The sequence below is a fragment of the Acetobacter sp. P1H12_c genome (assembly GCF_018811975.1).
In the GTDB taxonomy this organism is placed as follows: domain Bacteria; phylum Pseudomonadota; class Alphaproteobacteria; order Acetobacterales; family Acetobacteraceae; genus Acetobacter; species Acetobacter persici.
This window is the reverse complement of sequence record NZ_JACRVR010000005.1, coordinates 1-115,343: the sequence shown is the minus strand read 5'-3', so window position 1 is coordinate 115,343 and position 115,343 is coordinate 1. Positions and strand designations below refer to the sequence as shown.

Below are 115,343 nucleotides of genomic sequence, written 5' to 3'. Positions count from 1 at the left end.
CCATCTCAACCAGAACAGAAGGAATCTGCGCTGATTTCAGCACCGCAAACGCGGCGTGCCGGTGCGGGTTGGGCAGCAGATTGATGCGGGACTGAAAAGACGAGACAACCGCGCTGGCCATATGCGCAGAGCCGCGCCGGGCTTCCTCCGTCACCAGACTGGCGAGAATCTGCTGCACTTCCGGGGACGCCCCCTGCACCAGCGGCCCGCCATACCGGTCAGCACTATTTTCTGTTTTCGCCAGATCCGCCGTCTGGCTGTCCGATGCGCCGTGCGAATGGGTATAGACACTCGCCCCGCGCACCCCGGCATTATGCAGGGCATCCGCATGCATGGAGATAAAGAGGGACGCCCCGTGCTGCTGAGCCAGCTCAACCCGGCCGTCGAGCGGCACAAAATGGTCACTGGTGCGCGTCATGGCCACGCGATATCGGCCTGTAGCGAGAAGCTGCTCACGCAGTTCAGCGGCGGCGGCTTCTGCAACATATTTCTCATAGGTACCACTGTAACCGATCGCACCGGGGTCTTTCCCCCCATGCCCCGGGTCCAGCATCACCATCGGGAGTACTGGCCGCGCCTTCCCGATAATACCAGGCGCGTGCAGGGTCTGCCCTGCCCCATGCGCCGGGGCCCCAGTAGCCCGCGCCTGCGGGCCCAGAAAACCACCAGCCATCAGACCCGCACCCGCCACCAGAAGACCGCGCCGGTCAGGGGAGGAGACGGGAGATGATCCTGCGGACTCTGGGGCAAAAAGTCCGGCTGTGCGGGCGGACCGCCCGGCCATCAGAAAAAAACCGGGTGTTTTTTCAGACTCAGGCGTCATGACGAGGCTCACACTTCTCTAACTGGGGCAATCCTGCACACAGATAATGTCTAAACCGTGTCAAAGCCACCCGGATGCAAAACAGTCGTGCTGAATGGCTTGCGGTTTGTTGCTGTTTAGGTCATGGTCGGCAAGCATGGCTCAAGGCAGGATTGCCCGTCATGCATCCTGTTTCCGCTCCTTTAAGCTTTAAAGGCGCGACTGGCGTTGAACCGCCGCCCCGCGCAGATGGGAGCAGGAAACACTGGTTGAAGGATACATGACTATCGTCAGGGCCACGTTCTTGGAGTGCATGACCAGACCGGAGACAGCATCCTGTTTCCGCGCCTCTGCTGTCACCTCAGCGTCCGGCCTGACATCCGCCTTTCATTTTCTCACATATACAGACCTATGCCTGTCGGAAGCGTCCCCATCCCGTGTCCAGCCGTCAAGACGGCTCCACCGGATAGGCCGGCCACCGGCACGCCGGAGTTTTTCCTTTTATGTCAAAGCGTATGCTGATCGATGCGACGCACGCGGAAGAAACGCGCGTTGTCGTTATGGATGGAAACAGACTTGAAGATTACGATGTTGAAGCGGCTTCCAAAAAGCAGCTCAAAGGGAACATCTATCTTGCCCGCGTTGTTCGCGTAGAACCCAGCCTTCAGGCTGCTTTTGTCGAATATGGCGGCAATCGCCACGGGTTTCTGGCCTTCAGCGAAATCCACCCTGACTACTACCAGATTCCGGTTGCCGACCGGGAGAAGCTGCTTGCCCTTCAGGCGGAAGAAGAAAGCCTGATCGACGCAGGCGAAGCTGATTCTGAAGACGATGAAAACAGCGCGCAGGCTTCCACCGCTGAAGATGAGGACGCCAGCTCCGACGCTGATGAGTCCGCCAGCGATGAAGAAGGCCGCCGCCCCGCCCGCCGGAATGACACCCCTGATTATGTGGGCGGTGAGACCGATACGGGTGAGGAAGCGCTGATCCAGAAGCGCATTGCGCGTTTCCTGCGGAACTACCGGATTCAGGAAGTCATCCGCCGCCGGCAGGTTCTGCTGGTGCAGGTCGTCAAGGAAGAACGGGGCAACAAGGGCGCGGCCCTGACCACCTACGTCTCCCTTGCTGGCCGCTATTGTGTGCTGATGCCCAACGCCCTGCGTGGCGGCGGTGTCTCCCGCAAAATCACCTCCGTGCCCGACCGCCGCCGTCTGCGCGACATTATTACCGCCCTCAACCTGCCGCGTGGCATGGCGATGATTGTCCGCACAGCGGGCGCACAGCGTCCTGGGCCTGAAATTACGCGTGACTGCGAATATCTGCTCCATCTGTGGGACGATATCCGTGACCTCACGATGCAGTCCGTCGCCCCCGCGCTGATTTATGAGGAAGCAAGCCTCGTTAAACGCGCCATCCGCGATGTGTATACGCGGGAAGTCAGTGAAATTCTGGTGGATGGCGAACACGGCTGGAAGGCCGCGCGGGACTTCATGCGGATGCTCATGCCGCAGCACGCTGAAAAAGTCCGGCTGTGGAACAAGGAAAACCAGCCGCTCTTCACACATTATCATGTGGAAGGGCATCTGGATGCCATGCTCTCCCCGGTCGTGTCCCTGCGTTCCGGCGGCTATCTGGTTATCAACCAGACGGAAGCTCTGGTCGCTATTGACGTCAACTCCGGCAAGGCCACCAGCCAGCGCAATATTGAAGAAACCGCCTTCCGCACCAATCAGGAAGCCGCGGATGAAGTGGCCCGCCAGCTCCGCCTGCGCGATCTGGCCGGATTGATTGTCATTGACTTTATTGACATGGAATCCCGCCGCCACAACGTCGCGATTGAACGCCGCCTGAAAGATGCGCTGCGCAATGACCGTGCACGCATCCAGATGGGAACAATCTCCCATTTCGGCCTGCTGGAAATGTCCCGCCAGCGGCTGCGCCCGTCTGTCGCGGAAGCCGCCTTTACGCCCTGCCCGCACTGTCAGGGCACCGGTATGGTCCGCGGTATTGAAAACTCTGCGCTGCATGTGCTGCGCGCCGTGGAAGAGGAAGGTGCACGCCGCCGGGCCTCCGCCATTACCGTGCATGTCGCGGCGGAAATCGCCTTCTATGTGCTGAACAACAAGCGCGACTGGCTGGCCGAAATCGAGCAACGGCATCAGATGGAAATTCTGTTTGCAGCCGATGCCACGTTGCCTGTGCCAGAAATTCGCATTGAGCGCCGTCAGCCGCCCAAGGCAAACCGCACCTATGAGGCGCTGCCGCCGGTAGAAAACGTCGCAGCAAACCCCGCACCCGAAGCAGCACCTGCTGCCGAACCGCATACAACAGCGGCCCACACGGATGCTCCGGCACCTGCTGCTGAAGCGGGCAACGGGGAAGAGGAGCCGCGTCGTCGTCGTCGCCGTCGCCGCCGTCGTGGCGGCAATGGAAACCGCGAAGACAATGCGGCAACGCACGAGCAGAATGCCGCCACGGCAGACGCTCCGGCAGAGGCAGAGGAAGACAAGTCTGCGCCCTCCGCGCCTGCCCCTGCGGAGACTGAAGGTAATCTGATCCCCGGCCGTCGTCGCACCCGCCATTCCCGCATGCGCCCGACCGATACGGACACACCGGACGTCCGGGTGACCATTGAGGAAGGCCCGGCCCCGCAGCCGCGCCGCCCGACATGGCAGGGCCCGACACCGGCCAATCCATTTGGCGGCAGTCTGGATATTTTCGATCTGATCGAAAATTCCACCATGGAAGCGGAAAAGGCTCTCGCAGCCAAAAAGGCTGCGGCGGCTGCTCCCGTTGTGGAAGAGGCTCCGGAAGAAGAAAAAGTTGAAAGCCCGGTGGAAACACAGGCTGAAGACACCCCGGCCCCGGACGCTAAACCCGCCCGCAGACGCCCGGCACGTCGCCGTAAAGCCGCAACTCCGGCCGAAAGCACGCCGGTTGCCGCTGACGCTGAGCAGGCAGAAGCAGTTGAACCTGTGACTGAAGCCGCCCCTGCTGCTGACTCTGCGGTTGCTGAAGAAGAGGCTCCCAAGCCGCGCCGCCGCCGTGCGCCGCGAAAAAAAGCTGACGCCGAAGCACCCGCGCAGGACGCTGAGACTTCTGCTACCCCGGCGGCCGAAGCCGCTCCGGAAGAAGAGCCTGCTCCCCGCACGCGCCGCCGCGCGGCACCACGCCGGAAACCTGCGGCGGCACCGGCTGAGGCGACCGTAACCGCAGAACAGGATCAGGTGGCAGCGCCCACTGCTGACGCTGCGGTTGCTGAGGAAAAGGCTCCCAAGCCGCGCCGCCGCCGCGCCGCCGCAAAAAGCACTGCGACTGCTGAGAAAGCTGTCGCGGCTGAAGCCAGCGAGAGCAGCACCGAGAAAACACCGGCTAAAGAGGACGCGCCTGATGCGTCCATCGTACAGCCGATTGTTATTGAGGACGACAAGCCTGCCTCCCGGCGCCGCACAGGCTGGTGGCGCCGCTAAAACTCGACTGAAAAAGGGGGCAGGGTGACACACCTGCCCCCTAACTGTTGCCTGCCTCTTTTGGGCATCAGCGACGTATGGTAGGTAAAGCCTTCGTAAAAACAGACCTGCCCGCCCACCGGAGTGTTCATGACCGTGCCCCAGCCAGATCTTCAGCCCGCGCGCTCTCCCGGAGCGCAGGACCGGGGCCCTCTGGTTCTGGCTCTGCCCAAAGGGCGAATTCTGAAAGCCGTCACACCGCTGCTTGATCAGGCAGGGATGGCCCCCTCCCCCGACTGTCTGGGTGATAACAGCCGCAAGCTGCGCTTCCCTACGCAGAACCCGATGCTGGATGTTGTGCGCGTCCGCTCCTTTGACGTGGCAACTTTTGTTGCATCTGGTGGCGCGCATATCGGCATCTGCGGCGCAGACGTGCTGATGGAATTTGATTACCCGGAAATTTATGCCCCGCTGGATCTGGGCATTGGCGGCTGCCGCGTATCCGTTGCGCAACCCGCCAGCCTCCCGCATGACCCGCAGGAATGGGCCCGGTGGTCTGAGGTTCGGGTTGCCACCAAATACCCCGCCATTACCCGTCGCTTTTTTGCAGCGCGCGGCATTAACGCTAACATTGTGCATCTGCATGGCGCCATGGAGCTGGCCCCCATGCTGGGTCTTTCCCGCCTGATTGTCGATCTGGTGGATACAGGCTCTACCCTGCGGGCCAACGGGCTACGGGAAGTAGAAACCATTACCCACATTACCAGCCGGCTGATTGTAAACCGGACAGCGCTGAAAACGCGCCCGGAAGAAATCGGCGCACTGATCAACGGCTTTCGTAACGCGCTGGAGGCCTCCCCTCCTGCCGCAGAAAAAACCAGGGCAGAACAGTCTTCATGAAACGGTTAGACACACGCGATTCCGGTTTTGAGGCCGATTTTGCCTCGCTTCTGACAGCCCGTGAGGAACAGGGGCAGGAAGTTCATAAACCCGTTGCGGAGATTCTGGCCTCTGTCCGGCGCGATGGCGATGCCACCCTGTGCGCGCTGACAGAAAAATTTGACCGCCTGCCGCTTGAGCCTGCCCAGCTTGCCTTCACGCCGGAGGAGATTGCTCAGGCCTGCACGCAGGTCAGTCCGGAGCTGATGGCGGCACTGGACGTGGCCGCCACACGCATTGAGGCTTTCCATAAAGCTCAGGTGCCGTCCGGCATCCGTTATACGGATGATGTCGGCATGACGCTGGGCATGCGCTGGATCCCACTGGACGCTGTCGGGCTTTATGTGCCGGGCGGGAAAGCAGCCTATCCATCTTCCGTGTTAATGAACGCCATTCCGGCCCGCGTTGCGGGTGTGCCGCGTCTGGCCATGTGCGTCCCCACCCCGGACGGCGTGATAAATCCACTGGTTCTGGCTGCGGCCCACCGGGCCGGAGTGACGGAAATCTATCGGATTGGCGGGGCGCAGGCTGTGGGGGCCATGGCGTTTGGCACCCAGACCATCCGCCCGGTGGACCGTATTGTTGGCCCCGGCAATGCCTTTGTGGCGGAAGCCAAGCGGCAGGTGTTCGGGCATGTGGGGATCGACAGCATCGCAGGCCCCTCGGACGTCGTGGTGATTGCCGATTCGGCAACCGATCCGCGCCTGATTGCGCTGGATCTGCTGGCACAGGCTGAGCATGATGAACTGGCTCAGGCCACGCTGATTACAGCGGACGCCGCTTTTGCGGACAAGGTGACAGAGGCCGTCGCCACCGAGTTGAAAACCCTCACCCGCACCGCCATTGCCAGCGCCAGCTGGGAGCGGAACGGAGCCGTTCTGGTGGTAAAAGATCTGGAGGAAGCGGTGGCTCTGGCCAACCGTCTGGCCCCGGAACATCTGGAATTAATGGTGGATGATCCGGAGGCGCTGTTTGCCCACGTCCGGCACGCAGGCGCGGTTTTCCTTGGTCGGTTCTGCCCGGAAGCAGTGGGAGACTATGTTGGCGGCCCGAACCATGTGCTGCCCACATCCCGCACCGCCCGCTTTGCCTCCGGCCTGTCTGTTTTTGACTTCATGAAGCGGACGACCTTCCTTGCCGGTGGCCCGGATGCGCTGCGCCGTATTGGTCCTGCCGGGGTGGCTCTGGCACAGGCCGAAGGGCTGGAAGCCCATGCGCTGAGCATCTCCGCGCGGCTTGAGGCGCTGGACCAAACCACGGCTGACGCTTGACCGAACCCGCTCCCTCACCCATATCTGCACATCCAACCACAACGAGGCTTAAAAATGAACGAAGGACGCCATGTCTAAAGAAGACATGATTGAATTCAGCGGTACGGTTACCGAACTGCTGCCCAACGCAATGTTCCGGGTCAAACTCGACAACGAACATATGATTCTGGCCCACACCAGCGGCAAAATGCGCAAGAACCGTATTCGTGTTCTGGCCGGTGACCGGGTGAATGTCGAAATGACACCGTATGACCTTTCCAAAGGTCGCATTACCTTCCGCTTCAAGTAAGAGCATGACGACTTCCGGGGCTGCGTCCGGGCCGGACGGGGCTGAGCCTGTGCGCCGGCCTTGCTTTGTGCTGGCCTCTGCATCCCCCCGCAGGCTTGCCCTCCTGCGCCAGATCGGGCTGGCACCAGACCGCGTTCTGCCAGCTGATCTTGACGAAACACCAGCCCGGGCAGAACAGCCACGCCCCTATGTCCGCCGCATGGCCGCAGAAAAAGCCGCTGCGGTGGCCGCCAGCCTGACTGAACCGGCACTGGTGCTGGGGGCAGACACGGTGGTTGCCCTTGGGCGGCGTATTCTGCCTAAAGCCGAAGACCGTGAGACAGCGCGGGCCTGTCTAGAACTACTTTCCGGACGCCGCCATACCGTGCTGACGGCTTTGTCCGTTATTCCGTCTTCCGGCTGGCCTGAAGGCCGTCGGGCTGAACGGATTGTAGAAACGGCTGTGACGTTCTCCCGCATGACCCCGCATCAGATTGAAGCACTGCTGGATCAGGGTGACTGGCAGGGCAAGGCGGGCGGCTACGCGCTGCAAGGCCATGCTGCGGCGTTTATCCGCTTTATCTCAGGCAGTGCCTCAGCCGTTATTGGCCTGCCTTTATTTGAAACCGCCCAGCTTTTGCGCGGCCAGCCGGGCCACTGGCTGGCGTGAGCGTCTTTCTGCGCCTCGCCACCTTTCCCGGCGAATTCCGCATTGCTGTCACACAACATGACACCCTGCTTGATTACGCCCTGTGGCGTCCCGCAGCGCCCGACGGTGTGGATGATCTCTATCTCAGCCGCATCAGCGCACACGCACCGGGAATGGGCGGAGCCTTTGTAGACCTCGGATCAGGCGAAAGTGGCTTCCTGCCGGACCAGAAAGGCTCCGAGACTCTCACAGAGGGGCAAACGCTGGTCGTGCGCGTGGTGCGGGCCGCTCAGGGCGGTAAGGGTGTCCGGCTCAGGGCCGAACAGACTCCCGCAAACGTGCCCGCCAGACCGGGGCTGATCCACCGGGGTCCAACCCCGCTGGACCGTCTGGCCGCCCGCTGGCCTGACGCCACGCTTGTTGTTGATTCCCCTGCTGCGGCGGCGTGTATCCCTGCGGCTCTGCGTTCTCGCCGCCAGCAGGAACTTGAGTCGTTCCCTGAAGAAATCGCCCACGCCTGCGCCGCGCTGGAAGACCCGCTGATCAGCCTGCCAGGTGGAATGCAGGCCACCATTACGCCGACGCCTGCTCTGGTCGCCATTGATATGGATGCCCCGCCGGCCAGAACAGGCTGGCCCAAGCAGACAGCACAGTTTGCGGCCAACCGGGATGCTCTTCCGACCCTTATGCGCCAGATTCGCCTGCGGAACCTCTCCGGGGCCATTCTGATTGACCCGGCAGGACTCGCCACCCGCAAACGACAAGCCCTTCTGGACCCTGTGAAAGCCGCCTTGCAGGACGACCCTCTTCGCCCCCGCTGTCTTGGCATTACGGCACTGGGGCTGGTTGAAATTGTTCGGGCACGTATCCACCCCTCTCTGCCAGAGCAGCTCTCCTCTCCGCATGGGCAGGCTCTGCGCGTGTTACGCCATCTTATAACGCAGGAATGCGAGGCCAGCACGGTGCGTTGCGGGCTGGGCCTGATGACTGCGCTGGAGCAGGACCCGCAGGCTCTGGCAGACTGTATCTCGCAACGCGGCAAGGCTCTGAGCCTCCGGCTCGACCCTGCCTTCCCTGATTTTTTCTGGACGACACACGCATGAGCCAAAATAGCACCTGCCCCGTCTGTGGCGCGCCAACTCAGGCCTCTACACGCCCCTTCTGCTCTCAGCGCTGCGCGGATATTGACCTCGGACGGTGGTTTTCCGGGCAGTATCGTATCCCCGGACCACCGGCTGACGAAGAGAATCTTGAAAAACCTGAGATAAATGACGAAAGGTGACTTGATCTCCCTCCCCGCCTGAGATAAATGCTCTCTCACGCCGCAAGGCTTGCGGTGCCCAAGTAGCTCAGTTGGTAGAGCATGCGACTGAAAATCGCAGTGTCACTGGTTCGATCCCGGTCTTGGGCACCATTCACCTGTTCATCGCCGATTGCAGGCGCTTGAAAATCCCCAGACAATCGCCATTTCTTAGGTATCCGGCAGTTGCTGGCGTCCACCTTTGTTCGCCACAAGCCGGGGTATCTGTGGGGTATGATCGGGGGTAGCCTTCTCCATACCTCGCTGCAAATGGAGTATCTCAGGGGGTATCCAATGGCGTTGAGCGATTTGGCAGCAAAGAATGCCGCGCCACGAGAGAAGCAATACAAGCTCGCTGATAGCGGCGGGCTCTACCTTCTCGTCACGCCCACCGGCGGAAAACTGTGGCGCTTCAAGTTCCGTATTCACGGCAAGGAAAAGCTGATGGCCTTCGGGAAATACCCCGAGGTCACGCTTGCAGAAGCCCGGCGAAGGCGTGACGCGGCACGCAAGGAGCTTTCTGGGGGTATCGACCCTGCCGCCCTCAAGGCTCGCGAACGGGTTGTGGCACAAGTGTCGATGGCCGAGACGTTCGGGATCGTGGCGACGGAATATATCGACAAAGCAGAGCGCGAAGGCCGGGCGGAGGCCACCATCAACAAACTGCGCTGGCTGGCAGATCAACTAAGGCCCGAGATCGGAACGCGCCCCGTCTCAGCTATCGAGCCCCCGGAGATACTCGCCGCGCTTCGCAGGCTGGAAAAGGCAGGGAATCTTGAAACCGCCCGCCGGGTGCGATCCTTCGCCAGCCGAGTCTTTCGCTACGCCGTCCAGACCGGCCGCGCGAAAACCGACCCGGCGGCCTTGCTGCAAGGCGCGGTTGCCACGCCCAAAGTGAAGCATCACGCCGCGATTCTTACATCTACCCGTGTCGGCGACCTGCTTCGAGCGATAGATGCCTACTCCGGGCAACCGGCCACCATGCTCGCCCTCAAGCTCGCGCCGCACGTGTTCGTCCGGCCTGGAGAGCTGCGTCAGGCGGAATGGAGCGAGATCGACTTTGGCGCCTCCGTATGGCGTATCCCCGCCATTCGCACCAAGACGCGCCGGGAACACGCCCTTCCTCTCTCCCATCAGGCGAAGGAGATACTGGAACAAGCGCGCATCCTGTCCGGCCACCGGCGTCATATCTTTCCTGCTACGGGCAAACCAGACCGGGCACTTTCTGAAAACACTATCGTCGCTGCACTTCGTCGGATGGATTTCGGCCCGGACGAAATGAGTGCCCACGGCTTCCGGGCCACAGCCAGCACGCTCCTCAACGAAAGCGGCAAATGGCATCCAGACGCCATCGAGCGGGCGTTGGCCCATAAGGATGCTGATAGCGTGCGAGCGGCCTATCACAGAGGCGCACATTGGGCGGAACGTGTTGAGATGGCGCAATGGTGGAGCGATTATCTTGACATACTTCGGGACGGTGCATCTGTTCGGTTGCGCAAGGAGAAATGAACGTGGCAGGTGAAAAAGAAGAACTACCAATTCGTCGTCTGGCTGCCAGATTTCTTTTTAAGAATGAACAGGACGGTCTTGATGCCATAGATAGGGTGACATCCTCTCTCTATGGAAAGATAAGACTTCTATATGTCGCATCATACATTGGATCATCCGTTCTTTTTGGATTTTTTGTTTTATTTTCCCTTTTTCTTGCGCTTGTAGACCCTTCCGGCAGACATTTTGGGCACACACCATTCTTTATCAATGTTGCCATAGGCATTGTGGCAATCGCTGCCTTCTTCTCCTGGCGTATCTTCCAGTATGGCTTTAGCTATCCGATCATTCCCCGCAAAATCATGCATGGCAACGGTGATGAAGCAGACGTCAGGAATCTTGAAAGGTTCTTCGAGGCCATGCAGAAGGAACAGAATCCGAGAGCGTATTATTGCTCAAAAAATGGAACCAGGACCTACATAAACAGGAGATATCTCTTCGGGAGCCTGCGCCTTCTTCTGCTGTCCGAGCATCATTGGGTTCGAGAGCCGGTATCTTCTCTCGGTGGTTTGAGCTTCGGACGCGAATTATTCATTGAGACCAACGCCGAGGAATGGATCAAGCAGGCCAACAGGAAGCCGAAGGCGGGAGGGCGTTCGGTTGCTTATGATTATCAGGCCATCTTGCTGGCGCTGATCGAGCATCCCGCTCTCGCAAGAATCATCCCCGGCGAGCGAGGCGCCATCACACAACTCATCAAGCTAATCCACACGGTTAGCGAGAGCCGCCCGGACTATCCGGATTGTCTCCCCGAACGGACCCAACTCCAGCAGTTCGCATCTTCCGTCCTTGAGGCGATCAAAAAAAATCGCGCCTCCTGATTTTTTCTTGCCTGTGCCCTTTACCGGCATTCGTTGGAATCCCGCGATTTCGTCACGGAGTGGGTTACCGGACTTTTGTGAATGTGGCGGATTTCCGACATTTTTTCCTGCCGGACGACTCACCGACGGTCATGTGCGACTTGGGCTGTCTCCCGCCGCGAATCGGCACCCAAGGAGACGCACATGGAACCGCTTGCCATTTCGGTTAACGCCGCCGCCAAGGCCCTGAGCATTGGCCGCTCGTCCCTCTACGGTCTGATCAAGGCCGGTCAGCTCGACGTGATCAAGATCGGAACCAGAACGCTGGTGACGACCGAATCCCTCACACGGCTGGCGCAGTCCCGACGAGAGACCTGACCCGCAGGCGCGGCGCGTCCCCAGCCATTTGGGGGCGGTCCACGCCGCGCCTTCTCCCGGACGTCCCCCGACAATCCTGTTTCGTCGTGTTTCGCGTGATTCACGAAAGGACACCCCATGCTCATCTTCCGCGCAGTGCTGGACTGGCTTCACCCCGGCAACCGCGTCACGCTCCGTTTCCGCGTGTGTCCCCAGATCGAACACGAGCTTTACGACCTGCCGCCTGTCGATCCCCATCTGGACCGCTGGACAGCCGATCGGGAGGCCCTTGCCCTGATCGCTCAGTGGGCCGCCCAGCATCGTCGGGAGGGCGCGGACCATGCGTGATCCCGAGCGGTTTTTCCATGCGACCAGCGGCCCCGATGCTGCGCATCGGGCCACAGAAAGAAGAACACACCTTACGCACTGGCCTGCGGCGGTTTCCTGCCGGTTTTCGCGGGTGCGATCCGGGTGCGCTCGCATTTATAGCATGGAAAACGCCGGATTTCCGCTGTTTCTCGCGAATACGGATCGAGTGCGGCGGGAGGGACGGCCATGAGGCATGTCCAGCACTCCGTCCGTCTGCCGATCGCGCTGGATCGGGCGCTCCGGCAGCTCGCCGCCCGGCGCGAGACGACCCCTTATGCCCTGTTGCAGACCTGCGTCCGGACCGGGCTGGCGGCCCTGACGCATGAGAACGCGACGGGGCCAACCCCCGCCGACCTGACCAAGGAACTGGGGCAGCTCGGCGCGCGGATCGTCCATGCCGAGCGCCTGACCGAACGCGCGCTGTACGTGTCCTGCGCCGCCTACGTCTACGCCCGCGCCGCCGCCCCCACCCGCATCGACGAGTCCCGTCTCACCGATGATATCGACGACGCCTTCCAGCGCCAGCTCGCCCTGGCGGGAGAGACCCCATGACCAACGATCTCGACCAGCAGGCGCATGTCAGCGCCCTGCGCGCCATCCGCCGCGCCCAGAGCGGTGCCCGCTTCCGAGCCACCTTCCTCGTGACCACCCTCAGCCTACTCGCCGGTGGCGCGCTGGCGGCGGTCGCCACGACCTCCCCCGAGGGACTGACCGTCGCCGGCCAGTTCCTCCTCGCCGAGGTCCAACGTCCCATTCTAGCGTTTAGCCACAGGGATGTGCCGATAACCGTCATCCTCGACGGCCGACGCTACGAGACCGGTGCCTATGAACTGGCGCGCAGCGAGTTCGTCCGGCATCGCGTCTTTGCCCTGATCGAACGCGCCACCCTGGGCGGTCTGGCCGGCATGGGGGTGGGCATCGGCGCCTTTGTCCTCACCGCTGACCGGCGGCGGCGCAAACGGGCGCGGGAACTGGCCGACCGCACCATCGCCGGCAGCCGGGTCGTGTCCGAGTCCGCCCTGGCGGCAACCACGGAGGATGCGGACGATCCCACGCCCCTGCGCCTCGGCACCGTCGCCCTGCCCCGCGCGATCGAGACCCGCCATCTGGCGATGATCGGCACCACGGGCGCCGGCAAGACCACCGCGCTGCGCCAGCTTCTCGACACGATCGAGGCCCGTGGCGAGGCCGCGCTCGTCTATGACACGTCGGGGGATTTCGTCGCCCAGTATTACAATCCCGTTCGGGGCGACATTCTACTCAATCCCTTCGATGCGCGAGGTGCCTACTGGAACCCGTTCGACGAAATCCGCCATCCCGCCGACGCCGCCCGAATCGCCCGCTATCTGATCAGCGAGACCGGCGATCGGGACCGCGATGTCTGGCTGGAAACGGCCCGCATCCTCGTGGCCAACATCCTGCGCCAGCTTTGGGAAGAAAAACGCGGCACGCCCGCCGGCTTGCTCGATGCGCTGCAATATATGTCGAGCGCGGATCTGGAGCGATGGCTGGCCCATACTTCCTCGGCGCGGACTTTCGCCCAGGACGCCGAGCGCGCCACGGCCAGCGTGCTGTTCATGCTCGCCAAGGCTGCCAACCTGCTCATGTTCCTGCGGGCCGAACCTGCGGAAGGCGGCGAAGGCTTTTCCTTCGCCCGCTTCTTCGCCGGGTTCGACAGCCACACGGGCCGTCGCCCGTGGATTTTCGTGCCGCGCAAGGAGGATCATTTCGAGGCCATCAGGCCCTTGATGGCGCTGTGGCTGGAATGCGCGGCCTCCTCGACGCTTGGCTTGCCGCCCTCCGATCGCCGCCGGATGTGGTTCCTGCTCGACGAATTCCCTGACCTGCCGCGCGTGGACAACATGACCCGGCTGCTGCCGCAGGGGCGCAAGTTCGGGGCGGCCGTCATTCTGACCTTCCAGACCATCGACCAGATGCGTAGCCGTTACGGAGAAAAGGACGCCGAGACGGTGCTTGGAAGTTGCAACACCAAGCTGTTTCTCCAACTCGCGGATGTCGAAAGCCGGGACTGGGCGTCGAAAACGATCGGTCAGGCCGAGATCGAAATCCAGACCCTTTCGGCCAATCTCGATCCCAAGACACACAAGCCCCAGATCACGGTCGGCACACGGCGCGAGGTGCGCCCTGCTGTGATGGAAAGTGCTTTGCGCCTGCCACCCGGCCGGGCCTATCTCCTGTTGCCCGATGGGTTGCCAGTTGCCCGGATTACGCTCGACAACGCGCATATTATCGCACGGAGCGCACCCGGAACGCCGGCGTTCGAGCCGATCGCCCTTGATCAGACATTGTGGAAACAGGCTCGGCCGGACGAGCCGAAGGCCGGAAAGGAGAAGAAGGAGGACAAACCCGCCGGCGACGAGACCCCGGCATCGAACCGTCCTGCCCGACGCAACCCGTCCTCCAAGCCCGGTCCGGTCTGATGGTCGCCACCGTGTCGGCCCTGACCAATGCCGCGCAGGCAGCGAGCTATTACGAGGCCGATGATTATTACGCCGAGGGTGGCCTCGCCCCCTCCGAATGGCAGGGCAAAGGGGCGGAGGCGCTGAAGTTGCAGGGCGCGGTCGAACACGACCAGTTCTCCCGGCTTCTGGAAGGCCGGGTCGCGGATCAGCAGCTCGGCACGGCGCGGGAGGGCGAAATCGCGCATCGGCCGGGCTGGGATTTGACCTTCAGTGCACCGAAATCCGTGTCGATCCTGGCCGAGGTGGCGGGGGACCGCCGCCTGGTCGAGGCGCATGGGCGCGCGGTCAGGACCGCACTGGGATTGGCCGAAACCCATTTCGCCGCAACGCGCATTCGGGAGGATGGAGAGGTCCGCCGCGAGACGACGGGAAATATGGTCATCGCCACCTTTCGTCATGGCACCAGCCGCGCGCTCGATCCCCAACTCCATAGTCATAATGTCATCCTCAACATGACCCAGGATGACAACGGGCAATGGCGGAGCCTGGAACCCCGAGCCTTCTATCAGTTGCAGAAACAGTTGGGCGCGATTTACCGCCAGGAACTGGCCGGGGAGGTCCAGCGGTTGGGCTACGCAATCGACAGGGGTAAGGAGTCCGGCTTCGAGATCGCCGGGCTCGACGCGGTGACCTTGGAGGCATTCAGCCAGCGATCCCAGGCGATCGAGGCGCATCTCAGCCAGCGCGGGACCAACCGGGAAGAGGCCAGCGCCGCCGAGAAGCAGATGGCAGCACTCGATACCAGGCAGGCCAAGGAGGCCGTGCCCCATGCTGAACTGGTCCGGGAGTGGCGCGCGGTGGCTGACAACGCCGGCTGGAATGCACAGGCCCGGCGCGAGATGGTCGCACGGGCCGAGGCGCGCGCCCGGACACAGGCGATGGCCGAAGATGTGGAACACGCCTTCGCCCGCGAATGCGCCGCCGATCGGGCTGTCGCGCGAGGGGCGTCGATGCTCGGTGAGCGGCAATCGGTGTTCGCCACCACCGCCCTGCACGAGGCGGCCGGCCGTTTCGCCTTCGGTGCGGTCGGCCATGCCGAGATCGGTGCCGCGATCGTTCGGGCGCAGAAAACCGGCGTGCTGGAAGCCCGCTCATTCGTCGATCGCCGGGGCGCGGCCTTCGAGGGAATGACCACGGCCGCCAATATCGCCGATGAGACCGCCTTGCTGCGCCTTGAAGAGAGCGGGCGTAACCAGGCCGAGCCGATCCTGGCCCCCGTCGCAGTCGCGCGTGTCGTGGCCCAGGCGGAACGGCGGGCGGAATCACAGGGGCACGCCTGGAATGACGAGCAGCGTGCGGCGACGACGCAAATTCTCACCAGCCGCAACCAGATCGTCGCCTTGCAGGGCGCGGCCGGCACCGCCAAAACCTCGACCGTGCTGGCGACCGTCGCGAAGGAAGCCCAGGCGCAGGGTCTTCGCGTCACGGCGCTGGCCCCGACCGCCTCGGCGGCCCAGGTGCTGGGCGATGCGCTTGGCAGTCGCGCCGACACGCTCGCACGGCATCTTCTGGCGCCCGGCAGGCCCACGGCCGCCGACCAGCTCTGGATTGTGGACGAGGCATCGTTGGCGTCGGCGCGTGACACCGCGAAGCTGCTAGCGCTGGCGGAAACCCATCGGGCGCGCGTGCTGCTGGTCGGCGACACGGCGCAACTCGGCTCGATCGAGGCTGGTGCCGCCTTCGGGCAGCTTCAGCAAGCGGGCATGGAGACCGCCCATCTCACCCAGAGTCTGCGCCAGACCGACGAGCAGGCCCGTGCGGCGGTGGAAGCCAGCCTTGCCGGCGATGCGAAGAAGGCCCTCGCAGCCCTTGATTCGGGTGGTGGGCATGTCGTCGAGCATGAGGGACGGGAAGCACGGTTCGAGCAGATGGCACGGGATTTCGCGACTCTGGACGGGAAAGTCCGCAAACGCACCCTGGTCATCGAGCCGTCGCGCGACGGGCGTGATATCCTGACCGGGAAAATCCGCGAGAAGCTGGCCGGGGCGGGTGTGCTGCATGGGGCTGCAGTCGAGATGTCGCGTCTCGTGGCCAAGGACATGACCCGCACCGAGGCGAAGGAGGCGAGTAGTTACGCGATCGGCGATGTCGTCCGTTTCACGAAGGATTATGCTGATAAGGGGGTATCGCGGCGGGATGCCTATACCGTGGCCGGCATCGACACGGAAAAGGCGGCCGTGATCTTGGCGGCGCGTGACGGACGACGCATCGACTGGCGCCTGCGCCAATGGGGTGCCACACAGTCCCAGGTGTTCACCGCCGAGCCGATCGAACTCCGTGTAGGTGACCGTGTGCAGTTCACCCGCAATGACCGTGCGGCGGGGCGGATCAACGGCCAGCAAGGGGAAGTGATCGGTGTCGATCCTCAGACCCGCAGCGTGACGCTCCGTATGGCCAATCGCCGGATCGAGCATCTGACGCCGGACAGTCCGCGCGATCGTCACATCGCCCATGGTTGGGTCGCCACGGCCTTCGCGGCACAGGGGCGCACCGCCGATCGCGTTCTGGCCCATGCCGACAGCGCGGCCAGCCAGCTCGTCGATCAGAAGAGCTTCTACGTCGCCCTGTCGCGCGCCAAGGAATCTGTCGCCGTCTATACCAACGACCGTTCCAAGCTCGTCACGGCCATTCAGGAACGATCGGGCATCAAGCAGACCGCTCTTGCTCCGGTGGCTGGGGCCGGCTTGGCGGCGGGCGCTCAGGCCGTGGACACCCGCAGCAAGGTCGCAGCCAAAGGCATGGCCCTGTAACTAATCCGCAGAGCAATGGCCGACGTACTTGGCCACCGATTTCCGGTAAGAGAACGTCCCGAACTTTGTGACCATGTTCCGCAAGACGCTCGGCATGCCGCCCGCTCCCTATATGGCCGAACGCCATATCAGGCAGGCTTGAGGCTTCGGGGGACGAAGAGAGCGTAAGCCGTTTGCCCGAAGATGGCTGGCTCTCCCCAACTCATTGATGCTTCGTGATGTTTCCCACCACGCATATAGTATGTTATAATATTACGAATGGGGGCGAGGAGCTACAACACTACGTGGGGATTGTCCGCTTGGAAGCTGGCAGGGAGGCCGGGCGTCCGAACGCTGGGTTGGCTGGTCTTAGGCCTGATGCTCATAGGGTTTTTGGGGCAACTCACGCTGACATCCCTGAGTGCGCCAGGTGAGGCGCCGCGCCGGGCGATCCAGCGCCTGATGGGAATCGATATTGCGTCCGCCGCCACGCCCCAGGACGGGATGGCGGCGGACAACCCGATGGCCGGCATGGCGCACCTTCATCACGGGTCCAACCCTGATGCGCCCCAGGACGACGGAACCTGCCTGCTCTGCCCTCTTCTGCATCTGCCGCTCGCGATCGTCTGCGCGAGGCTGCTGGCACCGCTCGTCGCGATTTTTCTGCGCCGCCTTCGCGTGCGCCCGAACCAGCCGCGCGCACCTCCCGCCCTGTGGTCCTGCGTCGCGTCTCCCCGTGGACCGCCAGCCGCGCGCGCCCTCCGCCAGCCGGCAGGTTTCGCGATGCTGTGATCCGCCGCCTCGCTCGCGCCACCGCGCAGCGTGAGCGGGGCATGCGCCTCCCTGCCGGCTGATTCTCCATCAGCTTTCAGGAGTGCGCTCGTGATGCGCCATCACCTCGCCCGCGCGGTTGCGCCGCACCGAATCGGATATATCACTCTCATCACCTCTTTCGTCTTCGCGTCGGGTGCAGCACTGGCGGCCTCACCACCGGACAAAACCCCGAGTGCCAAGAATGCCACTGTCAAGAGCACGACCGCCGAGAACATCGTCGTGAAAGGCAATAAGGGCGCGCCGATCGCCCGCCGCCTGTCGCTGCCTCAGACCAGCGCCGGGATCGACCGCAGGACGATGGAACGGACGATCAACATGGTCGATACGCAGGACGCGCTGAAATATCTCCCCAGCATCATGCTCCGCAAGCGCAACAACGGCGACACGCAGACCATGCTGGAAACCCGGACCTGGGGCGTCAATTCCAACGCGCGCAGCATGATCTTCGTCGATGGCGCGCTCATCAGCGCCCTCTTTTCGGAAGGGGAATACAGCGCGCCGCGCTGGGGCATGGTCGCGCCGGACCAGGTGGAACGGATCGACGTGCTTTACGGCCCCTTCGCGGCGGCCTATCCGGGGAATTCGATGGGCGGCGTCGTCGAGATCACGACGAGGATGCCGGACCATTTCATGGCGACCATCCATCAGACCGGCTCGGCCCAGACCTTTTCAAGCTACAAGACCAAAGGGAATTACGGCACCTCGAACACTGCCGTCACGCTGGGCGACCGAATCGGGCGCTTCTCGTTCCTGCTCAGCGGCAACCGGGAGGAAAGCCTCAGCGAGCCCGTCACGCTCGTCACGACCACCGCCTTGCCGCTCGGCGCCATACCGGCTCTCGCGGTGAACGGGAAGGTAGGCAACGTCGCCGGCGCGGGCGGGCTGCTGCATACGGTGATGAACAACGTCACCGGCCATTTCGCGTGGGACATCACGGACTGGCTGCGGGCGGGCTATACGATCGGCTACTGGACCAACGAAGGCAATTCGCGCGTGGATACCTACCTGCGCACCGCCTCCGGCGCGCGGACCTATGGCGGGCTGAGCGGCTTCGCCAACGGGCGCTACACGCTCGGCCAGGCCCATCTCTCCAACATCGTCACGCTGCGGACACATGCCGGCGAAAAGTGGGACGGCGACCTGACCTTCACCTCCTACGACTATCTCAACGACTGGCAGCGCAATCCGTCGGGCGTCCTGAGCGGGACGGGCTTTACGCAGAACGGTTATATCGCCCGGATGGCGGGCACGGGCTGGAAGACGGCGGACGGCAGAGGCATCTGGCGTCCGACCGTGCATCACGAGGTCAGCTTCGGCGGCCATTGGGACCGCTACGACCTGCGCGACCCCACCTGGCTTGCCGACGACTGGCAGCATTCCGCGCGCGAGGGCAACGGCAGGCTCCGCACGCTCGGGCGCGGAACGACGGAGACGGAGGCGGTCTGGGCGCAGGAGCTATGGCGCTTCCTGCCGGGCTGGACGCTGACCGTGGGCGGGCGGATGGAGTTCTGGCGCGCCTTTGGCGGCTACAATCTCGCGGGCGGCGTCGGCAAGGCCCAGCCGAACCGGAGCGATTCGCATTTCTCGCCCAAGGCCACGCTGGCTTGGGACATCGACCCGCACTGGCTGGCGAAGCTCTCCTTCGGCGAGGCGTGGCGCTTTCCGATCGTGGGCGAACTTTACCAGATCGTCTCGACCGGCACGACCTACGCCATACCCAACGCCAACCTCACCCCCGAGCGGGTGCTGTCCGGCGAGGCGGTCATCGAGCATCACACGGAAAACAGCCTGGTCCGCCTCTCGCTCTTTCAGGAAAATACGCGCAACGCCATGATCTCTCAGATGAATCTGCTGGATTCGGTGTTCGTCACGACCGTCCAGAACGTCCGGCAGGTGCGCAAGCGCGGCGTGGAGTTCGTCGCCCAGGAACGCAACCTGTTCGGAGGACGGCTCGATGTAAGCAACAGCGTGACGTTCCTGGATTCGCGCATCCTGTCCGATCCCGGCTATGCCAGCAGCACAGGCGCGACGGTGGTGGGCCACCACGTTCCCTACGATCCGAAATGGCGCGATACGCTCCAGGCGACATGGCACGCGACGCAGCGCCTCGATCTCACCGCCGCGTTGCGCTACCAGAGCATGTCCTACTCCACGATCGAGAACAGCGATCGCGTCAGCCACGTCTATGGCGCCTTCGATTCCTTCCTGGTCGCGGATCTGCACGCTCATTACCGCTTCAACCGATATCTGACAGGCGATCTCGGCGTCGATAACGTCAATAACGACCGATACTTCCTGTATCACCCGTTCATGATGCGGACCTGGTCCGGCAGCCTGAAAGCCGAATTCTGAGCCATGCGGGCGTCATACCCGCCTCGCGGCCGTGGCGACGACCCAGCCGGCCGCCACGGCCGCCGCCGCCACGGCGGACAGGCCCCCGAGCCCTATCGCCGGATAGCCATGCGACGCCACCCATGACCCGACCATCATCCCGCCGTACATGGCGGCGTTGTTCCACGCCTGGCTGCGCCCTCTCAGTTCCGGCGTGATCGAGGAGGCCAGCGCCTTGAGGTCCGGGATATAGGCTTGGCCGAAGGCGAAGATCACGAGGGCCGCGATCAAAATCCACGGCCAATGCTCGAATGACGCGCCGGCCAGCCCCAGGAGGGCGGCGATCTCGACGGCTTGCCCGATCCGCACCGCGCGAATCTTGCCCGATCGGTCACCGAGGCGGCCGAAGGTCAGGTTCCCGGCGACGTTCGCAAGCCCGTACGCGAACAGGATCGTGACGATGCGCCCGCTCGACCAATGCCAGACGCTCCCAAGATCGACCACGAGATAGGTATAGACCAGCCCGAGCGCGCCGAAGGCGAGGAAGCTGATCGCCAGGACGGGGCCAGTTCCGGCGAGGATCACCCGTGCATCGGCGACCGCGTTTCCGTGATCCGCCGATTCCGGCGCCCTCTCAAGGGTCGGTAGCCGAGACAGCGCAAGCGCGAGAATCCCGGCCGCCGCGACGGTCGCCGCCGTTAGCGCCCACAGCACGCCGCGCCAGTTCCAGAACTCCGAAAGCCAGAGCCCGAGGGGCACGCCGCCGACGGAGGATACCGAGAAGCCGACCGAGGCGACCGACATCACCCGCCCGCGCGCGCCATAGGGCACGGCATCGCCGATGATCGTGTAACATGTCGGCGTGATCGCCGCCGCCGCGATGCCGGCGATCCCGCGCGCCACGAGAAGGATGGCGAAGTCCGGCGCCCAGGCCGAGACCGCCTCGAACAGGACGAAGGCGATCAGCCCGCCGTAGAGCACGGCGCGGCGGCCGAGCCGGTCGGTCAGGCTCCCGATCAGAGGCGAAGCGATCGTATAGCCCGCCGTGAACACGGTCACGAGCAGCCCCGCCCCGGAGACCGAGACGCCGAGGCTCTCGCGGATTCCCGGCAGGAGGGGGGCCACGACGTAAAGATCGCAGCCGACGACGAACAGCAGCAGCGCAATGGCATAACCGAGGCGCATCCCGTCCGCTTCCGTCAGGCCGCTTCCCGATCCGGAGGAAGACTCTCTCTTCGCATCCATCACTGGGCTCCCGCTCGCCGATCCTCGATCATCCTATACCGGATCAGCACGCAAAGGATCATGCACCCCGTGGCGACCGCATAGGTCGTCACGAACCCTTTTGTGCCGCTCGTCGTCAGGGCGAGGACGGGAACGACAAGGAAATGCGCCACGAAATAGGATGCGCCGGAGAGGAACACGGCGGATGCCGCACGCTCCGATTCCCGTCCGTACAGAATGATCAGATGCGTCACGAAACCGCTGAAGAAGAAATAACCCGCTTGCAGGCACAGAAAACCGGCGATCGTGACCGCCGGCCTGCCCGTCACGCTGGCGGCCAGAAGGACGAGGATCGCGCCGACCGGAAGCCATGCGCCTGCCGTCTGCGGCCATCGTTCCGATCTGCCGCCCGGTTGGCGCGCGAACGCCTGAGTGGCGGCGAAGAGCAGGAGCAGGGCAATGCCGACCGCCACGGTGACGACACCGACCCACCCCAGCGACAAGCCCTGACGCAGCAGCAGCGTTTGCACCACGCGATAGGCGAGATCGAGCCCGAGCCAGCCTGAAACCAAAGCCAGCAGTAGCAAGGCGAATCTCGTTCGCTTATCGTCCCGTCGCGAAAGCCGCGTTTTGGGGCCGCTGGGGAGGCTTGCCGAAAGAGCGCGTGGGGAGGATATGCGCTTCGCCGTCGCCGTGCTGTGCCATACCGGCAGCGTGAGAAGGGCGACCAGCCCGGCCATGACGGCGCAGCAGGCCGGGAGGCCGAGCCAAGCGTTCAGCCCGATGGACATTCCGCTCGACAGCGTCGAGCCGGCGATCGCGCCGACGGCTTCGTAGTGCGAGAAACGCTCTCGTTCCGGCCGGCTCCCGGCACCTGAGAGCAGCACCGCGCCGGCATCGAGAACGCCCCGCTCGATCCCGCAGAGCAGGCAGACGACCATGCCAGCGCCCAGCAGCACCGTCCTGATCATGGCGATCGTGCTCATAAGCGGCAACGAGGCTGCGAGGGCCAGGAAGATGACAACGACAGCCGCGCGCAGCACGCAGAGAAGGAGAAGCGGCTGTATCGCCCATCGCTTCGCGTCGGCATATCTCAGCACGGGCGGTACGATGACGGCGCGCATCGACCAGAACAGTGGCAGGGTCGCGAAAAGCGGTAGCGTTCCCCTGGGCGCATTATGTGCTTTGAGGATAACCGGCGCGGCAGATGACAAGAACAGCACTGCGACGAGGTTTCCGAGATAGGCGAGGCGGATCGCCTGCGCAAAAGGTGCATGTTCCCTCATTGATATGTTATATCATATCAATTTAGAAAACGCAAGACTGCCGGCATCGGCATAAGGTCTGAATGCTCGGTGATCGCCTCTGTTTTTATAAAAAATAGTTTATCTTTATCTTGACCTTTTCTAGTCGGGGGTATTTCTAGGGGTATCATCATTCGTATGAATGGTATTTTTCACGATTTATCATAGAGTTATTTTCTAACTTCCGGTGTGGTCTTGGCACCATTTTTTCCCTAAAAACTAAAAATATCTGATCTTGGTTTAAAACCGCTCTGATTTCGTGCGCGTCACCAGTCAGGCGTTTATTGGCGTTCAGGCAGGTTGTGCAGGCCCTCGAGCCGGAGTCAGCAGAAGCCTGAAATCACTCGCCTTTTTCCATAACCCGCTGCTTTTTTTGAGCTTTTGCACTTATCCCCAGATTCTGCGGATGGCTGCGGGGGTAAGCTTGTGGATAATTAGTACAGGCTGTGTCGATAACCCTCACGCCTTTTCGCCTGCGCGCAAAATCCGCCCCAAAAACTATCGAAGGGCCCTCGTGAATTTTGAGCGAGCACTCCGGTTGGCAACAAGAGCAAACTTAATTCTTCTGCGGACGCAGGGGAGCTTTTTGAGAAGTGGGACGCTCTCCTTTGCCGGATAGCGAGGCCGAACGCTTAACATCAGTTCCACATAGAGGCACCACGCTTCGGTGCTTTGCACTGTTCAGACTGACAAAACAGCGGACAATGATCTTAGTCTGATATGGAATTCCATTTTCCACTCTGACCATCCGCATTCTTTCGCCTCCGAAAGGAGAACCTATAAGGTGCGGGAGTGCGGGAGTGCGGGAGTGCGGGAGTGCGGGAGTGCGGGAGTGCGGGAGTGCGGGAGTGCGGGAGTGCGGGAGTGCGGGAGTGCGGGAGTGCGGGAGTGCGGGAGTGCGCATCACAGATTTTACCGGGCCTGCAAATCCAGAAATCCCGTGGTCTGATTTTTTTCTGCTCCGGCATCAGACCATTCTGGTTCGTGCCCTACCCTCCGGCACGAACCTTTTTAAGAGCGCTCAGCGATAGATCAGGGTTCTGAACAGGCTGACCAGCACGGGTTGCAGCACATATTGAATACCGAGCAACACCACCATCGGACTGAAATCCACGCCCCCCAGCGAGGGCAGAACGCGACGCACCGGCTCCAGAACCGGCTCTGTCATGCGGTTGAGGAAAAGCCCAACTTTCCAGACAAGCGGCTTCCGGGTGTCCAGAATACCAAACAGGCAGAGATTGATGAAAATGCAGGATATAATCAGAATCCAGCAGTAGATTTCCAGCAAACGCATCAGCACTGTAAAAAGAGCAAACAGCAAGAACACTTCTCCACAACATAGAGGTATGTCTGGCTTTACCAGACCGCAGACCGATACAATACAGCTTGACAGCGTCTTGATAAGCCCCTTAGGTTTTCGCCGTGTAAAGGCGGGGCTATAGCTCAGATGGGAGAGCGCCTCGTTCGCAATGAGGAGGTCAGGGGTTCGATTCCCCTTAGCTCCACCACCCGCCTTACCAGACCCCTGATTTATCCTGAGAAAATCGGATGGACTTACACTCCATTCTGTAAATTTACGGTCGCAGACATTGTGCTCCGCAATGTGCTTTTGCCAGTGGCGTGACAAGCCTTCCCGAAATGCTGAAGACTGCCTAGTATTACGGACGATAAAGGTCTGAGGAGACTCTTCTGATGAGAATTAGCGCACGTAACCAGATTGCCGGTAAAATTATTGCCATTCAGCCGGGAGCAACAACCTCTCACATCAGTCTGGAATTACCGGGCGGAACAGTCATGATGGCATCCATCACGAATGAAGCCGTCGCTGATCTGGGCCTGAAAGTTGGTCAGACAGCAACGGCACTGGTCAAAGCCTCTGACGTCATGATTGGTGTTGACTAAACAGCAGCGCTTTTTACAAGGCTGCTTCCAAAATCAGCGGCGTGCCTTTTTATGGCACGCCGTTTTTTGTATTCGCCCGCCTTGCTGAAAGCCCATCCCTGAACAGGGAGTTTTATGTCCTTATGGCCATACAAAACGATTTTCCCGCCTTGGTATGACCATAAATCTCGCCTGTTATCAGTAGCAGGAGATCTTTCAGATCTCCCACCAAAGCAAGATGGAAAGACAAAGGCTGATATGATGAAGAAGGCTCTGCTGGCAACGGCTCTGACTCTCGGCATACTGACGACCGCAGGTGCGGCCGCTTATGCTGAAGAAACTGCTCCGCCGCCGCCTCCCCCGCCCGGAGCCTGCCATCCGCCCGGCCCGGTGCTTAATCTGGACGGCGTCAAGCTGACCCTCTGCCCAGAAGAAAAAGATTAAGGCCATTCTGGACGCCAATCGCCCGGACCCTAAAGCGGATATGGAGCAGGACCACGCCCTGCATGACCAGATCCGCACTCTGCTGACCACACCGGGGAAGGTTGACACCGATCAGCTTAACAGCCTGACACAGCAGATCGGCACGCTCCATGCTCAGCATGAAGCCCAGCGTTTGCAGACAGATGTGCAGATCCACGATGTTCTGACCAAAAAGCAGTTGAAGCAGATTGCAGAAAAGAAGGACGAGCCGCCGTGCCCGCCCGGCCCGCCAATGATGGGTGGCAACCCGCCTCCGCCCCCTTCACCGCCGGGTGCTGGTGGCCTGCCCGCACCAGCTCACTAACCGCAAAAAGGCTGTCAGCGTTCTGGCAGCCTTTTTTGGTTTTATGTTCTGGGCAATCCGTTTTCAAAATTTCCGGCAAGACCATCCCGAACAGCCCGGAAAACGCTTTTCCACCGGCGCGCTATTCTGAGCGGATGGCGCAAATGATACAAAATACTGCCCGGCGATTTGCAGAAAACTTTAATGATCAGAAACAGTGTCATATTCAGAAAATATACCGGCTGACACCGAATACTATTCTGCTCAATAACAACGCGATTGCGGACAGAAAAATAGGACCGGTTTATCCCCTGCGGTGCCTGCAACCATGGGTGCAGGCACGACGCAGCCTGCGTCCATGATGGCTCAAGGTCCTTCAGCACACTGTTCCGGCACATCCAGAGTGCGCCACCATGACGGGTGATGCGTAATGTGTAGTCATAATCATCGAAATAAAGAAAAAAGCGTGCATCGGGCCGGCCGATACGCTGCACCCAGTCTTTATGAAACCACAGGCCGCCATACGCCCCCATTTCCATACCAAGACAGTCCAGTCCCTTTTTCTGCCAGACAGGAACCGTCTTTTTCTGAAAAGGCGCCTGCACCGAGAACCCGAAAAAGGAATTTTCCTGAATAGCGTTGGGTTTATGCCTTTCAGCCAGCTTGATGTATGTCCGTTTATCCTGCCGGAAACTGGACAGACAGCACGAAGGGTCTGCTCCCATCAGCAGCCATGTCTGCGTAAGGGCTTTTAACGTGCTGGTATCCGCCACAGTATCATCATCCAGTAACCAGATATGACGGGTGTCCGGCCTTTGCGCAGCCGCGTCAATACCGGCGGCAAACCCTTCTGCCGACCCTCCATTCCGTTCAAGCCGGATATACGTGACCCGCCCGGTGCCCCAAAGGACCGTGCAGCTTTTGAGTGCCTGTGCCACAGCAGGCTCTGTGCCGTTATCCACCAGAACAACATGCCCGGCACCAGCAACAAAAGCTCCCCGTAAAACCTGTTCAACAAACAGAAGCCGGTTGCCATAGGTCACAATGACAGCACAGGTTCCATCCCGAACGGCCTGTTCGGTTAAGGCGCTCATATTGCTCACGATTTTTCCCGTGTAGTTGCCGTTAGGGGCAGAAGGCCGGGGAGAACCAGAAGACGCTGCTGACAGCGCACAAGGTCTGTATCTGCCTGATGGTGTACTGGCCTCCATCGCAAATCCTGTTCGGTCAACGCCGGACAGGCCAGCCGGATAACGCCTGACTGAATCAGGGCACGATGCCAGCAGGCAAACCTGCTGCCACTCCCCAGCAAACCGCGTCTGATCAGCCATGAGCGAAGAGGCCTCAACCCTATCCGATCCGCCCCCTGTTGCAGGCGGGACATGAAACTCTGCTTCTGAGGCAAGGGAAATAGCCAGACCGGCGCACGGGTCCGCCAGGCCTCCGCCAGCATGGAGGCACTATCTGCCGTGACGACAAACCGGTTACCTGTGTTCAGAAAATGCGTGAACAGGGTTTCTCCCGGCCTGAAAAGATGTAACGCAGCAGTCTCTCGTGTCATCCAGTGCTGCATCCATTGCACGGCTTCCGGCGGTGTGCGGGGGCTAGTGATAATATGCAGCGGTTCCCGGTTAGCCTGTGCCAGTGCGTGCGCAAACACCAGCAGCCGCTCTGTCTCAGCGCGCCCCATACGGAACTGGCGGGACGGGCCGCCATACAGCACAATTGTGCCAGCATGCCTCAACGCCTGTGCCTCCTCATGCTGCGGAGGCAGGGAGGCGCCATTAAAGGGCCATGCCACCCTCAGCACGTTCGGTCCCGGCGGGTAATCGTCCTGTGGGAGCGGGATAATCAGGTCCAGATCTTTTGCGGGAATATGGCTTGGGCGACCGATATGCACCAGCAAGGGCCGCACAGCACACGTCGCGCGTAACGCGCAGGCCGCCTGCACGGCATTCCCGAAAGACAGAATGAGCCGGAGGCCTGCTGTCTCCGGCCACTGATCCGGCGGAGAAAAGTTTGGTCCAAGAGGCACGGTTCTGAACGGCAGCCCCAGAGCCTGCGCCAGAATCTGGCACTGTGCCTGCTCGCCGGGGCGCCCTGTCTCCAGAATCCAGACGGGCGCGGACAAAACTGACGGGCTCAGGTCGTATCCTCCCATTTCTGCTGCCTGCCCGGCCCACTGGCCGTCGCTGCTTCAGGCTTCCGGTTTACTGTCGAAGGACCTCTTGCGGTTCATGACAAGGTAAGGGCCAAGGCGCGTCAGAAGAATAGCCAGTTCGCTGAGCAGGGTTGCAAGGCCTGCCCCCGTCATTCCCCACCCATTTGCCAGCACATAAAGCAGTGGGAGGGAGAAGCACATTGTGACCATACGGCCTATAAGAATCTGATGCGCCTTGTTGAGAGACACCAGAAGCGGCTCCAGCGGCACATCCCACAAATCCAGAATAGCCGTGACCGTCATGAGCAAAAGCAGGGTGCGGGTGCCTGTCCATGGGACAGTCAGCAACAGATGCAGGAGCCATGGCCCCACAAACGTCGCGACAACCAGCACCACACCGGAAAAAATAGCCAGCGCCTGCAAAATACGATTGGTGACCTGCCGGATGGACGCCCAGTCCCGTTTATCCCGCAGCGCCACGAGTTCCGGATACAGAGCAGGCGTGAGCATCTGGGCCGGACGGGCCATACCGTCTGAAATCTGCCAGGTGACATTGTAGATGGCGGCACTTTCCGGCCCCAGCACGGCCCCCACAATCAGCACGGTCAGGCGTGACCCCAGACGCCCCAGCGCCTGATCCAGACTGGTGGAGAAGGTAAAGCGCCAGATCCCTTTAATCCGGCTGAGCCATGCCACATTCACCAGCCGGAAGCCGTTCAGCTTGTCCGTGCGCGCCATAACCCAGATGGCCAGCCCGTAATCCAGCACAAAGGCAACCGCCGTGGCGCAGTACCAGAGCAGCAGAAATTCCGGCAGGGTCCAGTGCAGGAAAAACCCGGCCACACAGCCCGCAAACTTAACCACAGAGCTGGCCGTATCCGCCAGAACCGCCAGTTCATACCGGTTGGCCAGACGCAGCACGCCCATGGCGCACCCGGTGTTCATGAACAGGATCACCGTCATATACCATAGCGGGATATGCCCGTACGCTGCGGCCCAGCCAGAAAGATGCGCCAGCCAGAGGCTTGAGACCACAGCAACGCCCAACCCCATGACCGCACCCAGCGCATCCAGCAGGGCACAATGGCGGAAGAGAGTCTGAAACGGCTTTTTATCCGCCGCTTTGTAGAGAGACATGCCGTATTGCAGCAAAGGCTGCCAGGACTGAAAGCGCGTCGCCACAGCGCAGGACATGACGAAGGAACTCATCAGCAGCAGAATCCCGTAGTCTTCCAGCCCCAGCGTACGGACAGCCAGAGCCGTACTGGCCAGCGCGAGCACAGCCATCGCGCCTCTGCCGCTCAGCAGATAGCCCGTATTCTTGAAGACCCGCCCGAATAACGCCTTGATCTGACTATTCATCAGCCCTCACGCTTCTCTCCCCACGCTGGAATAAGCCCGTAAGCGGCACATCATGCCGGGCTGTGTTTAGAAGCCATGCGATAAAAATAGCAAATTATGGTGTTCACGCCGGGCACTCACCCACTCCGCCAGCGCCGCAAAAACCCGTTCACACTCCCGTGAGAAGCATGAAAAAGGCCTCACATTCAACCGATCAGGGTTGCACCGCCTCCGCTTTTGCTCACACTCGCAACACGCGGTTTATCTGCCTGCATCCTCCCCGGAGAGCAGGACACCGCATGTGACATGATCCTTTGATACGGAGAGCTTCTATGGCCTGGACGACACCGAAAATCACCGAAATCCCCCTCGGCGCTGAAATCAACAGCTACGTTTGCGGCCAGAAGAAATAAGCCGGACAATAAGCTGTTATTCCGCCAGAGTGACCTGAACGGGGTTACTCTGGCGGCATTTATTTTCTAAAAAGCCGCGTATGCTTGATCTTCTTGTTCTAGGCGCTGCCGCAGGCGGCGGCTTCCCTCAGTGGAACTCCAACGCACCCGGCTGCCAGCGCGCCCGCGCCGGAGACCCGAACGCCCCGGCCCGCACACAGGCGTCTCTTGCCGTTAGCGGAGATGGTGAGCACTGGTTCATCCTCAACGCCTCGCCTGATCTGCGGACGCAGATCAACCAGACTCCGACCCTGCACCCCAAAGATGGTCTGCGCTCCACCCCTATTGCCGGTGTGGTTCTGACCAGTGGCGAAATTGACGCCATTACCGGCCTCCTGACCATGCGGGAACGGCAGGCATACGGGCTGTACGCAACAGCATCGGTTCTGGCGCAACTGGATGCCAACCCGATTTTTGATGCGCTGGACCGCACGTTAGTCCCGCGCCAGACCATGGCGCTGGACCAGCCGCTTTCCCTCATGCCGGGCAATCTGCGCATCACACCGTTTTCCGTGCCCGGCAAGGTGCCGCTTTATGCGGAACGCAGGGAGAATCCGGCTGAAATTATGAATAATGGCGAGACCATTGGGCTGGACATCACGGACGGCCAGCATCGCGCCCTGTTCATTCCCGGCTGCGCCATGATGACGGACGCCCTGCGCGAGCGCCTGAACGGGGCCGACGTCGTGTTTTTTGACGGCACCCTCTGGACGGATGATGAAATGGTCCGGGCCGGTCTGGGGGCTAAAACCGGCCGCCGCATGGGGCATATGTCCATTGCGGACGAACCGGACGGAACAATCGCCGCGTTCCGCACCCTGAATGTGGGCCGCAAGGTGCTGATCCACATCAATAATTCCAACCCAATCCTGTTAGCCGAAACGCCTGAACGCAGACAGGCCGCAGAGGCCGGATGGGATGTCGCCTATGATGGCATGAGGATTACACTATGACAGACCGGCTGCTTTCCCCCGAAGATCTGGAAGCCGCCCTGCGGGCCATTGGCGCTGAACGCTACCATAACCTGCACCCTTTCCACCGTGCATTGCATGACGGGAAACTGACAAAGGGGCAGGTACAGGCCTGGGCGCTCAACCGGTATTATTATCAGGCCAGCATCCCTGCCAAGGACGCGACCCTTCTGGCCCGCCTGCCAACGGCGGAACTCCGCCGGGAATGGCGCCGCCGGCTGATTGACCATGATGGCACGGAACCCGGCACGGGCGGCGTGGCCCGCTGGCTTAAACTGACTGATGGTCTGGGGCTGGACCGGGCGTATGTCGAGTCTCTGGACGGGCTGCTGCCCGGCACCCGCTTTGCGGTGGAAGCCTATGTGCATTTTGTGCGTGAACGCTCCATTCTGGAAGCCATTGCGTCCTCTCTGACAGAGCTGTTCTCCCCCACCATTATTAGCGAGCGGGTGTCCGGCATGTTGCGGAACTATCCGTTTATTACGGAAGAAACGCTGGCTTATTTTGCGCCGCGCCTGACGCAGGCCCCGCAGGATTCCGCCTTTGCTCTGGCTTATGTGAAGGAGCATGCCCGCACAGTGGCCGAACAGCAGGCTGTGCTGGGTGCGCTGAAGTTTAAGTGTGGTGTGCTGTGGTCCATGCTGGATGCGCTGGATTATGCGTATGTCACACCGGCCCGTATTCCACCCGGGGCGTTTCGTCCGGCTGAGGGCGCTGCATGACAATCGCGACCATCAGAGAAGAAACCTGTGTGCCGCGTTTTGCCCGTGGCACCCGCCTCCAGTATGACCGCGTGCGTGAACAATGGTTTGTGCAGGCCCCCGAGCGCGCCTTTCTGGCGGATGCCGTCGCCGCAGAAATTCTGCAACTGGTGAATGGCAAGCGCTCTCTGGGCCAGATTATTGACCAGTTGACGGAAAAATTTTCCGCACCGCGTGATGTCATTACACAGGACGTCATGAGCATGACGCAGGATCTGGCCGATAAACAGGTTCTGCTGCTGGCATGACAGTCCCCGGCGCACCCAAAGCCCCGCCCCCCATGAGCCTGCTAGCGGAACTGACGCATCGCTGCCCGCTGCAATGCCCTTACTGCTCCAACCCGCTCCGGCTCGACCCGCGTGCGGGAGAACTGGATACGGCAACATGGATGCGTGTGCTGGATGAAGCTGCCGCTATGGGGATACTGCAGGTGCATTTTTCCGGCGGAGAACCTATGGCCCGGCCAGATCTGGCTGATCTGGTCCGCCATGCGGTCTCTCTGGGGCTTTACACCAACCTGATTACGTCTGGTGTGCTGCTGACCCGTGACAGTCTGAAAAGCCTTTCCGAGGCCGGGCTGGACCATATCCAGCTCTCTTTTCAGGATGCGGACGCGCAGGAAGGTGAGCGGATTGGCGGTATGGCCGGGGCACAGGCCAAAAAGCTGGAAGCGGCACGTCTGATTGTTGAAGATGGCCTGCCTCTTACCCTGAATTTTGTTATCCACCGGCAAAATGCAGAGCGCGTTCCGGCCATGCTGGATCTGGCTGAGCAGCTTGGCGCACGCCGGGTAGAAATTGCCCATACGCAGTATTACGGCTGGGGCCTGCTGAACCGCGATGCCCTGCTGCCAGACCGTGCACAACTGGACGCCACGGAACAGGCGGTGGCCGCTGCCCGCACACGGTTTGGCAACCGGATTGCGATTGATTTTGTAACGCCTGATTACTACGCCGAACGCCCCAAACCCTGCATGGGCGGCTGGGGGCAGCGTTTTCTGAATATCTCACCCTCCGGCAAGGTTCTGCCCTGCCATGCGGCAGAAACTATTCCGGGCCTGACCTTCCCCACGGTGACGGAGGACTCGCTGGAAGCAATCTGGCAGGACTCACCTTTGTTCAACCTGTTTCGCGGTACAGGCTGGATGCCGGAACCGTGCCAGAGTTGTGCCTTTAAGGAAGAGGACTGGGGTGGCTGCCGCTGTCAGGCCCTTGCACTGGCCGGACAAGCAAGTGCAACGGACCCTGTCTGCCATCGCGCTCCGGCCCACCAGCGGATAGAACAGGCCATTGCAGCACGGCCAGCGACCCCGCCGGAATTCCGCTACCGGCGCTACAACAACGCCCCCTGACTGAGTATGGCCTTCTTCTGCAACACCAAACCGCCTGCATGCACCCGTGTACCCAGAACGCCTTAGCCTGACAGGCAAAAGAATTTCCCATGCGTTGCGCAAAGTCTGCCTGTATGAGTTAAGGGGTTTTCTGACACCGCAAGGCGGATTTCTATGCGCAAACACGGTTTTTTCTGGCTTCTGGCAACCTGCTGTCTGACCGCTTTCCAGCAGGCACACGCGGAAACGCCTCAGCCTGAAGACATAGAAGTTCATGCGACACGGCCTGTTACTGTACAGACCTATCAGGCCGTCGCACGGGTCTTCCGGCGCTTTAATGCGCTGCCCGAGCAGGACCGCGCCAATTTGTCCCTGCATGTTCTGGGCAGACTTCAGCCGCAGGATGCCCCGCTGAAAGCCTCCGGCCTGCATCTGCAAACAAAAAACGGTGCCATCCCGCTCTTCAACGCGGATAATGATGAACTGACCGTGCCTCTGACAGAAGCTCTCTGGGCAGAAAATCCGCCCTTAATGGCCAATCTGCCCGCAGAATCCTTTATTGGGTTTACATTCCAGATTGCTGTCAGCCCCCCGCAACCGGACCAGTTTACGGATGCACAGGCGCGCCACTGGCTCCGGCAGCTTAATAACTGCATGGAAGATATTGTCGGGGTGATTGTTGCATTCATGCTGCCAGACGCACATCGGCTGATTGTCTCAGTCGCCCCGCATAGCAGGCTGGAAGCTGTTAATACTGACCAGACACAGCTTTTACTGGATAACCAGAGCGATGCGCCGCAAACCTTTATTTTCAGGCCGCAGGATTACGCCCGCAGCACGCTGTTCCGGAGCACCAGAGCCTTCAACAAAATTCTTGTAAAAATCCCGCTTGATCCACATGCGAAGATGAAGCGTAAATCCTGATTGCGTCATTCTCACACTCAGGAACTATACCTTATCTTCTGACCATATGCTTTTTATCATATACCCACAGTAATACACCATCAGAGACACCATGAGGATCATTGCCAGCTTTAGAATTTTTATCGGAATATCTTCATCTGTATGGAAAAATGAAAGCTCTTTCATTCTGGCCAGAGCAAAGAGTGGCGTAAGTAATGCCGACAAAGATCCACTATATAACGAGAGTGATATCCATCTATCGACACGAAAGTTTTCCAGAGTCTGTGACGCATGGCAGATTGAGGCCGACGTCCTGATCCATAAAAATAGAAAGTAATAAGAAAAAAATGTGAACAATGCGACAGAAACTGACACGACCAAGATCAGTTCACTCGGTGCTTTTTTAGTTAAAATCTCAGACAGGGAATAGAACGTCAGCCCCAAAAAGTTTATGAGCGCAATCAGAGCAAAAGCAGGAACACTCACCGTAAAAATCTTTCCCTGATTTTTACTCAGTAAGAAACTATATGGCTTCTGATTTCTCTTTAATTTGGGAGAAAGAGAAAAAATGCAGACCTCACCATTTCTGAACAGAGCCACGTCTCTCTCCTGCGCTAAAAAACATGACTCCCAAAAATGCTCACTATATTAATTCATATTGACACCGGAATGATATACGAAAAATAAAAATTAAACGTTTTCTTCTGGAAATTTAATTGAAACGCAAAATGTTCTCTTACCGCACTCAAAGAGTGCGCGGGCAGAAGCGATCCTCTTCCGCCCGCGAACGGTAAAACGGTACTCAGCACCGGTTAGCGCGAACCAGACCGGAGACAAACTGCCAGCCACGGCCAACGTCACGGATCACCCGTGCAATGGCCGGGGCCGTTGTGGGGCGCAGCAGGCGGGCATCATACCCCGCAAAGCGCCGCTCATCTTCTTCCAGACACAGATCCATAAAGTCTGGCAGATTCAACTGGATGTCCGCAATGTCTTTGGCGCCGGTGACGGTAAAGTTGTTGTCCTGCGTATGGACCTCACCCTTATCATCCACGGAGGAAGCAAGGCTCATGCGTTCATAGGCAAGGAACGCCCAGACAGCCCAGACCTTCATTTCAAAGAACGGGCGACGCCACCAGGGCATAACGGCCCGGTACCAGGCCAGCCAGTTGGCAAACAGCAGGATATGACGACATTCTTCCTGCATAACAGGTTCAAACGTGTCGATCAGTTCCGGCGGAAAGAAACCGGACCGCTGTGCCAACTCAAACAGACCAAACGCGAAGAAACTGTCCACACATTCGGAAAACCCCGTGACAAGGTAAGCCCATTCCACATCTTTTGGCTCAACATAAGGCGGCTCGGGGGCCATCTTGATGTCATAGGCCTCTACCAGCTTGGACAGAACTTCCTTATGCCGGTTTTCTTCCCACGCATTGCGGGAAATGGCGTCCTTGATATCCGGATCAGTCACCAGACGGGCATAAGCCGCCATCCGCAGGCGGGCCTTGCCTTCGGTCTGCACGGCAATATCCCAGATTGGCAGGGAGGTAATGCGGTGCAGGGTTTCCGGGTCCAGCTTTGGCCAGTCAATCACGGAGGGCCGGTACGGATTAAAGGTCTCGCGGAACATGGCCGCAATGGCCTTTTTATGCGCGTCCGACCCGGGCTTTAGCGGGCCTTTGAGGGGACTGACCCAATGGCGGGCTTTGTAATCAGCCTCAACAACAGCCGCGTTATCGGGCGGCGGAGGCAGATCATCCACACTATCAGGCAGGCGGGAATAGATATCGCTTAGAGAACCCATTGGCAGGAACCCGTTTACTGGGGGTGCTGCGCCACCCGCCCCTGCCGTGGCAGAAGCGGATAACGCAGGACCCGGGACAACAAACTGGCTCCCCTCCCCCCGCAGGGAAAGAGGAGCGCGGGTCTTCCGTTTAGTGGATGTCGGAAAGCTTCGAAATGATCTTAGTCACGAGACCATATTCAATTGCTTCTTTCGCAGCCATCCAGTGGTTGCGGTCCGTATCCTTAACGATCTTTTCGTACGGCTGGCCGGTCTCCCGGGCAAAAAGACGGTTCAGACGCTCACGCATCTTGATGATTTCACGCGCTTCAATATCGATATCGGTAGCCGGGCCACGCACACCGCCCATCGGCTGATGCAGCAGGAAGCGCGTGTTCGGCAGGCAGAAGCGGCGGTCTTTATGGCCTGCGGCAAAAATCAGCGCACCGGCAGAGGCCACCCAGCCCGTCCCGATCAGGTTGACCGGAGCCACCGAATCGACAAACCGGATCATGTCGTGGATGGTGTCACCACTCTCCACATGCCCGCCGGGTGAGTTGACGTACACATCAATTGGCTTGTCCGATTCACCGGCCAGCGCCAGCAGGCGTGCCGTGACATCACGCGCAACTTTATCATTAATCCCGCCAAAAATCAGGACTTTGCGCTGTTTGAACAGCTTGCTTTCCAGCTCCCCTTCCGGGGCGGCCGGGGTTTTGGCGTCTTCTTTTTCCGGTGCGTCCGGAGAGTCCGGAGTATCATCATCCAGCCGGATAGGGTCGCAGGGGGAAATGCCCGTCATGCCAGTCTCCGCATGTTCTGTGTCTCTGTTCATGTCTCTTATCCTGCTCTGCCTGCGCGCCCCTGCCAAGGGGCAATCATGCGAGGATGATCCCCTATCTCGCCACAACGGTCTGAAGAGGGTAGAGTGCCCCCTGTTTTTCACTCTGCCAGCGGAGCAACCCTCACGTCATGCAACAAGCGTGCCCCGAACAGGACCGGCCTTTAAGGCACCGTGTTTCCATGGCCTTTCAGTCCGGCAGTCCGTTCCGTTCCGGAGTGCTGGTTGCAGCAGGCGTGCTCTGCCTGACAGGATGCAGCCATAAAGACCCCGTCGATACGACGCTTGGATGGATGCAGCATATGCGCGGTGGCGTCATTGCCTCACAACGCCCGCCGCCGCCCGGTATTTATGACCCATACCCTCATGTGGGCCTGACACCCACCACAACGCCGGACATGCCTTCCCCTCAGGCGCGTGCGCTGATCACGCAGCAGATGATCCGTGACCGGAATCTGATGTACCGCACCATAGCCGCCAACGGCACCCTGATGCCTGAAATCCCGCCGCCGCCCGGCGCCGCAGCGGCCCCCAAACCGGCGGCAACACCGCAGGCCGGAAACGGGAACGGAACCACAGCCTCACAGCCCGCAACCCTTCCGGAAGGAACAGCAGGAGCCATTATGGATGCGGCCGACGCCCCGCCTCCGCAACCGGCCACCCCGACAGCGGCGGCAGATAAACTCAGCAAGCCCGCACTTCCGTCCACCAGCGCACCCTCAACCGGTGGTCTTTTTGGCGCAGATAAAAAGAAAGACGCAGGCAAGGGCGAGACGGAAGTCGCCATGCAGGAAATCGGGATGCCAGACGTAAAAACCACTGCGCAGACCCCGCCGACCCCGGCCAGCGCCATTCCGCAGATTCCCTCCGGGCCACCGGCCCCGCCATCCTTCCCCGGCTTCAATATCCCGTCCGACGCATATCTGCCGGATGCGGTGCGCCCGAATTATGATCTGTCTGACGCCAAAGGCACGGCTATTCACTGTGTTCCGCAGTCTGACCAGATTTCCTCCGGGCAGGATGATACGTTTGCAAAACTGGTGACCAAAACCCCCCACGGCCCATTTTATGTCCGGGGCTTTGGCTCGGCAGCCTCCCTTGATGCTCAGGCTCAGGCCGATGCGGTGCAACTCGGGCTGTTGCGCGCCCAGAATATCGCCAAAAAACTCATTGACCTGAAGGTTCCGGCCTCCGCCATCCATATCCGGGGGGATGCCTTTGGCATGGGGGTGCGCATCGCCACCACGCCCTGACTCTCCACCTTATGGTCAGGCCCGCGCAATAATCTGACTGGATAATCTTATGGCGCACAACAGATTATCCGGTTGGGGCGGTTGCCTGTTCCGTTTCTGCCATTACTATGCTTTTCCCTGCAATCGTGCGGGGTCTGACCCCTTTCCCACCAAGGGCATTTGAAGTCCATGACCGAAGAATTCCATCGTATCCGCCGCCTGCCGCCATATGTTTTTGCCTCAGTTAATCAGGCCAAAGCGGCAGCCCGAGCGCGGGGCGAGGATATTATTGATCTCGGCATGGGCAACCCGGACAGCCCGACCCCGCCGCATATTGTGGAAAAACTGATTGAAAGCGTGCAGAACCCGCGCGCGCATGGTTATTCCGTCAGTAAAGGGATTCCCGGCCTGCGGAAGGCTCTGGCCGGGTATTATGAGCGCCGCTTTAACGTAAAGCTCAACCCGGACACGGAAGTCATCGCGACACTGGGCTCCAAGGAAGGGCTGGCTAATCTGGCTTCCGCCATTACCAGCCCCGGTGACACCATTCTGGTGCCCAACCCCTCCTACCCCATCCATCAGTTCGGCTTTATTATTGCCGGAGCGTCCGTCCGATCCATTCCCGCCACCCCGGATGATACCATGCTGCGGGCGCTGGAGCGTGCCGTGCGCCATTCCGTGCCCAAACCGACGGCGCTGATTGTCAATTTCCCGTCCAACCCCACGGCCTATCTGGCTGATCTGGATTTTTACAAGGAACTGGTGGCATTTGCTCGGCGGGAAGAAATCTTCATCCTGTCTGACCTCGCTTATGCGGAAATCTATTTTGGGGACCTCGTGCCGCCCTCCATTCTGGCTGTGCCGGGTGCAAAGGATATTGCGGTCGAATTTACGTCCCTCTCCAAAACCTATTGCATGGCAGGCTGGCGCATGGGGTTTGCCGCTGGCAATGAGCGGCTGGTTGCCGCCCTGACCCGCATTAAATCCTATCTGGATTACGGGGCCTTTACGCCTATTCAGGTCGCGGCAGTCGCGGCGCTGAACGGGCCGCAGGACTGTGTGGCCGATATCCGCGCCCTGTATAAAGAGCGGCGGGACGTGCTGATCCGCGGGCTGCATGCCGGGGGCTGGAACGTGCCCTCGCCGGAAGGCTCGATGTTTGCATGGGCCCCCATCCCTGAGCCGTTCCGTGAAATGGGCAGCGTGGAATTCTCCAAGCTCCTGCTCAAGGAAGCCGGGGTGGCCGTGGCCCCCGGCCTCGGGTTTGGTGAACATGGGGAAGGCTTTGTGCGTATCGGGCTGGTGGAAAACACCCAGCGCCTGCGCCAGGCCACCCGTGCTATTCGTGGTTTTCTTTCTGCGCATGGGGTCAAGGCACCCCCTGCTTCCGCCAGCAAGCCGGAGTCTGTTGAATCGTGACGTCTTCTTTCTCCACTTCTCCCCAGTCTACCCCTCTTCGCCTCGGCATTGCTGGTCTCGGCACAGTTGGCGCAGGCGTTATCCGTCTGCTCACCACCAACGCCGATCTGGTCACCGCGCGGGCAGGCCGCCCGCTGAAAGTGACCGCCGTCAGCGCACGGGACCGCACGCGGGACCGCGGGGTCGATCTGTCCGGCATGCGCTGGTACGATAACGCGCCTGATCTGGTGGCTGACCCGGATGTGGATGTGGTGGTCGAACTGATTGGCGGTGCGGAAGGCACGGCACGCGCCGTGGTGGAGGCCGCCCTTGCTGCCGGGAAGCCCGTTGTTACCGCCAACAAGGCCTTGCTGGCCATTCATGGACCGGCCCTTGCCCGCCTGAGTGCTGAAAAATCCGCCCCTCTGCTGTTTGAAGCGGCGGTTGCTGGCGGGATTCCGGCCATTAAGATGGTGCGTGAAGGGCTGGCAGCAGACCGCCTGCTGCGCATTGGCGGGATTCTGAACGGCACCTGCAACTATATCCTGACGGTGATGCGGGAAACCGGGAAGGACTTCGGCACCGTTCTGGCCGATGCCCAGCAACTCGGCTACGCCGAAGCCGACCCGTCCACGGATATTGATGGACTGGATGCCGCGCACAAGCTGACCATTCTGGCGGGTCTGGCCTTTGGGCAGCCTGTTGCCTTTGAATCCCTGCATGTTGAGGGCATCCGCCGTATTGGCGCGCTGGACCTCACCTTTGCCCGCACGCTGGGCTATCGCATCAAGCTGCTGGGTGTGGCCCGCATGAGCGAGGCCGGGCTTGAAGCCCGCGTCACCCCCTGCCTTGTGCCGGAAAACGCGCCCATCGCGCAAGTGGACGGCGTGTTTAACGCCGTGGTGGCAGAAGGCGCTTTTGCAGGCCGGCTGATGATTGAAGGGCGCGGTGCCGGTGCTGGCCCAACAGCCAGCGCCGTTGCAGCAGACCTGATTGATGTTGCCCGTGGCCATACCATTCCTGTCTGGGGGGTGCAGGCCACAGATACGCCTCCTTTACAGGCTAACCCGGTTTCCGCAGGCACTGGCGCGTTCTATCTGCGCCTTCTGGTGGAAGACCGCCCCGGTGTGATTGCGGATATCACGGCTGTTCTGCGTGACTGTGGCGTTTCGCTCCGCAGCATGTTGCAGCATACACCGGAGCAGAATGATGCTGACCCGTATGTACCGCTGGTGCTGGTGACGCATCAGACGTCCGAAGCCGCCATGCAGGAGGCCGTCACACGCATTGATGGTCTGGATGTTGTGACGGATACACCGGTGATGATCCGGATTGAAACGGACTGAGCCTCTGCTGATACAGCCCAGCCCGGCCTAAAAACAATAAAGGATGACTTCCAGAATGTCTGACGCGAACGATCCGATCCCGAGTTTTGTGGTTTCCGACCGTAACCTTGCCCTTGAACTGGTCCGTGTAACGGAAGCCGCTGCGCTGGCCTCTGCCCACTGGACGGGACGAGGCAAGAAAAATGACGCCGATGGTGCTGCGGTTGAGGCCATGCGCACGGCGTTTGATACTGTGGCCATTGATGGCACCGTCGTGATCGGTGAAGGCGAGATGGACGAAGCACCGATGCTGTATATCGGTGAGAAAGTCGGCTCGGGTGGCCCGGCCATGGATATTGCCGTGGACCCGCTGGAAGGCACAAACCTGTGCGCCAAGGACATGCCGAACGCCATTACCGTGGTGGCTCTGGCCGAACGTGGCAACTTCCTGCATGCGCCGGACGTCTACATGGACAAGATTATTGTCGGCGCGGGCCTGCCGGACGGCGTTGTGGACCTTGATTCCTCCATTGAAAACAATCTGCGCAACCTGGCCAAAGCCAAGGGCAAGGCTGTGCGGGACCTCGTTCTCTGCACGCTGGACCGTGAACGGCATGAAGAACTGATTGCCAAAGCACGGGAAGCCGGTGCGCGCGTCCGTCTGCTGACGGACGGAGACGTTGCGGGCGCAATTGCCGCCTGTCTCGACACCAGTCAGGTCGATATTTACGCAGGGTCCGGCGGCGCGCCGGAAGGCGTTCTGGCGGCTGCGGCTATCCGCTGCGTCAACGGCCAGATGCAGAGCCGCCTGCTGTTTGAAGATGACAGCCAGCGTGAACGCGCCCAGAAAATGAACCCCGGCAAAAACCCGGACCGCAAGCTCGGCCTGCATGATCTGGCGGCTGGTTCCGTGCTGTTCTCTGCAACCGGGGTGACATCCGGCACACTGCTGAAGGGTATCCATCAGTATCCGAACCATGCCGTCACGCATTCTCTGGTCATGCGCTCCAAATCCGGCACGGTGCGGTTTATTGAAGGCTACCATAACTTCAAAACCAAAACATGGACCCCGCAATAAGGCGGTCCTCCCCCGGAATGACGGCTCTTTTGTCTGACACACTGGACACCCTGCCCCCCATGCCAGAGGCCCGCGCGGCCCTTGGTGTGGAAAGCAGCCTGACAGGCCGCCGCTGGGTGTGGCGGGACGGGGCTGAAAACCCCGCCCTGCTGCGCATGGGGGCCGCCATTGCGCAACGCGCGGGCCTGCCGGAAATTGTCGGCAGACTTCTGGCGCTGCGTGGTATCCCGCTGGAACAGGCGGCCCATTTTCTTGACCCCAAGCTCCGTGCTCTGCTGCCAAATCCGTCCAGCCTGCAGGATATGGATAAAGCCGCCGCCCGTATGGCGCAGGCGGTGCAGAAGGGCGAAACAATCGGTATTTTTGGCGATTATGACGTCGACGGCGCATGCGCCTCCGCCATCCTCGCCTCGTTTTTTGAAGAGCTGGGCAGCACGGTCCACACCCATATTCCAGACCGCATGACGGAAGGCTACGGCCCGAACGTGCCTGCGCTGGAAGGGCTGGTGTCACACGGCGCTTCGCTCATTATCTGCGTGGATTGCGGCACTGCTGCCGGGCCTGTTCTGGGCGCGCTGGCAGACAAAGCCGATCTGATTGTGCTGGACCACCATAAATCAGAAGACGCGCTGCCCCCTATTCTGGCGACCGTAAACCCCAACCGGCCTGACTGCACGTCCGGCCTAGGGCATGTATGCGCAGCCGCGCTTGCTTTTCTGGCTGCCGTTGCCACCAGCCGGGATCTGCGCGCTGCTGGATGGTTCCACGACGCCCAGCCTGCACCAGACCTGATGCGTCAGCTTGATCTGGTCGCTCTGGCAACGGTGTGTGACGTAATGCCCCTGCATGGGCTAAACCGCGCCTTTGTGACACAGGGGCTGAAAATCATGGCGCGCCGCCAGCGCACCGGCCTGAACGCACTGATGGACATTGCCGGTGTGACCAAAGCCCCGGATGCCTTCACCTGCGGCTTTGCCCTCGGCCCGCGTATTAACGCGGGCGGCCGCATTGCCGAGGCCGCACTGGGCCTGACCCTGCTGCGCAGCACCGATGCGCATGACGCCCGCACCATGGCCGAGCGTCTGGATGCGGTAAACCGCCGCAGGCAGGGTGTGGAAGCCGAAATACTGGACCGCGCTATGGCGCAGGCTGCCGAACAGCGGGAAGCCGGACACCCGGTTATTTTGCTGGCCGGGAAGGACTGGCACCCCGGCGTTGTGGGGATTGTGGCTGGCCGTATTAAGGAACAGTTCAACCGGCCCGCGCTGGTTGGCGCAGAGCAGGACGATGGCTCCATCAAAGGCTCAGGCCGCTCCGTGCCGGGGCTGGATCTGGGCACAGTTATTATTGCGGCCCGTCAGGCTGGCCTGCTGACAACCGGGGGCGGACACGCCATGGCCGCAGGTTTTTCGCTGCCTGCGGACAATATTGAACGCTTTCATGCCTTTCTGGATGAACGGCTGGCAGATGCGGCAGCCCTACCAGATACAGTAGATATTACGCTGGACGTCGCGTTGTCTGTCTCGGGCGCAACGGTCGAGCTTGCGGAAAATCTTGCCATGCTGGCCCCGTTTGGCGCAGGCAATGCGGAGCCTCTGATTGCTGTCTCTCACGCACAGATTATCCGGTCTGACCGGATCGGGCGGGATGGCAATACGCTCCGCCTGCTGCTCAAGGGTCAGGATGGGGGCCGCCTGAAAGCCCTGCTGTTCCGTGCGAATGATAATCCGCTGGCCATCGCGCTGGAAGACAGCACCCGTCCGCCGGTCCATCTGGCGGGCTATCTGCGGTCAGAAACATGGAACGGGCGCACAGACGCCACCTTCTTTATTCAGGACGCCGCCCGCGCCTGAAAGAGTGAAGATTTATCCGCAGCGGCTGCGGATCGCGCTTTCACGCCCGCTGATATTTTTCCGTCAGACACCAGTGCAGATGGTTCCGCACGGCAGGCCATTCTGCTGCCGTGACACTGTAGACGCAGGTATCCCGCAGGGAGCCATCAGCCAACCGCTGATGGCAGCGTAACACTCCGTCCAGCTTTGCTCCCAGCCGTTCAATGGCCCGGCGGCTGCGCTGGTTGAGCACATGGGTGCGGAACTCCACAGCCAGACAGTCCAGCACGTCAAACGCGTAAGACAGAAGGAGCTTTTTGGCTTCGGTATTAACGGCTGTTCTCTGCACGCTGGCCGCATACCATGTAGAGCCAATTTCCAGGCGGGGGCCGGCTCTATCAATATTCATAAAGGTCGTCATGCCGACAATCCGGTTTTCCGGCAGGCTGATGACGGTATAGGGCAGCATGGTGCCGCGTTTTTGCAGGTCAAGCCGCCGCTCAATATCGGCCTGCATGGCCTCAGGCCGGGGCACGGAAGTACACCAGACCTTCCACGGCTCGCCATCCTGCACAGCGAGTTGCAGAGCCTCAAGATGCGAGAGAGACAATGGCACAAGCTGGATATGCTGACCGGTCAAAGTGACCGGCGCTTCGGGGAAGGCACGTTTCGTCGTCATAAACAGGGGTCTTTCAGGAGGGCCTCAGCCCTCCTTTGCCGCACCTCGGCGGGCTTCAACGTCTTTCTTCATCGCGGCCTGAACTTTTTCAAAAGCCCGGACTTCAATCTGGCGCACCCGCTCACGCGAGATACCATACTGAAGAGCCAGATCTTCCAGCGTAGAAGGTTCATCCGTCAGGCGGCGTTCCGTAAAGATGTGCCGCTCCCGCTCATTCAGCGTGTTCATGGCGTTGGCAAGCAGGGCTTTACGGCCAGACAGTTCCTCGTTTTCCGCGTAGGTTTCTTCCTGATTGACCTGATCATCCACCAGACGATCCTGCCATTCATTATCCTGATCAGCCCGCATCGGCGCGTTCAGGCTGTGGTCAGGTGCGGCCATGCGGCGGTTCATGTTCACCACGTCCTGCTCGGACACACCGAGCGTCGTGGCAATCTTGTTCACCTGCTCCGGCTGAAGATCCCCGTCATCAATCGCCTGCATCTGCCCTTTCAGGCGGCGGAGGTTGAAGAACAGTTTTTTCTGCGCAGCCGTGGTGCCCATTTTTACCAGAGACCAGCTATGCAGGATGTATTCCTGAATAGCCGCACGGATCCACCACATGGCGTATGTCGCCAGACGGAAGCCCTTGTCCGGGTCAAACCGGCGGACGGCCTGCATCATGCCGATATTGCCCTCGCTGATGAGTTCATTCACCGGCAGGCCATACCCCCGGTAACCCATGGCGATTTTTGCGACCAGCCGCAGGTGAGACGTCACCAGTTTGTGCGCGGCCTTTACGTCGCCCTCATCCTTCCACAAATGGGAAAGACGGAGTTCTTCTTCCGGGGTAAGAATGGGGTATTTGCGGATATCCTGAAAATACCTTGAAAGATTGTTTTCAGGACCAACATTGATGACAGATGAGACCATGACTGAGCACTCCTCTTAACTGGAAAGCTCCCTGCAACACTTCAGGTTCCGTTAAAATCTGATGTGCGTTGCGCAGAATTAGGCGAGTTTCCGGCTAATAAGCAGATAAGGATTTATGTCTTCCTCCATCGCCCCCCGAATGGGCAGCACGAGGGAAGAAACATCCGTTCCGGCAGCCCTGCGGGCATTTCAGAAGGGATGATGACGGTGCGCCGGAAAGACCGTTCTGTCAAGAAAATCCGGGAAAACCGCCGTTCGTCCTCTGTATAACAGGGATTGAGCCCCCATGCGGACGGACAGACTCGGAACAGGACAGAACGAGCCGACACGCCTCATAGAACGCAGCCTTCCGCACAGGGTTCCGTAACAGTCAGATGATCATCACTTTCCCCGGTGTCAGGCCCAGACTCTCCCCCAGCGCCAGCATGTCCTGAGGCATAGGGGCCTCAAATGCCATCTGCTCCCCGGTGCGGGGGTGCGTAAACCCCAGACGCGCCGCATGGAGCGCCTGACGGGGGAAATCCAGCGCGGCGGCCCGTGCGGCGGGGGGAAGCCCTCTGGCCGCGGCCGGAATACGCCGCAGATAAACCGGGTCTCCAATAAGTGGATGGTTATTGGCAGAAAAATGGACGCGGATCTGGTGGGTCCGGCCTGTTGCCAGACGGCATTGCACCAGCGCGGCCCCCATCTCAAACGCCTGCAACGTGCGGTAGCGGGTCAGCGCCCATTTCCCGCCGTGGGTCACAATGGTCATGCGTTTACGGTCACGCTTATCCCGCCCGATATCCCCTTCATACTCCCCTTCCGCAGGCTGCGGGCAGCCCCAGCAAAAGGCGAGATAGGCCCGGTCTATCCGCCGGGCTGCAAAATCGGCTGACAGGGCCAGATGTGCCTGCTCCGTTTTGGCGGCAACCATCAGGCCGGACGTATCCTTATCCAGCCGGTGCACAATGCCGGGACGGCGCTCCCCGCCAATACCTTTCAGGCTGTCCCCGCAACGGGCAATCAGCCCGTTTACCAGCGTACCCGTCTCATTCCCCGGCGCAGGATGCACGACAAGACCGGCGGGTTTGTTGAGCACAATCAGGTCCGCGTCTTCATAGAGCACATCAAACGCCACACGCTCCCCCTCCGGCACGGCTGGTGCGGCGGCCGGGATAGTCAGCCCATAAGTCACTCCGGCCCGCACGGTCTCTGCGGGCTCTGTAATAGTCTTCCCGTTGCCGGTCAGATGCCCCTCTTCAATCAGCGCCTTGACGCGTGAGCGGGACAACGTGCCGGACTGTGCGGCAACAAAGCGGTCAACCCGGTCTCCGGCCTGTTCCTCCGTTGCGATAAACATCATAGAGGACCCTGCATCCGTCCCGGCAGGCATTGAATCGGGCATAGGCGTGCCGGTTTGCGTCAAAATTTCACACTTCCTGAAAACACTGAGGGACTGCGCGAGTAAAAGCCTTTTATCCCGCGCCTCGTCAAGAACAGCGCCTGCGGTCCCGGCCTGTTACGGCAAAATGGAGCTTGACCCGTATCCCCGCCGCGCGCCAAGCTGCGTTTGCCTAAAAAGACAGCGATGCAGGTATGGTGATAACCTGCGGTCTCTCTGAGACAGTCACGCCTGAACGGTAGACTGCCGTTCCTGACCATGGCCGGACACCGTGAGAGGATTTTCTCCCGCGTGTGGTCGGTTGTGGCTGGCTGGATGCCTGTCTCCACGGTCGATCCGTGTCCGTTGCACGCACAACGGAAAGGCACGATGATGAAACTGAATCATATTAATCTTCACAGCCATGATGTCCTCGCTGATCAGGCACTCTTTGAACGATATTTCGGGCTGCAAACTCTGGTCGTCCGGGGCGATAAAATGGTGATCATGCAGGATGACGCCGGGCTCGTGCTGATCTTAAATCATTTTGAGAACCGGCTGGGTGGCTTTGTCTATCCTGAGGACTTCGACACTCTGCATATCGGCTTCATCCAGCCATCCCGTGAGGTGGTGGATGACCTTTATGCTCGCCTGTGTGCGGAAGGATGGGAGCTTCCGCCCCCGCGCAATTTCCACGGTGCCTGGGCTTTCTATCTGAAAGCAAAAGGCGGCTATTTTATTGAGGTGGCGACGGAGACGCTCGTCAAACCTCATGAACGCTCTCAGGAGGCTTTGTCCTGACCCTTCTCTCTTTCCCTGACTAGAGGAAACGCCCCCTGCCTGCGCTCCACTACGCAGGCAGTCCTCGCGATCCGCAGAGATATACACTTCAAACGGGAAAACCCACCGGTCGCACACCCCTCCGCCTAAGCGGATGGGCAGGTGGATCTTTCGCCCTTACCCCGCCTGCCCCACCAGACCTTGCTGAAAGTTTGATCATCCCCAAACGGGTGCTAGAGAGAAGCACACGCCTGATCTCCTTCCTGTAGCCCCGGCCTGATACAAGGCCGTTGCCGGATGCACTTTTGAAGTCATGACCGTTCCCAGCCCTTCCGGCCAGCCCCCTGCCCCCACCACGGTCTCTCCTGCGCAGATCAGAGCGGCTTATCAGGCTTTGCTGGTACGGCGACTGACACTTCTGGCTCTTCTGGGCGGGGCTATTCTGGTCTCGGTCCTGCTGGATTTTTCTCTGGGTCCGGCCGGGCTTTCTCCCGCACAACTCCTTCACACGCTGCTTCACCCGTCCACAGTGCCGGATAGTCAACGGATTATTGTCTGGCAGATCCGCCTGCCTTATGCGCTGATGGCGGTCTGTGTCGGGGCGGCCCTTGGGCTTTCCGGGGCAGAAATGCAGACCATTCTGGCCAACCCGCTGGCCAGCCCGTTTACGCTTGGTGTCTCGGCAGCCGCAGCGTTCGGCGCATCTCTTGCACTTGTGCTGGGGCTGCATCTCCCCGGCCTGCCGGATAGCTGGCTGATTGCCGGCAACGCATTTATCTGCGCCGTTGGATCTGTCTTTCTGCTTGATCTGGTAGGCCACCTGCGTCAGGCCCGCACCAGCACAGTCGTTTTATTTGGCATTGCGCTGGTTTTTACGTTTCAGGCGCTCGTATCCCTCATGCAGTTTATGGCCAGTGAGGACGCTTTGCAGGAACTGGTTTTCTGGACCATGGGCAGCCTGACGCGCACCTCATGGCCCAAGCTCGGGTTACTCGCAGCACTCGGGGCTCTGGTCGTGCCGTTTTCTTTCCGGGCAGCATGGAGCCTGACCACCCTGCGCATGGGGGAGGAACGCGCGGCCAGTCTGGGCGTCAATGTGCCACGGGTGCGCCGCTGGTCCTTGCTGCGCGTCAGCCTGCTGTCAGCCCTTGCCGTCTCCTTTGTCGGGATTATCGGGTTTGTCGGACTGGTGGCCCCGCATATCGCCCGCAGACTGCTGGGGGAAGACCATCGGTTTTACCTGCCGGGCAGCATGCTGGCGGGCGCACTCATTCTCTCACTATCTTCCGTTACGGCGCGTATGCTGATTCCGGGCGTCATTATCCCTACAGGGATTGTCACGGCCCTCGTCGGCATTCCGTTTTTCCTCAGTATTGTGCTGCGGCAGCGTGATTTGTCATGAAGGGCTCTGCACCACCTGTGACGGGCCTTACCGCAACGCACCTCACGGTGCGGTATGGGAAGCGCACCGTGCTGGACAATGTGACGGCTGGCCCGTTCCCGCCCGGCAAGGTCTGTGCGTTGCTCGGGCCAAATGGAAGCGGCAAGTCGACCCTGATGCGCGCCGTCGCCGGGCTGATCCCTTCCTCCGCCAGCGTCACGCTGAACGGGGCAGACCTGTCCCGCATGACGCTGACAGACCGCACCGCCCGCTGCCTCTATCTGCCTCAGGCCCTGCCAGCGTCTGTGCACCTGCCCGTGCTGGAGGCCCTGATTGCAGCGCGCCAGACCTCAGGCCACGCACGATTGTTCCCATCCTCCGGCGTGCAGGACGCTGATGCCGTTCAGGCCGCGCTGGACAGTCTCTCGCTTTTTGGCATCCCGCATCTCGCCATGCAGAGCATGGATGAACTCTCAGGAGGCCAACGACAACTGGTGGGGCTGGCGCAGGCGCTCAGCCGCAAGCCGGAAGCCCTCCTGCTGGATGAACCGCTCAGCGCGCTGGACCTGCACCACCAGTTTGCGGTGATGGACATTCTGCGCAGGGAAACAGCTGCCCACCAGCTTGTCACGGTGCTGGTGCTGCATGACCTGAATATTGCACTGAATATGACGGACGCGGTGACGATTCTGCACCAGGGGCAGATTATCGCCTCCGGGCCGCCTGCCTCTGTCCTGACGCCCGACCTGCTGCGCGATGTTTATCGCGTTCAGGCCCGTGTGGAAGCAGGCGCGGATGGCCGGAAATTCGTCAGTGTAGACGGCATTGTCTGAGCAGAGTCACCCAACCATATCAGGTGCCGCAAAACGTATAACGCACCCGTTCAGCAGCCTGTGCCGGGCGGGCATACGCCTCCCTCCCCGGCTGGTCCTCATACGGGCGGGTGCACACGGCAAGCAGTGCTTCAAACCGGGAGAAATCCTCGTCTTCCACCGCAGCCTTAATCATGGCTTCCACAAGATGATTGCGGGGAATATACGCCGGATTCACACACTGCATCGCCGCAGCACGGTCTGAGGCCGGCTGTGCCTCCTCCTCCGCCAGACGCTGCCGCCAGCGTGCCAGCCAGGGGCCGAAGGCTGACAGAAGTTCAGGCACGCCCTCTCCGCTCACCGCGCCCGCAGAACTTAGAGCACGGAATGTCTGCGTGAAATCCGCCTGCGCCTCCTGCATGGTTTCCAGCAGGCCGCGGAACAGAGCGGTATCGTCCGGCCGGTCCGTTTTCAGCCCCAGCTTTGCGCGCAGGCCTGCCAGATAGGTTGCCTGAAAGTGCGGCTCAAACGTCGCCAGAGCCTGTTGGGCCACAGGAACAGCCTGCTCTTCATCCTCAGCCAGCAGCGGCAAAAGCGCTTCCGCCAGCCGTGTGAGGTTCCACAACGCCATACTCGGCTGGTTGCCGTAAGCGTAGCGGCCCCGTTCATCAATAAAACTGAATACGGTTGTCGGGTCATACTGTTCCATAAAGGCGCAGGGACCGTAATCAATCGTCTCGCCGGAAACAGCCATGTTATCGGTATTCATCACGCCATGAATAAAGCCTTTGAGCATCCACTGCGCGACCAGATCCGCCTGCGCGGCAATCACCCGTTCCAGCAGCGCCAGATACGGGGCCGGCGCATGCGCTGCGTCAGGGTAATGGCGGGCAATTGCGTAATCGGCCAGTGTGCGCAGCCCGGCGCTATCCTGCCGGGCCGCAAAAAACTGGAATGTGCCAACCCGGATGTGGCTGGACGCCACGCGGGCAATCACCGCACCCGGTAACGGGGTTTCCCGCATCACCTGCTCACCGGTGACAACCGCCGCCAGCGCACGGGTTGTCGGCACACCCAGAGCGGCCATGGCCTCGCTCACCACATATTCCCGCAGCACCGGCCCCAGAGCAGCCCGCCCATCCCCCCGGCGGGAATAGGCCGTGCGGCCTGAGCCTTTAAGCTGGATTTCCCGCACCTGACCGCTGCGATCCGTCACATCCCCCAGCAACAACGCCCGTCCATCGCCAAGTCGCGGCACAAACTGGCCGAACTGATGCCCGGCATAGGCCAGCGCAAGCGGGTGCACGCCCTCTGGCATGGCAGAACCGGAAAGCATGGCCACACCGTCCGGTCCGGCAAGCCAGCCAGCATCCAACCCCAGAGACTGCGCCAGCGGCACATTCAGTTTAACAAGCCGGGGCGCTGCGACCGGCGTAAGAGCTACGGAGGCGTGGAACGGTTCCGGCAACTGGCCGTACGTCTGGCGGAGGGAAAAGGAGGTCATGCAAAGGCCCTTCTGTTATCACAGCCAGTCAGGAATGATCCGGGTCTCGCAGGCAGAAAACCGCCAGACCATCTGGAGAACGCAGATATGGGGACACCTGCCCCGCTCTGGCAACACACTTATGATCATGTTATTTAACCCCACCCTTGCAACAAACGCTGTCAATGCAGGCAAAGACAGACTGCACAGCAGGCCGCGGAGACGCCAGACCTTATGAGCACCCCTACCAGAACCGCTTTCCAGATTACGCCAAAAGCCGACCGGGTTCCCGCTGCTGAGCGCGCGGAGCTGCTTGCCAGCCCCGGTTTTGGCCGCGTCTTTTCCGAGCATATGGCTGTTGTAACCTATACGGAAGGCAAGGGCTGGCACACACCGCAGATCCTGCCGCGCCAGCCGCTGACGCTGGACCCCGCCGCGTCTGTGCTGCACTACGCGCAGGAAATTTTTGAAGGCATGAAGGCCTACCGCGCCCCCAATGGTGAGGCCCTGCTGTTCCGCCCGGATGCCAATGCCCGCCGCTTCCGCCATTCCGCGGAACGTATGGCCATGGCGCAGCTTCCGGAAGACCTGTTTCTGGATGCCGTGACGCAGCTTGTCACCATCGACAAAGACTGGATTCCAGCGGCGGACGTCGGCACGCTGTATATCCGCCCATTCATGATCGCGACGGAAGCCGCTCTGGGTGTGAAACCTGCTGCTGAATTCAAGTTTCTGGTCATTGCCTGCGCCGCCGGAGAATATTTCTCCAAAGACGCTGGTCCGGTGAGCGTGTGGGTGGAAGAACGCACAGTGCGCGCCTCCCGCGGTGGCACGGGTGAAGCCAAATGCGGTGGCAACTACGCCGCAAGCCTGACGGCCCAGATGGAAGCCAAGGAACACGGCTGCCACCAGGTACTGTTCCTTGACGCCATTGAACGCAAATGGATTGAGGAAATGGGCGGCATGAACATTGTGATGGTGTTTGACGACGGCACCATCCTCACCCCCCCGCTGGAAGGCACCATTCTGCGCGGCATTACGCGGGATTCCCTGCTGACACTGGCGCGGGACAAAGGCCTGACGGTGCGTGAAGAACCCTACGCCATTGACCAGCTCTATGCCGACGCAAAATCTGGCCACCTGAAAGAAGTTTTTGCCTGTGGCACCGCAGCGGTTGTTACCCCCATCGGCACCCTGAAAAGTGCGGAAGGTACCTGCGTCATTAACGGCGGCAAGACTGGGGAAGTCACCACCGCCCTGCGCAAAGCCCTTTGCGATATCCAGTATGGCCGCGCAGATGATGCTCACGGTTGGGTAAAACGGGTTTCCTGATTTTCCCTAATTTCTGAATACACTTTTCATAATCCCGCCCGGCATGTTTGTCCGGGCGGGATTTTTTGTGTTTGCTCATATTTTAAGATCAATCGGGCATCGGCATCGGCATCGGCATCGGCATCGGCATCGGCATCGGCATCGGCATCGGCATCAAAAGACTTCTGCAACGCCGCTAACGCTATTCCTTTATGCCGCCGAACTACGGCAATTTGCCGAATCGTGTAAAGCCTGCTTTACATTCCAGCCCCCAATACCGTATATGTAAAGCAAGCTTTACATCCCCGCGAGAATTGAGAGAGGCCATGAAGCGCTACCTGATAGAACTGGCTGTATGCATTACTCTGTATGCGTGCGCCTGCATGGCCGCAGCATGGCTAAGAGCCAATCTGGCCATCAGTCCGGCATGGCAGCCTGCTATTGCTTTGCTCCCTATGGTACCGGGTGCCTGCTTTCTGCTGATTATCATGCGATATTTCCGCCGCATTGATGAACTTGAAAGAAGAATACAAGCGGAAAGCTTAATGTTTTCCTTTTCAGGAACTGCCATTATCACGTTCTCCTACGGCTTTTTAGAAACCGCAGGATTTGCAAGACTTTCCATGTTCTGCGTGTGGCCTGTCATGGCAATACTCTGGTCTATCGGATATTTTGTGTCAAAGCGGCGCTACCAATGAAAAACCAGATACGCGAACTGCGTTTAAAGCATAATTTGTCACAGCAGGACTTAGGGGAGCGCATTGGTGTCAGCCGTCAGACAATCAATTCGATTGAAGCTGAGCGATATGACCCTAGCCTGCCGTTAGCTTTTAAAATTTCCAAATTCTTCAACCTGCCCATAGAAGAAATATTTTACTCCTGAAATCTGTGGGCACTCTTTTTTTTAACGTGCGCCGCTTGCTAAAATTAAATACCGGCGGCGCACTCTGTCCTGGTTCTGGCCTTTTCTGACGGCATCACACGGAATGGTGCAGAGCGACACTCAGATGTGGGCTTGCATGTCCCAATATGGCGCAAGATACCTCTTTTTCGGTCCATCATTCCCGTTGCAATTGCCCCGGTGACTTTCCCATCATGCAGCGCACCAGCAGCTTGCAATGAGAAAACACCATGAAAGACCGTATCCGTCATGAAGCGTTTTCCGCACGTCTCACCAGTGCGGAAGACGCTGCAACCCTGATCCACCATAACGACGTTGTGGCGACCAGCGGTTTTACAGGCGCAGGCTACCCCAAAGCGGTACCGGAGGCCCTGTCCAGACGCATTACGGCTGCTCATGCTGCTGGAAAGGAGTTTTCCATACGTCTGTTAACCGGAGCGTCAACCGGCCCGCAACTGGACGGCGCTCTGGCGCAGGCAAACGGGATCGCCTTTCGGGCGCCTTACAATGGGGACAGCACACTACGCGGGCGCATCAATGAGGGCAGCACCCTTTATCTCGACACCCATCTGGGGCAAGTCGCGCAGAAGGCACGGCAGGGCCAGTATGGAAAACTGAATGTTGCCATTATCGAAGCCCTCAGCGTAACACCCGAAGGGCATCTTATTCTCAGCTCCTCCGTTGGCAACAGCCCGACATGGGCACAACTGGCCGATAAGATCATTGTAGAAATCAACACATGGCAGAACCCTGAACTGGCCGGTATTCATGACATCTGGCCGCATGTCCGTATGCCCCCCAACACACACTCCATCCCCCTTAACCATCCGGGGGACCGTATTGGCAGCGGCACACTCCCTATTGATATTGACCGGCTTGCCGCTGTTGTCATCACCGATGAGCCAGATCGCAATGCGCCTTTTGCAGAACCGGATGCAAACGCCCGAAAAATTGCAGCCCATGTTCTTGATTTTCTGCATCATGAAGTCAGACAGGGCCGCCTCCCTCCTTCTTTGCTCCCCCTGCAAAGTGGCGTAGGCAATATTGCCAATGCTGTTCTGGAAGGCCTCAACACCAGTCAGTTTGAGAATCTTACCGGCTTTAGCGAAGTCATTCAGGATGGTATGCTGTCCATGCTCGAAAGCGGGCGCATGACCGTCGCCTCTGCCTCTTCTTTCTCCCTCAGCCCGGAAGCCGCCCAAAGGATCAATGAAAAAGCGGCGTTCTTCCGTGAAAAAATCATCCTCAGGCAACAGGAAATCAGTAACAGCCCCGAGTTGATACGCCGTCTCGGCATTATTGCCATGAACGGCATGATTGAGGCGGATATCTACGGGAATGTAAATTCAACCTGTGTTATGGGCTCACGTATCCAGAACGGTATTGGGGGATCAGGAGACTTTGCACGGAACGCCTTCCTGTCCATCTTCGTCTCTCCTTCCACTGCAAAAGGCGGTAAAATTTCAGCTTTCGTTCCTATGGTTCCGCATACTGATCATATTTTACAGGACGTTCAGATTATCGTCTCGGAACAGGGGCTAGCAGATCTGCGTGGGCTGGCGCCAGTAGAACGCGCGCGGGAAATTATTAAAAACTGCGCCCACCCCGATTTTCGCCCACTGCTGAAAGACTATTTTGAAGAGGCCCGCAAACACTCCTGCGGGCAGCATATTCCGCACCATCTACCTTCCGCTCTTGCATGGCATCAGCGTTATATAGAAACAGGACGTATGACGGGCTGACCGCCCCTGCAAGGAGTATGCATGACGGAACTTCTGGTTGTTTTTGTTATCAATCACAACGTGCAGTTAATGGATATTGCTGGCCCGGCAGATGTTTTTGCCGAGGCCAACACCCTGCGCGGGCAGCCGGTTTATCGTTGCGTTATCGCCGCGCCCCAGAAATCCATCCGGAGTTCATGCGGGTTTGTTGTGCAGGCTGACTACTGCCTGAAAGACCTCAACACCCTCTGCATCGACACACTTCTGGTTGCGGGCGCTCCGGATGCAGCACACAGCCTGCCCGCGCCAGATTTTATTCAATGGCTTTGTGATACCGCGCCACAGGCACGACGCTTTGGGTCAATTTGTGGCGGCGTGTTTGCGCTGGCCGCCACCGGGCTCCTGAACAACAGAACCATTACAGCGCACTGGGCTGATGTTGAGTCCGTCCGGCAACGCTTTCCCGCCATCACGGTCAATGCAGATTCCATTGTGGAAGAAGATGGCCCGGTGCGCACTGCCGCCGGGGTTTCTTCCGGGCTGGATCTGGCGCTTGCTCTGGTCAGGGAAGATCTTGGGGAAAAGATTGCACGAGATGTCGCTCGGCAGCTTATTCTCTTTTACAAACGGCCGGGCGGCCAAAGGCAATATAGCCGGCAAAAAGAACTCTCTCCCGCCGGACGGTCCGCTCTGCAATCCCTGCAAAGGCAGATTATGGACCATCCTTCAGCCCCGTACAGTGTGGATGCCATGGCAGAGATGATGCTACTGGAACGCCGGCAATTAACCCGGCTTTTTGCTCAGGAAACAGGTTTGTCCCCCGCACAATGGGTCGAACAGACCCGGCTGGCAATCGCACGCCGCCTTCTGGAAAGCGGCCGAAGCCCCCTCAAAATTATTGCTGCGGAGGCCGGGTTTGGGGCGGTCAGAACCTTACGCCGTGCGTTCCAGCGCCATCTTGGCATTACACCTGTTGAATATCGAAAACGCTTTGGCCAGAGCCTTTAATGCAAAGAGGCTTCATGCCGTGCGTTCCAGATAAATCATTGCCTCACAATAGCGCATCACATGCTGCGTCAGGTCTCTGATGATGTTACTTTTGAGCCTCGGAAACACCCAGTACAAATCAACATCTATAAAAGGATCAGGCCCCAGAGGCAATAATCGCCCCTGCGTTATGGAGGTCTGCGCAAGGGAGAGCGGCTGTAATCCCCACCCTGCCCCTGCCAGTATAAAATCAAGAAACCCCTGAGTAGACGGGATGTAATGGACAGATAGCGGCAGAGAGACCCCCTGCGTTCTCTGAAGCCAGCGGCTTTGCAAGCCATCATACCTGTCAAAACAGATGCAGGGTGCCGCCTGAAAAGACTGTGGGGTGTAGCCGCCGGAAAAAAACCGTTCCACAAAACCCTGGCTGGCGCAGGCCACATACCGCATTTGACCAAGCCTGAGCACTTTACAACCGATAACCGGGTCAGTCTCGGCCGTAATAGCGGCCATCACCTCACCAGAACGGAGTCGGTCTGCTGTCTGACTTTCGTCTTCCACAGACAGTTGCAGAAAAATACCTGTCTTCTGGGTGAAAGACGCCATTGCATCTGGAAACCACGTGGCAAGACTATCCGCATTCACGGCAATTTTCAAAATGACCGGCTGTGGGCTGTCCACTCCTGTTCCATCGGATCTGTACAGAAGATCTGCTTCCAGCAGACGCACCTTATCAACATGTGCGCACAATGCGCGCCCCAGCTCTGTCGGCTGACAGGGGCTACCCCTGATGATCAGTAAGGAACCAAGGCGCTCCTCATAGCTTCGCACACGCTGGGACACTGCTGAGGCAGTCAGGCCCAGACCTCGCGCGGCCCCTTCAAACGAGCCTTCCCGCACAACGGCACTGACAACAGTAAGAGCGGCATAATCCAGCATGATTAAGTTTTTCTTTATTCCCTTTAGAAAAACAAGTTTTCTTTGCCGATCTGTCTTCGGTATGACGCCACTATGATTTCCTACCTTCTTCCCTTCTGCGCGGGATTTGCCCTGTCTGCATCTCTGATTGTGGCCATCGGCGCACAAAATCTGTTTGTTCTGCGGCAGGGCCTGAAGAAAGAGCATGTTGGACCCATAGTCCTGTTTTGCGGACTCTCCGACGCTCTGCTGATTACGGCAGGCGTAAGTGGAATGGGCACTTTCCTGAAGGCTGTTCCCGGCCTTTCCACAGGCTTTGCTCTGGCCGGAACCCTGTTTCTGGCATGGTATGGCGTAAAATCCCTGCAACGGGCCCTCCAACAGGCCAGACGTCAGGACAGTATGACCACCTCACAGGCGCCATCCGTACCCTTAGGGAAAGCGCTTGCGGCCGTTGCAGCCTTTACCTGGTTAAACCCGCATGTGTATCTGGATACCGTCTTATTGATGGGCGCAGCCTCAACCACACAGCCTGTCCCGCTCCGGCCCTTTTTTGCAGCCGGAGCAGCCTCTGCCAGTTTTCTGTGGTTTGCCGCACTGGGATACGGCGCCCGCCTGCTCCAGCCCATTTTTGCCAGACCCCGGGCATGGCAGATACTGGATCTGCTGATCGGGTGCATCATGCTCCTGCTGGCTGCGCTTCTGTTCTGGCAGAGTATTTTACATATATCCTGAAAATAAAAGGTTTCCTCTACAAAATTACCACTTCTTTTTATAAGGCGTAATACCCTGTAACTTATGCCAGACGATGCCATAAATACCCAGAAAGCAGCCTCCAACTCTCACGCATTCTCAGCACAGTCACACTCCGTGTGCCCAACCCCTTGGTCGTCTTAAACAAATCCTAAACGCCCTTCAGATATTCTGCCGCGACAGGTATGATAACTGAGCAGTAAGCGGAGTGCGGATGACCATTGTGATCATGACCGTGGGGACGGAAGGAGATATCCGGCCTCATATTGCTCTGGGTGCAGGGCTGGCAGCAAAGGGGCATGCGGTCCGTCTCGCGGCGGATCCGGACTTCGCGCCAGCCATCAGGCGGGCCGGACTGGAGTTTGCCCCCTTAACAGCAGATTTTGCGGGCATGATGCGCGCGCATCCACAGGCACTGGACGGGCGGAGCGGTGCTGCGGCGGCCCGCGTAGTGGTGGAAGAAACACGACGTATGGCGCAGTTCTGGCCTGAACAGGGTCTGGCCGCCGCCCGGAATGCTCGTCTGTTTATCGGGTCTGGCAATGTCACCCTTCTTGCGGCCAGTCTGGCAGAACGTGCGGGTGTGCCCTTTGTGCAAACGCAACTCCAGCCACTGGACGCCAGCCGGGCTTTGCCGCCGGTCTGGTTCCGCCCGCACCCGTTGCCCGGTGCAGCAAACCTCCTGCTCCACGCAGCATTAAGGCAGACCGCATGGGTGCTCACGCGCTCCATTGCCAACTCCGTGCGTCAGTCTCTCGGACTTTCTCTTTATGGCCTGCGTGGGCCATGGCATAATCCCCACGCAACAGGCGGCCGTATCCTCTACGGGTTCAGTCAGCATGTTGTGCCGCGTCAGCCGGAATGGCCTGCACGGATTGCCATGCCGGGCTACTTTGTTACCCCCCCGGCAGCAGAGTATCAGCCCCCCTCTGACCTTGCTGCATTTTTAAAAGCGGGAGAAAAACCCGTCTATATTGGCTTTGGAAGCATGTTGAGTGCCGAAGCCGAGCGCCTTGCTGCCCTCGTGCGGGATGCTGCGCGGATCAGTGGTCTGCGCGTGCTTGTCAGTAGCGGGTGGTCCAACCTACGGCGTTTTCTGGACAATACACCAGACCTGCATGTGATCGACACGATCCCGCATGAATGGTTATTCCGGCAGGTGCGTCTGGCTGTGCATCATTGCGGCGCTGGCACGTCTGCCGCCGCAGTCCGGGCCGGTATTCCAACCGTCCCTGTGCCTTTCGTGGGGGATCAGTTTTTCTGGGGCTGGCAGTTAGGGCGTATTGGCGTCGCAACCCGGACGCAGGACATGCGGACTCTCACCGGGCAGCACCTTGCAGAGGCCATGCAACAGGCCACTCATCCGACCATGACGGACGCCGCCCGGACGCTCGGCCAGAAGGTCCGGGCGGAAAATGGCGTGGCGCGCGCCATTAGTCAGATGAAGGGCTGGGGGCTGATTTAGCTGCCTTCATAATCGGCCTGTTTTCAAAAACCATGATAGACTGGGTCACGTCATGAGCATGGTCACTGTCCAGCATGGAGGCATGTGTGCTGTTCAGGTCCTGCACGCTCAGTTTCCCGCCCAGATAGGACTGCCAGATAGCAGGATCATCCCTGACTAACCCGGCACCGCGCTGCGTGGCCCGAAAAAAGAGCATGTCCGCGTTCAGCCGCTCCGGGATCCATGCCCGCATGAGCTGAAGGTTTTGCCGCACGACAGAACGGAATTGTGCGCAGAGCACCTCGACGTCCCCAAACTCCGCCGGAATCGTCAGGCCACTCTGGAGCATATCTTCCACCACCCTGTCCGCCAGATCTTCCAGCGTATCAGGCCGGTTTTCAGGAAAATCCATCCCCAGCATAGGGATAGCCTGCGCTAACAGGTCTTCGTCCGTCATGTGGGCAGAAGAGGGATTCCCTTCCGAAAGAAGGGGATAGGAGTCCAGCATGACAAGGCTGACTCTCTCCTCGCCTTCCGCATGCAGGAGGGAGGTCAGGGCATGCGCCACCAGTCCGCCCATTGACCACCCGACAAGCGTATAAGGCCCCTCTGGCTGCACCGCGCGGATCTGTTCAAGATAAATCGCAGCCAGATCCTGCATGGTTCGGGGCGCATGCTCTCCCAGCATTAACCCGGCATCCTGCAAGGCATAAACCGGCCTGTTTTCCGGGAAAAACGGGACCAACGTCGCAAAACTGAGGGAAACCCCCAGAATGGGATGCATGCAGAAGATCGGCCGCCCCGCCCCCTCCTCGCTGGCCGCCAGACGCAGGGGCAGAAGCGTTTCCAGCAGGATCGTCTCCTCTGGCTGGACCTGATGCAGCAGCGGTGCCAGTCGTGCAATGGTTGGCGCACCGAAAAGAGCTGAAACCGGCACCTCATACCCCCGCTCAGCAAGGGCTGTCACAACATGCACAGCACTCAGACTATCGCCTCCGAGATCAAAAAAATTATCGTTAAGACCAATGGTTTTGACCCCAAGAGCCTCAGACCATATTTCCGTCAGGAGGTGTTCTTCGGCTGTTTCCGGCTGGCCACCCACAGCAGGACATTCATCGGCCACCGGTGCTGGCAACGCTTTACGGTCCAGCTTGCCGGAGGCCGTCAGCGGCAGATTTTCAACCATGACAAAGCAGGACGGCACCATCTGCGCAGGCAGCAGGCTTTGCAAAAAATCCCGCACATTCGTCATGACGTTGTCCGCAACGCCATTTTCCCACGTTCCTTTTTCCTGCTCCGCAGCAACAAGATAAGCCGTCAGAACCGGCCCGTGAGACCGCTCCCATACACGAATAGCCGCCTGTGCAATACCGGGCAGTTGCAGGAGTGCGGCTTCAATTTCCGCAGGCTCTGCCCGCACACCTCGGATTTTAATCTGCCCGTCCGTGCGACCCAGCACCGTGAGTGTGCCATCCGGCTGCCGGACAGCACGGTCTCCCGTCAGATACAGCCGGGCACCGGGGCGTGTGGTAAACGGATCTGCCTTAAAAACACGTTTTGTTAAATCAGGCTGCCGTAAATAACCTGATGCCACGCCATCACCCCCAATGGCAAGCTGCCCCGGCATACCGGGCGCCATCAGGCCTCCTGCCGCATTGAGACAGTAAAACTGTGTATTGGCCAGCGGCCTGCCCGCGGGTATTAACGCGCCTTCCCGGCAATCCTGTTCCGTGACTTCATGGAAGCTGGACCAGATGGTGGTTTCCGTCGGCCCATACACGTTATACACCGCCCGCGCGCTGGCCAGCAGTTGCCCCGCAAGCGCGTTGGATAGCGGTTCACCCCCTGACAGAACACGCACCTTGCGCAGACTGGCATCCTGCCCGGCCCCCACAAGCATCTGCCATAAGGTTGGTGTCGCCTGCATGATGGTGACATGATAGCGCTGAAGGACTGCGGCCATTAACGCAGGGTCCATGACTGTTTCCCGCCGCGCAATCAGCAGTCTGGCACCTGCTTTAAGCGGTAGCAGCAGTTCCAGAATAGAGATATCAAAAGTGACGGACGTTACGGAAAGCCAGCACTCCTCTGCGCCAAAAGACAAAACCTCCTGCATGCCACACAGCAGATTGGTCAGGCTATGCCAGGAAATAATAACGCCTTTAGGAGCTCCGGTACTGCCGGATGTGTAAATCACATACGCCGTTCCGTGCGGCACAATAGCCGCCCTCGCCTCTTTTGGCTGACCGTGTTGGCTGGCGGGCAGGCCCTCCGGCGTCAGCCCCAGTGAGGCCGCGCCGTCCGGCAAACCTGTTGGCAGAACGTCTTCTGTCAGAAAAAGCGCAGGGCTGGCGTTTGCAATAATGGTCGCATTGCGCTCCCGTGGGCCTTTGATATCCAGCGAAAGCCATGCCGCCCCCACCGAGGCAACAGCCAGCATACCGATGATCTGCCGCCGGTCCCGCGGGACCATCAGCGCAAGAACATCGCCAGCCCCGAGCCTCAATTCCCGCAACCTGTTAGCCAGATGCTGCACCGCGAAAGAAAGCTCTATAAAGGAGACAGTCCCCAGAGCATCGACAACAGCAAGCGCATGCGGCGTGCTTGCGGCATAGCGGGCGAGATCACGCATGCAATCCTGCGTGCCCCAGTGCCGGACGGTATCGGCTTCATCCACCAGCAAGGACGTGTATTCAGAGTCCAGCAACACAGGATACGCCCCAAGCTCCTGCTCCGGGTCTTTCAGCACCGCCTCTATCATGCGCACGAGGCGCGCCAGATGCCGCTCCAGATCCGCCTCTCCATACAAATCCGGGTTGGCATAAAATGCGAGGGAGAGACCCTGACCATCCTGACGGTCGAACACAAAAATCGTCAGGTCTTCCATCGCGCCATTGCTCAGGTTCCGGTTCCGTGCCGGGTGGCCGCCAAAGGAGAGATGATAATCAAAGGGTTCAATATTGATGCCCAGCCGTGACAGATGCGCCTGAGTATCGTGAAACCCAAGAATGCGCCGGAGATCTTCATACCGAAAACCCTGATGCCGGAGCGCACCGCGCATAGCGCGGCGGACCTGTGTAACCAGACTGGGGAAATCCTGTTCCAGACCAAGGCCAAAACGCAACACCACGGCGTTAGCCGCCATGCCGGGCACGCGCCGCATTTCCCGGTCTGTCCGCCCCGTAACGGGCATCCCGATGGTAAGATCCTCCTGTCCGGTAATACGAAACAGATAAAGGGTGAGCAGCGCTGTCAGCATCTGGGGCAGCGTGGCCCCGGCCTGCTTGCCCACCTGCTCCATCTGCGCTGCCATAGCAGAAGGAATGGTCCAGTTGCGGGTGATGAACCCAAGTTTTCGGCCTTGCGCGGAAACCTGTTCCGCACTCTGCAACGATGAGGACAGTGTTGCTGCCGGAGGTGGGTCCTGTAACGTCTGCTGCCAGTAGCTCAGATCGGCCTCCCGCCGTGGGCTCTCCCGATAGGCTGCCTCCTGTGCGACAAGCTGAGAGAGGGGAAGAAACGGCGAGAGTGCAGGCGCGCGGCCTTCCACCAGTGCGGAATAGAGTTCCGCCACGCGCGCCACGACCAACCCGCCAGAAAACCCGTCCATTGCAATATGATGACAGCAATGAAACCAGACAAACCGCTCTGCTGAAAGTTTAAGAAGAGCTGAATACCACAGAGGATCTTTTTCCAGATCAACCGGAGCCATGACGCGCTGCATCATCCACTCCTGCGCGCTGCCGCGAGGGTCTGGCTGGTCTGCAAAATCCACAAAGGGTAAGGGGCAGCGCAGGTCAGGAAGCACGACCTGCTCGGGACTGCGGGCCCCCATGCGGATACTGACCCGCGTTGTCTCGGCCTCCTGTGCCACCTGCACCAGTGCCTGCCGGAACAAGGCGGGATTGACCGGACCGTGGATTTCTATTGCCTCGGCAACATTAAACGTCCCCTCCTGCCGCCGCAAAAGGCAGCCCATCCAGACGCCACGCTGGGCGGTGGTTAATGGTAGCGGAATTCCAGACACGTTTTTGCCTCACACAATCAGACCGGATGTGCAGAAAGTTGCGGGCAGAGGTTACAGTCAGAACCCTTTGCTTTGCGTTAACAGAACGATACTAATTTTTAAGATAGGGTACGAATGAATTTTCTCTGAACCACTACCTTGCAATAACCGGTTCCATTCTGTATTGAATAGCTATCGACAGCTAACAGCGAGTCGTCTGCTCCCGGCACACCGCACGGAACAGACGCTTGCAGAATAGGAAAAGCCGTGGAACCCAACCTCGTTCAGTTCAAGAAAGGCGTGCTGGAACTCTGCGTTCTTGCCCTTCTCTCCAGGGCGGACTCATACGGTTATGATATTGCCAGCCGCCTGTCTGACGCCATTGAAATGGGGGAAGGCACCATTTATCCGCTCATGCGGCGGATGCAGAAAGATGGCCTTGTTTCAACCTATTTTGTGGAATCCCCCTCCGGACCGCCCCGCAAATACTACACACTGACAGAAAATGGTCGCCAGAGCCTGAACAGCCAGCGCACGGCATGGACCGCATTTACAAAAGCCGTGCACGCCATTCTGGGATCTGATGACGCAGCCCACGCCACACCTCCCGAAACCTCCCACTCCCCCGCCACCACTCTGACGGTGCAGAAAACCGTAAGGAACACACAGGCATGAACAGCAGACAGATGTTCCTTGACCAGCTACGCGCAGGATTGAAAGGCCTGCCCCGTTCTGTTGTTGAGGATATTCTCGCCGAATATACCGCGCATTTTGATGAAGGCCGCGCGGCAGGACGCTCTGAGTCCGACATTGCGGCCGCACTGGGGGACCCGGCCCGGCTGGCGCGGGAAGTCCGGGCGGAAACCGGCATTCGCCGGTGGGAGGACGAACGTAATCTAAGCAATGCGCTGGGCGCGATTATAGGGATTCTGGGGCTCGTGGCGCTGGATCTTCTTGTCGTGTGGCCCGTGCTTCTGACCATCGCCTCAGTTGATCTTGCATTTTTTGTCGTGGGAATCTGTGTCTGTCTGGCCGGCAGCCTCCTGCTCCCGCTTGCTCTGATCAACATGATCCCCGGCTTTGAGGGTGACTGGTTTCAGGGCGTGCTGATCACCCTCGGTATGGCCAGTGGCGGCGCGTCTCTAATGGCGCTGTGCGCGCTGTTTACCATCGGCTCCATCAATCTGCTTGTGCGGTATGGCCGTGCCCATTTCCGCCTGCTGGCCCGCGCCAACCCCTCCTGATGTGTCTGTTATAAGGAATTTTCTCTCATGATCCGTGGCCTTACAATGATCGCACTGGGGGGCGCAGCCCTGTCTGCCCTGTGCTTTGGCACCGCGGCCTCTCGCGGGCCGGTCGTTCTGTGGAACAAAGACATTACGTTTACAGATGTAAGCGTATCCTCCACTCCTGAGAAAACCCGCACGATTGACTGGCAGGGCAGCAACCACCTGACCCTCAATCTCCCGGCCCGTATTATTTATAAACAGGGAGACAAGCCGGGCATTATTGTCAGCGGGTCAGAAAGACTGGTGGATCGTGTCACGCTTCAGGACAACACGCTGGACCTTGCAAAAAGCCCGCATAGCGCGTGGCACAACAGTTCCCTGACCATCACGATAACGGCTCCGGCTCTGAACACCATTGTTCTGAATGGCTTTGGATCTCTTGATTTACAGGACTACCAGCAGCCGCATCTTGACCTCACAATTAACGGGGCCGCCAGTGTAAAAGCTCATGGCCACACGGACAGCCTCAAACTGAACATTGACGGTGCGGCCTCGGTCACTCTGTCTGACCTCACATTGTCTGACCTTGATGTGTCTATGAACGGTGCCGGATCTGTCAAAGCCGGACCGACAGGGCGTGTCAAAATCTCTATTGACGGAGCAGGCTCGGTCAAACTGACCAGCACGCCGCAGTCTCTGACACAGCAGATTGATGGGATTGGCTCTGTCTCTCTCCCGCATGATACGGCAAAGCCAGCTCCGACAACAAAGACTCCTCAAACGGAGAAGGACGATGATGAGGACGACGGGAAGGATTTGTCTTTCTGATCTCCTCCACCAGCAAGGATCATAACGGCAAGACAGGCTGGCACAATGCGTCAGCCTGTTTCTTTGTCTGACCCACCTCAGACGGACTTTGAAAGCAGGTTGATAACCAGCACCCCGGCCATGATCAGCGCAATTCCGGCAAGGGCAGGCACGTCCAGAGACTGTTTGAAAACCAGTGCCCCGATCAGGGATACCAGCACAATCCCCACGCCAGACCAGATGGCATAGACCACACCCACCGGAATGGTTTTGATGGGCAGCGAGAGACAGTAAAACGCAACCCCATAGCCGACCAGACTCATGAGACCCGGCAGGCGCTTTTCAAAACCATGCGATGCCGTCAGGCAGGACGTCGCCAGCACTTCAGCCAGAATGGCCACCGCCAGAAAAAGATACGGTTTACCGGGCACGTGTAACCTCACCAGACAACGACAGAATACGGCGCAACGCGCGCATGACTGACCCTGCCAGACCACATGGGAGACAGACAAGACCATAAGGCTGAGAAAAGGCAGGCACTCTATGTTCAGCTTCCTGTCAGGTTCGGGCTGTATGCAGGCTTCTCATACGTTTCTGCGCCCTCTGCCTGCCTGTGCCGGGCCTGTTGAGGGCCGCATCATGTTCAGACCGGGGTGTAGGATATCTGATGAAGGCCTCTCGCTGCTGCCTTGCTCTGCTGATGGCTCTCGGCACTCTGCGCCCGGTCTATGCTCAGACGGCGTCCGCCGCCTTCAGTGAGACCGCATCCCCGCGTGAGCGCCTCTCCTTTCCCGATGCCCTCGCACTGGCCTGGGCGCAGGACCCGCGCCGGGCTGAACTGGGCACCAACCGCCGCTCGGCAGAGGCCCGCGCCAGAGCCGCCGGAAGCTGGTTTGCGGGAGGGCCGTCCCTCTCCGGTTCGTATTTTGATGACCATGCCGTAGGCTCCAACCTCGGCTACACCACGTATGAAGGTGGCGTGAGTGTGCCGCTCTGGCTACCGGGGCAAGGCAATGCCACCCGGAAAGTGGCCCGTGCCGATGCAGAAGCCGCTGCCGAACGCAGCAGTGCCGAGCATATGGCGCTGGCGGTTCGCCTGCTGGATGCCTCCGCCGCGGCTCTGCTGGCCCGCAGGCGTGTTGCAACCACTCAGGCCCTTGCCTCTGCCGCGGCCCGGCTGAACACCACAGTGTCGCGCGCAACCCGTGTGGGGGAAACAACGCAGGCAGACCAGCAAATGGCGGAAGCCGCCCTTGCTACCGCCCGGACGGATGCCGCCATGGCGCAGGAGGAGGCGCAGACCACAGACGCCGGACTGGTTGCCTTGCTCGGCACGCCGGTTGTGCCTGACCTTCTGGCATTTTCTGTACCCGGAAGTGCAGAAGAAAAACTGGTTGCGCATACGGTGGAAGACAATGACCCGCGAGTGCGGGCGGCGCAGAAAGAAAGTGCCGCCGCCCGTGCGGATCTGCTGCTGGCACGACGCTCCTTTATGCCCAACCCGGAGATTGGTGTGGGCGCCATTCATGAAAAACAGTATGGCAGTCCGTGGGATAACCGCGTTGGTGTCAACTTCACCATGCCTCTGCCCAGTGCCGTGCATAATGCCCCCCTGCTGGCGGAAGCCCGCAACCGGCTGGCGGCGGCGGAAACGCAGGAAACACTGGCCCGCCGTATGGTGCGGCAGGAACTGGCGCAAATTCGTGCGCGTCTGGCCGCCGCCTCTGCGGCCCGGCAAAGTGCTCAGACCGCCGCACAGCAACTGGACCGCCGGGCTGACTTGCTGGAACGGTCATGGAAATTGCAGGAAAATTCTCTGGATGATGCCCTCCGGGCACGGCAGGCAGCCTATATGGCTGATCTGGTGAGAGACCGCGCGGAAATCCTCTGGCATAGCGCCATTCTCCGCGCCCTGATTGCGGCAGGCGCGGTGCCGGGACTGGAACAAACACCCACACCACGCCCCACCCAGCCCGGACCGTTAACCGGTCCCGCCTCGGCAGAGAGCGAAACCCTGCATGAGCCGGACATGCCCCACACCCGGCAACCGGGCGAGGCACTGCATATCCCTGAAATGGTGTCTGCTTCCCGCAGCAGCGGCGGGCCGATGCCATGAGCAAACATGCTCAACCCACCTATTTTCATGCCTTGTCCTGCAGAGCCTCCATGCAAAAAGCCAGAGTTATTTTTGAAAAACCGGCAGCCCTGATCATCACATCTCTTGCTGTCGCTTTGCTGAGTCTTCCGGCCCTGCCCATCAGTGCGCAGGCTGAAGAGACCAGCCTCCCTCCCCTCACCCTGTCCGCCGAAGCGGTCCGGAATGAGGGGCTGCGCGTGGTCCCGGTCACGCAGGGCACACTGGCGCATATGGCGCCTGCCATGGCCCGCGTTCTGCCGGATACAACGCGCACCGTCACCCTCCATACAGCAGGGGACGGGAAAGTGCTGTCTGTGCTGGTGCTTCCGGGGCAGAATGTCAAAACCGGTCAACCGCTCGTAACTTATCAGAACCACACACTCCATCTGGCTCGCCTGCAGGATGCGCAGACACGCGCCGCCCTTGCCGCCGCCAGAGCGGATCAGGCCAATGCCTCCGCCGCGTATGACCGCGCCCGTGCGCTGGCGGGCACGACGGTCTCTGTTGGAGAAATGCGCAGACGGCTAGCCGTGCTGAAAGAAACACAGAACGCGGTTGCAACCCATGAGGCTGAACTGGGTGTGCTGGCGCATCGCTTACAGGAAGAATACACCTCTCCCACGGAAAAACATGGCGAGGATGAAACCTCGACCATTATTTCCCCGGTAGATGGCACAATCACGCAGGTTGAAACGGCGATCGCGGCTGATGTCGCGCCCCCTCAGCCCCTGCTGACAGTGAGTGACACGGCCCATGTCTGGGTTGTGTCCGACGTGCCGCCACAGGATGCACAGATGCTGGTGCCCGGCGGCAGGCAGGAGACATTCCTCCCGCCCCCGGGTGATGCCCCGTCTTCTCCGGCCCTGCAGTCCACCATTGCGACCATTGAGACTGCCGCAGACCCGGCAACCGGGCTGGTGCGTGTGCTGAGCCGCGTCGCCAACCCGGCAGGGCATTTACGCCCCGGCATGATGCTGAACAGCCTTCTGCAAACAACGCAGACAGGAACAGGCCTGCTTGTGCCGGCACAGGCAATTCAGAACATTGGCGGCCAGACGGTCGTTTTTGTGCAGACAGCCCCGGGGCATTTTCAGCCCACACCTGTCCACACCGGGATGGAAGAGAGTGACACAACCCTTGTTCTGTCGGGGCTGAAACAGGGGGATCAGGTTGTGAGTGATGGCAGTCTGGCTCTCAAAGCCATGGTGATCCTGCCCGGTATGGATGCGGACTGAGCCTGTGCGCAGCATTTTTGAAAAACTCAATCAGGCCCGCTTTCTGCTTCTGGCCTCTCTGGTCCTGCTCATGGCGGGCGGCTGTCTTGTTCTGTCCGGTCTGCCGGTGGAGGCCGTGCCGGATATTTCCCCCCAGCAGGTGCTGGTTTCTGCCGTTGCCCCCGGTCTGGCGACGGAAGAAGTGGAAAAGCTGATTACTTTTCCAGTGGAAAGCAGCATGGCGGGTATTCCGGGTGTAAAAGACCTGCGCTCCGTCTCCCGCTCCGGGGTTTCGGTGGTTTATATCCAGTTTCAGGACACGTCCGATATCAATCTGGACCGCACCCGCGTGACCGAACGCATGGCGCAGGCGCGTGCCATGCTGAGCATTCCCGGCGTCACCCTGACCTTGGGGCCCCTGACAACCGGCATGGGCGAGATTTTCCAGTTTCAGCTTAAAGGGCCCGGCGTATCGCTCATGGAGCTTAACCGCCTGATGAACTGGACGGTCGCCCCGCAACTCAAACTTGTGCCGGGTGTGGCGGAGGTCAATATTGGCGGCGGCGCTGAAGAAACCTGGAAGATCACGCTCGATCCGACCCGCCTACTGGCCTATGGCCTGTCCGTAGGGGATGTGTACCGCGCTATTGATGCCAGTAACGCCGCAGCCGGTGGCGGCTGGATTGAGCACCATGCCGAACAGCAGGTGGTGGCCGGGCGCGGCCTTTTGCGGTCCCTGCAAGATTTTGGGGCCATTACCGTCAAAACCGGGCCGGGAGGCACGGCCATCCGCTTGCGGGATCTGGGCCGCATCAGCACCGGGCCGCGCACCCGTCTGGGTGCCGTCACCCGTGATGGTGGCGGAGAAATTGTGACCGGCGTGGTGATGATGGAAAAAGGTGCGAGTTCCGATGCCACGCTGGCTGGCATCCGGGCCGCCCTGCCCGCTATCACGCAGTCGCTGCCAAAGGGCGTCACGCTCGATCCTTTTTATAATCGTGCAATGCTGACCAGCCGCACCATTGCCACGGTGCGTGAAAATCTGCTGATCGGCGCCGCACTTGTCGTCGCAGTTCTGCTGGCGGTGATTGGCAATCTGCGGGCCTCCCTGCTTATTGCGTCCGTTATCCCGTTTGCACTGGTCTGCGCCATGACAGGCATGCGGGTATTTGGCATTTCTGCCAATCTGCTCAGTCTGGGCGCGATTGATTTCGGCATGATTGTGGATAGCTCACTGGTGGTGGTCGAGCACGTCCTCAGCCGCCGCCTGCGGGAACCTGATGCGCCGTTTGGCGCACTGGTCCGCTCTTCCGCAGAGCAGGTGATGCGGCCAGTCAGTTTCGCCATTCTTGTTATCATCATGGTCTATCTGCCAGTGCTGACACTGGAGGGTATTGAAGGCCGGATGTTCCGCCCCATGGCGCAGACCGTCATTATGGCGCTGGCGGCCTCCCTGCTGTACTGCGTGGTGTGGATTCCAGTCCTGTGCGTATCCGTTCTGCGGACAGCCCATATTCCGCATGAAACACGCCTGATGGCATGGCTACGCAGGCACTATCAGCCCCTCTTCTCCCTCTGTGCCCGTAGGCCGAAGCTCCTGATTGGCAGCAGTCTGGCCATCTGCCTGCTGGCCGCCGGGCTGGCCATGACACTGGGCAGCGAATTTGTGCCGCAACTGGAGGAAGGTGCTCTGGCGCTGCACGCCATGCGCCTGCCCTCTGCCTCGCTGAGCACCGTGCTGCATACCGTGCAGCAGCAGGAAAAGCTGATTAAAAGTTTTCCGGAGGTGGAAACTGTTGTCAGCAATACCGGCACCGCCGCCATCCCGACGGACCCTATGGGCCAGAATGAAACTGACAGCTTCATTCTGCTCAGACAGCCCATGACCGGACGCTCACAGGCCGAACTGGTTACGGCACTGAATGCTTCTTTGCAAAAAAACCTGCCTGATGCTCTGTATTCCTGGAGCCAGCCTGTGCAGATGCGCATGGATGATCTGCTCTCCGGCGTGCGTACCCCCATTGCCATCTCTATTTTCGGGGATGATCTGCCAACCCTCACCGGCCTTGGGGAACAGGTTGTCAAAGCGCTTAACACTGTGCGTGGTGCGGCGGATGTCATGGCGGAAGATGAAGGCGCAGTGCCGTTTGTGCATATCGACGTCAACCGGGAAAATGCTGGCCGCCTGAATGTCCGTGTGCAGGATATTCTGGATATGGTGGAAGCCGTTGGCGGACATATCGGCCGCCCCGTGACGGCGGAAAACGCTCTTATCGCTACGCAGGCCCAGCTAGACCCGGCATGGACTGGCTCCCTGAGCGCACTCGCGACGCTGCGGGTTCCGCGCGCAGACGGGCGCGGGACGGTGCTGCTCTCTCAGGTTGCGGATATTCGCCAGCAGGACGGGCCACCGCGTATCAGCCGCGATGATATCCGGCGGCGTGTTGTCATACAGGCCAATGTGCGCGGGCGGGATCTGGCATCTTTTGTGGCAGACGCACAAGAGACCGTACAGCGCACCGTCCCGCTTCCGCACGGCTATACCCTGCGCTGGGACGGGCAGTTTAGAAACCTTCAGTCTGCCTCAAAAAGGCTGGCTCTTGTCGTGCCCATTGCCCTGACCCTTATTTTCCTGCTGCTGGTTGCAGCCCTTGGCACCGTCAGGCTGGCGCTTCTGGTGTTCTGCAATCTGCCACTGGCAGCCTCCGGCGGCATTTTTGCGCTCGTGCTGCGCGGACTACCTTTCAGCATTTCCGCAGGGATCGGGTTTATTGCGCTGTTTGGCGTGGCGGTGCTGAATGGCGTGGTGCTTGTCAGCACGGCGGAGCAGATCCGCCGCCGGGGCGCTGGCGCGGCCCGCGCCGGATTTACAGCCGCCAGAGAACGCTTCCGCCCGGTGATGGCCACTGCACTTGTCGCCAGTCTGGGCTTTTTTCCCATGGCCTTTTCCGCCTCTGCCGGCGCGGAAGTGGAACGCCCGCTGGCCAGTGTGGTGATTGGCGGGCTGGTGACCTCCACTCTGCTGACCTTGTTTGTTTTGCCTCTGCTCTATGCGCGTTTTATGAAGGACAAAAGCCGCCCGGAAGAGGATACCAGCCCCTATGCGCATCCTGATTGTGGAAGATGAGCCCCATCTGGGCGCAGCCGTACAAGAACGGGTGCGGCAGGCAGGCCACACGGTAGACTGGTTTACCACGCTGGAAGATGCACGCGCCGCTCTGGCCGCCGTGCAGTATGATGTGCTGCTGCTGGACCTGGGGCTGCCAGACGGCAGTGGGCGAACTTTACTACGGGAAATCCGCCAGACACCCTCCCCGCTGGCTGTGCTGATTACCACGGCGGAAGATCAGGTGAGCGACCGTATTGCCGGACTTTCCGAAGGGGCGGATGATTATCTGGCAAAACCGTATGATCTGGATGAACTGGTTGCCCGCATTACCGCCGTCGGCCGCCGCTACCGGCCACTGGTGGATAATCGCCTGAAAGTCGGCGATATCGAGATTGATCTTGAACGCTCCCGCCTGACGCGGGACGGACAGGCCATTGATCTGACCGCCCGGGAATGGGCACTGGTGGAACTGCTGGCGCGCAGGCCGGGCGCCATCTGCTCGCGTGAGCGGATAGAAGATGCGCTTTATAATCTAGAAGAAGAAATTGGCAGTAACACTATAGAAGTTTTTGTAAGCCGCGTGCGTAAAAAACTCGGTGCAGACATTATCCGCACGGTGCGCGGCCGTGGCTACTGCCTTGAACAGCCCGCCAGCGCATGACATCCGCACCACCCCTCACCTCTGCGCACCATCCCAAACCCATGGCCGCAGAGTTACACTCTTCTGGTGCCACACCAGAGACCCCGGACCCGCACACCCTGCCGGCCTCTGCAGCCAAACCTGCGCGCCCATGGCGGCTGGCAACACGGCTGATCCGGGGTGTGACAGGCGTGGTGGTGGGCTGCCTTGCCATTGTCACGCTCATGACAGCCGGTTTTACAAAATATGAAATTACCGAACGGCTGGATGACTCCCTGCAGGAAGTGGGGGAGCGGCTGCAATTTGCGGTTCTGGCCCTCAAACAGCAGGCACCGGGGCAGGATGTTGCGCATCTGTCCGATATTAAACCAACGTCTCTGGCTTACCAGATTACTGATACCGCAGGCCATGTTCTGCTGCGGTCCTCCAACGCGCCTGCACAGCGGTTTGGCGTTCCGCTATCGGGCGGGTTTTACATGCTCCCGCAGTTCCGGGTTTATGTGACCCCGGCTGCGCAGACCGACCGGTTTATTCTGGTGGGGGAGCCACGCCTGCACCGCACACAGGCCACACACCGCGCCATTCTGATTGCCGTGGTGCCCATTATAGGTTCTGTGCCCTGTATCTGGCTGCTGGTGATCTGGATTGTGCGGCGGGGGCTGCGCCCTCTTGTGCGGTTGCAGGATGAGATTCGTGAACGTGGCAGCGGCAACCTGACCCCTGTGCCAGAACTGGCGTTGCCGGTTGAACTGTCCGCCATTCAGGTCGCGGTGAATTCTCTTCTGGAGCGTTTGCAAAAAGCCCTTTCTGCTGAACGCGCTTTTGCCGCCAATGCCGCGCATGAACTCCGCAACCCGATTGCCGCTTTGCTGGCGCAAGCCCAGATGCTACGCGCTGCGGCACAAGACACATCCCCTGCATCCGCAGCGGCAGAACATACAAACACCACCCCCCACAACACGCCGCGTCCAGCAAACACAGCAGATACCACCCAGCGGCTGGATACGCTGATCAGCCAGATCCACCGGCTGAGCCGGACAGTGGAAAAGCTCCTGCAACTCTCCCGCGCGGTGGCTGGCACGGCCTTACGGCGCGATCGGTTTGACCTGCTGCCTGTCCTGCATGTTGTGGCGGACGAACTGGACCGGCCAGACCATGCCTCCCCGCGTATTGTGATTGAAACGGGCGCTCTGAACACGCTGGAGGTGCTGGGTGATCTGGATGCCGCAGGGATTTTGCTGCGTAATCTTCTGGAAAATGCCCTCCGTTACAGCCCGCAAGGCTCTGCCGTACAGGTGCATGTTACCGCCACGGCGGCCCTCCCACCCTGCTGCCATGCAGAAGGCCCTGCCCCCTCCGGTCAGGCTGCAGTGTTTGAACACGGTGCCTGCGTGACAATCCAGAATCTCTGCGCACCGCTCGCCCCGGATCTGCTCAACCGGCTGACAGACCCGTTTGTACGCGGCAATGCCAGCACGGAGGGCAGCGGTCTGGGGCTGGCCATTGCGCGCACCATCGCCCGGCAAATGGCAATCCGTATGGATCTGTTCTCCCCCATACCGGGGCAGAATACTGGCTTTATGGTGCAACTGACGTTTCAGAAAGCCGCTGGCCGCCTCTGAAAGAAGCAGACAACAAAACGCCGTGCTCCGCAAAGGCTAAACAGGCCTCACAAAGCACGGCGTCAGAAAATTCAGAAAACCTAAGGTTTAACGGGGCGGGTTAGCCGATTTTTGCGAGGCCACCCATATAAGGCCGCAGAACCTCCGGCACCGTAATGGAGCCATCTTCATTCTGGCCGTTTTCCATCACGGCAATCAGCGTGCGCCCGACAGCCAGACCAGAGCCATTCAGCGTATGCACAAACACCGGTGCCCCACCACCCTGCGGGCGGAAACGGGCATTCATGCGGCGGGCCTGAAAGTCCCGCGTGTTCGAGCAGGACGAAATTTCACGCCATGCGGCCTGCCCCGGCAGCCATGCCTCAAGGTCAAACGTCTTGGCTGCGCCAAACCCGGTATCCCCCGCGCACAGCAGCACCCGGCGATAGGCCACACCCAGCTTTTCCAGAATGCTTTCCGCACAGCGCGTCATGCGCTCATGTTCGGCTTCACTTTCTTCCGGCGTGGTGACGGAAACCATTTCCACTTTTTCAAACTGATGCTGGCGCAGCATCCCGCGCACGTCCCGCCCGGCAGAACCAGCCTCACTCCGGAAGCACTGACTGAGTGCCGTCATCCGGCGCGGCAGGGTGGCAGCGTCCAGAATGTCCCCGGCAACAGAAGCCGTCAGCGGCACTTCTGCGGTGGGGATCAGCCAGCGACCATCTTCCGTGCGGAAAGACTGATCCGCAAACTTCGGCAGCTTGTCCGTGCCATACATGGCGGCATCATTCACCAGCACGGGCACCTGAGTTTCCTCATAGCCGTTTTCATCCGTGTGCTGGTCCAGCATGAACTGCCCCAGCGCACGCGCCAGACGGGCCAGCGCCCCACGCAGCACCACAAAGCGCGCACCGGAGAGTTTGGAGGCCGTGCCGAAATCCATCAGCCCAAGGGCTTCCCCCAGTTCAAAATGCTGGCGGGCCGTAAAGCTGAAGTCCGGCCGCGTGCCCCAGACATGCTGGATCACGTTGGCTGTTTCATCCGGGCCTTCCGGCACGGAGGGGTCAAGCCGGTTGGGCAGGCTGGCCAGAACCTCATTGCTCTGGCCTTCCAGATCCGCCACCCGCAGTTCCAGATGTTCCATGTCAGAACGCAGGGTAATGGCTTCAGCTTCCAGCGCGCTGCTATCCTCGCCAGTGCGTTTCAGCGCGCCAATTTCCCGCGCCAGTGCTTTCCGGCGGGCCTGCTTTTCCTGCAGGGCCGTCAGGGCCAGACGCCGTTCTTCATCCCATGAAACAAGCTTCTGCGCGACAGGGGCAATCCCGCGACGGGCGAGATCGGCATCAAAAGCGGCAGGGTCTGCGCGCAGGGCGCGGATATCATGCATGGGTCAGGAAGCCTCTTGCTCTGGAGTGGTCTCTTCAGACAGCGGGTCCGGCTTTGTTTTTGGTTCAACAAGCCGGGCTGCCAGAATGGAAATTTCGTAAAGAAGGACGAGCGGCACCGCCAGCCCGACCTGAGTAATCACATCCGGCGGCATCAGAATGGCGGCAATCACAAACGCCCCCACAATGGCATACCGGCGGAAGCGCCTGAGCATATCCGCGGTTACAATCCCTACCCGTGCCAGCAGGGTGAGCACCACAGGCAACTCAAACGCAACGCCAAACGCCATGATCAGCTTCATGACGAGGGAGAGATATTCAGACACTTTAGCCTGAAGCTCAATCTGCACCCCGCCAGAACTGCCCGGCGTCTGGAAAGAGAGGAAGAACCGCCATGCAATGGGGAAAATGAAGTAATAAGCCAGCGCCGCGCCCAGCAGAAACAGGATGGGCGTTGCAATCAGAAACGGGGCAAACGCCCGCTTTTCTGACCGGTACAAACCGGGGGCAATAAAAATCCATGCCTGAATGGCAATAATGGGAAAGGACATGAAGGCCGCCCCAAAAAACGCCACGCGGATATAGGTAAAAAAGGCCTCGTAAAGGGCTGTGTAAATCAGATGTGGCTGCTCACCCTGCTGCCGCATGATCTCGCCCAGCGGCCGCGCCAGAAAGAGGTAGATATCACCCGCAAAATGGTAACAGAGCGCAAAACACACCAGAAAGGCCGCACCAGACCATAAAAGCCGGCGGCGCAGTTCAAGCAGATGGTCAATCAGCGGCATCGGCTGATCGTGAATGGGATCATCCTGCAGGGGTTCGTTCTCCTTCATAGCCCGCGTCCGGCTCCCATACCCGCATCAGCTTCTCCGGGATAATCCCCTGCAGGCAGGCTTCCTGCCTGCTGGCCCGGCACCGCTGGCCCCGGAGCCACCCGGCGCTGCCCGTGCATCAGCCGGACAGGGGGCAGGATAGCGGGCGGGAAAAGCCGCTCACGTTCCTTGATAATGCGGCGCACATGGTGCGGCGGCAGTTCTGCCGGGGCGTCCACCACTTCATCTTCCACCAGTGGATTCAGGTCCTCCAGCGCGTGGCTGCTCACCGCTGTGGGCGGCAGACTGGGCAGGCCGACGCTTCGTTCTTCCAGCATGGCGGTTGAACCCCCTGCCCCCCCGGACAGGCCTGCGGGGCGCGGCGGCGTATCCAGCGCACGCGGGCCTGCGGGGCGCACACCGGATGGTTCCTCAAAAGACCGTGCCAGTGTGCCATCACCATCAATGGCTTTCATGATACGGCCACGCACGTTCAGGTTGCGCAGGTCGCGCACATGGTCCCGCACTTCCGTCAGGTCCGCCTCGCGCACCATTTCATCGACGTGCGACTGGAACTCGCTGGCCATTTTGCGCGCTTTTTTGACAAAGCCCGCCAGCCCCCGGATGGCCACAGGCAGGTCCTTCGGACCAATGACGACCAGCGCCACCGCCCCTATCAGCGCAATTTCCGACCAGGCAAAATCAAACATCCGCAGGACTACCCTTCAGCATGGACGCAGATCTATCACGACCGCTCCGGCTCGGAAACCATTGCGCTGACGGCATCTGCCTGTTGTCCGGGTGTTCCCTTCTCAGGCGCGGGCTCTGCATCCGCTTCCGGAGCTGCCTCAGCACTGGTCATTGCCTGTTCCGCAGGCGTGACATCCAGATCTGCTTCGCCCTGAACGCCTTCTGCCTCGTCCTGCACGTTGTCCCCACCAGATGCGTCACCCTCCTGATCCTGTGCCACAGCCGGTGCGGATTTGCTGGCGGAAGTCAGGGTATCCGGCACGTCCACCAGCAATTCTTCACGCCGGGGCAGGTCTGACAGCGCCCGCAGGCCAAAATGCCGCAGGAAATCGGGCGTTGTGCCCCACAGCACAGGGCGACCCGGCACTTCCTTGCGCCCGCGCGGAGCAACCAGCGATGCTTCAATCAACGTATCCAGAACCGTCTGGCCAAGGCTGACACCGCGAATTTCTTCAATTTCCACACGTGTACAAGGCTGGTGATAGGCAATAATCGCCAGTGTTTCCATAACCGCGCGCGGCAGGCGACGCGGCTTTTCCAGCACGCGCGTCAGGGCCGGGGCCAGATCTGGCGCGGTGCGAAACTGCCAGCCTCCCGCCACCTCAACCGGCTGCACGCCACGCCCCTCATACTGCGCGACAAGTGCCGCCATCACAGAGGCGACAAACGCGCCGAGATCGTCCACTCCGTCCGGCACAAGCTGACGCAGTTCCAGCAATTCCGCCAGACGCCGCAGACTGACAGGCTCAGTGCCTGCAAAAATCAGAGCCTCCGCCAGACGTACAGCGTCCTCCGGAACAGCAACGGCCCCTCCGGCATCGTCCGGCAGAGCGCCTGACAAAGCGGCCATAATCCCGTCTTCATCCTTCCCGGACTGGATAGCGTGCGGAATCTGCGCTGGTTCTTCGCTCATCGGGTCTCCCTGCCTGTATTCCGCGCGTCGTCACCGGGCCGCTGTTCAGGCATCATGCGTCTCATCCTCCGGCACATCGTCCTGCACCTCCTGCGGGCGCAGAAGAATTTTGCCGAATGTTTCATCCTGCCTGAGCTCCAGCCGGCCACTTTTTGCCAGTTCCAGCCCGGCAATCAGGGTGCCGGCAACGGCTGCCCGGCGCTGGCGCATGGCTTCCTCCCCCCCCCCTTCTTCCGGCAACTGCTCGGGCAGAAACGCATCCAGACTGTTCCAGCCCGGCGGCGTTTTCCCCAGCAGGCGGGTCAGGCGGGACAGCGCATCCTGCACGGTCCAGAACCGGATGGTGCGCGGGGCGTAAATCCGCTTCCGGGCTGTGCGCCGCATCGCCGCCATATAGGCGCGCATCAGTTGCGGCATATCAAGCGCCAGACCGGAGCGGTCAATTTCAATCAGGGTTTCGCCCTCGCCACGGGCAAAAACATCCCGGCCCAGACGCGGCCGCGTTTCCAGCCAGCGGGCCAGTTCCGTCATGCAGGCCAGCTCAATCAGCCGTTCCTGCAACAGTTCGGCAGCATCTTCCCCTTCCGCCGCCAGATCATCTTCCGCAGGCAGAAGCAGGCGGGATTTTAGCCACGCCAGCCAGGCCGCCATCACCAGCCAATCCGCCGCCAGTTCCAGCCGCACTTTGCGGACAGACTCTACAACCGCCAGATATTGTTCCACCAGTTGCAGGATGGAAATACGGGAGAGGTCCACCTTCTGCGCCCGCGCCAGATCAAGCAGCAGATCAAGCGGGCCTTCAAACCCATCCAGTGACAGCACGGGCACACGCGGCACCCCGCCCTCCGCCGTGACCGGGGCAGACCCATCCAAAGCCTCTGCCTGATCAGGCAGAGGCTCCGATGTTTCCAGCTCTGGCGCGCTGTCCGGCGGCTGCGGGGCATCCATTCTGTCTGCCCTTAATGGACCTGAGTGCAGCCCAGCCCGCGTTCCCGCACGGCACTACAGAAGCTCCGCGTTTCCGCCACGGACGCAAAACCACCAACCCGCAGACGGTAGAAGATTGCATTATCGCGCTGCACCTTCTCAATCACCGGAGTACGGTCCGCAAACAGGGTTGAATAGTGCGTTTTAAGGCGGCTCCACTCCTGCTGCGCCTGCGCTTCACTCTGAAGGGCAGCTAACTGAACACGGAATTTTCCCCCTGTGGCGGCAGGCGGTACCGGCGCACTCGCAGGGGCCGCACTTGCAGCCGGGCGGCTTTCTTCCGGTTTCCGCGCAGCACCGGCATCTTCTGCCGGAGCCGTCTTTTTCGCGACGGCCTTTGGCGGGATTTTGGCAGGCACCGGCGCGGCGGGAGCCGGGACACTGGCTGCCGTATCGCCCGCCGCAGAGTCATCCGCAACACCTGCACTGGAGTCCGGCAGGCTTTCAGGCTGCTGAGGCGCATCTGCCTGTGCCGCGGCACCGGGAGCGGCCGGAGCAGCCGGTGCGGAAGCATCCCCGGCAGGAGCCGTGCCCTCTGGCGCTGCGGCAGGCGCTTTCGCCTGGTCCGCAGAAGCAGGATTGCCCGCCGCAGCGCCGTCAGTTGCATCCGTTTTTGCGGCCTGCTGGCCGTACTGCGCGGCCAGAGCCCCCGGATTAGGCTTTTCCGGCGCAGGCACCGGATGCGCCTGCCCGTCATCCGCGTCCGGCGTGCTCAGGCCATCAACCTGCATCCCGCCCGGATCAACCGGTTTGGTCTTCATGGAAACAGGCGGCGGCCCCAGAACCGGGATGCCGCTCTGATGGTGGCCCATCAGCGCCCAGCCGCCAATGCCAAGCACCAGCAGGCCGCCGAGACCAGCAGCCCCGTAAACCAGTCTGCGGGTTCCGGTATCGCTGCTCAGAAACTGGGAAATCACGCTCCCGCCCGCGCTCCCTGCGGGTGCGGCCGGACGGCGTGGCGGAGAGGCATCATAATCCGTGCTCATGCGTTCCCGCGCACGGTTGATCCGCTCGTCAAAAGACCCTTTGTCGTTTTCACTCATTAACGCATCTCCTCCACAGGCTCTACGCCCATGACAGCCAGTCCGGACCGGATAACGGTTGCTGTTGCCGCAACCAGCGCCAGCCGTGCGCGGGTGGCGTCCGGCGCATCAGGCAGGAGGAAGCGCAGAGACGCATCATCCCGCCCACGGTTCCACAGCGCGTGGAAATCACCCGCCAGATCCGCCAGATAGAAGGCCACGCGGTGTGGTTCCCGCGCAAGGGCTGCGGATTCAACCAGACGCGGCCATTCCGCCATCCGGCGGACCAGCGCCATTTCTGCATCAGAATTCAGGCAATCCAGCGGCACGGCGGCCAGAGCCTCCGGTGTGACAGCGCCATATGTGCCTTCTTCCTGCGCGGCCCGCAGCACGGAGCGGCAGCGTGCGTGCGCGTACTGCACGTAAAAGACCGGGTTATCGCGCTTCTGCGCCACCACCAGATCCAGATCGAACTCCATCTGCGCATCGCTTTTGCGGGTCAGCATGGTGAAGCGCACGGCATCCTTGCCCACTTCATCAATCAGGTCCCGCAGCGTGACAAATGTGCCTGCGCGTTTGGACATTTTGACCGGCTGGCCATCCCGCAGAATATGCACAATCTGGCACAGCACGACTTCCAGCGGCACGGTATCGTTCGTCACGGCGCGCACGGCGGCCTTCATGCGTTTGACGTACCCACCGTGGTCCGCGCCCCAGACGTCCACCATCATCTGCGCACCACGGGCCACCTTGTCCGCATGGTAGCCAATATCATTGGCGAAATAGGTATTGGTGCCGTCCGACTTGCGCATCGGGCGGTCCACATCATCCCCAAACTGGGTGGAGCGGAACAGGAGCTGCTCACGCTCTTCCCAGTCATCCGGCAGCTTGCCTTTGGGCGGCTCCAGCACGCCCTCATACAGCAGACCCTGTTTTTCCAGCGTGGCGATGGCCGCATCGGTCACGCCATCCCGCAACACCTGCGCCTCGGACGTAAAGACGTTCTGATGCACGCCAAGGGCCGCCAGATCATCCTTAATCGCCAGCAGCATCTGCGCCACGGCAAAGTCCCGCACGGTGTCCAGCCATGTCAGTTCCGGGGCCGGGTTTGCACCGGGTTCCGCCAGATTGTCCCCATACTGGGCCATCAGTGCTTCCCCGACCGGGATCAGATACTCACCGCGATATTGCAGGCCAGTGGGGGTGAGGGCGTCAAACGCCTCTTCCGTCACCGTCGTCCCGAGCGCCTGCAGGTAACGCCAGTACACAGCCCATGCCAGCGCCTTAACCTGCGCTCCGGCATCGTTGATGTAGAATTCCTTGGTGACGTCAAACCCGGCCTTGGCCATCAGGTTTGCCAGCGCATCCCCCACCACGGCCCCACGGCAATGGCCGACATGCATCGGACCGGTCGGGTTGGCGGAGACATATTCCACATTTACCCGAACACCTGCGCCGGACTGCGACTCGCCATAGGCTTCCCCGGCTTTCAGCACGGCGGGCAGCGTGGCGCGCAGCACATCCGGGGTCAGGGTCATGTTCACAAAGCCCGGCCCGGCAGCCGCCACGCGGGCAACACCTTCAACCTTTTCCAGCGCAGCCACCAGATCCGTTGCAATGTCGGCAGGCTTCCGGCGGGCCGCTTTGGCCAGCAGCAGAGCCGCATTGGTTGCCATATCCCCATGTGCGGGGTCACGCGTCGGGGTGACTTCCACACGGGCCAGCGTTTCTTCCGACACATCAGGCAACATCGCCCGAACGGCGGCCAGAACGTGGTGACGATAACGCTGGAACAAACAGTCTGACATTACACTCAAGATCCCAAAGAAAGCGGCAGAACCGCGTTTTCAGCCTGCTATGGACAGATCAGTCAACCGGCGATGTTCTTCCATCGCGTAGCGATCCGTCATGGAGGCAACATAATCGGCCACAGTCCGCCGTAATCCGGCGTCATCCCCCGCCAGTGCAGGCTCACGCCAGCCATCGGGCAGCAATCTGGGCGACTCCACCAGAATTGTGAAGAGCTCGGACGTCACACGCTTTGCCTTGTAGGTCATGCGGTTGACGCGCCAGTGCCTGTAAAGCTTTGCAAACAGGAACTTTCTGATCTCCTTGTTCGCGTCCGCCATGGCCGGGCTGAAGGCCACCACGGGTTCCGGGGCCGCGCGGATATCCTCCACACTCTGCGGCGCGAGAGCAGCCAGTCGCTTCCGGGTACAGACCAGCACATCCGTCGTCAGCGCATGGATCACGCGCCGGACCATTTCATGCCGGATGCGCTGCCTTTTATGCGGCGTACCCTCCGGCAGATCAGCCGCAAGCCTGCGCGCTTCCCGAAGAGCATCCCCCACCAGCGGCACATCCACCAGATCATCCAGCGAGAGCAGGCCTGACTTCACGCCATCATCCAGATCATGCCCGTGATAGGCAATATCATCCGCCAGCGCCGCCACCTGCGCCTCGGCCGAGGCATAGGTCCCCAGATCCAGCGACCACTGCGCGTCAATCTCGCGCAGGCGCTCGGACGGGTTGCGCACCGGGCCGTTATGTTTGGCCAGCCCTTCCAGCGTCTCCCATGTCAGATTCAGGCCATCAAACGCCAGATAACGGCGCTCCAGCAAAGTGACCTGCCGCAAGGCCTGCGTGTTGTGATCAAACCCGCCCCACGGCTGCATCTGGGCGGCAAGAGCATCCTCCCCCGCATGGCCAAACGGGGTGTGGCCCAGATCATGCGCCAGCGCGACTGCTTCCGTCAGGTCCTCATCCAGCAGCAGATACCGCGCCATGGACCGCGCCACCTGAGCAACCTCCAGAGAATGGGTCAGCCGGGTGCGGAAAAAATCACCTTCATGGTTGATGAATACCTGCGTTTTATATTGCAGGCGGCGGAAGCCGGAGGAATGTACCACGCGGTCCCGGTCCCGCTGCCAGGGGGAACGCGTGAGCGATTCCTCCTCCGCATGCAGGCGGCGGCCCCGGCCCGGCGCCATCTGCACGGCATAGGGGGCAAGAAATGTCTGTGACGCAGCCTGTAATCCCATAAGCCTTCTGGTCCTGCCTGCTCTGATGTGAGCGGTTGTGCCCCGCGCCCCCGTGAGGACGCACATCGCGCCCTATACACTAGGGCATCGCATGAAAATTGACCATGTTCCTCCACCCTGCCCCTTCAAACCGGGGCGTGCGCACGCTATCTAGAAACCATGACCCAGCCCCTGCCCTTTTCCGTCTCCGATGCCGCAGCCGCGCGCATTGCCCGCGTTATCGCCACACGCACCGCCTCTGCCTCCACAGAAGGGAAAACGCCTCCCGCTGCCCTGCGCGTGGCGGTGGAAGCAGGCGGCTGCAATGGCTTCCAGTATCAGTTCAGACTGATCGGGCAGGACGATATTGCCCCGGATGATGTCAGGCTGGACAAGGGCGAGGCGCTCGTGATTGTGGACCCGGTAAGCCTTGACCTGCTGGCCGGGGCGGAACTGGATTTTGCGGATAAGCTGATGGGCGCGCATTTTACGGTGAACAACCCGAACGCGGCGTCCTCCTGCGGGTGTGGCACGAGCTTTTCCGTCGCATGAAAATCGCAAGCTGGAACGTCAATTCCGTTCGCCAGCGTCAGGACCTGATTCTGGACTGGCTCAAGCGCACTGCGCCTGATGTGCTGATGATGCAGGAAATCAAATGCGAGACCGCGCTGTTTCCTGCCGAAATCTTTCGGGAGGCCGGATATGAGTGCGCCGTGGTTGGCCAGAAATCCTATAACGGGGTTGCCACACTGGTGCGGGGCGCGTTTGAAACTACCAGTGACCATCTGCCCGGGTTTGAAAACCCCGCGGCCCGCTACGTGGAAGTGCGCACGCAGGGGGTGACGCTCGGCAATCTCTACCTGCCCAACGGCAACTCCGGCGGCGAGGACGGCTACGCAACCAAGCTGGCTTTTTTTGAAGCCCTTGCCCATCGCGCCCAGAGCTTTCTGCATGCCGATACAGATTTTGTGCTCGCCGGAGACTATAACGTCTGCCCGACGCCGGAAGACTGTGCCCCCGGCGCGCTGGGGCCGGATGATGCCCTCGTGCGGCCGGAAAGCCGGGCCGCATGGCGCAGGCTGGTCTGGCTTGGACTGACGGATGCCCTGCGCGCCGTCCATCCTGCCGGCACAGCCTATACATTCTGGGATTATCAGGCCGGAGCTTGGCAACGCGACAGTGGCCTGCGGATTGACCACGCCCTTCTCTCCCCCCGCATTGCAGAACGGCTGATTGATGCGCACCCGGATAAGGAAGAGCGCGCGATGGAACGCCCGTCCGACCATGTCCCGCTGATTGTGACGCTGAAAGACCCGGCTCCCGCAGCCTGACCCGGCCCCAAGTAAAATCACCCGCACTCCGCGGGACGCAAGACGGAGTTTGCCATGAGTGCAGCCCCCCAGACCCTTCTTTCCATGGCGCAGGCTGTTGCAGAAGGCACGCTCCGCAGCCGGGACCTGATAGAGCAGGCACTCGACCGCATTACGGACACACACGGAGAAGGGGCCCGCACCTTTGTGGCCGTGCACACAGAGGCAGCCCGTGCTGCGGCGGATGAGAGTGACCAGCAACGCAGGCAGGGTCGCCCCGTGCCCGCGCTTTCTGGCCTGCCTGTGTCCATTAAAGACCTGTTTGATGAAGCCGGGGCTGTCACCAGAGCGGGCTCCCGCGTATTGGAAAACGCCCCTGCCGCCACGCAGGATGCCCCGGCTATTGCCAACCTGCGCAAAGCGGGGCTGATTTCCATTGGCCGCACGAACATGACGGAGTTCGCGTTCTCGGGCGTCGGCATTAACCCGCACACCGGCACACCTGCCAATCCGTGGGACAGAGCCAGTCGGCGTATTCCCGGTGGCTCGTCTTCCGGGGCCGCCATTTCCGTCACGGATGGTATGGCCGCAATCGGGATCGGGAGTGACACCGGGGGGTCCTGCCGTATCCCTGCTGCCCTCACCGGTCTGACGGGTTACAAACCAACGGCCTCCCGTATTTCCACCGCAGGCACTGTTCCACTGTCCTTCACGCTGGATTCCATTGGAAGTCTGGGCCGTACGGTCTCCTGCTGCCGGATGGCCGACCGCGCTCTGTCCGGGCAGACCGTAACGCTGACAGACGCCGCTGAGCCCGCCACGAGCAGCGCACCCCGTCTGGCTGTCTTGCGCACATACGTCACCAAAGACATGGATGAGACCGTGGCCCGAACCTATGAGCAAGCCTTGCACCGGCTTGAACAGGCGGGCGCAACACTGACCGACATTGCGTTCCCGGAACTGGAGACTCTGCCGGATATCAACAGGCTCGGCGGCTTTCCCGCCCCCGAATCCCTGACATGGCATGCCAGATTGATTGAACACCACGCCGACCTTTATGATCCGTTTGTTTTGAAGCGTATTTTGCGCGGCAGGGAACAGACGGCTGTCGACTACATCACGCTCAGACTACGCCGCGATGCCCTGATCACCCGAGCAGCCGAAAGACTGGACGGGTATGACGCCATCCTGATGCCAACAGTGCCCATTATCGCCCCCCGCATTGACGCTCTGCACGAGGAGGGGATTTACGCCGCCACCAACCTCCTGCTGCTGCGCAACCCGACCCTCACCAATTTTCTGGACCGCTGCGCCATCAGCCTCCCCTGCCATAAACACGGGGAGGCCCCCGTCGGCCTTATGGCGATGGGGCAGAATAGGGGGGATGAGCGGCTATTTGCTGTCGCGACATGGATGGAACAGGCACTGGAGACTATCAGACAATGAGATGGTTCAGATCACGCCTCGTCTGCCGCTTACTGGGACATCGGTGGTCTGGATGGACGCTCCAGCGTTCGTGGGACGGCAAACGCGACTTCCTCCACCGCCACTGCACACGCCCCGGCTGCCTCGCGACCGAGAAAAAAGCAGCCTGACAGGTGGAAACATTGATATTCCCTGTTTCAGATAGCCGACGCCCCTTCAGGCAGATGGCCCCATACCGGAGGATCAGAGGGTCCTCCTCTCAATTCCAAGGGAGGCAGATTTGAAGAAAACCATTCCGGTCGCGCTGGCACTTCTTCTGGTGTCCTCTGCGGCACAGATCCCTCTGCCAGCCTTGGCGGCGCAAGCGGCAGAACCGAACGAATCTTCTGAAAATGCCCCGGCTGCTCCTGACCAAGCGGCAAAGCATAACGCGGAAGCTACCGTCATTATGAAGGCGGAGATCGGCAAGGACGGACGCAACCTGAACTGCCGTATTATTCACAGTGAAAAGCCGGAACTCGACGATATTTCGCTCGATTATTGCCGTAACACAAAATACCGCCCTCCGATCCGCAACGGCGTGCCTGTCAAAGAGCACGACCATCTGATCACGGTAAAATACGGCACCGATAACTAATTCAGTTTCACCTGCAAGATGGCAGGCAATGCGCTGTGTCAGGCCGGACACTCCACCCGGCCTGACACAGTGGTTCAGCCATGTGTTGGCATGACAAATTCCGCACCAGAGCGAATTCCTGCTGGCCAGCGCTGCGTCACGGCTTTCATGCGGGTGAAGAAACGCACCCCTTCCGGCCCGTGCATGTGGTGGTCTCCAAACAGGGAGTCTTTCCAGCCCCCGAAAGAGTGGAACGCCATCGGCACAGGAATGGGCACGTTCACCCCAACCATTCCGGCTTTTACAGAATGTGCAAATGTTCTGGCGGCGTCTCCATCCCGCGTGAAAATGGCCGTTCCGTTTCCAAACGGGCTATCATTGATCAGCTTGAGAGCCGCATCAAAATCCGGCGCACGCATAACGCACAGAACTGGCCCGAAAATTTCTTCGCGGTAAATGTCCATCTCCTGCGTCACGTGATCAAAAAGTGATCCCCCGATGAAAAATCCGCCTTCATGGTCCTTCACTTTTATCGTGCGCCCGTCCACCACCAGTGTTGCGCCCTGACTGACGCCGGACTCCACCAGTCCGGTCACGCGGGCCAGATGCTGTGCCGTAACAAGCGGGCCCATCTCACTGGCGTCATGCGTGCCGTTTCCAATGGAAATAGCCTTTACCTTTTTCTCCAGCTCAGCAACCAGTTTATCCGCAACTGGCCCAACCGCCACGGCGACGGAAATAGCCATACAACGCTCCCCCGCGGAGCCATAGGCCGCACCAATCAGCGCATCGACCGTTTTATCCAGATCACAGTCCGGCATGACAAGCGCATGGTTTTTCGCGCCGCCCAGCGCCTGAACGCGTTTCCCGTGCGCTGTCCCTGTCGCGTAAACATGCTGGGCAATCGGCGTGGACCCCACAAAGCTGACCGCCGCAATATCCGGATGTTCCAGAATGGCGTTCACCATATCCTTATCACCATGCACAACCTGAAAAACACCATCTGGCAGACCAGCTTCTTTCAGAATTTCCGCCAGCAGGACGGATGCAGACGGATCACGCTCGGAAGGCTTCAGAATAAAGCAGTTGCCCGTTGCCAGAGCCATAGGCGCCATCCATAACGGCACCATCACCGGAAAGTTAAAGGGTGTGATCCCCGCAGCAATCCCGACAGGCTGGCGCATGGTCCATGCATCAATCCCGCGCCCGACCTGCTCTGTATATTCGCCCTTCAAAAGCTCCGGCACGCCAGTCGCAAATTCCACAACCTCCAGACCGCGGGTGACTTCTCCCTTCGCATCAGACAGGATTTTTCCGTGTTCCGATGTAATCACAGCGGCAAGATCATCCATCCGCTGTTCAATAAGATCCCGCGCACGGAACAGGACACGCGCACGCGCCAGAGGGGGCGTTTCTGCCCAAGCGGGAAAGGCTGCTTTAGCTGCCGCAACTGCCGTGTTCAGATCATCCTGTGTGCCCAGAACAACTTTTTTAGTGACCTCGCCGGTCGCAGGGTTAAAGACGTCGCCAGTACGGGTACCCGTTCCCGGCACAGATTTTCCACCGATGATGTGATGCACTGTCTGCATTGGTTTTATCCTTTTGTGTAACGGAGGCTCAGCCTTCGCTCATAGCTTCATGTGAGAGGGAGACAATCTGTGTGCGCTCACCTTTGCGCACCGTCAGTGTTTCAGGCACCCAGAACAGGGTGATAAAAAAGCCGATCAGGCACAGCCCCATGGGGTAAAGCAGCCCGGCATAAGGATTTCCGGTTTCCGTCACCAGCCAGAGGCTCACCAGCGGCAGAAAGCCTCCAAAAATCCCGTTCCCAATATGGTAAGGAACCGAAATTGAGGTGTACCGCACATTGGCGGGAAAGCTTTCCACAATAAACGCGCCGTAGGGGCCATAAACAGCCGCCGCAATCACAACCAGCACGAACACACAGGCGGAAATCGTCGGATAGCTGGTGTTTTCAGGAGTAATTGCGTGGCGGATGATAGAGAAAATGGGAATATAAAACACAACCGCCGCAGCCATACCGGCCAGAGAGAGGCGTTTACGCCCAATTCTGTCAGACAAAGCGCCAAACAGCACAAAGAAGGGCACCCCCAGAAACGCCCCGATCGCGACGGAAAGTGTTGCTGGCAGAAAAGGCACTTTCATAAAAGTCTGAATGTAATACAGGGCATAAAACTGTGCGGTGTAAAACGTGACCGCCTGCGCGCAGGCCACGCCAAACAGAAACAGAAGAATACGCCGCGCGTTGCCGGGGATGCGGAACGTATCCCGCACGGGTGATTTGGAAAGCTGACCCTGTTTATGCATATCGATAAAAACAGGCGATTCAGAAAGCCGGAGACGAATACGGACGGAAACAAGAACCAGAACGAACGAGACCAGAAACGGCACCCGCCAGCCCCACACGCCAAACGCTTCTTCCCCCAGTGACAGACGCAGGGTCAGCACAATCCCCAGAGAGAGCACAAACCCGGCTGACGCCATGGCCTGAATATAGCTTGCCCATTTTCCGCGCTCCTGCGGCGGGGAGKGTTCCGCCACATAGGTCGCCGCCCCGCCATATTCCCCACCCAGCGCGAGCCCCTGCACAATACGTAGCAGAACAAGCAGAACGGGGGCAGCGTATCCCGCTGTGGCAAAGGTCGGCAAAAGGCCAATGGCGGCCGTGGAGCAGCCCATGATAAGCAGAGTAGTCAGAAAGGTTTTTTTCCGCCCGACACTATCCCCCATATAGCCAAACAGCAGGCTGCCCAGCGGGCGCACGGCAAACCCGGTCGCAAAAGTCGCTACACTGATAAGGGTCGCCGCCACGCCGTCACCGGGGGGATAAAACAGACGGGCAAAGAAAATGGCCAGACTGCCGTAGAGAAAAAAATCATACCATTCAATAACGGTGCCAACGCTTGACGCCAGCACCAGAGAACGCATGGAGCGTGCTCCTTCCGGGTGGGTTGTCATTCTTCCATTCTCCTGACAGGCGTTTTGTTATTTTTATAGATGGCCCATCTGCATATGCCCGGCCTCAGGCCCAGACTTTCTGATACAGCTCCACAATCTCTGCATGCGCGGGCACGCGCGGATTGTTCGCGGGGGAGCCGGAGGCCAGAGCCTGCTCTGCCATAAGAGGCAGCAGATCATTCCAGCGGCTTTCCTCTAGCCCGTAGGAGCGCGGGGTTGGCACATCCAGCGCACGGTTGCGTTCCCGCAGAGCCGCCACAAGAGCCTTACAGGCCGAAGCATCATCCGTATTGTCAGGGACAATGCCCATCACGCGGGCGCAGGTTGCATACCGCGCTTCAGCCCCAGCAACGGACCACGCTGTAATTTCCGGCAGCAGCATGGCGTTTGACAGTCCATGAGCCACATGGAAATGCGCCCCGATGGGCCGGCTCATACCATGCACGAGGGCGACAGACGCGTTAGAGAACGCCATTCCGGCTTCAAACGCCCCCTGCATGACCTGCGCACGCGCTTCCCGGGTGGAGGGTTCCGCGCATGCAACCGGCAGCGCGTGCCATATGCGCTTCATTGCGGCCAGCGCCAGTGCGTCTGTAAAGGGAGAGGCCAGTCTGGACACGTAAGCTTCCAGAGCGTGCGTCAGAGCATCCAGACCGGTATCCGCCGTCAGGCGGCGGGGCATGGTCAGGGTGAGTTCATAATCAACAATCGCGATATGGGGCAGATAAGCGTATCCGGCACAGAGCATTTTCTCGTCGGTTTTTTCATCCGTAATCACCGTCACGCGCGTGGCTTCTGAGCCCGTCCCGGCCGTGGTGGGGATGGCGATAATCGGCAACCCGACGTCATCCTGCACATGCGGCACCTTCAGGCGGGATGGCGTGCCACCGTGTCTGGCCAGAACAGCCACCATTTTGGCGGTATCAATCGGGCTGCCGCCGCCCAGACCAATCACGCAGTCATAATCCCCCTGTTTGAGGGCCGCCAGTGCGGCCTCTACGGAGGCGACGGTAGGATCTGGCACAGCATTAGGGAAAGCGCCCGAGCGGAAGCCAGCTTCTGCCAAAAGCCCCTTCACCCTGTCCAGCAAGCCCGACTGCGCCATAAAGGCGTCTGTAATGATAAACGGTGCGGAAAGCCCTGCCTGTTTCAGGGCGGCGGGAAGCTCGTTCAGAGCCCCACCACCAATACGGACCAGAGAGGGCAGATAAAGTGCTGTCATGGCCTTATCTCCAGAGAAAGGTTACGGCTTGCGCCCTTCCTTCCCGGCTGTTGTTCTTGTGCGCCGACTGAACGCGCAAAACCCTCACAAGAAAATCAGGAGATTTCGCTCACTCGATGTGCAAATCTGCACAGCAACAAGCAAATGGAGCTTTCTTACCCGCATGAAACGCAGTCTGGACTGGAGAAATCTGCAGTTTTTTCTGGCTGTGGCGCGTTCCGGCTCCCTTTCGGAAGCTGGGCGTTTGCTGGGGGTTGATCACGCAACTGTGGGCCGACACATTGTTTCTCTGGAAACATCCGTCGGTAAAACACTCTTTGAACGACACCTGCGCGGTTATGCACTGACGCGCTATGGGGAAGACCTGTTAAGCACGGCAGAAGCGATGGACCGGGAAGCAACACAGGTTGCACAGGCCAGCAGCCCTCTGCACGGGCTGACGGGAACCATACGCATCAACGCGCTGGAAGGGTTTGCAAACTTTTTTCTGGCTGCCCGTATTGGCCCTCTGCTGGTAGACAACCCTGCACTGACCATTGAAATTCTGACAATTCAGCAGATTGTCGCCCTCTCCCGCAGGCAGGCCGACATTGCCATTACCGTCACCCCTTCTGAGGATGATCGGTTTGTCTGTGAAAAACTGACACCTTATTATTTATGCGTATATGCCACGCAGGCTTATCTTGACCGGGAAAAACCGATCAAAAAACCAGATGATTTTTCATCCCACCTGTTTTCCGGGTATGTGGATGAAATGATTTTTATGCGGGAACTGGATTATCTGGAAAGTCTTGGGGTTTCTCGCAAAATGGTACGCATTCAGAATTCAAGCGTACAGGCCCAGATGGAAGCAGCCTGCTCAGGCCTGTGCATGGCGGTGCTCCCGACCTTTGTCGCCGCCACACGCCCGGAGCTGGTCCCAGTCCTGCCGGAACAGGTGAGATTGAAACGGCATTACTGGCTGATTACCCGTGAAGAAGAACAAAAAACTTTACGCATCCATCAGTTGTGCAATTTCATCCGGCAGGCCGTTCAGGAAAACCAGCAACAGTTTGCGTTATAAGCCCAACAACTCCCTGTGCTGCCTCGCGGATAGCATAGAGAGCCATCATGGCGTGCCGCAACATTCTAGCACTACGCAATGCTTTTCCTGACAAGCTACAAAAATCAGAGACCTTCCCTTCCCCTAAAAGGCGTACCTTAACGCTTAGAGATTCTGCCCTGATCCCATAGCCCTGTCTGTTTTCCCCGGCCGTGTCGTTTCAACGCGACCCGCCAGATGATACAGAAAGTCTTCTTCGTTCCGGGCGGAAAGCGTAATATCATACCACATGGCCTCTTTCGTCAGATCAAACGGAACTACGCACGTTTTCCCCGGAGAAAGCCGGATGGTTCTGGTTATTTCCTCGCCTTTCAAAGCGCAGACCAGATCAATCGTTTCCGTTCCATAATTGTGCAGAAATAAAACAAGGTCCTGCTTCTTCCCGACAAGATAACGGCATGCGACGTCTATCTTCGCCCCATCCTGCCGCCCCTTGTAGCGACGATAAAAACCATTGGGGGCATGCACGTCTACATCGTACCGACCGTGCGCGAAGGATGCCATCTCAAAGGAGGCATCCAGAGTGTCGCCAGCTGCCAGAGCATAAGTCCCTGCCTGCATGGCACTCATTTCCGGGCTGGTATGGCAATAGATATTAAAGGGCAGACCGGCAGCGCGCTGGCCGTATAAATCCGCACCGGCCTTCAGACGCAGCATGATGTGGCGTCCATCCGGGCTGACACCTCCATCGCAATACGGTTCATAAGGCAGCGCGCAGGCAGGCCGGTGCCCCGGCTCTTGCCAGAGTGCCTGACGAAGCCTGTCGGGATTATCCCGTAGCATTACACTTTCATCTGTACTCAGCGCATGAAAACCGCTCGGCATGGGGCGATCTTTCGCGTCTTCAATCATATGCAGATGATCATCACGATTCAGATAGGGCAAAGAAGGCGCCACCCCATCAAATGTACGGAAACAGGATGTCAGATCACCGCTGATAGCGCGCCTCCAGGGTGAAATATTAGTCTCTTTCACATTTTTCCCGAACTTCTCCTGCACAAAAACTTCGAGAAAACGCAGTGTCGATGTATGCTCAAACAACTGCGAATTCACCCATCCGCCACGGCTCCAGGGAGACGCAATAACCATCGGTACCCGAAAGCCAAGACCAATCGGGCCGCTCCGTGCCAGATGCTTTGGCACACCCCGCGCAATTTCATCCTCTACCGTTGTATATTCCAGTCCGTCCGGTCCAATTTTTGCTGAAGACCGGCCCGTTTCCGGGCGGGCAGGATCTGGTGCTGTATAAGAACAACCGTGGTCAAAATACCCATCATTTTCATCATATGATATAATGAAAATCGTCTTTTTCCAGACTTCAGGATTATCCGTCAGAATATCCATCACTTCCGAAACATACCATGCTCCGTACCAAGGAGACGTTGGATGGTCAGAAAAATGCTCCGGCGCGGATAGCCATGAAACAACGGGGAGCGTGCCGCCTTTCACATCCTGACGGAACTGATGCAGAATATCCCCTTTAGGAGCCTTCATACTGATGGGCTTTTCACCATCCTGAAAATGCAGTTGCTCCAGTGTCCGATAATTTTTGTCAGCCTTATTGGTTACAAAGGCTTTTTCAAACAGCGCACGTTCTTCAGCCGTCAGTTTCTCTCTTTTTTCAGCGGACTGCGCCTTACGCCGCGTCAAAACATCAAGCAGCGTCTGTGCCTCAACCCGTTTTTCCGCAAGTGTTTCCGAAACGAGCATTTCCCGGCTATTCAGGCGGTCAAGATGGTTGCGGCAATCACTGATGCGGGCGTCAAGCCATTCCTGAAAGCCCGGATTGGCAGAGACCACATACTGGTCAAAACATTCCAGAACATTTGTCCCGAAATTACTGAGCCAGCCTCGCTCTGCCTCGCTCATCCCCCCGGTCTGGGTCAGTTCATTCTGATAATATTTCCAGGAAACACCTGCCTGTTCAAGCCGTTCCGGAAATGTGCCCCACGTCATACCACCTTCAAGAATCTCGCCATTGCGCATGTAAACACCAGAGGACTGATCCTGCCGGTCCCTCACCGTTCCTGTCATGAACAACAGGCGGTTAGGTGTCGTGCTCGTCATGGCCCCACAATAATTCTGGTCACAGACGGTAAAGGCATCGGCAAGCGCGTAATAAAACGGTAAATCTTCGCGGGTATAATAGCCCATCGTCAAAGGATAACGATCATATCCTTTATGATGCGATTTTTTGGCATCAATCCATCTGTCATGCCCGCCGCCGTTCCATGCATCCACCTGACTGTCACGGGAATGCGGGATAGACCCCATCCACGTTACCCGTGTATCGCGAATATTCAGTCTCCACGGCAGATAAGTCTCGCCAGACTGGCTGGACTGCATAAACACCGGGTTGCCGTTAGGCTGACGGAGTGCCCTTGGATCATTAAATCCGCGTACGCCCTGCAATGTTCCAAAAACATGATCAAATGATCTGTTTTCCTGCATTAAAATAACAACATGCTCGGCATCTTTCCATGTGGAGCCAACCTCTGGAGCGATGGCAAAAGCCCGCCGAACAGAGTCCGGCAAGATCGCGCCAGAACCAGAGGCGGCCCCAGTGAAGAGTGCGTATTTCAGAAAATCTCTGCGTGTTGTCATGGACGGAAAGTCTTATCCAGTTGATAGGAAGCATTGTAGAGAATGGGCGCACAGAATGCTGCAAAGACTTCGCGCTGCGCTTTGAGGCTCATGACAAAGCAGAGGGAAAAACACGTCCCTCTCTCTGACATCTGTGCCTGATACGGCTGGCGTGCCCAGCTAGTTCACGACAACCTCAAAATAGATGCTTCTTCCGTAATAATCTTTTTCGCTAATCTGCTGGAGCCTGTCGCCCATCCGATACGTTCTGTGTGCCCCGACAAGGTTATACACCTCATACTTGAAACGGATATTGTCAGTAATATCGTGCCATGCTCCCAGATCAAGGCTGGCGAGTTCACCATAGCCTGAGTTCTGCCAGGGGTTGGCTGCAGGGTCAGTCAGATATTTGGGCGTATAGGAGAAGGTTGCACGGATCGCACCGCGCACCTGCGGTATATGCCATGTTACAGCACTGTTAAAAATATAGTTTGGCTGATCAGGCAGTTGATGCAGTTTGTACGTGCCTTCGGATGCGGTATAATTCATCCGTCCGCGCATCCATGTCCCGTTGGCGGATACGTCAAAACTCCAGTTCCATGGTCCTTTTATCTTCCGGTCAATAACGGAGACTTCAACACCCATAAGAGAGGATTTGTTGGCATTAAGGGGTTCAGTCACCTGTGTCTTCACGCCATCAAGAATTTGGTAGTCACTTAACGTATAAATATCGTCCTTAATCATCTTATCAAAATACGCGACGCTAAAGACCCCGCGTCCATGATCAAAATATTTATCAAGAGAAACATCAAAATTGTTTGCACGACGCGGCCGCAAGTTCGGGTTCCCTCGGGACAAAGTGCATTCGGCTCCGTTTTTTGCATCATCGCTACAGTTAATTTTCTGCGCCTGAGCAATATCATTAGGACGCGGGCGACCGACACTTTCACTCCATGCCGCATGCAGGATAAAATTCTTTGGGAATTCATGCATAAATGTCACGGATGGAAGAGGATTCAGATACCCCCCATTATTTTTACTAATTTCACCAGATGCGGTGCCCGATTCAATTTGAGGCGTATAAGCCGAGAAACTGACACCATCAGCTCTCACGCCAGCAATGAGTTGCGAATGCTGCCACTTGTAATGCAGGGACAGATAACCGTCGAGCAGCTGTTCTTTATACCGGTAAAATGAACTCAGCGTGTCATTATTGCTTGTGGCAACGTCGAGCTTTTGCTTGTCCCATGGAAAATTTGTTATATTGATCCATGGCAGAGTGTAAAACGTACCGGGAGGCCTGAAACTGGGCGTAAACATATAGGGGGTTGCATCGCCACCGGCCACATAGTCGCGGTAATTCATCTGATCAGTGACATTCAGAGTGCGCCATTCAAACCCTGTCGCAAATCCAAAGCCGTGAGAATCAGAATTCAGATTACGTGTATAATCAAGGCGGACGTTAGTAACCCCTTCCCGCGCATCATCATCATATTGCTGAATCTGGCTTAAATTATACTTCATTCCCATCATGCTCTTCAGATCACTCACGTTCGAGAGTGTCGCGAAATTATCTTTATAGAGATAATCACCATAGATCGGAGCAAGACCCTGCTTTTTAGGGTAGGCATATGCCGTCAGGCGTGGCTGGTAATTTTCATATTCTTCCCACGTATAACCAACCCGCAGTTTGAGAGCGGAAACTGCGTCGTGCCAGCCCAGATTACCCAGCACACCGTTGCTGTTTGTCTGCCAGCGATCCTGCCTTACATAGCTTGCAGAACGATACAGCAATTCACGCCCACTGGTGGCGGTCTGATTCCAGACCTGAGGATTATCCATCAAAAGATAGGTATGATCCATTAAGGAATTTTCCCATCTTTCGTAGCTGTATCCCATCAAGGACGCCGTAAAACCTGAATTAACGGGTTTCCACTCTGCACGGGCAGAGCCACCCAGATTGGTAATTGCGTTTGAATAATTGCCGTCTTCAATATCTGCCGGGGCTGTCAGCCCGTTCCAGCCTTGTGAGCGGTCCGGAACATTATTGCTTTCACCGCCAACAGGCTTTCCTTTATCATCGTAATAATAATTACTGTCCTGCCATTTTTTATAGGAATTTCGGATACGTTTTTGATATCGGAAAGACGCAATAATTCCGAATTCTTTATTTTCCCCAAAACGATCAGCGATCACGGCTTTTGCACCCTGCGCCAGATGCGGAGAAAGGCCCGGAACTTTATTAGCACCCACCGCCCCACGATATGTGGAATAAACGCCATACGCATCCAGATATTTATAAAAACCCTTATAATCAAAAGCGCTTCTTGGCATCATATCGATAACGGCGCCAATAGCCCCGCCATCCTGCTCTGCTGTAAAGGTTTTGTAAATATTGTCTTCTCCGGTCAGCTCACCCGGAATATTCTGTAAATTGACGCGCCGTGTTCCCCCGCCATTATCGCCAATTGTCGCCAGAGTAATGCCATCAAGCGTTGTCTGATTCAGATCCGGCGAAATACCGCGTACACTGATATAGCGCGGCTGATCACCATCCTGAATACCAGCTACACCGGGCAGGAGAACAAGCAGGTCAGCCACAGAGGATGCGCCACCGCCAAGGCTGGACGTATCATCATAAGACGTGCTGTCCACCACCCCGGCAAAGCTGCGCTTGGTGTGAAGCTGGTTTCTGTGCCCCTGAACAGTCAGATTTGTGTCATGGCTGTTTGCAGTTTTCAGCTTATGGTCTTTTTCCGTGCGCAACGTAATAAAGTTGGGGTTGGATGCATCAATGATGAATCCCGTCTGACCAAGCAGTTTATGGAGAGCTTTAAAGGCATCCATTTTTCCGTGCAGGGGCACAGACTGGAACGAATCTCCGACTTTTCCATCAAACGCAACATGCAGGCCCGACTGCTGACTAAATACCATAAGGGCTGACGTCAGCTTTTGGGCAGGAATTGAAAAAGACAGCTTATGATCCGCGGCGGCCGAAACGCTGGAAATAAAAGCAGAAGATGAAATGAGAGAGAGACAAAAGCACGAACGGCCTAGAAAAGACATTTTGCAACCTTGTGTGATAGATGCATCTGCCTTCCATGAGTCTTCAACTCAATTTTCCCGCCACTTTTTCTTATTACAGTTATAAGACAATGTTTTTATTCCAGATAAATATGCTGCCCATCTTCATGTATTTTTCCGCCCAGAACCGTTTTGACCGCAAGGGCAAACACATCCGGCCTGTTCAGATCAAACATGCCTGAAAGCCGGTAATCCGCCAGCCGAAAAGACGGTACAAGCTGCTTCTGGTTGTAGCGGTTAAAAATATCAGAGGCCTCAGATATTGTTTGCGTATCCAGAGAGACCTGACCTTTTGTCCATGCGCTCAGACGGGCAAGCGCCTCCGCATCCAGATAACTGAAGTGAAGTTGCCCCGCCGCAGTGCGCGTAATCTGCTCTCCAGCCGATAAGGTTTTATATTCGGACGGATGCTGCCCCTTTAAGGAGGCGTGCCCGTCCATCACAAGACCGATTTCGTAATTTGCGTCTTTGTACATCAGCAGGCTGCCGTTTATAACAAATCGCAGCCTGCTCGTTTTAACAGTCCGCTGAGATCCCGCCACCAGACAGCGCCCGTAGACTATCCTTGTTAACTCGGAATAGTCATCCACATGGCTATAGCAGTCCAGAATAAGCTGCTTTTCCGGCGTTTGACGGCAATGCAGGATGTTCTTGAGGGTTGTATATTGTGTGCGTGCCTCGCCCGTTTTGCTTGCGATCACAAACAGACCAACGGATGCCGCGACCGCTGAACCCAAAAAGGCACGACGCGAGGAAGGACGCGGCACATGGGCCACCTGTGCCGGATAAGGCGCGTGTAAAGCCCTGGCCTTATTTGTCGCCTGCCATACAGCCTGAGCCCGTAAAAACGCGCCCTTATGCCGGATATCCGCACTGACCCACCGGTTTAAGGCATCCTGTTCTTCCTGCGTCAGCGCGCTGCGATCAATCCGGGCCATCCATTGCGCGGCAACATAATCAGGAGAATCTTCTGTTGCCACGTGTCGGTCCTGTCGTCTTACGTTGAGGCATATCTCGTTGCCCGTAGGATTTGGCAATGAGTGCTAAAGCGCGCGCCAACTGTTTTTCCACGCTATTTTCAGAGAGACCCAGTTCCCTGGCACACTGTTTCTGCGGGCTTCCGTTTATTTTCCTGCAAATAAACACTTTCCGGCATGTCTCGGGAAGATTCTGAATAATCTGGTCAAGAAACTGTAATTCTGCTCTTGCATCAAGCGTTTCTTCGATTGATGGCGTCTGATCAGCCAGCGTATCATTTAAAATATCCGCAATGGCTGTAACGCTGACAATCTGGGCCTTCCTGTAATGTTTTAAAACAAGATTACGGCAAATTGTATGGAAGTAGCCAATAGGATTAAAAACTCTGCTAATATCGGCCTCAGAGATAACAACATATCCTTCCTGAATAATATCGTCGGCTTCAATATCAGGAAAACGGGCAAGCCATGCCCTTACCAGATGCTCATGTGGAACGATATGCTTCGCGAGCCAATAGCTCCGCTCCTGATCCGCCAGCATTGCCCTGCTCCGCCTTCAACACGGCGGCTATTTAACAGCTCACTATTTTTTTGTTTGTTAAAGAAATATGACAGACCCTGGTGACCCCAAAGCCTTCGCAGAGTGCATGGAACCGCTATAAAGTGTTGTCTACGAACTGATGCGTTATGACTTATCGCGGCATCATTTTCCGCAGCCCTGAAATCTACTGCGCGTTCGTAGCCCCCAAAGAGGCCACCCATTCCGGCTTTTACTGTCTGGTAAGAGAAGCATGCACCACCTCGGGCAATTCTGCGCTACCATCCGCCCGAAAGCTTCAAGAGCATTTGGATGCGCGCAGTTTTTTACGCCGCGCGTTTATAGCTACATCACGGGTATGGAATGTTGCACCTGTATCGACACAAGCCCCACTAACGGAGCTACCTACAGACTGCTTTGAACAAATTTTATGGGAAATTAAAATCTGGCGGAGAGACAGGGATTCGAACCCTGGGTACGCTATTAACGTACACACGCTTTCCAAGCGTGCGCCTTAAGCCACTCGGCCATCTCTCCGGCGCGGGTGTGGTAATAGCAAGTTTGACGGATCAGGCAAGAGGGAAAACGACCGTTTTTCTGCTTCAGGCAGAAAAAGTGACGGATCGGGCATTCCGGATGAAGCGGGCAATCGCCTCCGGGCTTTTGAGGCCGGGAGCACTTTCCACGCCGGAGGAAACATCCACAGCCGGAGCGCCGGTTATCGTCACAGCCTGCCCGACATTCTCCGGGTTCAGCCCCCCTGCCAGCATCCACGGAAAAGACGGTTTCCAGCCCTGCATCAGGCTCCAGTCCAGTTGCTGCGCATTCCCTCCGGGGCGTGTGGCACTGGCTGGTGGCTTTGGTTCTATCAGAAGGCGTTCTACCCCCGCAGGACAGGCTGAAGGTAAATCAGGCCGGGCTGAGACAGGCTGAGACAGCCAGACAGGCACCCCAAACCGTGAAGAGACGTCCGACGCCCGTTCAAACGAGGCGTAAATCTGTAAAACATCGAGAGAGACGCCATCCAGCACACGCCCCAGCGTCTCATCATCGGGATGTACAAAAAGCCCCACACGAGCCGGCCCACCCGCATGACGGCCCGACAGACTCCGGGCCTGCGCCGGGGTAACGCACCGGGGTGAGCGGTCAAAAAAAACAAACCCGACCCAGTCCGCACCATGCTCCACGCAGGCATCAAACCCAGCACCCTCTGTCAGCCCGCAGATTTTTACACCCGTATGGGCGGCGGGGACGGGCTGATGGGTCACGTTAAGCGGCCAGTTCTGCCGCAATGGCTGCGGCCGCGGCTGCCGGGTCTGCGGCCTGGGTGATGGGCCGCCCCACCACAATCCAGTCGGCCCCGGCCTGACTGGCCTGCCGCGGCGTCATGATCCGTTTCTGGTCCCCGGCCTGACTACCGGCAGGGCGAATCCCCGGTGTGACCAGAAGAGGCGCATTCCCCAGCGTATCCCGCAGGGGAGCAAGTTCATGCGCGGAGCACACCAGCCCGTCGATACCAGCCTGCATAGCCAGCTTGCCAAGGCGCAGCACCTGCGCACGCGCGCCATCCATCACCCCGGTTTCCGCCAGAGCGTGATCATCCAGACTGGTCAGCACGGTCACGGCCAGCAGCGCAGGGCGTGCATCCGCCGGGAAAGCCTGATCACAGGCTTTGCGGGCCGCTTCCATCATCGCCAGACCGCCAGACGCATGCAGGGTCAGCATTTTAGGCCGCAGGCTGGAGAGAGACTGAATGGCTGCTGCCACCGTGTTGGGAATATCGTGCAGCTTGAGGTCCAGAAACAGCGGCGTTGCCCCCGCAACGTCCGCAACGGCCTGAAACCCTGCGGCATACGCAAATTCGAGGCCCAGCTTCACCGCGCCTGCTGAGGGGGCCACAGCCTGTGCCCATGCCTGCGCCGTCGCTGCATTTTGTGTGTCGAGTGCCGCAATCAGGCCTGTCTTGCGCGTCATGTCAGATACGATCGTCCTGCACGGGAGAAGAAGAATGGACAGCCACTGACGGTGCCGGAACAACGGGCTGCTGCACTATGGCGGAGGCCGCCTGCACCTGCGCGAGTTGTGCTTCCAGCTCCTTAATCCGTTGTTCTGCCCTGCGCGCACGGCGGCGCTGCACCAGCTCAGCAGCCCAGAGGCAGAACGCGCCCATAATAAAGGCAACTGCCGCAACACTCAGCGCCAGCACACCCGCTGAACATTTCCAGCTATAGGTGAGCAGCCACATATCCAGCGGGTCCTGATTACTGGCGCTGAAAATGACAAGAGCCAGCAGAAAGGGGATAACAACAGTGAGTCTGATCATGGATACCTCGTAGCCTTCCGGGGTAAGGAGAGCAAGAAAACAGATTGAAGAAAGACGCAAAAGCAGGTGGCCCCACTTCCCGCAGGATTTCTGTTAAACTCTGAGCGCTGAAGACCGTTCACACTGCTCTCTTAACAAACTGCCCCCTCGCACAGGCGGGACTAATCTGTTACTGCTCGCCTAACTTTGCCGCATTTCTTATTTAACGCGCAGACATTGAAAATTTGCCGACAGGAGCCTCCGGACACCATGGCCGATCAGACTAATTTTACGACAGATTCAATTGGCGGCGCAGCAAGTGCCGCAGGCAGACCCGGCGTTCTGATGGGAATCCAGTACGTTAAATCCGTCACATTTCAGGTCGCCGGTGCGCCCGCAGTGTTTGCGCGGGCTCAGGAACGGCCCCAGATTGCCATTATGGTCGATGTTCGCGCCAATCAGATTGGCGAAAACATGCCTAATTTTGAAGTTGAACTGGTCATGCAGTGTCAGGGCCAGACGGCCCCCGGCCCGAATGGGGAGGAACCGGTGCGTTTGTTTGAAACGACGCTGGTTTATGCAGGGATTTTTACGCTCAACCACTCCACGGCGGAAACTTTTGAGCCGCTCCTGCTGGTTGAAGCCCCCCGCATGCTGTTCCCCGGTGCGCGCAACCTGCTGACAACGCTGAGCCGTGAAGCCGGCTTCCTGCCGATTGTTGTCCAGCAGATCGACTTTGGAGAACTCTGGCGAAGCCGCCGCGCGCAGGGCTGATCAACACCAGTGCCCCTCTTCTCCCACCTGAAGAAAGCCTGATGCCATGACGTCATTCCAGTTACCTCCTCTCTGGAAAGCCTTTGATCCGGACTGGTACCGGGAGGAATATAAAACTGTTCTGGGAGACGTCCGCGCGCTCCCGGATGCGCAGCTTCAGGCCTGGTATGAGGATCAGGGCGCTTTTTCCGGCCACTCGCCCAACCGCTATTTTGATGAAGAATGGTACCGGCGGAACTGCTCGGAAGCACTGGCCGAAATTGTGGACGGCCAGTATCGCTCCGGCTTTGAGCATTACTGCCAGAAGGGATTTAAGACGCAGTCCCCGCATTATCTGTTTTCGGAACGGTATTATACCGCCAGTGCAGCGGATATGAGTCTGGCAAACCTTGAGAAAAACGGGTTTGCCAACGGCTATGACCATTTTCTGCGCTCAGGAGACAAGGAGCATCGGTCGGGGCATCTGTTTTTCAACCCGGACGTGTATCTCCGCAACCGGCCAGAAAACCCGGAGCTTGCTGCCCTTTCACCTTTTATCCATCTGCTCCACGCCAGCAAAAGCATGCCGGATACCGTGCAGCTTTCCCGCCATTTTGACCCGGCATGGTACCGCGTGACGCACCCGCAGGCCGTACAGGCAGTCGAATACGGATATACGCCTAACCTGCTGTATCAATTTCTGGCCGATTTCACCCCCGACGGTTTCTGACCTTTCCTCTGCTTCCAAATCGTGTGATTGCATGAGCACTACAGGCCGCAGCGCCTGCCATGTTTGACGCCAAACGACGCAGAGGATAACAAAATGACCGAACAGGCCGCTCTTGATCTGGCAGATAAGGGGCTGGATGACAGCCTGAAACGTCTTTTTGACCTGCTGCGTATTCCCAGCATTTCCACCCAGCCCGACCACGCACCCGACTGCCGCAAGGCCGCGGAATGGCTGGTCGCGGAACTGCGTGAGATTGGTTTTGACGCCAGCACACGGGAAACACCCGGCCACCCGATGGTTGTGGCCCACGCCAGAGGGCCGGAAGGCGCACCGCATGTGCTGTTCTATGGCCATTATGACGTACAGCCGGTGGACCCGCTGAATTTATGGACCTCTGCCCCCTTTGAGCCTGTGCTAGTGAAAGGCCCCACAGGTGAGATGGAAATTACCGCGCGCGGTGCGGCGGATGACAAAGGGCAGGTCATGACCTTTGTGGAAGCCTGCCGCGCCCTGCGCGCTGCGGATGGCGCACTCCCGCTGAGTGTCACCATGCTGATTGAAGGCGAGGAAGAATCTGGCGGTGTAAACCTGCTGCCCTTCCTGAAAGCCAACCGGGATGAGCTGAAAGCCGATGTGGCGCTGATCTGCGATACCGGGATGCTGGGCCGGGGCATGCCTGCCATCACCACCATGCTGCGCGGCATGGTGGGCGAGGAGGTGACTATTACCTGCGCGAATCGTGACCTCCACTCAGGCATGTATGGCAATGCCGCCCGCAACCCGATCCAGCTTCTGTGCGATATCCTTTCTGACCTGCGGGATGGCGCGACAGGCCGGGTGACGTTGCAGGGATTTTATGAGGGCGTGCCCGTTATCCCGGAAGAAACCCGTGCCCTGTGGCGGAAAATTGGCCCGAGTGATGAAGACGGTCTTGCCCCTGTTGGCCTGAGCCTGCCTGCGGGCGAGATTGGCTACACTGCCCTTGAGCAGACATGGTCCCGCCCCAGCTGCGAGATTAACGGCATTAGCGGTGGGTATGAGGAGAAGGGCTTCAAGACTGTTCTGCCCTCAAAAGCCATGGCGAAAGTCTCTTTCCGTCTGGTTGGCAAGCAGGACCCGGACGCCATTCGCGCAGCCTTCCGCGCCCACGTGGAAACCCGCCTGCCCGCGGACTGCACGGCAGAATTTACGGCGCATGGCGGTTCCAGAGCCAGCATTGTCCCGGCCGATATGCCTTTCCTCCCGCCAGCACTGAAAGCGCTGGAAGAAGAATGGCAGCATCCGGCGGCTGTTATCGGGTGTGGCGGCTCCATCCCCGTTGTAACGGAAGTGCAGGAAGCTCTGGGGATGGACTCCCTGCTGATCGGCTTCGGGCTGGAGGATGACCGCGTACATTCCCCTAATGAAAAGTATGATCTCTCCTGCTTCCATAAAGGCATGCGTTCATGGATCCGGGTGCTCTATGCGCTGGCGGCCCGGACCGCTCCCTGAGATCACCCTTTGAGGATATGACCAACATGCTGGTGCTGACACAGGGTGACCCGGCTGGCATAGGCCCCGAAATTACCGTGAAGGCCTGGCAGGCCCTGCGGGAAAACGGGCCGGCCTTTGTGTTTTTGGGCGACCCGTCGCTTCTGGAAACAGCGGCCCCCGTGCGCATCGTGAGCAACGTGCGGGAAGCCGGAAGCCTCTTTCGGGATGCCATCCCGGTGCTACCTCTCTCTCTGGCGGTATCCGCCGCCCCCGGCACACCGGACAGCCGGAATGCAGGCAGCGTAATTGACAGCATTACGCAGGCGGTACGCCTTGTGCAGGCCGGGGAAGGCTCTGCGGTCGTGACCAACCCGATCAGCAAGGACGTGGTGAAGCAGGCCGGTTTTACGCACCCCGGCCACACGGGATATCTGGCGGAACTCTGCGGGGTGCCCGGTCAGGATGTGATGATGCTGGCAGGCCCGTCCCTCCGGGTTGTGCCGGTGACAGTGCATGTCGCGCTGCGTACGGCCATCGAACAGCTCACCCCGGAGCTGATCATCCGCACAGCCCGCACAACCGTACAGGGGCTGAAACGTGATTTTGGGCTGACAAGCCCGCGCGTGGCTGTAGCAGGCCTGAACCCCCATGCGGGAGAAGGCGGCCTGATGGGGCGGGAAGAGTTGGACTGCATTATTCCGGCCATCCGCGCCCTGCAGGCGGACGGCATGACCATTTTCGGCCCCCTGCCCCCTGACACCATGTTCACGCCGGATGCGCGGGCCCGCTATGACGTGGCGCTCTGCATGTATCATGATCAGGGCCTGATCCCGCTCAAGACGCTGGATATGGCAGAGGGCGTGAATATCACGCTGGGTCTGCCCATTATCCGCACCTCTCCCGACCACGGCACAGCGTTTGATATTGCCGGAACCGGCAAGGCAGACCCCGGCAGCCTGCTGGCAGCCCTCAGACTGGCCGCACAACTGACCGAAAACCGAAGGAAGGCCTCATGACACGCACTCCCCGCCCCCTCATTCGGCTTGGCGTGAATATTGACCACGTTGCGACCGTCAGAAACGCCCGTGGCGGCACACATCCGGACCCGGTTGCCGCAGCGCTGCTGGCCGTACAGTCCGGAGCGGACGGCATTACAGCCCATTTGCGGGAAGACCGCCGTCACATCCGCGATGCCGACCTCCAGCGCCTGCGCACAGACATCAAAGCCCCGCTTAATATGGAAATGGCTGCGACGGATGAGATGGTCTCTCTCGCCACCACGCTCCTGCCCCATGCCTGCTGCATTGTGCCGGAACGCCGGGAAGAGCTGACAACGGAAGGCGGGCTGGACGTTGCCGGGCAACTGGCCTCCTTAAAACCCCGTGTGCAGGCGCTTGTGGAAAAAGGTATTCGTGTTTCCCTGTTTATTGACCCTGACCCTGCCCAGATTGACGCCGCCGTTGCTGCGGGCGCGCAGGTGGTGGAACTGCACACCGGAGCCTATGCGGAAGGCCGCGCGGGAGAACTGGACCGCCTGCGCGCTGCCGCAACACACGCCGCCGCAAAAGGGCTGGAAGTACATGCCGGGCATGGCCTGACTTATGAGAATGTCGGCCCGATTGCGGCCCTCCCCGAGATCATGGAACTAAATATCGGGCACTTCCTGATCGGGCAGGCGATTTTTGACGGCCTGCCCACCGTGATCCAGACCATGAAGCGCCATATCCACGCCGCTTCAGCCCGCTAAACCCCACCCGCGCAGACCGCACCAGAACAGGACAGACATGGAACAAACGCCCGGCACACCTAAAGGACTGATGGCGGCTGTCATCGGGATGGGACTTCTGATTGTGGTGGGCACGGTCGCGCTGGTGGGCGTTATCATCCACCGTATGGGGAGCCATACACCTCCGTCCGGCACAGCGATCGCGGCTCGGGTGGTTCCGTTACAGGATGCCGCTGCCCCGCCGGTTCTGCCTGCCGGAACACGCCTGATCAGCATGGCCCGCGTGCAGGACGGGCTGATGGCTCTGCACATTGCGGATAACGGACAGGACCGTATTCTGCTCTGGCAGGTTGGGACGAATCATCTGATCCCCGGCGTGGAAGGCGCGGTCCATCCGGCAGGAGCCGCACCGTGATGCAGCCTCAGTCGCCAGAACACGCGCCCGTGGCCACAGACGCTGCACAGGATGCCTCACCTCACGCTCCGCTGACGGCCATTGGCCTGATGAGCGGCACCTCGCTGGACGGAGTAGATGCCGCCCTGATCACAACGGACGGGATCAGAGTGTTTGACCACGGCCCGTCTCTGACAGTGCCGTATGACGCCTCTCTCCGGGCCAGAATCCGCGCCATTCTGGACCGGGCAGCCACCCTTTCCCCTGATGATGCCGATCTGCTGGAGGCGGAACAGGCTTTGACGGATGTGCACACACAGGCCGTGCAGGCCGTCCGCGCGCAGGCTGGAGAGCGGCAGATTGATGTCATTGGCCTGCACGGACAGACCATTCTGCATGCGCCGGGCCGCACATGGCAGATTGGCAATGCCAGCCGCCTTTCCGCCGCAACAGATCTGCCCGTCGTGCATGATTTCCGGACTGCCGATGTGCTGGCAGGCGGAGAAGGCGCGCCGCTGGCCCCCCTCTACCATGCGGCCCTGCTGCATGGGCACAGCACACCCGCCGCTGTGCTGAATATCGGGGGTGTTGCCAACCTGACCCTCATGACGCGCACGGGCGACGTTCTGGCGTGTGACACCGGGCCGGGCAATGCTCTGCTGGATGACTGGATGTTCCGCCACACTGGTCAGCCCTGTGATTTTGACGGAGCCTGCGCAGCAAAGGGCATGGTCGATACCGCTCTCCTGTCCACCCTCATGGCCCATGCGTTCTTCCGTAAACCACCTCCGAAATCACTTGACCGGCTGAGCTTCCATCAGGCGCTGGAACTGGTCTCCCGCCTGAGCGTTGAGGACGGCGCGGCAACGCTCACCGCCTTTACGGCTGCGGCTATTGCCCGTACCCCCCTGCCGGAAGAACCGCTCCACTGGTTTGTCTGCGGAGGGGGGCGCCGCAACCCAACGCTAATGCGCATGCTGGCGGACCATGTCCCCGGCACAGTGCAGCCGGTGGAGGCTCTGGGCTGGGACGGGGATGCGCTGGAGGCTGAATGTTTCGGATTTCTGGCCGTAAGGAGCCTGCGCGGTCTGCCGCTCTCTCTGCCTGCCACCACCGGCGTCCCTTACCCCATGCCCGGTGGACGGCTGACCTGTGGCGGCATCAGCCCCGCGGGCCGCAGATTATAAGACACTCTCTTTTGCCAGAACCAGCGGAGTGATTGATCTTCCGGTTCTGGCAAGGCACCATGCGCCCCGCATGCAAGAAGGACCTGATCATGAAACGTGCCCTTATTCTTTGCCTCGGCCTGCAAAGCCTGTGTCTGCTCCCCTCTTTCAGCGCGGCACAGGCGCAGACGGTGGTTGATGGCAGCGACAAGAATGCAAGCCCGTTTGTAAAATCCACTCTGGCCATGCTGAACAAGCGCTTTGCGGAAGACAAACCGCATTTCAGAAAAATCAGCACCCATACCTCTGGGGACAAACAGATTGTATGCGGGGAAATCAGCCTGCATGGCACCAAGGTTCCGGCGGCGGAAACCTTCATGCCGTTTGGCGCCACACAGGGGGAAGAAAACCCGCTGGTGTATGAAGCCCATACCATCCCCGCCGCACTGGACTTCCGGGAAGTCAACACATGGATCAACCATGGCGCGGATCTGGAAGATCTGGAAGAAATGGGCTGCGTGCCCGAAGGCAGCTACCGCCAGTACAGTGACCACCTCAATACTGTGTTACAACACAGAAAAACCAACTGATTTTCTTACCTGTGCCTGCAGGACCTTTCAGGCCATGCGCCTGAAAGGTCCCATCACAAATGCGCCAGCCACGGCTTTGTGTTATGACAAGTCTGGCAAAAATGCTGCTATCCAGCAGGAAAAACACAATTCAGACAGCAATCGCCTTCAACTCCCCGTCAGGCGATTGACACCCGTGCAGCCACATGCATGACTGATCCGGTCCAAAATAAAAAATAACAAACTCCGGTCGTCTTAACATGAAAATCCTGAATCTGCTGCTCCTGCTGCCCTTTCTGGGGTTGCTCTGGACGCCCCTGTACGACCGCTATACGCCCGTACTGTTCGGCTTCCCCTTTTTCTACTGGTACCAGCTTGCCTGGGTGCCGGTAACCTCCGTCCTTATCTGGATTGTCTGGAAAAAGGGGCATGACGCATGAACGGCATTAACCCGTGGGCGCTCGGCGTCTTTATTCTCTTCTTTGCGGCAACCATCATCATCGGCAGTTCCATCCAGTGGCTGCGCGGGCTGTTTGGCGGCGGGAAAAGTGCCACCGTCTCCTCTGACGAGGAATGGTCGCTCGGCGGCCGCCAGTTTGGCGCGTGGGTCACATGGTTTCTGGTCGGGGGCGATTTCTATACCGCCTATACCGTCATCGCCGTGCCAGCACTGGTCTATGCGGCAGGTGGCTACGGCTTCTTTGCGCTCCCCTACACCATCATCGTCTATCCGTTTATTTTCCTTGTCATGCCGCGCCTGTGGAAGCTGGCGCATGCCGGTGGCCATTCCACCGCGGCAGATCTTGTCCGCGCCCGCTTTAACAGCCGCGGGCTGGAAATTGTGGTCGCCCTTACCGGGCTGATCGCCGTGATGCCGTATATTGCGCTCCAGCTCGTTGGAATTCGTACAGTCATTCAGGCGCTTGGCCTGCCGGGAGATATCCCGCTGGTTATCGCCTTTGTCTCACTGGCGGCCTACACATGGCTGGGCGGGCTGCATGCTCCGGCGCTGACAGCCTTTATTAAAGACATCATGATCTACATCGCCGTGCTGGTGGCTGTTACGGTCATTCCCCTGCATATGGGGGGATATTCCGCGCTGTTTGCCGGGGCTGACACAACGCAGCCGGTCCTGCATGCCGGTCAGGGTCTGCCGTATGCCACGCTGGCGCTTTCTTCCGCGCTGGCAGCGTTCCTGTATCCGCATACGCTCACCGGGATTCTGGCAGCAAAATCGGCGGATACCATCCGCCAGAACGCTGTGTTCCTGCCCATCTATACTGTTGTGCTGGGGCTGATTGCCATGCTGGGGCTGATGGCGCACACCGCAGGAATCAAGACAGATAACGCCACCATGGTCGTGCCTCTGCTGTTCCAGCAGATTTTCCCGGCATGGTTCAGCGGCTTCTGCTTTGCCGCCATTGCCGTGGGCGCTCTGGTTCCGGCCGCCGTCATGGCCATCGGGGCCGCAAACCTTGTGACCAGCAACCTGCTGCCTCCGCAGAAGAACCCCGTCCGCACCAGCCGCATTACGGCTCTGGCTGTCAAAGTCGGCGCTCTGTTCTGCGTGCTGTTCCTGAATGCAAAATTCGCGATTGATTTCCAGCTCCTGGGCGGGGTGATCATTCTGCAAACCTTCCCGGCGCTTGTCCTTGGTCTGCTGCGCATCCGCTTTTCAGCAACTGCCATGCTGGCTGGCTGGGCTGTCGGCGGGATTTTCGGCCTCGGACTGTGCTGGATGGACGGGCTGAAGCCCATCCACATGGTCACACTTGGCCCGCTCTCCGGCATGGTCTCAACCGGGCTGCTGTCCCTTATTGTGAATCTGGTTGTGGTCGGGCTCGTGACTCTCGTCAAACCCGCCGCCGAACTTCCGGCTCTCACAGAGGCTGGTCAGGCTGACCGCGCATAAAACCCCAAAGCTGCGTGCTGATTAACCTTCAGCAACAGCCCCCGCGCCCATCATCAGACCCCGCCGCGACATGTCCGTCGCGGCGGGGKTTTCCATTTCTGCGCTGATAATTTTGATTGCTCCGCCGCGTCTGCCTGGGCACCCTGCCTTCTCACTCAGCCCTCTCCCCCTGCCAGAAGGACCGTCATGCCGGACCGCACGCCGCCTCTGTTTTCAACGGGTTCCGGACAGATGGACCTCGGACTGGCAGACACTCGGCCAAAGCGGGTCACCCTCAGCCCCGGTGCCACCCTGTTGCGGGGGGGCGCACTTGAAAACGCAGAAGCGCTATGGCGCGCCCTCGCCCCGATCCTCCGCGCAGCACCCCTCCGCCACATGCTGACACCCGGCGGGCGGCAAATGTCTGTCGCCATGACCAGTTGTGGCACATGGGGATGGGTCACGGATCAGGCAGGGTATCGGTATACCCACACGGCCCCCACAACACAGGCGCTCTGGCCGCCCATGCCAGACCTTCTTTTTCACCTCGCCCGCCGGAGTGCCGCCACAGCGGGTTTTGAAGGATTTCAGCCCAATGCCTGCCTGATCAACCGGTATGAAGCCGGAACCCGTATGACGGCGCATCAGGATAAGGATGAAGGCGATATTACACAGCCGATTGTCTCTGTCTCACTGGGGCTTCCCATCCTGTTTCTGTGGGGCGGTCTCCAGCGGACCACGCGCCCGCACTCCATCCTGCTGGAACATGGGGATGTTCTGGTCTGGGGCGGCAAAGCCCGGCTGCATTATCACGGCGTCAAACCGCTGGAACAAGGCGTGCATCCGCTGACCGGCCCGACCCGTTTTAATCTGACATTCCGTTTCGTCGCCCCTGCCGGGCGGTAAAGCGTTTTCTACTTTCTTCAATAACGGTCCAAAGGTTCCATCACGCTGGCGCAACAAGAGGTTTCCTCTTACACTTCCATCACTTTCCGCCAGCCTCCTGATTCCGGACTTTTCCCCATGCCGTCTTCCTCCCGCTTCTCCCGCCGTATGGTTCTGCAAAACGGCGCACTGTCCGCAGGTCTCGGCCTGCTCGGCGCACATGTGGCAAAAGCCCAAATTACAGCGGAGAACCGCTTTGCCGCGCTGGATCAGATTTTCCAGAAGGCCGTGCAGGAGGGCAAAACGCCCGGTGCCGTCGCGGCCGTCGGTCAGGCAGGCAATACGGTATGGAAAGACGTATTTGGCCATCGTGCTCTGGTGCCGCGGCAGGAACCGATGACGTGGGCAACCCTGTTCGACATGGCTTCTCTGACCAAGGTGCTGATTACAGCGCCTGCCATCATGCAGCTTTATGAACGCGGCTTTGTCAGACTGGATGCGCCGGTCAGCACGTATCTTCCGGCCTTTGCCACCAACGGGAAGCAGGCCATTACGGTGCGCCTGCTGCTCACGCATTATTCCGGGCTCGCCCCGGATCTTGATCTGTCTACACCATGGCATGGCAAGGAGGCTGCTGTTCAGCGCGTAATGGATGCCCGCCCGGCACACCCGCCCGGGGAACAGTTTGTCTATAGCGATATCAACTTCATTACCCTCGGCCTGATTGTTGAAAAACTTTCAGGTCTTCCACTGGATATTTACGCGACCCGGAATATTCTCCAGCCCCTCGGGCTTTCCCGCACCTTTTTCCTGCCAGACAGCGCCCTGCATGACAGCATTGCCCCCACCCAGTATGACGAACAAAACCAGATGCTCCGTGGCGTGGTGCATGACCCGACAACCCGCCGGATGGATGGTGTAGCAGGCCATGCCGGGCTGTTCTCCTGCGCGGATGATATGCTGACTTACGCCCATGCCCTGCTGGCACGCCGGGCTGGCCTGCCCTCAGCGTTTCCCTTGCGCCCGGAAACACTTGTGCTGATGTCCACCCCCCAGCAACCTGCCGGAAAGTCTGATCTGCGCGGACTGGGGTGGGATATTGCAACACATTATTCCTCCCCACGCGGAGAGCACTTCCCGGCGAGTTCCTTCGGCCATACCGGCTTTACCGGCACATCACTTTGGCTGGTGCCGGAGAAAGAAACATTTGTTCTGATTCTGACAAACCGGGTTCACCCGGACGGGAAAGGAAACGTCATCGCCTTGCGCAAAGACATCGCAACCGCAGCAGCGCTTGCCCTGCAAGCCGGATAGGCATCCCGGCGGCAAATCAGAGCATTTATTTACTCGTCCTGTCCTGCGCGACCTTTTTCAAAAACACCTGTCAGAGTGAGTTTGACATCATCACCCACGGCTGTCATCGCGCTTCTCATACCAAACGCGCTCCGCTGGATGGTGCCCCGCGCTTCAAACCCGACCGTATAGGCCTGATCCAGCGGATTTGTCCCGGCCCCGACAAAATGAACATGCAGCGTCACGGGCCGTGTCACACCATGTAATGTCAGACGCCCGGAGACGCTGGCCTGTGATGGCCCTTCCGAGACAATCTGCGTCGAAACAAATTCGGCATCGGGGTATTTCCGGGCATCCAGCCAGTCCTCCCCCCAAAGAGCTTCAGTCACGGACCCGGCTGTTGTCATCAAAGACTGCACGGGCAACCGTAACGCCACATGGGACAGTTCAGGGTGAGCGGAATCCAGCAAAAGGGAGCCAGACACTCCGGAAAACATGCCGTGATAGTGGCTGAAACTCAGGCAGGTCACGGAAAACACAACCTGCGTGCGCAGGCCATCAACATGATACACGCCCTTTTCCACCACCGGGGCTTCCGCCATAACAGGTGTCATGTCTGACGCATGCACAGCCTCAACGGCGCTCAGCCTCGACACGGACACCAACCCAGCCAGCAGAAAAAAGGCGGCACGCTTCATTGTGCTCTCCCTGTCCCAATCACTCCTTTAACTGATCTTTAAGTGATTGAGACAGGTGAGAGTTCCCGCGCAGACCCGGACCCTACCCCTGTAACGCACGCTCACTTTCTGAATATTCTGTTATCAAACCCCGGTAACCCGAGAGAGACTTCAGAAGTCCTCTTCGCTTTTGCGCAACATTCTGACCTGTCTTTCCATCCATTTCTGGGCAGAAACCTTACGGGATGGGTCAAGCATGCGGTACAGGCGGACAATATCATACTCATCTGGAGACACAGTCAGAGCAATATCTTCCTGCACATAGCCTGTCAGGAAAATGTCCGGCTCGACGCCAAACAGCGCCGCAAGTTTCGGGATATGCTTTCTCGCACTGCCTTCCCGCCCGGTTTCCCAAAACGCGATGGCCGGGCGTGATACGCCCAGAGCATCCGCCACCTGCTGCTGGGTCAACCCGGCTGCCTTACGCAGAATTTTCATCCTCTGGCCCAGATCGGCACCGGGAGAGACAATCATCTGGTCCTCTGTGTGACTTGCATGATTTTCAGGCTGATCAGATAGACCGGGTATGTTCTGCCTCGGTTTTACCATTTCCACGCTCTCCCTAACATCCGATACCGGCTTTCGTATACAGATGCGGCTTTTAGCGTGCCCTAAGCCTGTTTACAATTTAAGACTGAATTCCAGCCACGTAACATGGCAGAGGCGCGTAGAGCCCGTACACCCAACATCGCTTCAACATGTGGTCAGGCTGACAGATTTTTGCAACAGCCTCTCAAGACAAAATCCTCCATCACCCGTTGATGACGAGTCATGGAGGATTGTGCGTTTTCGAGAGTCTTCTCAAATTATAAAGGCTTTAAGAAAACTGCCTCGGGGCAAAATGCCTGAAAGTCAGAAAATATTTTACCTATCATAGTAAAATATTTTCTGACGTTTGCAGTTTTAGAAGCTTTGCGTAATGCCGGTCAGGATCGTGCGGCGCAGGCCGTATTGCGGTGCGCCAACCCCAATCCCGCTACCATCACGCAGCAGATAGGTGCGGTCAAACAGGTTGGTAACATCCAGCCTGATCTGCGTGTTACCAAGGAAAGAATGGCCAAACAGATTTTTGAAGGTCTGCACAGCCGCAAAGTTGAAGGTTGCATATTGCGGCACAACCGCTCCGTTCGGCACATCACCATCTGCACGCAGACCGCTGCCATAAACCATCGTGGCGGAAACGCGCAGCGGATGCCAGCTTCTGTGGAAGAAGCTGTAAGCCGCACCGGCCGATGCTGTCCAGCGCTGGTCATGATCCAGATGAATCCAGCGGTGTCGGATATAGTCCAGATCATCCTGCCCAAAGTTAAACTGCGCACTGGTAATATCCTTACCAATAGCGCGGGACCACGAGAAGTTCCCGTAAAGAGACAACGGACCTTTGTCGTATGAGGTGCTGACCTCGTAACCGTTCACCTGCCCCTTGCGATAGTTAAAACCGCTGAGCACGATCGGCGCACCAAACTGGCCTTCATCAATCAGATTATTCGCCAGCTTGTAATAGGCATCAAAGGATACACGCCAACCCGGCAGGATCTGCTGCTGAATACCCGCGTCAAAATAGTGATCGCGCTCAGCCTTAACTGTTGAATTCTGCATAACTTCGGATGCAGAACTTGTATTTGCAAATTTATACAGTGCGGAGCTGCTGACCACCTCAAACGGCGGTGGCGTGAAATAGCGGGAATAGCCTGCATGCAGTGTCGCCCCTTTCCAGGGCTTCCATACGACATTCAGGCGCGGACTCACCTGCTTTTCACTGGTATATTCACTCACACCGTCAAAACGCAGGCCGTAATTGACTGTAAGGTTCCGCAAAGGCGTCCATTCATCCTGTGCATACAGGCCATATACCGTGCCTGTCTTGCCACTCCCGTCATAAACCTTGATCGGAGTAGGATCAAACGTCGGGTTACCGTCCTCATCCACACCATTCGCGCCAAACACGGTTGAATCCGTCTTGGAAATCGTGCGTTCAACAAAAACCTGAAAGCCAAAGCGTACTGTATGATCTTTTGCAGCATGCCATGTCACGTCATGCTGCGTCCCCGTGGAGAAAACGGAGCGTGCAGCGCGCTGGGCAATACCGTTATAAACCAGATCCCCCAGTTCATCCGGCGAATAACGCAGGCTGCTGTAGCGGGTAAACACAGAACTTTGCAGGCTGAACGACCCAATTTCTTTCTGCAATGCCAGAATAGCAAAATCTGTGATCTGCTTCTGGCGTTCGTTCAGGCTTGCGCTGTCCACGCTACCGTTCAGCTTCTGCGCCAGATCACTCCCGGCGTAAGACGGTTCAGAAAACTGGGTCTGCTGGCCTGGGTTATTCGGAAGCTGGTATTCAGCATTGGAAACACCCGCAATAAAGCTGATACGGGTATTTTCATCGGCTGTGTACCGCAGATGCCCGAGGAAGTGATACTGGTTACTCAGATCATGAACGGCGTTAAAGGATCTGGTTGTATTTTCAATACCCACGCGATCATGCACAAAATCGGCCGTCGCGAAGTAATCCCATTTACCCTTATGGCCGCCATACTGGAGTGATGGCAGGAAATAGTCCCGCGCACCGCCGTAAACAGACGCGATGCCGCCAGAATTCGTCGTGCCATTTTTGGTCGTGATATCAACAACGGCTGCCTGCAAAAATCCGAATTCACTCGGGAGAGCGCCCGTTGTCAGAGACATGCTGTCAGCAAAACGCGTCATCAGCGCCTGCCCGAACACGTTCAGACCTTCCGGAAGCTGCACGCCATCCAGCCGGAACTGCACTTCATTGTGGTCTCCACGCACATGGATCTGGCCGTAACTATCCTGCGCCACACCGGGAGCCTGTAACAGAACCTGATTAAGCGGGGCATTATCCCCACCTGGAATGGTCTCCAGTGCCTGTCGGTCGAAACGATAAACTGTGGCCCCTGTGTCCGGCTGAAGCTCTGATCTTGCCCTGTCCAGATGCGCGGTAACCGTCACCCGTTCCGGCGTGCTGGCCAGACCGGGCTGAATGGAAACGGCCTCCTGCCCCACAGGTCTGCCGCGACCGGTATCCAGAGCGTGCGCCGTGCGCGTGGATGTGGATGTGGATGTGGATGTGGATGTGGATGTGGATGTGGATGTGGATGTTTGTACCGCTTTTTTCTCGCCAGCAGTTTTTTTCTTACTTGTCGGCTGAACTGTCTGCGCGGCCTGAACTGTGCCTGTAGACGCATTCTGAGCCTGTGCATTTTCTATACAGAACAGAAATCCGGCTGTTGTGCAGACAGTTGAGCATGCCAGCAAAAAAGAAAGACGAGATACCAGCATCAGAGAGTGACCCTTAAGGTTTTGGAAACGATCTGATCAGGGTCTTATACGTTATGATATAACGTATCAACGTAATTTCTACCAGCTATGTCTAATCCTTTACCTTCCAACTTCCACTGTTACCTGCAAAGCACACCTGGCTCTCCCGCTACTTCTCCGCTTGTGTCCGGCACAATTTTCTCGTAGTAATCCGCCCATCCCTCTATGTCCCGTTCGTCTAGAGGCCTAGGACACTGCCCTCTCACGGCGGCAACACGGGTTCGAATCCCGTACGGGACGCCAATCTTTCCAATGACTTAGAGTTTTGGTCGCGGAATGATTGACTGCTTTTGGGCCCACCTTGGGCCCATCGCCAAAAAAAAGACGATAAGCACATGGTCCCAATGGGCCCATGAAAAGGCTATGCTGGGCCCAAGCGAGGCTCACCATGAAAGATCGAATCACTTCTGCTAAAATTGATCCGGCGACAGGCCGTCCGCTCCCGGCCGGA

Annotated in this window: 105 protein-coding genes and 4 tRNA genes (1 of these 109 running past the window's edge); 69 read left to right on the top strand and 40 right to left on the bottom strand. The window is 59.1% G+C overall.

Annotated elements, in window-relative coordinates:
- A protein-coding gene (locus KP699_RS05640) for an N-acetylmuramoyl-L-alanine amidase (protein ID WP_215761936.1) crosses the window boundary here: on the bottom strand, positions 1–673 show its 5' portion. The gene continues 128 nt to the left of window position 1, outside the view; the window shows 673 of its 801 coding nt (coding positions 1–673); its start codon is at positions 671–673; the stop codon falls past the left edge of the window.
- A gap of 632 nt (positions 674–1,305) precedes the next feature.
- Here KP699_RS05640 and KP699_RS05635 point away from each other — a divergent pair.
- From KP699_RS05635 to KP699_RS05555, 17 genes are all read left to right on the top strand, one after another.
- Positions 1,306–4,272, top strand: a complete 2,967-nt coding sequence (locus KP699_RS05635; protein ID WP_215761908.1) for a ribonuclease E/G — start codon at positions 1,306–1,308, stop codon at positions 4,270–4,272.
- Positions 4,273–4,401: 129 nt separating this feature from the next.
- A complete protein-coding gene (hisG, locus tag KP699_RS05630) occupies positions 4,402–5,151 on the top strand; it encodes an ATP phosphoribosyltransferase (RefSeq protein WP_086656255.1) in 750 nt (249 codons plus the stop codon).
- A complete protein-coding gene (gene hisD, locus KP699_RS05625; protein WP_215761907.1) occupies positions 5,148–6,461 on the top strand; it encodes a histidinol dehydrogenase in 1,314 nt (437 codons plus the stop codon). The genes hisG and hisD overlap by 4 nt, the downstream gene beginning before the upstream one ends.
- 70 nt (positions 6,462–6,531) lie before the next feature.
- On the top strand, positions 6,532–6,750 hold the full coding sequence (gene infA / locus KP699_RS05620) for a translation initiation factor IF-1 (protein WP_003622234.1): 219 nt from the start codon (positions 6,532–6,534) through the stop codon (positions 6,748–6,750).
- A gap of 4 nt (positions 6,751–6,754) precedes the next feature.
- On the top strand, positions 6,755–7,399 hold the full coding sequence (locus KP699_RS05615; RefSeq protein WP_215761906.1) for a nucleoside triphosphate pyrophosphatase: 645 nt from the start codon (positions 6,755–6,757) through the stop codon (positions 7,397–7,399).
- A complete protein-coding gene (locus KP699_RS05610) occupies positions 7,396–8,481 on the top strand; it encodes a ribonuclease E/G (protein WP_215761905.1) in 1,086 nt (361 codons plus the stop codon). Before KP699_RS05615 ends, KP699_RS05610 begins: the two co-directional genes overlap by 4 nt.
- Positions 8,478–8,660, top strand: coding sequence for a DNA gyrase inhibitor YacG (locus KP699_RS05605; RefSeq protein WP_077931232.1), 183 nt, complete (start codon positions 8,478–8,480; stop codon positions 8,658–8,660). The genes KP699_RS05610 and KP699_RS05605 overlap by 4 nt, the downstream gene beginning before the upstream one ends.
- Before the next feature lie 56 nt (positions 8,661–8,716).
- Positions 8,717–8,792, top strand: a tRNA-Phe gene (locus tag KP699_RS05600).
- Positions 8,793–8,972: 180 nt separating this feature from the next.
- Positions 8,973–10,187 carry a phage integrase central domain-containing protein gene (locus tag KP699_RS05595; RefSeq protein ID WP_215761904.1) on the top strand — a complete coding sequence of 405 codons (1,215 nt, stop codon included), beginning with the start codon at positions 8,973–8,975 and terminating at the stop codon, positions 10,185–10,187.
- A gap of 2 nt (positions 10,188–10,189) precedes the next feature.
- The gene (locus KP699_RS05590; RefSeq protein ID WP_215761903.1) at positions 10,190–11,047 is read left to right on the top strand and encodes a hypothetical protein; all 858 of its coding nucleotides are present in this window, start codon (positions 10,190–10,192) and stop codon (positions 11,045–11,047) included.
- Between the two features lie 183 nt (positions 11,048–11,230).
- Positions 11,231–11,404, top strand: coding sequence for a helix-turn-helix domain-containing protein (locus tag KP699_RS05585; protein ID WP_215761902.1), 174 nt, complete (start codon positions 11,231–11,233; stop codon positions 11,402–11,404).
- A gap of 117 nt (positions 11,405–11,521) precedes the next feature.
- Positions 11,522–11,731 (top strand): hypothetical protein, encoded by a 210-nt coding sequence (locus KP699_RS05580; protein WP_215761901.1) that lies wholly within the window; start codon positions 11,522–11,524, stop codon positions 11,729–11,731.
- A gap of 207 nt (positions 11,732–11,938) precedes the next feature.
- Positions 11,939–12,304: a hypothetical protein gene (locus KP699_RS05575; RefSeq protein ID WP_215761900.1), complete on the top strand. Its 366-nt coding sequence runs from the start codon at positions 11,939–11,941 to the stop codon at positions 12,302–12,304.
- Complete coding sequence (locus tag KP699_RS05570) at positions 12,301–14,193, top strand: type IV secretion system DNA-binding domain-containing protein (protein WP_215761899.1); 1,893 nt, start codon at positions 12,301–12,303, stop codon at positions 14,191–14,193. The genes KP699_RS05575 and KP699_RS05570 overlap by 4 nt, the downstream gene beginning before the upstream one ends.
- The gene (gene mobF / locus KP699_RS05565; protein ID WP_215761898.1) at positions 14,193–16,985 is read left to right on the top strand and encodes a MobF family relaxase; all 2,793 of its coding nucleotides are present in this window, start codon (positions 14,193–14,195) and stop codon (positions 16,983–16,985) included. Before KP699_RS05570 ends, mobF begins: the two co-directional genes overlap by 1 nt.
- 357 nt (positions 16,986–17,342) lie before the next feature.
- Positions 17,343–17,756, top strand: coding sequence for a DUF2946 family protein (locus KP699_RS05560; RefSeq protein WP_252346818.1), 414 nt, complete (start codon positions 17,343–17,345; stop codon positions 17,754–17,756).
- A gap of 93 nt (positions 17,757–17,849) precedes the next feature.
- Positions 17,850–20,150, top strand: a complete 2,301-nt coding sequence (locus tag KP699_RS05555; protein WP_215761896.1) for a TonB-dependent receptor — start codon at positions 17,850–17,852, stop codon at positions 20,148–20,150.
- A gap of 12 nt (positions 20,151–20,162) precedes the next feature.
- On the opposite strand, the gene KP699_RS05550 is transcribed toward KP699_RS05555, so the two are convergent.
- The 3 genes from KP699_RS05550 to KP699_RS05540 form a co-directional block, all read right to left on the bottom strand.
- Positions 20,163–21,374, bottom strand: a complete 1,212-nt coding sequence (locus KP699_RS05550; protein WP_215761895.1) for an MFS transporter — start codon at positions 21,372–21,374, stop codon at positions 20,163–20,165.
- The gene (locus KP699_RS05545) at positions 21,374–22,639 is read right to left on the bottom strand and encodes a hypothetical protein (RefSeq protein ID WP_215761894.1); all 1,266 of its coding nucleotides are present in this window, start codon (positions 22,637–22,639) and stop codon (positions 21,374–21,376) included. The genes KP699_RS05550 and KP699_RS05545 overlap by 1 nt, the downstream gene beginning before the upstream one ends.
- Positions 22,640–23,678: 1,039 nt before the next feature.
- A complete protein-coding gene (locus KP699_RS05540) occupies positions 23,679–23,978 on the bottom strand; it encodes a YggT family protein (protein WP_143217681.1) in 300 nt (99 codons plus the stop codon).
- A gap of 111 nt (positions 23,979–24,089) precedes the next feature.
- Here KP699_RS05540 and KP699_RS05535 point away from each other — a divergent pair.
- From KP699_RS05535 to KP699_RS16370, 4 genes are all read left to right on the top strand, one after another.
- Positions 24,090–24,165 (top strand) — tRNA-Ala (locus KP699_RS05535).
- Positions 24,166–24,349: 184 nt separating this feature from the next.
- Positions 24,350–24,559 (top strand): molybdopterin-binding protein, encoded by a 210-nt coding sequence (locus KP699_RS05530; RefSeq protein ID WP_077931230.1) that lies wholly within the window; start codon positions 24,350–24,352, stop codon positions 24,557–24,559.
- Positions 24,560–24,796: 237 nt separating this feature from the next.
- The gene (locus KP699_RS16375; RefSeq protein WP_252346817.1) at positions 24,797–24,982 is read left to right on the top strand and encodes a hypothetical protein; all 186 of its coding nucleotides are present in this window, start codon (positions 24,797–24,799) and stop codon (positions 24,980–24,982) included.
- A gap of 40 nt (positions 24,983–25,022) precedes the next feature.
- A complete protein-coding gene (locus KP699_RS16370) occupies positions 25,023–25,325 on the top strand; it encodes a hypothetical protein (RefSeq protein WP_252346816.1) in 303 nt (100 codons plus the stop codon).
- Between the two features lie 41 nt (positions 25,326–25,366).
- Here KP699_RS16370 and KP699_RS05520 read toward each other — a convergent pair whose 3' ends face one another.
- The 3 genes from KP699_RS05520 to KP699_RS05510 are packed head-to-tail and all read right to left on the bottom strand — an operon-like array spanning position 25,367 to position 28,827.
- Positions 25,367–26,398, bottom strand: a complete 1,032-nt coding sequence (locus KP699_RS05520) for a glycosyltransferase (RefSeq protein ID WP_215761893.1) — start codon at positions 26,396–26,398, stop codon at positions 25,367–25,369.
- A 5-nt stretch (positions 26,399–26,403) separates the two neighbouring features.
- A complete protein-coding gene (locus KP699_RS05515; RefSeq protein WP_215761892.1) occupies positions 26,404–27,465 on the bottom strand; it encodes an ELM1/GtrOC1 family putative glycosyltransferase in 1,062 nt (353 codons plus the stop codon).
- Between the two features lie 36 nt (positions 27,466–27,501).
- Positions 27,502–28,827 carry a lipopolysaccharide biosynthesis protein gene (locus KP699_RS05510; RefSeq protein ID WP_252346815.1) on the bottom strand — a complete coding sequence of 442 codons (1,326 nt, stop codon included), beginning with the start codon at positions 28,825–28,827 and terminating at the stop codon, positions 27,502–27,504.
- 311 nt (positions 28,828–29,138) lie between these two features.
- Here KP699_RS05510 and pqqA point away from each other — a divergent pair, with 311 nt between their 5' ends.
- From pqqA to KP699_RS05480, 6 genes are all read left to right on the top strand, one after another.
- Complete coding sequence (gene pqqA / locus KP699_RS05505) at positions 29,139–29,219, top strand: pyrroloquinoline quinone precursor peptide PqqA (protein WP_043550231.1); 81 nt, start codon at positions 29,139–29,141, stop codon at positions 29,217–29,219.
- A gap of 80 nt (positions 29,220–29,299) precedes the next feature.
- Positions 29,300–30,211 carry a pyrroloquinoline quinone biosynthesis protein PqqB gene (gene pqqB / locus KP699_RS05500; protein ID WP_215761891.1) on the top strand — a complete coding sequence of 304 codons (912 nt, stop codon included), beginning with the start codon at positions 29,300–29,302 and terminating at the stop codon, positions 30,209–30,211.
- A complete protein-coding gene (gene pqqC / locus KP699_RS05495; protein ID WP_212354330.1) occupies positions 30,208–30,951 on the top strand; it encodes a pyrroloquinoline-quinone synthase PqqC in 744 nt (247 codons plus the stop codon). Before pqqB ends, pqqC begins: the two co-directional genes overlap by 4 nt.
- Positions 30,948–31,238, top strand: coding sequence for a pyrroloquinoline quinone biosynthesis peptide chaperone PqqD (pqqD, locus tag KP699_RS05490; RefSeq protein WP_025827532.1), 291 nt, complete (start codon positions 30,948–30,950; stop codon positions 31,236–31,238). Before pqqC ends, pqqD begins: the two co-directional genes overlap by 4 nt.
- The gene (gene pqqE, locus KP699_RS05485; RefSeq protein ID WP_252346814.1) at positions 31,235–32,341 is read left to right on the top strand and encodes a pyrroloquinoline quinone biosynthesis protein PqqE; all 1,107 of its coding nucleotides are present in this window, start codon (positions 31,235–31,237) and stop codon (positions 32,339–32,341) included. The genes pqqD and pqqE overlap by 4 nt, the downstream gene beginning before the upstream one ends.
- A 153-nt stretch (positions 32,342–32,494) precedes the next feature.
- A complete protein-coding gene (locus tag KP699_RS05480) occupies positions 32,495–33,244 on the top strand; it encodes a DUF2987 domain-containing protein (protein ID WP_215761890.1) in 750 nt (249 codons plus the stop codon).
- Between the two features lie 24 nt (positions 33,245–33,268).
- Here the strand turns inward: KP699_RS05480 and KP699_RS05475 are convergent, their stop codons facing one another.
- From KP699_RS05475 to KP699_RS05465, 3 genes are all read right to left on the bottom strand, one after another.
- Entirely contained in the window at positions 33,269–33,823 is a 555-nt protein-coding gene (locus KP699_RS05475; protein ID WP_215761889.1) for a hypothetical protein, read from the bottom strand.
- 202 nt (positions 33,824–34,025) lie between these two features.
- Positions 34,026–35,030 carry a ferritin-like domain-containing protein gene (locus tag KP699_RS05470; RefSeq protein WP_215761888.1) on the bottom strand — a complete coding sequence of 335 codons (1,005 nt, stop codon included), beginning with the start codon at positions 35,028–35,030 and terminating at the stop codon, positions 34,026–34,028.
- A 130-nt stretch (positions 35,031–35,160) separates the two neighbouring features.
- On the bottom strand, positions 35,161–35,844 hold the full coding sequence (locus KP699_RS05465; protein WP_025827523.1) for an ATP-dependent Clp protease proteolytic subunit: 684 nt from the start codon (positions 35,842–35,844) through the stop codon (positions 35,161–35,163).
- Positions 35,845–36,032: 188 nt separating this feature from the next.
- Here KP699_RS05465 and KP699_RS05460 point away from each other — a divergent pair, with 188 nt between their 5' ends.
- The 5 genes from KP699_RS05460 to recJ all read left to right on the top strand — a co-directional run bounded on the left by KP699_RS05460 (position 36,033) and on the right by recJ (position 42,736).
- Positions 36,033–37,103 carry a hypothetical protein gene (locus KP699_RS05460; RefSeq protein WP_252346813.1) on the top strand — a complete coding sequence of 357 codons (1,071 nt, stop codon included), beginning with the start codon at positions 36,033–36,035 and terminating at the stop codon, positions 37,101–37,103.
- 168 nt (positions 37,104–37,271) lie between these two features.
- Positions 37,272–38,501, top strand: a complete 1,230-nt coding sequence (locus tag KP699_RS05455) for an LL-diaminopimelate aminotransferase (protein WP_077931221.1) — start codon at positions 37,272–37,274, stop codon at positions 38,499–38,501.
- Positions 38,498–39,826, top strand: coding sequence for a homoserine dehydrogenase (locus KP699_RS05450; protein WP_215761887.1), 1,329 nt, complete (start codon positions 38,498–38,500; stop codon positions 39,824–39,826). The genes KP699_RS05455 and KP699_RS05450 overlap by 4 nt, the downstream gene beginning before the upstream one ends.
- A 55-nt stretch (positions 39,827–39,881) precedes the next feature.
- Positions 39,882–40,883 carry a class II fructose-bisphosphatase gene (gene glpX / locus KP699_RS05445; protein ID WP_025827517.1) on the top strand — a complete coding sequence of 334 codons (1,002 nt, stop codon included), beginning with the start codon at positions 39,882–39,884 and terminating at the stop codon, positions 40,881–40,883.
- 17 nt (positions 40,884–40,900) lie between these two features.
- A complete protein-coding gene (recJ, locus tag KP699_RS05440; RefSeq protein ID WP_252346812.1) occupies positions 40,901–42,736 on the top strand; it encodes a single-stranded-DNA-specific exonuclease RecJ in 1,836 nt (611 codons plus the stop codon).
- 40 nt (positions 42,737–42,776) lie between these two features.
- Here recJ and KP699_RS05435 read toward each other — a convergent pair whose 3' ends face one another.
- From KP699_RS05435 to KP699_RS05425, 3 genes are all read right to left on the bottom strand, one after another.
- The gene (locus tag KP699_RS05435; RefSeq protein WP_215761886.1) at positions 42,777–43,394 is read right to left on the bottom strand and encodes a GNAT family N-acetyltransferase; all 618 of its coding nucleotides are present in this window, start codon (positions 43,392–43,394) and stop codon (positions 42,777–42,779) included.
- Between the two features lie 24 nt (positions 43,395–43,418).
- Positions 43,419–44,306, bottom strand: coding sequence for an RNA polymerase sigma factor RpoH (gene rpoH, locus KP699_RS05430; protein WP_077931217.1), 888 nt, complete (start codon positions 44,304–44,306; stop codon positions 43,419–43,421).
- A 370-nt stretch (positions 44,307–44,676) separates the two neighbouring features.
- On the bottom strand, positions 44,677–45,651 hold the full coding sequence (locus KP699_RS05425) for an RluA family pseudouridine synthase (RefSeq protein ID WP_252346811.1): 975 nt from the start codon (positions 45,649–45,651) through the stop codon (positions 44,677–44,679).
- A 408-nt stretch (positions 45,652–46,059) separates the two neighbouring features.
- Here KP699_RS05425 and KP699_RS05420 point away from each other — a divergent pair, with 408 nt between their 5' ends.
- The 3 genes from KP699_RS05420 (at position 46,060) to KP699_RS05410 (ending at position 48,663) form a co-directional block, all read left to right on the top strand.
- Positions 46,060–46,470 carry a VOC family protein gene (locus tag KP699_RS05420; protein WP_252346810.1) on the top strand — a complete coding sequence of 137 codons (411 nt, stop codon included), beginning with the start codon at positions 46,060–46,062 and terminating at the stop codon, positions 46,468–46,470.
- A 292-nt stretch (positions 46,471–46,762) separates the two neighbouring features.
- Positions 46,763–47,851 (top strand): iron ABC transporter permease, encoded by a 1,089-nt coding sequence (locus tag KP699_RS05415; RefSeq protein WP_215761884.1) that lies wholly within the window; start codon positions 46,763–46,765, stop codon positions 47,849–47,851.
- Positions 47,848–48,663, top strand: a complete 816-nt coding sequence (locus KP699_RS05410; protein ID WP_215761883.1) for an ABC transporter ATP-binding protein — start codon at positions 47,848–47,850, stop codon at positions 48,661–48,663. Before KP699_RS05415 ends, KP699_RS05410 begins: the two co-directional genes overlap by 4 nt.
- A 19-nt stretch (positions 48,664–48,682) precedes the next feature.
- Here KP699_RS05410 and KP699_RS05405 read toward each other — a convergent pair whose 3' ends face one another.
- Positions 48,683–50,146 carry a YdiU family protein gene (locus tag KP699_RS05405; protein WP_215761882.1) on the bottom strand — a complete coding sequence of 488 codons (1,464 nt, stop codon included), beginning with the start codon at positions 50,144–50,146 and terminating at the stop codon, positions 48,683–48,685.
- A gap of 213 nt (positions 50,147–50,359) precedes the next feature.
- Between KP699_RS05405 and KP699_RS05400 the strand changes: the two genes are divergently transcribed.
- On the top strand, positions 50,360–51,457 hold the full coding sequence (locus tag KP699_RS05400) for a branched-chain amino acid aminotransferase (protein WP_025827504.1): 1,098 nt from the start codon (positions 50,360–50,362) through the stop codon (positions 51,455–51,457).
- A 26-nt stretch (positions 51,458–51,483) separates the two neighbouring features.
- Here KP699_RS05400 and KP699_RS05395 read toward each other — a convergent pair whose 3' ends face one another.
- Entirely contained in the window at positions 51,484–51,627 is a 144-nt protein-coding gene (locus tag KP699_RS05395; protein ID WP_215761881.1) for a hypothetical protein, read from the bottom strand.
- A gap of 135 nt (positions 51,628–51,762) precedes the next feature.
- On the opposite strand from KP699_RS05395, the gene KP699_RS05390 reads away from it, so the two are divergent.
- From KP699_RS05390 to KP699_RS05375, 4 genes are all read left to right on the top strand, one after another.
- Positions 51,763–52,134: a hypothetical protein gene (locus tag KP699_RS05390; RefSeq protein WP_215761880.1), complete on the top strand. Its 372-nt coding sequence runs from the start codon at positions 51,763–51,765 to the stop codon at positions 52,132–52,134.
- Positions 52,131–52,319, top strand: a complete 189-nt coding sequence (locus tag KP699_RS05385; protein ID WP_025827500.1) for a helix-turn-helix transcriptional regulator — start codon at positions 52,131–52,133, stop codon at positions 52,317–52,319. The genes KP699_RS05390 and KP699_RS05385 overlap by 4 nt, the downstream gene beginning before the upstream one ends.
- A gap of 248 nt (positions 52,320–52,567) precedes the next feature.
- The gene (locus KP699_RS05380) at positions 52,568–54,079 is read left to right on the top strand and encodes an acetyl-CoA hydrolase/transferase family protein (RefSeq protein WP_215761879.1); all 1,512 of its coding nucleotides are present in this window, start codon (positions 52,568–52,570) and stop codon (positions 54,077–54,079) included.
- Positions 54,080–54,100: 21 nt separating this feature from the next.
- Positions 54,101–55,066 (top strand): GlxA family transcriptional regulator, encoded by a 966-nt coding sequence (locus tag KP699_RS05375; protein WP_215761878.1) that lies wholly within the window; start codon positions 54,101–54,103, stop codon positions 55,064–55,066.
- A gap of 12 nt (positions 55,067–55,078) precedes the next feature.
- Here KP699_RS05375 and KP699_RS05370 read toward each other — a convergent pair whose 3' ends face one another.
- Positions 55,079–55,984: a LysR family transcriptional regulator ArgP gene (locus tag KP699_RS05370; protein WP_215761877.1), complete on the bottom strand. Its 906-nt coding sequence runs from the start codon at positions 55,982–55,984 to the stop codon at positions 55,079–55,081.
- 72 nt (positions 55,985–56,056) lie between these two features.
- On the opposite strand from KP699_RS05370, the gene KP699_RS05365 reads away from it, so the two are divergent.
- Both KP699_RS05365 and KP699_RS05360 read left to right on the top strand, forming a co-directional pair.
- Positions 56,057–56,698, top strand: coding sequence for a LysE/ArgO family amino acid transporter (locus KP699_RS05365; RefSeq protein ID WP_215761876.1), 642 nt, complete (start codon positions 56,057–56,059; stop codon positions 56,696–56,698).
- A 232-nt stretch (positions 56,699–56,930) separates the two neighbouring features.
- Positions 56,931–58,181 (top strand): glycosyltransferase, encoded by a 1,251-nt coding sequence (locus tag KP699_RS05360; protein WP_215761875.1) that lies wholly within the window; start codon positions 56,931–56,933, stop codon positions 58,179–58,181.
- Here KP699_RS05360 and KP699_RS05355 read toward each other — a convergent pair.
- Positions 58,150–62,187: an amino acid adenylation domain-containing protein gene (locus tag KP699_RS05355; RefSeq protein ID WP_308164858.1), complete on the bottom strand. Its 4,038-nt coding sequence runs from the start codon at positions 62,185–62,187 to the stop codon at positions 58,150–58,152. The genes KP699_RS05360 and KP699_RS05355 overlap by 32 nt on opposite strands.
- Positions 62,188–62,433: 246 nt before the next feature.
- On the opposite strand from KP699_RS05355, the gene KP699_RS05350 reads away from it, so the two are divergent.
- Genes KP699_RS05350 through KP699_RS05340 form a run of 3 tightly spaced genes read left to right on the top strand, consistent with a single transcriptional unit; the run spans position 62,434 to position 64,223 of the window.
- The gene (locus KP699_RS05350) at positions 62,434–62,841 is read left to right on the top strand and encodes a PadR family transcriptional regulator (protein WP_212355971.1); all 408 of its coding nucleotides are present in this window, start codon (positions 62,434–62,436) and stop codon (positions 62,839–62,841) included.
- Positions 62,838–63,410 (top strand): DUF1700 domain-containing protein, encoded by a 573-nt coding sequence (locus KP699_RS05345; protein ID WP_077931202.1) that lies wholly within the window; start codon positions 62,838–62,840, stop codon positions 63,408–63,410. The genes KP699_RS05350 and KP699_RS05345 overlap by 4 nt, the downstream gene beginning before the upstream one ends.
- Positions 63,411–63,437: 27 nt before the next feature.
- Positions 63,438–64,223, top strand: a complete 786-nt coding sequence (locus KP699_RS05340) for a GIN domain-containing protein (protein WP_215761874.1) — start codon at positions 63,438–63,440, stop codon at positions 64,221–64,223.
- Between the two features lie 77 nt (positions 64,224–64,300).
- Here KP699_RS05340 and KP699_RS05335 read toward each other — a convergent pair whose 3' ends face one another.
- Positions 64,301–64,633, bottom strand: a complete 333-nt coding sequence (locus KP699_RS05335) for a multidrug efflux SMR transporter (RefSeq protein WP_308164857.1) — start codon at positions 64,631–64,633, stop codon at positions 64,301–64,303.
- A 236-nt stretch (positions 64,634–64,869) separates the two neighbouring features.
- On the opposite strand from KP699_RS05335, the gene KP699_RS05330 reads away from it, so the two are divergent.
- From KP699_RS05330 to KP699_RS05310, 5 genes are read left to right on the top strand one after another with little or no spacing between them, the layout of a single operon-like run.
- Entirely contained in the window at positions 64,870–66,318 is a 1,449-nt protein-coding gene (locus KP699_RS05330; protein ID WP_252346809.1) for a TolC family protein, read from the top strand.
- Positions 66,319–66,368: 50 nt separating this feature from the next.
- Positions 66,369–67,574 carry an efflux RND transporter periplasmic adaptor subunit gene (locus KP699_RS05325; RefSeq protein ID WP_215761872.1) on the top strand — a complete coding sequence of 402 codons (1,206 nt, stop codon included), beginning with the start codon at positions 66,369–66,371 and terminating at the stop codon, positions 67,572–67,574.
- A gap of 4 nt (positions 67,575–67,578) precedes the next feature.
- Complete coding sequence (locus KP699_RS05320; protein ID WP_308164856.1) at positions 67,579–70,680, top strand: CusA/CzcA family heavy metal efflux RND transporter; 3,102 nt, start codon at positions 67,579–67,581, stop codon at positions 70,678–70,680.
- Positions 70,655–71,323: a response regulator transcription factor gene (locus tag KP699_RS05315; RefSeq protein ID WP_086654935.1), complete on the top strand. Its 669-nt coding sequence runs from the start codon at positions 70,655–70,657 to the stop codon at positions 71,321–71,323. Before KP699_RS05320 ends, KP699_RS05315 begins: the two co-directional genes overlap by 26 nt.
- Entirely contained in the window at positions 71,320–72,924 is a 1,605-nt protein-coding gene (locus KP699_RS05310; RefSeq protein ID WP_252346808.1) for a HAMP domain-containing sensor histidine kinase, read from the top strand. The genes KP699_RS05315 and KP699_RS05310 overlap by 4 nt, the downstream gene beginning before the upstream one ends.
- 100 nt (positions 72,925–73,024) lie before the next feature.
- On the opposite strand, the gene serS is transcribed toward KP699_RS05310, so the two are convergent.
- The 8 genes from serS to KP699_RS05270 all read right to left on the bottom strand — a co-directional run bounded on the left by serS (position 73,025) and on the right by KP699_RS05270 (position 81,816).
- The gene (gene serS / locus KP699_RS05305) at positions 73,025–74,293 is read right to left on the bottom strand and encodes a serine--tRNA ligase (protein ID WP_215761870.1); all 1,269 of its coding nucleotides are present in this window, start codon (positions 74,291–74,293) and stop codon (positions 73,025–73,027) included.
- Positions 74,294–74,296: 3 nt separating this feature from the next.
- A complete protein-coding gene (gene tatC / locus KP699_RS05300) occupies positions 74,297–75,124 on the bottom strand; it encodes a twin-arginine translocase subunit TatC (protein WP_077931193.1) in 828 nt (275 codons plus the stop codon).
- The gene (gene tatB, locus KP699_RS05295; protein ID WP_215761869.1) at positions 75,121–75,813 is read right to left on the bottom strand and encodes a Sec-independent protein translocase protein TatB; all 693 of its coding nucleotides are present in this window, start codon (positions 75,811–75,813) and stop codon (positions 75,121–75,123) included. The genes tatC and tatB overlap by 4 nt, the downstream gene beginning before the upstream one ends.
- Positions 75,814–75,848: 35 nt before the next feature.
- Positions 75,849–76,703, bottom strand: a complete 855-nt coding sequence (scpB, locus tag KP699_RS05290; RefSeq protein ID WP_252346825.1) for an SMC-Scp complex subunit ScpB — start codon at positions 76,701–76,703, stop codon at positions 75,849–75,851.
- Between the two features lie 108 nt (positions 76,704–76,811).
- Positions 76,812–77,714, bottom strand: a complete 903-nt coding sequence (locus KP699_RS05285; RefSeq protein ID WP_215761868.1) for a ScpA family protein — start codon at positions 77,712–77,714, stop codon at positions 76,812–76,814.
- Between the two features lie 11 nt (positions 77,715–77,725).
- On the bottom strand, positions 77,726–78,796 hold the full coding sequence (locus KP699_RS05280; protein ID WP_215761867.1) for an SPOR domain-containing protein: 1,071 nt from the start codon (positions 78,794–78,796) through the stop codon (positions 77,726–77,728).
- Positions 78,796–80,583 carry an arginine--tRNA ligase gene (gene argS / locus KP699_RS05275; RefSeq protein ID WP_215761866.1) on the bottom strand — a complete coding sequence of 596 codons (1,788 nt, stop codon included), beginning with the start codon at positions 80,581–80,583 and terminating at the stop codon, positions 78,796–78,798. The genes KP699_RS05280 and argS overlap by 1 nt, the downstream gene beginning before the upstream one ends.
- A gap of 39 nt (positions 80,584–80,622) precedes the next feature.
- Positions 80,623–81,816, bottom strand: coding sequence for a deoxyguanosinetriphosphate triphosphohydrolase (locus KP699_RS05270; protein ID WP_077931189.1), 1,194 nt, complete (start codon positions 81,814–81,816; stop codon positions 80,623–80,625).
- A 159-nt stretch (positions 81,817–81,975) separates the two neighbouring features.
- Here KP699_RS05270 and KP699_RS05265 point away from each other — a divergent pair, with 159 nt between their 5' ends.
- The 4 genes from KP699_RS05265 to KP699_RS05250 all read left to right on the top strand — a co-directional run bounded on the left by KP699_RS05265 (position 81,976) and on the right by KP699_RS05250 (position 85,167).
- A complete protein-coding gene (locus KP699_RS05265) occupies positions 81,976–82,347 on the top strand; it encodes an iron-sulfur cluster assembly accessory protein (RefSeq protein WP_215761865.1) in 372 nt (123 codons plus the stop codon).
- Positions 82,344–83,126, top strand: coding sequence for an exodeoxyribonuclease III (locus tag KP699_RS05260; RefSeq protein ID WP_215761864.1), 783 nt, complete (start codon positions 82,344–82,346; stop codon positions 83,124–83,126). Before KP699_RS05265 ends, KP699_RS05260 begins: the two co-directional genes overlap by 4 nt.
- A 54-nt stretch (positions 83,127–83,180) precedes the next feature.
- Positions 83,181–84,551, top strand: a complete 1,371-nt coding sequence (locus tag KP699_RS05255; protein WP_215761863.1) for an amidase — start codon at positions 83,181–83,183, stop codon at positions 84,549–84,551.
- A 259-nt stretch (positions 84,552–84,810) separates the two neighbouring features.
- A complete protein-coding gene (locus KP699_RS05250) occupies positions 84,811–85,167 on the top strand; it encodes an energy transducer TonB (protein ID WP_215761862.1) in 357 nt (118 codons plus the stop codon).
- Positions 85,168–85,241: 74 nt separating this feature from the next.
- On the opposite strand, the gene KP699_RS05245 is transcribed toward KP699_RS05250, so the two are convergent.
- From KP699_RS05245 to KP699_RS05235, 3 genes are all read right to left on the bottom strand, one after another.
- On the bottom strand, positions 85,242–86,735 hold the full coding sequence (locus tag KP699_RS05245; RefSeq protein WP_215761861.1) for a CoA-acylating methylmalonate-semialdehyde dehydrogenase: 1,494 nt from the start codon (positions 86,733–86,735) through the stop codon (positions 85,242–85,244).
- A gap of 28 nt (positions 86,736–86,763) precedes the next feature.
- Positions 86,764–88,125, bottom strand: coding sequence for an MFS transporter (locus KP699_RS05240; protein WP_215761860.1), 1,362 nt, complete (start codon positions 88,123–88,125; stop codon positions 86,764–86,766).
- Between the two features lie 64 nt (positions 88,126–88,189).
- Positions 88,190–89,347: an iron-containing alcohol dehydrogenase gene (locus KP699_RS05235; RefSeq protein WP_215761859.1), complete on the bottom strand. Its 1,158-nt coding sequence runs from the start codon at positions 89,345–89,347 to the stop codon at positions 88,190–88,192.
- A gap of 163 nt (positions 89,348–89,510) precedes the next feature.
- Between KP699_RS05235 and KP699_RS05230 the strand changes: the two genes are divergently transcribed.
- On the top strand, positions 89,511–90,410 hold the full coding sequence (locus KP699_RS05230) for a LysR family transcriptional regulator (RefSeq protein WP_077931806.1): 900 nt from the start codon (positions 89,511–89,513) through the stop codon (positions 90,408–90,410).
- Between the two features lie 144 nt (positions 90,411–90,554).
- Here KP699_RS05230 and KP699_RS05225 read toward each other — a convergent pair whose 3' ends face one another.
- Positions 90,555–93,053, bottom strand: coding sequence for a phosphocholine-specific phospholipase C (locus tag KP699_RS05225; protein ID WP_215761858.1), 2,499 nt, complete (start codon positions 93,051–93,053; stop codon positions 90,555–90,557).
- 159 nt (positions 93,054–93,212) lie between these two features.
- Entirely contained in the window at positions 93,213–95,798 is a 2,586-nt protein-coding gene (locus tag KP699_RS05220) for a TonB-dependent receptor (RefSeq protein ID WP_252346824.1), read from the bottom strand.
- Between KP699_RS05220 and KP699_RS05215 the strand changes: the two genes are divergently transcribed.
- On the top strand, positions 95,754–95,975 hold the full coding sequence (locus tag KP699_RS05215) for a hypothetical protein (protein WP_215761856.1): 222 nt from the start codon (positions 95,754–95,756) through the stop codon (positions 95,973–95,975). The two genes, KP699_RS05220 and KP699_RS05215, sit on opposite strands and share 45 nt — an antisense overlap.
- 218 nt (positions 95,976–96,193) lie before the next feature.
- On the opposite strand, the gene KP699_RS05210 is transcribed toward KP699_RS05215, so the two are convergent.
- The 6 genes from KP699_RS05210 to KP699_RS05185 all read right to left on the bottom strand — a co-directional run bounded on the left by KP699_RS05210 (position 96,194) and on the right by KP699_RS05185 (position 99,954).
- On the bottom strand, positions 96,194–97,096 hold the full coding sequence (locus tag KP699_RS05210) for a DUF4880 domain-containing protein (RefSeq protein WP_215761855.1): 903 nt from the start codon (positions 97,094–97,096) through the stop codon (positions 96,194–96,196).
- On the bottom strand, positions 97,074–97,634 hold the full coding sequence (locus KP699_RS05205; protein WP_077931180.1) for an RNA polymerase sigma factor: 561 nt from the start codon (positions 97,632–97,634) through the stop codon (positions 97,074–97,076). The genes KP699_RS05210 and KP699_RS05205 overlap by 23 nt, the downstream gene beginning before the upstream one ends.
- 443 nt (positions 97,635–98,077) lie before the next feature.
- Positions 98,078–98,168, bottom strand: a tRNA-Ser gene (locus tag KP699_RS05200).
- A 65-nt stretch (positions 98,169–98,233) separates the two neighbouring features.
- Positions 98,234–98,899, bottom strand: coding sequence for a phosphoribosylanthranilate isomerase (locus tag KP699_RS05195; protein WP_215761854.1), 666 nt, complete (start codon positions 98,897–98,899; stop codon positions 98,234–98,236).
- Between the two features lies 1 nt (position 98,900).
- Complete coding sequence (pyrF, locus tag KP699_RS05190; RefSeq protein WP_215761853.1) at positions 98,901–99,605, bottom strand: orotidine-5'-phosphate decarboxylase; 705 nt, start codon at positions 99,603–99,605, stop codon at positions 98,901–98,903.
- Position 99,606: 1 nt separating this feature from the next.
- A complete protein-coding gene (locus tag KP699_RS05185) occupies positions 99,607–99,954 on the bottom strand; it encodes a lipopolysaccharide assembly protein LapA domain-containing protein (protein WP_025826083.1) in 348 nt (115 codons plus the stop codon).
- Positions 99,955–100,203: 249 nt separating this feature from the next.
- On the opposite strand from KP699_RS05185, the gene KP699_RS05180 reads away from it, so the two are divergent.
- From KP699_RS05180 to KP699_RS05125, 12 genes are all read left to right on the top strand, one after another.
- Positions 100,204–100,707 carry a protein-export chaperone SecB gene (locus KP699_RS05180; RefSeq protein ID WP_025826081.1) on the top strand — a complete coding sequence of 168 codons (504 nt, stop codon included), beginning with the start codon at positions 100,204–100,206 and terminating at the stop codon, positions 100,705–100,707.
- 46 nt (positions 100,708–100,753) lie between these two features.
- The gene (locus KP699_RS05175) at positions 100,754–101,416 is read left to right on the top strand and encodes a glycosyl transferase (RefSeq protein WP_212356022.1); all 663 of its coding nucleotides are present in this window, start codon (positions 100,754–100,756) and stop codon (positions 101,414–101,416) included.
- Positions 101,417–101,509: 93 nt separating this feature from the next.
- A complete protein-coding gene (locus tag KP699_RS05170) occupies positions 101,510–102,907 on the top strand; it encodes a dipeptidase (RefSeq protein WP_215761852.1) in 1,398 nt (465 codons plus the stop codon).
- Positions 102,908–102,933: 26 nt separating this feature from the next.
- Positions 102,934–103,905: a 4-hydroxythreonine-4-phosphate dehydrogenase PdxA gene (pdxA, locus tag KP699_RS05165; RefSeq protein ID WP_215761927.1), complete on the top strand. Its 972-nt coding sequence runs from the start codon at positions 102,934–102,936 to the stop codon at positions 103,903–103,905.
- Positions 103,902–104,636 carry a pyridoxine 5'-phosphate synthase gene (locus tag KP699_RS05160; protein WP_215761851.1) on the top strand — a complete coding sequence of 245 codons (735 nt, stop codon included), beginning with the start codon at positions 103,902–103,904 and terminating at the stop codon, positions 104,634–104,636. The genes pdxA and KP699_RS05160 overlap by 4 nt, the downstream gene beginning before the upstream one ends.
- Positions 104,637–104,673: 37 nt before the next feature.
- Positions 104,674–105,030, top strand: coding sequence for a hypothetical protein (locus KP699_RS05155; protein WP_215761850.1), 357 nt, complete (start codon positions 104,674–104,676; stop codon positions 105,028–105,030).
- The gene (locus KP699_RS05150; RefSeq protein ID WP_215761926.1) at positions 105,030–106,196 is read left to right on the top strand and encodes an anhydro-N-acetylmuramic acid kinase; all 1,167 of its coding nucleotides are present in this window, start codon (positions 105,030–105,032) and stop codon (positions 106,194–106,196) included. The genes KP699_RS05155 and KP699_RS05150 overlap by 1 nt, the downstream gene beginning before the upstream one ends.
- Positions 106,197–106,285: 89 nt before the next feature.
- Positions 106,286–106,765 (top strand): hypothetical protein, encoded by a 480-nt coding sequence (locus KP699_RS05145; RefSeq protein ID WP_252346807.1) that lies wholly within the window; start codon positions 106,286–106,288, stop codon positions 106,763–106,765.
- Positions 106,766–107,004: 239 nt separating this feature from the next.
- Entirely contained in the window at positions 107,005–107,184 is a 180-nt protein-coding gene (locus tag KP699_RS05140) for a DUF3311 domain-containing protein (protein WP_025826067.1), read from the top strand.
- Positions 107,181–108,656 (top strand): sodium:solute symporter, encoded by a 1,476-nt coding sequence (locus tag KP699_RS05135; protein ID WP_215761848.1) that lies wholly within the window; start codon positions 107,181–107,183, stop codon positions 108,654–108,656. Before KP699_RS05140 ends, KP699_RS05135 begins: the two co-directional genes overlap by 4 nt.
- A gap of 186 nt (positions 108,657–108,842) precedes the next feature.
- On the top strand, positions 108,843–109,541 hold the full coding sequence (gene alkB / locus KP699_RS05130) for a DNA oxidative demethylase AlkB (RefSeq protein WP_374196885.1): 699 nt from the start codon (positions 108,843–108,845) through the stop codon (positions 109,539–109,541).
- 117 nt (positions 109,542–109,658) lie between these two features.
- On the top strand, positions 109,659–110,834 hold the full coding sequence (locus tag KP699_RS05125; RefSeq protein ID WP_215761847.1) for a serine hydrolase: 1,176 nt from the start codon (positions 109,659–109,661) through the stop codon (positions 110,832–110,834).
- A gap of 29 nt (positions 110,835–110,863) precedes the next feature.
- Here KP699_RS05125 and KP699_RS05120 read toward each other — a convergent pair whose 3' ends face one another.
- From KP699_RS05120 to KP699_RS05110, 3 genes are all read right to left on the bottom strand, one after another.
- Positions 110,864–111,511: a YceI family protein gene (locus KP699_RS05120; RefSeq protein ID WP_215761846.1), complete on the bottom strand. Its 648-nt coding sequence runs from the start codon at positions 111,509–111,511 to the stop codon at positions 110,864–110,866.
- A gap of 150 nt (positions 111,512–111,661) precedes the next feature.
- Positions 111,662–112,024 carry a helix-turn-helix domain-containing protein gene (locus tag KP699_RS05115; RefSeq protein WP_215761845.1) on the bottom strand — a complete coding sequence of 121 codons (363 nt, stop codon included), beginning with the start codon at positions 112,022–112,024 and terminating at the stop codon, positions 111,662–111,664.
- A 429-nt stretch (positions 112,025–112,453) separates the two neighbouring features.
- Positions 112,454–114,853 carry a TonB-dependent receptor gene (locus tag KP699_RS05110; protein WP_252346806.1) on the bottom strand — a complete coding sequence of 800 codons (2,400 nt, stop codon included), beginning with the start codon at positions 114,851–114,853 and terminating at the stop codon, positions 112,454–112,456.
- Positions 114,854–115,059: 206 nt separating this feature from the next.
- Here KP699_RS05110 and KP699_RS05105 point away from each other — a divergent pair.
- Positions 115,060–115,135: transfer RNA gene (locus KP699_RS05105), tRNA-Glu, on the top strand.
- Positions 115,136–115,343: the final 208 nt, after the last annotated feature.

Coding starts and splice junctions, on each gene's coding strand:
- KP699_RS05635 (WP_215761908.1), top strand. CDS start 1,306: ATGTCAAAGCGTATGCTGATCGATGCGACGCACGCGGAAGAAACGCGC.
- hisG (WP_086656255.1), top strand. CDS start 4,402: ATGACCGTGCCCCAGCCAGATCTTCAGCCCGCGCGCTCTCCCGGAGCG.
- hisD (WP_215761907.1), top strand. CDS start 5,148: ATGAAACGGTTAGACACACGCGATTCCGGTTTTGAGGCCGATTTTGCC.
- infA (WP_003622234.1), top strand. CDS start 6,532: ATGTCTAAAGAAGACATGATTGAATTCAGCGGTACGGTTACCGAACTG.
- KP699_RS05615 (WP_215761906.1), top strand. CDS start 6,755: ATGACGACTTCCGGGGCTGCGTCCGGGCCGGACGGGGCTGAGCCTGTG.
- KP699_RS05605 (WP_077931232.1), top strand. CDS start 8,478: ATGAGCCAAAATAGCACCTGCCCCGTCTGTGGCGCGCCAACTCAGGCC.
- KP699_RS05595 (WP_215761904.1), top strand. CDS start 8,973: ATGGCGTTGAGCGATTTGGCAGCAAAGAATGCCGCGCCACGAGAGAAG.
- KP699_RS05585 (WP_215761902.1), top strand. CDS start 11,231: ATGGAACCGCTTGCCATTTCGGTTAACGCCGCCGCCAAGGCCCTGAGC.
- KP699_RS05580 (WP_215761901.1), top strand. CDS start 11,522: ATGCTCATCTTCCGCGCAGTGCTGGACTGGCTTCACCCCGGCAACCGC.
- KP699_RS05575 (WP_215761900.1), top strand. CDS start 11,939: ATGAGGCATGTCCAGCACTCCGTCCGTCTGCCGATCGCGCTGGATCGG.
- KP699_RS05570 (WP_215761899.1), top strand. CDS start 12,301: ATGACCAACGATCTCGACCAGCAGGCGCATGTCAGCGCCCTGCGCGCC.
- mobF (WP_215761898.1), top strand. CDS start 14,193: ATGGTCGCCACCGTGTCGGCCCTGACCAATGCCGCGCAGGCAGCGAGC.
- KP699_RS05560 (WP_252346818.1), top strand. CDS start 17,343: ATGCTCATAGGGTTTTTGGGGCAACTCACGCTGACATCCCTGAGTGCG.
- KP699_RS05555 (WP_215761896.1), top strand. CDS start 17,850: ATGCGCCATCACCTCGCCCGCGCGGTTGCGCCGCACCGAATCGGATAT.
- KP699_RS05550 (WP_215761895.1), bottom strand. CDS start 21,374: ATGGATGCGAAGAGAGAGTCTTCCTCCGGATCGGGAAGCGGCCTGACG.
- KP699_RS05545 (WP_215761894.1), bottom strand. CDS start 22,639: ATGAGGGAACATGCACCTTTTGCGCAGGCGATCCGCCTCGCCTATCTC.
- KP699_RS05530 (WP_077931230.1), top strand. CDS start 24,350: ATGAGAATTAGCGCACGTAACCAGATTGCCGGTAAAATTATTGCCATT.
- KP699_RS16375 (WP_252346817.1), top strand. CDS start 24,797: ATGATGAAGAAGGCTCTGCTGGCAACGGCTCTGACTCTCGGCATACTG.
- KP699_RS16370 (WP_252346816.1), top strand. CDS start 25,023: ATGGAGCAGGACCACGCCCTGCATGACCAGATCCGCACTCTGCTGACC.
- KP699_RS05520 (WP_215761893.1), bottom strand. CDS start 26,398: ATGAGCGCCTTAACCGAACAGGCCGTTCGGGATGGAACCTGTGCTGTC.
- KP699_RS05515 (WP_215761892.1), bottom strand. CDS start 27,465: ATGGGAGGATACGACCTGAGCCCGTCAGTTTTGTCCGCGCCCGTCTGG.
- KP699_RS05510 (WP_252346815.1), bottom strand. CDS start 28,827: ATGAATAGTCAGATCAAGGCGTTATTCGGGCGGGTCTTCAAGAATACG.
- pqqA (WP_043550231.1), top strand. CDS start 29,139: ATGGCCTGGACGACACCGAAAATCACCGAAATCCCCCTCGGCGCTGAA.
- pqqB (WP_215761891.1), top strand. CDS start 29,300: ATGCTTGATCTTCTTGTTCTAGGCGCTGCCGCAGGCGGCGGCTTCCCT.
- pqqC (WP_212354330.1), top strand. CDS start 30,208: ATGACAGACCGGCTGCTTTCCCCCGAAGATCTGGAAGCCGCCCTGCGG.
- pqqD (WP_025827532.1), top strand. CDS start 30,948: ATGACAATCGCGACCATCAGAGAAGAAACCTGTGTGCCGCGTTTTGCC.
- pqqE (WP_252346814.1), top strand. CDS start 31,235: ATGACAGTCCCCGGCGCACCCAAAGCCCCGCCCCCCATGAGCCTGCTA.
- KP699_RS05480 (WP_215761890.1), top strand. CDS start 32,495: ATGCGCAAACACGGTTTTTTCTGGCTTCTGGCAACCTGCTGTCTGACC.
- KP699_RS05470 (WP_215761888.1), bottom strand. CDS start 35,030: ATGGGTTCTCTAAGCGATATCTATTCCCGCCTGCCTGATAGTGTGGAT.
- KP699_RS05465 (WP_025827523.1), bottom strand. CDS start 35,844: ATGAACAGAGACACAGAACATGCGGAGACTGGCATGACGGGCATTTCC.
- KP699_RS05460 (WP_252346813.1), top strand. CDS start 36,033: ATGGCCTTTCAGTCCGGCAGTCCGTTCCGTTCCGGAGTGCTGGTTGCA.
- KP699_RS05455 (WP_077931221.1), top strand. CDS start 37,272: ATGACCGAAGAATTCCATCGTATCCGCCGCCTGCCGCCATATGTTTTT.
- glpX (WP_025827517.1), top strand. CDS start 39,882: ATGTCTGACGCGAACGATCCGATCCCGAGTTTTGTGGTTTCCGACCGT.
- recJ (WP_252346812.1), top strand. CDS start 40,901: ATGACGGCTCTTTTGTCTGACACACTGGACACCCTGCCCCCCATGCCA.
- KP699_RS05435 (WP_215761886.1), bottom strand. CDS start 43,394: ATGACGACGAAACGTGCCTTCCCCGAAGCGCCGGTCACTTTGACCGGT.
- rpoH (WP_077931217.1), bottom strand. CDS start 44,306: ATGGTCTCATCTGTCATCAATGTTGGTCCTGAAAACAATCTTTCAAGG.
- KP699_RS05425 (WP_252346811.1), bottom strand. CDS start 45,651: ATGATGTTTATCGCAACGGAGGAACAGGCCGGAGACCGGGTTGACCGC.
- KP699_RS05420 (WP_252346810.1), top strand. CDS start 46,060: ATGATGAAACTGAATCATATTAATCTTCACAGCCATGATGTCCTCGCT.
- KP699_RS05415 (WP_215761884.1), top strand. CDS start 46,763: ATGACCGTTCCCAGCCCTTCCGGCCAGCCCCCTGCCCCCACCACGGTC.
- KP699_RS05410 (WP_215761883.1), top strand. CDS start 47,848: ATGAAGGGCTCTGCACCACCTGTGACGGGCCTTACCGCAACGCACCTC.
- KP699_RS05405 (WP_215761882.1), bottom strand. CDS start 50,146: ATGACCTCCTTTTCCCTCCGCCAGACGTACGGCCAGTTGCCGGAACCG.
- KP699_RS05400 (WP_025827504.1), top strand. CDS start 50,360: ATGAGCACCCCTACCAGAACCGCTTTCCAGATTACGCCAAAAGCCGAC.
- KP699_RS05390 (WP_215761880.1), top strand. CDS start 51,763: ATGAAGCGCTACCTGATAGAACTGGCTGTATGCATTACTCTGTATGCG.
- KP699_RS05385 (WP_025827500.1), top strand. CDS start 52,131: ATGAAAAACCAGATACGCGAACTGCGTTTAAAGCATAATTTGTCACAG.
- KP699_RS05380 (WP_215761879.1), top strand. CDS start 52,568: ATGAAAGACCGTATCCGTCATGAAGCGTTTTCCGCACGTCTCACCAGT.
- KP699_RS05375 (WP_215761878.1), top strand. CDS start 54,101: ATGACGGAACTTCTGGTTGTTTTTGTTATCAATCACAACGTGCAGTTA.
- KP699_RS05370 (WP_215761877.1), bottom strand. CDS start 55,984: ATGCTGGATTATGCCGCTCTTACTGTTGTCAGTGCCGTTGTGCGGGAA.
- KP699_RS05365 (WP_215761876.1), top strand. CDS start 56,057: ATGATTTCCTACCTTCTTCCCTTCTGCGCGGGATTTGCCCTGTCTGCA.
- KP699_RS05360 (WP_215761875.1), top strand. CDS start 56,931: ATGACCATTGTGATCATGACCGTGGGGACGGAAGGAGATATCCGGCCT.
- KP699_RS05345 (WP_077931202.1), top strand. CDS start 62,838: ATGAACAGCAGACAGATGTTCCTTGACCAGCTACGCGCAGGATTGAAA.
- KP699_RS05340 (WP_215761874.1), top strand. CDS start 63,438: ATGATCCGTGGCCTTACAATGATCGCACTGGGGGGCGCAGCCCTGTCT.
- KP699_RS05330 (WP_252346809.1), top strand. CDS start 64,870: ATGAAGGCCTCTCGCTGCTGCCTTGCTCTGCTGATGGCTCTCGGCACT.
- KP699_RS05325 (WP_215761872.1), top strand. CDS start 66,369: ATGCAAAAAGCCAGAGTTATTTTTGAAAAACCGGCAGCCCTGATCATC.
- KP699_RS05315 (WP_086654935.1), top strand. CDS start 70,655: ATGCGCATCCTGATTGTGGAAGATGAGCCCCATCTGGGCGCAGCCGTA.
- KP699_RS05310 (WP_252346808.1), top strand. CDS start 71,320: ATGACATCCGCACCACCCCTCACCTCTGCGCACCATCCCAAACCCATG.
- serS (WP_215761870.1), bottom strand. CDS start 74,293: ATGCATGATATCCGCGCCCTGCGCGCAGACCCTGCCGCTTTTGATGCC.
- tatC (WP_077931193.1), bottom strand. CDS start 75,124: ATGAAGGAGAACGAACCCCTGCAGGATGATCCCATTCACGATCAGCCG.
- tatB (WP_215761869.1), bottom strand. CDS start 75,813: ATGTTTGATTTTGCCTGGTCGGAAATTGCGCTGATAGGGGCGGTGGCG.
- scpB (WP_252346825.1), bottom strand. CDS start 76,703: ATGGCCGCTTTGTCAGGCGCTCTGCCGGACGATGCCGGAGGGGCCGTT.
- KP699_RS05285 (WP_215761868.1), bottom strand. CDS start 77,714: ATGGATGCCCCGCAGCCGCCGGACAGCGCGCCAGAGCTGGAAACATCG.
- KP699_RS05280 (WP_215761867.1), bottom strand. CDS start 78,796: ATGAGTGAAAACGACAAAGGGTCTTTTGACGAGCGGATCAACCGTGCG.
- argS (WP_215761866.1), bottom strand. CDS start 80,583: ATGTCAGACTGTTTGTTCCAGCGTTATCGTCACCACGTTCTGGCCGCC.
- KP699_RS05270 (WP_077931189.1), bottom strand. CDS start 81,816: ATGGGATTACAGGCTGCGTCACAGACATTTCTTGCCCCCTATGCCGTG.
- KP699_RS05265 (WP_215761865.1), top strand. CDS start 81,976: ATGACCCAGCCCCTGCCCTTTTCCGTCTCCGATGCCGCAGCCGCGCGC.
- KP699_RS05260 (WP_215761864.1), top strand. CDS start 82,344: ATGAAAATCGCAAGCTGGAACGTCAATTCCGTTCGCCAGCGTCAGGAC.
- KP699_RS05255 (WP_215761863.1), top strand. CDS start 83,181: ATGAGTGCAGCCCCCCAGACCCTTCTTTCCATGGCGCAGGCTGTTGCA.
- KP699_RS05245 (WP_215761861.1), bottom strand. CDS start 86,735: ATGCAGACAGTGCATCACATCATCGGTGGAAAATCTGTGCCGGGAACG.
- KP699_RS05235 (WP_215761859.1), bottom strand. CDS start 89,347: ATGACAGCACTTTATCTGCCCTCTCTGGTCCGTATTGGTGGTGGGGCT.
- KP699_RS05230 (WP_077931806.1), top strand. CDS start 89,511: ATGAAACGCAGTCTGGACTGGAGAAATCTGCAGTTTTTTCTGGCTGTG.
- KP699_RS05225 (WP_215761858.1), bottom strand. CDS start 93,053: ATGACAACACGCAGAGATTTTCTGAAATACGCACTCTTCACTGGGGCC.
- KP699_RS05215 (WP_215761856.1), top strand. CDS start 95,754: ATGGCTGTTTGCAGTTTTCAGCTTATGGTCTTTTTCCGTGCGCAACGT.
- KP699_RS05205 (WP_077931180.1), bottom strand. CDS start 97,634: ATGCTGGCGGATCAGGAGCGGAGCTATTGGCTCGCGAAGCATATCGTT.
- pyrF (WP_215761853.1), bottom strand. CDS start 99,605: ATGACGCGCAAGACAGGCCTGATTGCGGCACTCGACACACAAAATGCA.
- KP699_RS05185 (WP_025826083.1), bottom strand. CDS start 99,954: ATGATCAGACTCACTGTTGTTATCCCCTTTCTGCTGGCTCTTGTCATT.
- KP699_RS05180 (WP_025826081.1), top strand. CDS start 100,204: ATGGCCGATCAGACTAATTTTACGACAGATTCAATTGGCGGCGCAGCA.
- KP699_RS05175 (WP_212356022.1), top strand. CDS start 100,754: ATGACGTCATTCCAGTTACCTCCTCTCTGGAAAGCCTTTGATCCGGAC.
- KP699_RS05170 (WP_215761852.1), top strand. CDS start 101,510: ATGACCGAACAGGCCGCTCTTGATCTGGCAGATAAGGGGCTGGATGAC.
- pdxA (WP_215761927.1), top strand. CDS start 102,934: ATGCTGGTGCTGACACAGGGTGACCCGGCTGGCATAGGCCCCGAAATT.
- KP699_RS05160 (WP_215761851.1), top strand. CDS start 103,902: ATGACACGCACTCCCCGCCCCCTCATTCGGCTTGGCGTGAATATTGAC.
- KP699_RS05155 (WP_215761850.1), top strand. CDS start 104,674: ATGGAACAAACGCCCGGCACACCTAAAGGACTGATGGCGGCTGTCATC.
- KP699_RS05150 (WP_215761926.1), top strand. CDS start 105,030: ATGCAGCCTCAGTCGCCAGAACACGCGCCCGTGGCCACAGACGCTGCA.
- KP699_RS05145 (WP_252346807.1), top strand. CDS start 106,286: ATGAAACGTGCCCTTATTCTTTGCCTCGGCCTGCAAAGCCTGTGTCTG.
- KP699_RS05140 (WP_025826067.1), top strand. CDS start 107,005: ATGAAAATCCTGAATCTGCTGCTCCTGCTGCCCTTTCTGGGGTTGCTC.
- KP699_RS05135 (WP_215761848.1), top strand. CDS start 107,181: ATGAACGGCATTAACCCGTGGGCGCTCGGCGTCTTTATTCTCTTCTTT.
- alkB (WP_374196885.1), top strand. CDS start 108,843: ATGCCGGACCGCACGCCGCCTCTGTTTTCAACGGGTTCCGGACAGATG.
- KP699_RS05125 (WP_215761847.1), top strand. CDS start 109,659: ATGCCGTCTTCCTCCCGCTTCTCCCGCCGTATGGTTCTGCAAAACGGC.
- KP699_RS05120 (WP_215761846.1), bottom strand. CDS start 111,511: ATGAAGCGTGCCGCCTTTTTTCTGCTGGCTGGGTTGGTGTCCGTGTCG.
- KP699_RS05115 (WP_215761845.1), bottom strand. CDS start 112,024: ATGATTGTCTCTCCCGGTGCCGATCTGGGCCAGAGGATGAAAATTCTG.
- KP699_RS05110 (WP_252346806.1), bottom strand. CDS start 114,853: ATGCTGGTATCTCGTCTTTCTTTTTTGCTGGCATGCTCAACTGTCTGC.